The organism is Paraburkholderia strydomiana (genome assembly GCF_046030495.1).
In the GTDB taxonomy this organism is placed as follows: domain Bacteria; phylum Pseudomonadota; class Gammaproteobacteria; order Burkholderiales; family Burkholderiaceae; genus Paraburkholderia; species Paraburkholderia strydomiana_A.
This window is the reverse complement of sequence record NZ_JAQQCJ010000009.1, coordinates 57,157-170,352: the sequence shown is the minus strand read 5'-3', so window position 1 is coordinate 170,352 and position 113,196 is coordinate 57,157. Positions and strand designations below refer to the sequence as shown.

Genomic DNA, 113,196 nt, shown 5'->3' with positions numbered 1-113,196 from the left:
TGGGCGATATACGGCGCGACCGAGGCGCCGAGAATCCCGCCCAGGTTGTACGCGACGCCCGCGCCGGTATAGCGCACGTTGGTCGGAAACAGCTCCGGCAGCAGCGCGCCCATTGGCGCGAAGGTCACGCCCATCAGGAACAGCTGGATCACGAGAAACAGCAGCACCAGCGGCGTTTCTCCGCTGCCGAGCAGCGGCGCCATCGTGAAGCCCGACAGAATCGCCGCGATGATGCCGACGATCAGCACCGGCTTGCGCCCGAAGCGATCGCTCGCACGCGCCGACAGCGGCGTGGCGAGCGCCATGAACACCACCGCGATGCACAGCAGGCCGAGGAAGGTCTGCCGTGGAATATGCAGCACCGACACGCCATACGACAGCGAGAACGTGGTCGCGTTGTAAAACAGCGTGTAGCAAACCACCATCGCGAGCGCGCCGAGCACAGTCGGCACCCAGTGCTGCGACAGCAGCGTGGCGATCGGCACCTTGACGCGTTCCTTGCGCTCGATGGCGGCCTGGAAGGCCGGCGTCTCGGCGATCTTCAGACGCACGTACAGGCCGAGCACGACCAGCACCGAGCTGACGATGAACGGCACGCGCCAGCCCCAGCTGCGGAACTGCTCGTCGCTCAACGACGTGGCCAGTGCGAAGAACAGCCCGTTGGACGCGAGAAAGCCGATCGACGGGCCGAGCTGCGGGAACATGCCGAACCAGCCACGCTTGCCGGCCGGCGCGTTTTCGGTGGCGAGCAATGCTGCGCCGCCCCATTCGCCGCCGAGGCCGATACCTTGGCCGAAGCGCAGCACGCACAGCAGGATCGGCGCGAGGCTGCCGATCGAGTCGTAGCCCGGCACGAAGCCGATCAGCGTGGTCGACAGGCCCATCACCAGCAGCGACGCGACCAGCGTCGATTTACGGCCGATCCGGTCACCGAAGTGGCCGAACAGGAACGAGCCGATCGGCCGCGCGATGAACGCGATGCCGAACGTGACGAAGGCCGACAAGGCCTGAGCGGTCGTCGAACTGTGCGGGAAAAACACCGGTCCGATGACGAGCGCCGCAGCGGTCGCATAGACGTAGAAATCGTAGAACTCGATCGCGGTGCCGATGAAGCTCGCGAAGATGATCCGCGCGCTGCTGTTCTGCCCGCTTGCGTTGGGCTGGGCCGAGGAAATCGGCGATGTGGACATGCAGGGTCTCCAGGTGTCGTAGGGCCGCCGGGGTGCCGTGCGTCGCAGTACGTCGAAACTCGACGGCGCGTGCCGGGCAGCATCATTTTGGGGTTCGCCAGCCCGGCGCCGTTCGCTGGCTGAGTAAAGCCACGTGCGGCGCGGGCGATGAAGCAACAGCTTACAACGGCAGCCCCCGCAGGTCGCGCGCGACAGTGGCCATACCAGGGGAATAACCAGGTGGGTTGCATGACGCGTGCGGATGACGAGGCGGCCGGTGCGGCACGACGCGCTGACTGCCCGGTATGAGTCATCGGGCGTTAAACCTGAGCATCAGACGTCGTGTGCATCGCGCATCAAGCAGACGGCGCGCGCGGATGGCGCTGCGGCGCTGCAATCGGGCGTCGCGCCGTGCCGGCGGGTAGGCGGGCGGCGTGAGCCATGCCGGAAGGCTCCGGCGCAGGGAATCGGAAAATTATAGCGAGCGCGGGCGTCGAGCAGCAATGGCGGCGTAAGGAGCGTCGTGTGAGGTGGGATCGTGGCGAGGCCGTTGCCAGGCCGCGATGCAGTGGTTACGACGTCGGTCTGACGCGCACCGTCGCGACGCGCGCCGCAAAGCCACCCCCCTTCAATCGATCGTCTGCGCTTGCGGCGATGCAAGCTCGCGCAACTGGAACTTGCCGTCGTCGTTGAACAGCCAGTCTTCGAACAGTTCGAGCTGGCCGCGCCCGTTCAGCAGCTTGCCGGGCGGTTGCGGCAGCGGGGCGGCGCGCCGCAGCGTGGCGAGCGCGGTGCTCTCGGTTTCGTCATCCCCATTGGTGCGGTACACCGACGACTCGACGATGTGCCCGTTGCGATCCACCGTGAACGACACCACCACCAGCGAGCGCAGCATCGCCTGCGGCGTGCCGCGCAACACGTACGAAGGATTGCGGTCGGTGATCCGACGCGCGACCGCCTCGCGATACTGATCGAGCGTCGCGCTGTTGATTGCGGCCATCGGCGTATTGACTGCGGGCTCGTGCGACGGCAGCGTGATCGTGCAGCCGGCCACGGCGGCGGCCAGCGCCATGGTGAGCAGCGCCCGCTGGGTGCGCGATGGCGCCGCCTCCATGCAGGCCGCGCAGCGTCCGGTCAGGCGGAGAAGGTGACGCGAGCGGGTGAGCATGGTCGGCGAGAAGCGCGGAGAGGACCTGATTTGATGGTAGTCAAAATCCGACAGGATGCAATCGGCGTTCGCCCGCAACGGGCCTCGACGTCTCGCCGCGCTCGCATGTAATAGCCGGAAATATGAGGCGGGTTGGTTGGCGGCCGGAACGCGCCTACACTTCGATGGCCTCCTTCGGGAGGCATCGGTGGAAGTCTTTTTTAGCCCGCTTCGTGCGGGCTTTATTTTTTGCGCGGCGGCGCGTTTGCACAGACTGCTGTGGGCCGACCCGGCCCGGCAAATAAAAAAGGCGAACCCGCTGACGGGTCCGCCTTTCTCAAGCATGCGCAATGCAAACGGTAAGCGGCGCTCGCTAACCTGCCGCGCCGCCTGCCACTTTCGTTACTTCAACGCCTCACGTGCTGCCTTCACCGCCGCGAGCACCTGCTCCGGCGCGGTGCCGCCCGGATGATTGCGACTCGCGACCGAGCCTTCGAGCGTCAGATACGAGAACACGTCCTCGCCGATCAGATGCGCGACGTTCGGCAGTTCGGCGCGCATTTCTTCGAGCGTCAGGTCCGCCAGATCGCAGCCGCGATCCGCGCAGATGCGCACAGCCAGCGCAACGGCTTCGTGCGCGTCGCGGAACGGCAGGCCGCGCTTGACCAGGTAGTCGGCCAGATCGGTGGCCGTCGAGAAGCCTTGCAATGCAGCATCGCGCATCGCCTGCGGCTTCACCGAAATACCGGCGACCATTTCAGCGAAGATGCGCAGCGTATCGGCCACCGTATCGACGGTGTCGAACAGCGGTTCCTTGTCTTCCTGATTGTCCTTGTTGTACGCGAGCGGCTGGCCTTTCATCAGCGTGAGCAGCGCCATCAGATGACCGTTCACTCGCCCCGTCTTGCCGCGTGCAAGTTCGGGCACGTCCGGGTTCTTCTTCTGCGGCATGATCGACGAACCGGTGCAGAAACGGTCGGCCAGATCGATGAAGCCGACGCGCGGGCTCATCCACAGCACGAGTTCTTCCGAGAAGCGCGACACGTGCGTCATGACGAGCGCCGACGCCGCCGTGAATTCGATCGCGAAGTCACGGTCGGAGACCGCATCCAGCGAGTTCGCGCAGATGCCGTCGAAGCCGAGCGTCTTCGCCACCGCGTGACGGTCGATCGGATAGCTGGTCCCGGCGAGCGCCGCCGCGCCGAGCGGCAGGCGGTTCACGCGCTTGCGGCAATCGAGCATGCGTTCTGCGTCGCGCGAAAACATTTCGACGTAAGCGAGCAGGTGATGGCCGAACGTGACCGGCTGCGCGACTTGCAGGTGCGTGAAGCCCGGCATGATGGTCGACGCGTTCTTCTCCGCCATCTCGAGCAGCGCGGCGCGCAGCTCGGTCAGCAAGCCGCCGATGCGGTCGATCTCGCCGCGCAGCCACAAGCGGATGTCGGTCGCGACCTGGTCGTTACGCGAGCGGCCGGTGTGCAGGCGCTTGCCCGCATCGCCGATCAGCGCGGTCAGGCGCGCTTCGATGTTCAGGTGCACGTCTTCCAGATCGAGTTGCCACTCGAACTCGCCGCGTTCGATTTCACCCTTGATCTGCGCCATGCCGCGCTGGATCGCGGCGAGGTCGTCGGCGGCGATGATCTTCTGCGCGGCCAGCATCGAGGCGTGCGCGAGCGACCCTTCGATATCGACGAGCGCCAGACGCTTGTCGAAGAAAACCGACGACGTGTAGCGTTTGACGAGCTCCGACATCGGCTCCGAGAAGCGAGCCGACCAGGCTTCGCCTTTTTTGTGCAGTTGGGACGTCATGGTGTTGGGCAGTTAAGCGGCAGTTGAGCGAGCGGTGAACAGGCTGACGGCGCGTCATGCACGTCACGTACCGTGCAAAGGTGCCGCCGAAGCGAGGAAAGACAGGGATTTTAACACTGGCGGTGGGCGTTCAAGACGCCTCGCCGCTATTCACGCACCAGCACCACCAGCTTCAGATCCTCGCGGTGCGCGGGTTTGAAGGTGATCTGATCGTAGACGATGCGCCCATCGCGCGGATGGTTGAACTCGCGCCGCCCGCCCTCGCGGCCGCCCACATCCTGCGACGCCCAGAAGCGCGTGAACGCGTCGCTTGCGGTGGTCAGGGAGTCGATCAGCGCGCGCGTGGGCGCGTCGCTCAGATGGCGGATCGAGTCGGCGCGGAATTCGGCGGCGAGCCGCCGCGCCCGCGTTTCCCAGTCGACGATCAACGCGCGCGCGGCCGGCTCGGTGAAGGTGTAGCGCAGCAGATTGCGGTCGTGCGCGCCGTCCAGCCAGCCGACGAACAGATCGGCGGCACGCTCGTTCCACGCGAGCGCGGTCCATTGCCGGTCGAGCACGTAGGCCGGCGCGTTCACGAGTTGCACCGTTTCCAGCAGGGTAGCGGGCGCGTCGGCGGCGGCTGGGTCGGGCTCGGCCGGGTCGCGCTGCGCGGCCAGTTCGAACAGATAAGCCCGCTCGGCGCGCGACAGTTGCAGCGCAACGGCGATGCGCGCGAGCGCATCGGCGGATGCCGACACCGGGCGGCCTTGCTCGATCCACGTGTACCAGGTCGGACTCACGCCGCACAGCTGCGCGACTTCCTCGCGCCGCAAGCCGGGCGTGCGGCGACGCGGCCCGGGCGGCAGGCCGACCGCTTGCGGCGAGAGCCGTTCGCGATGCGCGCGGATGAAGTCGCCGAGCGCGCGGGCCGGGGTGGCGTCGAGTGGCGGCGGGTGGTCGGCGGAAGACGGCGTGGTCATGCTGGTCGGGTGGCGAGTAGGGTGTGGGTTTGGGGTAGTAATAGATATACCAGAATACTTGCACAACTTGTACTGGTACACGGCGGGCCCTATTGTAGCGGCTGGAACGGCAAACCGCCTGCCAGCGCGCGTGTGGCGCTGTTTCCAATTTGCTGTGTCCATCAATAACCGGAGCCTCCCCATGAAGCATCACGATCAGGTCGCCGACGCCTTTGGCTCGACCGCCGCCGCGTATTTGACGAGTCAAACCCATGCAACCGGCGCCCATCTGCGGATGCTGGCCGAGTCGATTGCCGCGATGCCGGGCGCGACGGTCCTCGACATGGGCTGCGGCGCGGGGCACGCGAGTTTCGCGGTCGCGCCGCATGCGAAGGACGTGGTCGCCTACGACATCGCGCCGCCAATGCTCGCGACGGTCGACGGCGCGGCGAAGGAGCGCGGCCTTGCCAACATCCGCACGCAGCAGGGCGCGGCCGAAACGCTGCCGTTCGACGACCATTCGTTCGACTGGGTGATCAGCCGCATGAGCGCGCATCACTGGCACGACGTGCCGGCCGCACTCGCTCAAGTGCGGCGCGTGCTGAAGCCGGGCGGCAAGGTGCTGTTCGTCGATATCGCCGGGATCGATCATCCGTTGCTCGACACGCATATTCAGGCGATCGAGTTGCTGCGCGACGGCTCGCATATCCGCGATTACCGCGCCGACGAATGGGTTGCGTTGTTCGAAGCGGCGGGTTTCAAGGCGGCGATTCGCGAGCGTTGGCGCATCGATATCGAGTTCGCTTCGTGGGTCGCGCGCATGCGCACGCCGCAACCGCGTGTGGTGGCGATCCACTCGCTGTGGGACGGTGCGCCCGATGAAGTGCGGCAGTATTTCGACGTGCAGGCGGATCACTCTTTCAAGCTCGACGCTTTGATGATCGCCGCGCAGTAAGCGCCGCCGCAAACGAAAACGGCGGGATGCCGACAAACCGACATCCCGCCGCAGCGAACCACCTTGAACCTACGCGGCGCCCAACCAGGCACGCCGCGTACATGGCACTGCGCGGACTCAACCCGTATTGCGCAACCCCGCCGCAATCCCGTTGATGCTCAAATGAATCCCGCGCCGTACGCGTGCATTGGTATCGCCCCCGCGATGCCGCTTGAGCAGTTCCACCTGCAAGTGATTCAACGGATCGAGATACGGGAAACGGTTCTTGATCGACCGCGCGAGCAGCGGATTTTCCGCGAGCCGCTCGCTCTTGCCGGTGATCTCCGACAACACCTTCGACGTGCGCTCCCATTCCGCGACGATCCGCTCGAACACATGCTTGCGCAGCTTCTTGTCCGACACGAGCGCCGCATAGCGCGACGCAACCGCGAGGTCGGTCTTGGCAAGCACCATATCCATGTTCGACAGCAGGTTCGAAAAGAACGGCCACGTCTTGTGCATTTTCTTCAGGAGCGCGAGGCGGCGCGCGCGTTCGGCATCGCTCGGCGCGCTGTCGAGATGCGCGGCCACCGCGCTGCCGAAACCGTACCAGCCGGTCAGCAGCAAACGGCACTGCCCCCACGAGAAGCCCCAGGGAATCGCGCGCAGATCTTCGATCTTGCGTTGCTTCGGGTCCTGCAACTTGCGTGAAGCGGGCCGGCTGCCGATGTTCAGCTCGGCGATCTCCGCGATCGGCGTCGACTCGAAGAAATACTCCTTGAAGCCGGGCGTTTCGTAGACCAGCGCGCGATACGAAGCCATTGCCGCGTCGGACAGCTGCTGCATCGTCTCTTCGAACACGGGCAGTTGCTCGGGCGCATTGCCGTGCGGCAGCAGCGACGCTTCGAGTGTCGCGGCCACCACCGTTTCCAGATTGCGCCGGCCGATGTCCGGATTGCCGAACTTGCTCGCGATCACTTCGCCTTGCTCAGTCAAGCGGATCTGGCCGTCGACGGTGCCCGGCGGCTGCGACAGAATCGCCTGATAGGTCGGGCCGCCGCCACGGCCGACGGTGCCCCCGCGTCCATGGAACAGACGCAGCGTCACACCGCGCTCGTTGAACAGCGACACCAGCGCGAGTTCGGCGCGATACAGCTCCCAGTTCGACGTGAGGAAGCCGCCGTCCTTGTTGCTGTCCGAGTAGCCGAGCATCACTTCCTGCTCGTTGCCCTGATGTTCGATCAGCGCGTCGACGCCCGGCAGCGCGATCAGATCGCGCATGATGTGCGGCGCGTTGCGCAAGTCGGGGATCGTCTCGAACAGCGGGATCACCATCAGGCCAGCGTGAGCCGGATCGTTCACGTCGCCCAGACGCCCGCGCAGCAGACCGGTTTCCTTCTGCAGCAGCATCACTTCGACCAGATCGCTGACGGTCTCCGTGTGGGAAATGATGTAGTTGCGCACCGCGCGCGCACCGAACTTCTCACGCGTGACGCGTGCTTCTTCGAGCACGCCGAGTTCGCTCTTCACGAGGTCCGAGTACTCCGCGTACGGCAGACGCAGCGGACGCGGCTGCGCGAGTTCGGCGAGCAGAACCTTGAGCTTGTCTTCTTCGGAGAGCGCCGCGTAGTCGTCCTCGACGCCCGCGCGCTTGAGCAGTTCCGCGATCACCGCTTCGTGGATGTCCGAGCTTTGCCGCAAGTCGATGCTCGCGAGATGGAAGCCGAACACTTCGGCGGCGCGTGCGAGCGGCGACAGACGCGGTGTGGCGAGCGGCGCGCCATGATGCTCGGCGAGCGAGTCGATCAGCACGTGCAGGTCGCGCACGAACTCGGACGAGTCGTCGTACGGCTTCGCGCGGATGGGGGCCGCGCCGCGGCCCGCGCTGCGCACGGGCACGCTGCCTTCGCCCAGACGCACGCGCGCGCTCGCCGCGAGCCGCGTGTACATGCCGATCAGCGCGCGCCGGTACGGCTCGTCGGTGCGATGCGGCGACTGGTCGGGCGAGGTGGCCGCGAGTTCCTTCAACGCATCGCTCGCGCCGGCCAGCATGTTCGACACCGACAACTCCGCGCCGAGCTTGTGCACCTGCTCCATGTAGTGCTCGAAGATCACCGCGGCCTGGCGCGTGATCGCGTTTTCCAGGGTCTCGGCGGTGACGTTCGGATTGCCGTCGCGGTCGCCGCCGATCCAGCTGCCCATCTGGAAGAACGGCGGCAGGCGCGCTTCGAGACCGTGTTCCTTGAGCGATTCCTCGATGTCGGCGTAGAGCGCCGGGATTTCTTCGAGGAAGGTCGAGCGGTAGAACGACAGCGCGTTTTCGATTTCATCGGCCACAGTCAGGCGCGAGTCGCGCAGCATCCGCGTTTGCCAGAGCGACGTGACGCGCGCGCGCAGCATCGCTTCGTTGTGCGCGCGTTCGCGGCTGGTCAACTGCAGGTCGCGTTCGGCGAGCAGCCGCGCGACGTCGTGCTGCGCGTCGAGAATGCTCTTGCGCTGGACTTCGGTCGGGTGAGCGGTCAGCACGGGGACGATCAGCGCGTCGTTGAAGAACTGCTGCAGCACGGGCGTGGCGGCCGCGCCCGCTTCGACGAGGCGTTCGAGCGCATGAGCGATCGTGCCCGGCTGCGAGGTCGAGCCGGCCAGCGCGTGAATCCGGTGACGGCGGTTGCGGTGGCGGTCTTCGGCGATGTTCGCGAGATGCGAGAAGTAGCTGAACGCGCGCACCACGCTGACGGTTTGCTCCGGGCTCAGCGAGCGCAGCTTTTTCTCGAGCGTCTGCGCGGCGGCGCTGTCGTCCTCACGGCGAAAACGCACGGCGGTCTGACGGATCGTTTCGACGACGTCGAACACCTCGTCGCCTTCCTGCTCGCGCAGCACGTCGCCGAGCAGGCGACCGAGGTAACGGATGTCCTGAAACAGCGGATGGTCCTTGTTCTCACGCGTGCGGCCATTGCTTTTCGGCGTGGCGATCGGTGTGTCGGCCGATACGGCTTGCAATGCCGGGGCGCTAGCGGGTTCCGCGACGGCGCTAGTCGCCACTGCTTTGACCTTCGCGGACGAGGCGGCCTTGGCCGGCTTGTCCGCTTTGTCTGCTTTATTCGCCTTGACGGTCTTCAGCGCTTTGTTCGCCTTGACCGGCGTGGAGGTCTTCGCGGCCTTGGGGGCTTTGGCGGCCAACGCCGTTTTGCCGGCGCGTTGGCCGGCTGTCGACGCGGCCTGGGCTGCGTTGCCGATCTCGGCAGCGGTGGCGGCGGAATTCGTGGGCGCAGCGGCGTCGGCCGCGCGTGCGTTGGGCGATGCAGTGTTGCGGCGGGCAGGGCGCGCCGATCCGGAAGACGTCACGATGGGTTTCCTCAGGGAAGCCAGGGTCTGTTAAGTGATGAACTGCTACTGCGGAACTGCACTTGGAACTGCAACGTGAACTGCACGAAACGGTCTGGACCGATGGCACTACGCCGGAGAGGGGGGCCGCGCGTTCGCACGAACTGCACGAACCACGCGAGGCGCACTTGCTGAGTACACCCCACGCTACGCGCCACGCGCGAAGACATGTACGCATGCAGGCGACGCAGGTTGCGCCGCATTGCATCATCCCGCATGCCGGGACACGGTGCGCGAACGACCGTGCGTGAACATGAGCGGGATGGGGCAGGCGCGCGCCGCGCGAAGCCCGTCTCCTCCATCGATACCGCGCCGGCACGGCGCTCCGCTGTGTCTTGAGAGGCAAGGAAGACACCAGGGCGCGTGCTAACATTGATTGTTATTACATCCCGTCATTCGATCAGCAAGCTAATGAACACCGAGACGTTTTCCACGCCACCCCACACGCTTGTGATTGCGTCGAGAGAAAGCCGCCTGGCCATGTGGCAAGCGGAGCATGTGCGATGTGCGCTGCACAAATTATATCCATCTTGTGACGTAAAAATCCTCGGAATGACGACACGTGGCGATCAAATTCTCGATCGCACCTTGTCGAAAGTCGGTGGTAAGGGCTTGTTCGTCAAGGAACTCGAAGCCGCATTGGCCGATGGCCGCGCCGATCTTGCCGTGCACTCGCTCAAAGACGTGCCGATGGAGTTGCCCGAGGGCTTTGCGCTGTCCACCATCATGGAGCGTGAAGATCCGCGCGATGCGCTGGTGTCCAACGAATACGACTCGCTGGCCGCGTTACCCGCTGGTGCCGTGGTCGGCACCTCCAGCTTGCGCCGCGAGGCGATGCTGCGCATGCGTTATCCGCATCTCGAAGTGCGGCCTCTGCGCGGCAACCTGGACACGCGTCTGTCGAAACTCGATCGCGGCGATTACGCGGCGATCATTCTTGCCGCCGCTGGTTTGAAGCGCCTAGGTCTGGGAGAGCGCATCCGTGCGCTGCTCGATCCGGAGGACAGCTTGCCCGCAGCGGGGCAGGGCGCGCTCGGCATCGAGATTCGCGCCGATCGCGCGGACATGGCCGCGTGGCTCGCGCCGTTGCATCACGAACACACGGCGGCGGCTGTCGAAGCGGAGCGCATGGTGTCGCGCGCGCTCGGCGGCAGTTGTGAAGTGCCGCTCGCCGCGTATGCAAGCTGGCATGACGGCGCGCTGCATCTGCGCGGTATCGTCGCTACGCCGGATGGTCAGCGCGTGTTGAGTGCGCAGGCCTCGGCGCCCGCGCCTACCGTCGAACGTGCGCTTGCGCTTGGGCAGGAAGTGGCGAGCGCGCTCGAACAGCAAGGCGCGATGGACATTGTGCGCGCGCTCAGCACCGCCAGCGGTCCCGCCGCCGCATCATGCGACGACAGCGCGGCGACCGGCGCGTGATGGCAGCCGACATCCCAGGCAACGCTACTTCCTCCGCCGACAAGGCGGCGTTCACGGTCGTGATTACGCGACCGGCCGGTCAGTCGAGTGAACTGATCAAGGAACTCGCCGCCGCCGGTGTCGCCTCGCTCGACTTCCCGCTGATCGACATCGCGCCCGTCACCGACGACGCCCCGTTGCGCGCGGCGCTCGCTTCGCTCGAACGCTATGCGCTGGTCGTGTTCGTCTCGCCGAACGCCGTCGATCACGCGTTCGCGCGCCGCGACGGCATCTGGCCGCATGCGTTGCCGGTCGGCGTGGTCGGTCCGGGCAGCGTGCAGGCACTGGCACGCCACGGCGTCGCGGCCCCGGCGCATCAAGTGATCAGCCCCGCCTCCGTCAACGACGACGAATCGACGAGCTTCGACTCCGAAGGCCTCTATGCCGCGATCGAGACATCGCTAGGCGCGACGAGTCTTGAAGGCAAGCGCGTGCTGATCGTACGCGGCGACGGCGGCCGCGAATGGCTCGCCGACCGCCTGCGCGAAGCGGGCGCCGAAGTCGAAGCGGTCGCTGCCTACCGCCGCATCGTGCCGGAACCATCGATCGGCGGCTGGGCGCGCGTGCACGCGTTGCTCGCGGGCGCGCCGCATGCGTGGCTGCTGACCAGTTCCGAAGGCGTGCGCAACCTGCACGAACTCGCGCAGGAGCACCTGACCGCTGACGAAATCGTGCAACTCAAACGCGCGCCGCTCGTCACGCCGCATCCCCGTATCTCGAAAACCGCGCGGGCATTGGGTTTTGATAGGATTACGGTGTCCGGTGCGGGCGACGAGCGCATTGTCCGCGCGCTGCTTGCCGCCGTTCCGCCCGTAGTTCAACCGGTACCGTCCAACCCGGCTCAATCACCGGCTAAATCACGCATGACTGAAACGAACGAATCCAAGAACGCTTCTCCCCAGCCGGCCGCGAGCACCCCGTTGCCGCCGAACCAACCCTTCACGCCCTACGAAGCGCAAAAGCGCCGCAACGCGAGCATGCCGCTGTTGTGGTTCGTGGTGGTGATCATCGCTTGCGCGGTGGGCGTGGCGGGCTTTGCGCTGAACCGCAAGCTGGAGCGCACCGAGCAGCAACTCGCGCAACGCCAGCAAGCCAACGACACCCAGGCGAACGAACTGCGCATCAAGGTCGAGCAGGCGCTCGCCACCGTGCATCAGGCGGATGCGCAGGTCGCGCAGGTGACCGGCAAGCTGGCCGATACGCAAGCCGCGCAGCAGGCGCTGGAACAGCAATACACGGACCTCGCGCGCAATCGCGACGACTGGACGCTCGCCGAAGTCGCGCAGATGCTGTCGGCCGCGAGCCAGCAATTGCGGCTCACCGGCAACACGCAGCTCGCGCTGTTCGCGCTGCAAAGCGCGGACACGCGCCTCGCCGCGTCGGACAGCACGCAGGTGGCCGCCGTGCGCAAAGCCATCGCGCTGGACATCGACAAGCTGAAGGCCGCGCCTTCCACCGACCTCACCGGTCTCGCGATCAAGCTCGACAACGCGATCGACCACATCGACGACCTGCCGCTCTCCGGCGAAGCGCCGATCCCGCACGCCACACCGCGTGCGGCCACGTGGGCCGACACCGAGAAGGTGGCCGCGGCCACCGGCAAGCCGCGCTGGGAAGTGTGGTTGAAGGAAGTGACCACCGGCATCGGCGACCAGTTGACGAGCCTCGTGCAGGTGCGCCGTATCGATAACGCCGACGCGATGCTGACCACGCCCGACCAAGGCTACTTCGTGCGTGAGAATCTCAAGCTGCGCTTGCTGTCCGCGCGACTCGCGCTGCTCTCGCGCAACCAGACCACGCTGAAGTCCGACCTGCTGGCGGCGCAAAACGCGCTGACGCGCTACTTCGACAGTTCGTCGAAGCAAACGCAGACCGTGCTCGATCTGGTCAAGCAGGTGGATGCGGGTTCGGCCGCGGTCGAATTGCCGAATCTGGACACGAGCCTGCAAGCCGTCAATCAATACCGGAGCCGAGGTTAATCATGGCGATCCGGGGACTTCTATGGCTGGCGTTTCTGTTCGCCATCGCGGTGGTGCTGGCGGTGGCGGGGCGCTTCGACACCGGGCAGGTGCTGCTGATCTATCCGCCGTACCGCGTGGACATTTCGTTGAATCTGTTCGTGGTCGGGCTGGTGGTGCTGTTCATCCTGCTGTATGCGCTGTTGCGCATCATCCGCAATGTCTGGCGCATGCCGCAGCGTGTGGCCGCGTACCGTGCACGCTCGCGTGTCGCGAAGGCGCACGCCGCGCTGCGTGACGCGATCGGCAACCTGTACGCGGGACGTTTTTCGCGCGCCGAAAAAGCCGCGAAGGATGCGCTCGCGAACGGCGACAACAAGGGCGCGGCCGGTTTGATCGCGGCCACCGCCGCGCATCGGATGCATGAATATGCGCGGCGCGACGAATGGCTCGCGAAGATCGACGAAGCCGACTGGCAGGACGCGCGCCTGATGGCCACCGCCGACATGCGCGCCGACGGCCGCGACGCGGACGGCGCGTTGACCGCGCTGACCGAAATGCAGTCGCAGGGCGGGCGGCGCATTCACGCGCAGCAGATCATGTTGCGCGCGCAGCAGCAATTGAAGAACTGGGGCGAAGTGCTCAAGCTCGTCAAGACGCTGGAAAAGCGCGAGGCGATTCATCCGGCGGTGGCGGTGCGTCTGCGTCAACTGGCGGCGGAGAACCTGTTGCGCGACCGGCGTCATAACGCGGATGCGTTGCTGGAGTTGTGGAATTCGCTGTCGGCGACCGAGCGTCATTCGCCGCGTCTTGCCGATCTCGCGGCTGAATTGCTGGTGGCGCTGAATCGGCCGCAGGAAGCGCGCAAGATCGTCGAGGAAGCGCTGGCGCAGAATTGGGATGCGCGGTTGTTGCGGCGTTATCCGGATACGACGGCGGGGGATGCGTTGCCGCTGATTCAGAAGGCTGAGGGGTGGCAGAAAGATCGGCCGGAAGATGCGGATTTGATGTTTGCGTTGGGGCGGTTGTGCCTGCATCAGCAGTTGTGGGGGAAGGCGCAGTCGTTCCTTGAGCGGGCGTTGAAGCTGGCGGATAACGAGACGCTGAGGATTCGCTCGCATCGTGCGTTGGCCAGGTTGCATGAGCAGCTTGGGGATAGCGATAAGGCTAGTCAGCATTATCGGGAGAGTGCGTTGGCGATGAATATTGTGTGAGGGCTGGGTGGCGGTGGTGGTGGTGGTGCGTGCGGTTGTGATTTCTGGCGCACTGGTTTAAGCCTCTCGGAGCGCTAGTCGATGGCCGCAGCTTTTGCTGCGGCCATTTGTTTTTATGCTGGCGGTTGGCTGTTGTGGGGTGCCTGAATTGATCGCTTAGTGCGGGGCAGGGGACGGTTGCTGCGCGGCGGTCGAGGTCAACGTGAGCGCGCTTTTCGCGGATGGCTTTTTGCGGGGCGACGCGTTGGCTTCTTCGATGGGCGCTTTTGCTCTCTGCGATGCTTCAGCCAGCAAGTCCGTCGCATGCTGCGCGGTGAGGCGGCTGCGCGGGATGCCCTTCGCGTCGAGTGCAATCACCTGGAACAACTCGCGGTCGCATTCGAGTTCCTGCTGATACTGCTCGGTTGTGTCCAGTAGCAATTCGAGCAGCGTTTGGCGGCGCTTTCTTTCGTCGCGCGTAATCGCAGGATTTCTAACTATCGAGGACGCGAGTGTGATCAAGGTGTCCAGTTGACCCACCTGCCGGTCGCATAAATCGAACGCGGAAAGGGCAAGCTTTTCGTACTGGAGTGCGTCGACTGGTGGACGCGAAGCCGGTTGATTTTTGACGGACCTGGGCATGGTGGGATCTCCCTGTTGGTTCTTGGGGTCGCCCGGACACTTGCCTTTTGGGGAGGGGTGAGCGGGCACGTGATGAGGTTGACAGACCGGCGTTCCAACATTCCGGCGAGCCTTGCGGCTCCCTCACCACAGCCCGCCCATAGAAATATAGACGTGCAGCGATAGACGCACGACCCGCCTGGGCGGGTGTGCGGTTGGAACGTCAGGCTGTCAAACCTGGTCGCTGGGTGTTTCCCGACGACTTGGTAATTATAAGGGAGGGGCTATCTCGCATTTAGACTTGTTGGCTAAAGCGCAAGGATTAGGCCTATCGGCTAAGGGCGAGCAGGGCGTGAGGGGCGCCTTGCCGAGCTAACACGCCAGTCGGGGCGCTTTACTGTTGTGATGTTCAATGTTCGATCCTATAGCGTCTCGCGAGCGGGCCCTCTCCAAAGGTGCAGAGAACTAACGCGGGCCCTGAGCAACCCTTCGAGTTAAGCCCAAACTGGCGCACGGAGTGCCGCCAGTTTCCCTAGCGGAGGGTGCGCCCGAGGTTCTTTCGCACACTTCGACCAAGCCAACTTTGAATCGATTAAGATCGCGTAAACAACACCGAAGGTTAGAAAAAATGGCCACGACTTGGGGGTTTTCAGTTAGAAGCTTCGACGATACGGTAACGCAAGACTTCCTCCGCGGAATTCTGCGCACGGAGCAATGCGTACCATTCATCGGAACTGGGTTTACTGCCGGTGAGAAAACCCGAGGCGCGACGGTGCCGTTCGGGGCGCAATGGATGGAAACGATGCGCAAGCAGATCCTCGCCGCTGAGACGCAAGACAAACCTGATCAAGAAGAGATTGGAGAATATTCTTTTCAGGAATTATCCGACGCCTACTTCAGAAAGGAAATTATCCCGCTCGAAGTAATAAAAGAAACGCTGAACAAGTATTTCACGAAGACTGACATTCTCGATCCTGCGAAAAAAGAGTTTCTCAGTATTCCGTGGCCTTACCTTTACACGCTGAATATCGATGACGGACTTGAGCGAGCCATTGACGGCGTTAAAGTCTTGCCAAATGTTGCATTTTCACGCCACGAAACACGGCGGTTTGTGTATAAGTTGCACGGCGACGCCGACGACGCGTTAACAGCCCGTAATCGCGAAGATCTAAAGGTAATTTTTGGAAAAGCAGATTACATAAAAAGTTTAAAATTAAATCATCATCTTCTAAATGATCTGGCAACGGATTTTTCCGAGAAACACATTCTATTTATTGGATGCAGTCTCACGGATGAGATTGATATCGCATTTTCTCTGCTCGATGGAGGTCAGGCGGGTGTGCAAGGGAAAAACGCTCGCCTTTACATCACGTCAAAGCCGCCCTCTACCTTTAAAGAAAAGACGAAGCTTCAGGATTACGGAATAACTGACGTTATAGTTTGTGACTATAGTATGTTTTATAGCTTCGCGGCCAATGTCATAAGCTCAGCAAAAAACGGACATTCGGTTTCAGACAAATTCATATTCGAAGGGAAGGCCATTTCCCGTTCTAATCAGACATTGATGCGTTATCTGGTCCAGCAGGGGTGGAAGCATTCGGATGATCCATACGGCGTTTCGATACGAAGATTCGCAGAGAAATCTATTAAAGAGAAGTTGGAAAATAGCCCTCTTGTGGTTGTCTGGGGACGACGGTTTTCCGGTAAAACGACATTGCTGTATCGCGCTTTGCATGAAAATGCGACGAGAAGGCGATTTTTTCTATCGTCGTCGGTTTCCGTCGACGACCAGCTGATGAATTCGATTTTGCGCTTACGTGATGCGATTGTCGGAATCGATACCGATGCGGTCCGTTACGAACATCTCCGGCTACTACTTCGAAACGCTGATCGTCTAAGAGAAAACAATACAACGATTTTGGTTGCGGTCGCGAAAAGCGATCTCAACGCATTTGGACTCGATTTTGTAGATGAGGCGGTACAGTTGTCCGCACAATTCTATAGAAATGAGGCGAATGATATTGATAAATTGACCAGCCCGCTGGGATTCCAGCGTTGGAAAATGAAGGATCGAATTCTCGACAATATTTTCGCGATTTCAGCCTCACCAGTCCTTGAGACAATCTTGAAGGGTGAGTCTAGCCTGCGTAGCAGAGTGAATGAGAGTTGCGCAGCATGGAAGGAAAACAAAAAAAGCCGACTTGAATTTGCCATTTTATTTTACTTGGCAATCCGGCAAAGAATCTTCTCGAAAACTTACCGCGCCATCGCGAAAGATTACGGTTTGGATTATATTGCAGATTCTCATCTTGAAGAATTTGCGAAACAATGGGCGCCTTTTTTGGAATTCGAGGAGACGGATGCAGTGTCTCGGCGTGAGGAGAATTCACATTGGGTATTAATTTGCAATTCATATGCGTGGGTGCAATATGCAATTCGTAATATTTCAGAATCTGTAGGTATTGAAGAGTCTGCGTCGACTATTGTTGCTTTATTTTCGAGCGCGAGAAAGGTCGACAGCGAGGCCTTTCAGCTGATTTTGTTCGATAACTTAAATTCAATTTATGAGCAAAATGTTGCACATAAGGCAGACTGGCGAAACAAAGTAATTAAATTGGTTTATGAGAAGCTTGCCTCTGTGATTTCGCAGGAGCCCGACTATTGGTTGCAGCGAGCCAAAAGTGTCTATTATATTTCGAATGATGAAATTGAATTGCGTGCTGCAGTTGAGTTTTGTGAGAAAGGCATAATAGAGCGCGATCGAAAGGCGTCGATTAATGCGAATCTGACGAAAGCAAATTTGCTAGGCAAGCTTTGCCAAATAACAAATTTTTCTAACGACGAGGATTTGACGAAAGCGATAATTACATACGCCGACGCTCTCGCATCTCGTAACGAAAATCCTCGTTATATTGACGGCTTGCTGAAAAGAAATCGATATGGCAAGGGCTACATACGAGGGGTTTGTGCGGCAGCTCAAGGCCGCATGGCGCTTTTGCCGATACGACACGACTTGAATTTCGTCGAGGCGTATCTTTCGAATGGCGGATAATTAGGGTTGTCGGAGCGCTGATCGTTGTAGTGGATCGGGCATGTACAATCCAGCGACTGAAATTGACCTCGTTAAAACGAGGTCAATTTATAGGCAAGTAGTTCAACGAGCGTTTCGCTTTGGAATAGCAATGCCGCCCTTCTAAGCGGCCATATTCAACGCAGCACTTGCGACGGAAATCCCTGCGGAACCGCGCGAAAAGAACCCACGAGATCGTTCCACCCCCTCACTTATTAACCATCCGAGCCGGCACACTAATCGCAAGCAACCCCCCAAGAACCATAAACGCCGCCAACATATACATCCCCGAATCATTAGCCTGAGTAGCCTGCTTCAACCACCCCACCGCATAAGGACTAAGAAACCCGGCGAGGTTGCCGATCGAATTAATCATCGCAATCCCAGCCGCCGCTCCGGTCCCCGCGAGAATCGCCGTAGGCAAACTCCAGAACAGCGGCAGGGTAGTGAGAATGCCCATCGTAGCCAGAGTAAGCGACGCCATCGCCAGCACGGTGTTATGCGCCCAAACAACAGAAAGCACCAACCCCACCGCCCCCGCAAACGCCGGCAATGCAATATGCCACCGCCGCTCCCTCTGCCGATCCGCGCTCCTTGCCACCAACACCATCGCCACCACCGCCGCCGCAAACGGAATCGCCGACAACAGCCCGATCATGAACGCATCAGTCACGCCGGTCGCCTTAATAATCGTCGGCAACCAGAAGCTCACCCCATACAAGCCCATCACGAACGAAAAGTACGTGAGGCTGAACATCAACACACGCCCATTCGTGAGCACCTGACGAATCGGCATGTCATGCTTGGTCGCTTCTTCCGCCGACACTTGCCGCTCGAGCAACTGCTGCTCTTCCTTCGTCAGCCACTTGGCCTTCGAGATGCGATCGTCCAGCATCACAAACACCATGACCCCGACGATCACCGACGGAATCCCTTCGAGCAGAAACAGCCACTGCCAGCCATGCCAGCCGTTCATGCCGTTAAAGGTCTTCAGGATATAACCCGACACCGGCCCGCCGATCACCCCCGACAGCGCGATCGCCGTCATGAACCAGGTGGTCATGCGCCCGCGCCGATGCGACGGATACCAGTAGGTGAGGTACAGGATGATCCCAGGAAAGAACCCCGCCTCGGCGAGCCCGAGCAGAAAGCGCATCACGTAGAACATGGTCGGCGTGGTGACGAACATCGTCAGCATCGAAATGATGCCCCACGACACCATGATCCGCGCAATCCACACGCGCGCGCCCACCTTGTGCAGGATCACGTTGCTCGGAATTTCGAAGATGAAATAGCCGAGGAAGAAAATCCCCGCGCCGAAGCCGTACACCGCATCGCTCAGGCCGAGGTCGCTCGTCATCTGCAACTTGGCGAAGCCGACGTTCACGCGGTCCAGATACGCGACCACGTAGCACAGCATCAGAAGCGGCGCGAGCCGCCAGGTGACCTTCCGGTAGGTGGCCTCTTCGAAGGTGGACGGCGCCCCTGCGCCGGGGTGCTGAAGCGGATTTGCGGGACTAGCCATGATGTCTCCTCTTTTCTTGTGGAATTGAAGTGCGGACAACTGGAACCGATTCTAGCCGCGCCCGGTGCTTTGCATGACGAATCAATACCGGGGGAAAACACTGACGCCCGCACAGCCGCGCGTGGGCGGGCTGCGCGGGTGGGCGCGGTTACCCGGTGTGGTCGTTGCGCCCGTTACGGCGAGCGAGCCGCGCCGTTATACGCAGCGCCCGCCGTCCACTTCGAGGCACACGCCCGTGATGAACTCCGCCTCATCCGACGCCAGATACAGCGCGGCATTGGCGATATCCTGCGGCGTCGAGAAGCGCCCAAGCGGAATGCCCGCCAGAAAACGCTGTCGATTTTGCGGCGTATCTTCGACGCCCATGAACTCGGAGAGCAGCGCCGTTTCACCCATCACCGGATTCACGCAATTTACGCGAATCCGGTCCGGGCCGAGTTCGACCGCAAGCGACTTGCTCGCGATGATCACCGCTCCCTTGCTGCTGTTGTACCAGACGAGCCCCGGACGCGGCCGCACGCCCGCCGTCGACGCGATGTTGATGAAGCAGCCGCCGCCTTGCTCGCGGAAATACGGCACGAACTCCTGCACGCTCCAGTAGATACTTTTGACGTTCACCGCGTAGACGCGGTCGAACTCGGCTTCGGTCACTTCGAGCACCGGCTTGTTGCGATGCGTGGTCCCCGCGTTGTTGACGACGATCTGCACGCTGCCGAAGTCTTCGAGCGCGGCCTCGCGCAGCTTGCTCCAGTCGTCCTGCTGCGCGACGTTGCCCGCCACCGCGATCGCCTTGCCGCCGGCCAGCGCGATTTCGCTCGCGACACGCTCGGCGGCCGCGCCGTTCAGATCGTTGACCACCACGTTCGCGCCTTCGCGCGCGTAGGTCTTCGCGATGCCTTCACCGAAACCCGAGCCGCCACCCGTGACGATGGCCGTTTTACCTGTCAACCGCATGATGTCTCCGTTGCTTGTTGTAGAGGGTGATTCTTGCCTGCGTGAATCGAAGCGGGATGCTCGCGTCAGCCGTGCCGGATCGCGATGGTCTTCAGCACGGTGAAGCCGTACAGCGCTTCGAAGCCTTTCTCGCGTCCGTGGCCCGAATGCCTGACGCCGCCGAACGGCAATTCGACGCCGCCGCCCGCGCCATAGTTGTTGATGAACACCTGGCCGGAGCGCACGCGTCGCGCGAGACGCATCTGGCGTGCGCCGTCGCGTGTCCAGATACCGGCGACCAGCCCGTATTGCGTGCCGTTGGCGAGCGCGAGCGCTTCGTCTTCGTCGGCGAAGGACATTGCGGCGAGCACCGGGCCGAACACTTCGTCGCGCGCGAGTCGGTGGCTTGCGGGCACGTCGCGCAGCAGCGTCGGCGCCTGATAGAAGCCGCTTTCCGGCGCCTCAGGAATCACTTCGCCATGCGCGGCCATCGCGATGCCGTCGTGCTGCGCATCGGAGAGGAAGTCCCACACGCGCTGCTGCTGTTTCGCGCTGATCAGCGGACCGCAGTCGAGATCGGCCTGCGAAGGGCCGACGCGCAGCGAGTTGAACGCGTTGCCGAGCCGGTCGAGCAAAGGCTCGTAAATCGCCCGGTCGATCAGCACGCGGCTGCCCGCCGAACAGGTTTGCCCGGCGTTCTGCACGATCGCCGAGACCAGCACGGGCAGCGCCGCGTCGAGATCGGCGTCGGCGAAGACGATTTGCGGGGACTTGCCGCCCAGTTCCAGCGTGACCGGCACGTGGTTTTCAGCGGCCATTTGCGTGACCAGCTTGCCGGTTTCCGGCGACCCGGTGAACGAAATGTGATCAATGCCTGGATGGCTCGCGAGCGCCGCGCCCGCTTCATGGCCATAGCCGGTGACGATGTTCAGCGCACCGGCGGGCAAGCCCGCCTCGGCGGCTAGTTCGGCGACGCGCAGCACGGAGAGGCACGCATCTTCGGCGGGTTTGACGACGCACGCATTGCCGGTGGCGAGCGCCGCGCCCACGCTGCGCCCGAAAATCTGCATCGGATAATTCCACGGCACGATGTGGCCGGTCACGCCGTGCGGCTCGCGGATCGTCAGTACCGTGTAGCCGTTCTGATAAGGCAGCGTTTCGCCGTGCAGCTTGTCGGCGGCGCCCGCGTAGAACTCGAAATAGCGGGCGAGGGCGGCGGAATCGGCGCGCGCCTGCTTGAGCGGCTTGCCGGTGTCACGGGCTTCGATCTGCGCCAGTTCTTCCTGACGAGCGGCCACCAGCATCGACAGCCGGTACAGCACGCGCCCGCGTTCGGCCGCGCTCGCCGCGCCCCACGCGCCTTCGAACGCGCGGCGCGCGGCGTGGACGGCGGTGTCGATATCGGCTGCGGTGCCGCGCGCCAAGCGCGTGAACGGCTGGCCGTCCGAGGGATCGAGCACGGCGATCGTGTCGCCGCCGGATGCGGCGGACCACTCGCCGCCGATAAAGTGTCGAGCTTCTTCCATGCATGCTCCTTGACGTTTCGCGCGAGCCGTGTCCGGCGACGCGGTGTTCACAAACGAGAGATACAAGCGAGGCACAAGCAATCGGGTGAGGCAAACGCGTGAGGCAAACGCGTGACGCGAGCGGGCGACGCAGAACGATTATCGCGCCGATCCCGGGCCAGGTGCCAACGGCCGAGCGGCTATAATGGCGCATTCCGCACTGTCCGGTGCGCAATGACGCTCGACGCAAGGTCCACACGAGATTCACGCAGGTCCTGCAAACTCGAGCCAGCGCGCCGCACGCCGTGTCCCGACTTCCATCCTGATCAGAGAGCGCTCATGAGCTTCAATCACGTCCCCGCAGGCAAAGACCTTCCGCACGATTTCAACGTCATCATCGAAATCCCGGCGCAAAGCGATCCGGTGAAGTACGAAGCCGACAAGGAAACGGGCCTGCTTCACGTCGACCGTTTCATCGGCACCGGCATGCGCTATCCGGCGAACTACGGTTACATCCCGCAAACGCTGTCGGGCGATGGCGACCCGGTCGACGTGCTCGTCATCACGCCGTTCCCGCTGCTGGCTGGGTCGGTCGTGCGCGCACGTGCGCTCGGCATGCTGCAGATGACCGACGAGTCGGGCGTGGACGCGAAGCTGGTCGCCGTCGCGCACGACAAGGTCTGCCCGATGACCGCCGACCTCAAGTCGATCGACGACGTCCCGGCTTACCTGAAAGACCAGATCAAGCACTTCTTCGAGCAATACAAGGCGCTGGAGAAGGGCAAGTGGGTGAAGGTCGAGGGTTGGGCGGGCATCGAAGCCGCGCATAAGGAAATCAGCGAAGGCGTCGCTAACTTCGGGAAGTAAGCGTGCTGGATGCCGGTTGATTGGCCGGCTGCTGTTCAAAAAAACCGCGCGAGTCCGCAAGGGCCGCGCGGTTTTTTCTTGCGCGTTGCCAAGCGTCGCTTGCCGGGCGACAGGCATGGGCCGCCACTCTGCGTAGGCTGTGGGCTGCGCGCATAGACGCAGCGCATCATGCGGATGAAGCGAAGGCATTTTTATATTTAGGTGTAAACCCTTATCATCGCCGCAAGCCATCGGCTGGATCAGCGCGCGACGTAGCGTGAACCGCAACACCCCAAGACGCGTTTTCAGGAACCACCGCCCGGATGATGAACCGCAAGCCCCACCCATCGACGTCGTCACGCTGGTCGAGCCGCCTGTATGCGCTCGTCACGACGATTTATCGCAAGCGGCCGGTCTGGATGGTGTCGTTCGCGACGAGCGAGGCCAGTCTGTCGGAAGGGCTGAGGGCGGCGTGCGCTTCCACGGCGATGCTCGCGGTGGGCAACCTGTTGCACGATCCGATTTTCGCGTGGGCCGCGATCGGCGCGTTCTGGACCTGTCTCGCCGATGCCGCCGGTTCCAACCGAGCGCGCTTTGCATCGATGATGGGCTTCGCGTTGCTCTCGACGTTGTGCGGCGGCCTCACCTCATTTGCCTCCGGCGCTGGGGCGGGCTTCGCGGCGCTCGCGGTGCTCGTGTTCACGACGCTCGGCGCGTTCGGCCGCATCTGGGGCGCGGCCACTTCACAGGTGACGATTCTCGCGGCCACCGCCTGCGTGGTGATGGTGGATCGGCCCATGCACGACGTGCGCGCCGGTCTCGCGTTTCTCGGCGTGTATCTGGTGGGCTGCCTGTTTGCCGTCGCGCTGAGTTTGAGCGTGTGGCGCATTCATCCGTTCGGCGCGAGCCGCTCGACGCTGCGCGCGGTGTATCTGCGGCTCGCCGACATCGCATTGGACAGCGCGCGTTTGCTGGAGCATCGCGCACCGCCGCGCGAATGGGCCACGCATGCCGCGAAATTCCGCGCCGATGCGCGCGCCGCGCTGGAGCGCTCACGCGAGGCGCTGGCGAAGGTGCCCGCGTCGCGCACGAACGGCCGGCAGGTCTACGACACGCTGCTCGGCTTGCTGACCGATGGCGAAGCGCTGTTCGCGTATCTGATCGCCGTGTCCGGCGCGAGCGAGAAAGTCCCCGACGATGCCTGGCGCGCGAAGCGCGCGACGCGCCTCCTGAGCGCGCTCGGCGAAGTACTGCGTGCGATCGCCGCCGCGACCAGCGACGCGCGTTGGGACCGGATCGCAGATTTGCAGCAGCGCTTGCGCCGTCTCGCGACGCGCCTCGAAAGTGCGTTGATGGAACCCGTGAAGCTGCAGTCCGATTTCGAGCTGGTCGATTTCGCGCCGCGCTATGCCCAGCCCGAATCGTGGAGCGACAGCGCGGCCCGTTTCGCGGCGCGCACGTGGGCGACGCTCAAGGCGAATCTGTCGAGCGAGTCGGTCGGCTTGCGGCACGCGGCGCGCGTCGGCGTGACAACCACGGCGGGCTTTCTGGTGATTCGCGCGCTCGGGCTGCCGTTCGGCTACTGGGCCACGATGGCGACGCTGCTGATCCTGCAACCGTCGATTTCCGCGACCTGGCCGCGCAGCATCGAGCGCGCGGCGGGCAGCATCGTCGGCGGGGTGCTGGCGGCGGGGATCGGCTACGTGATTCATTCGCCGCTCGGCATTTCGCTCGCGGTTTTCCCGCTGGTGATGGCGACGATGGCGCTACGGCCCGTCAGCTATAGCATCTTCGTACTGTTCCTCACGCCGACCTTCGTGCTCGTCGCCGACTTCGCGACGCCGGGCGCCAACGAATTTTCGTTCGCGCTCACGCGGCTCGGCAACAACGTGCTCGGCTGCGTGCTCGCGCTGCTCGCGACTTTCTATCTGTGGCCGACGCGCGAGAAGGCCGACTACCGTGCTTATCTGAGCGATGCGGTGCGTGCGAACGTGGCGTATCTGCGTGCCGCGCTGGAGTCGCCACATCGCAGCGCGAAGGACATGGAGCGTTTGCGCCGCGCGGCCGGTCTCGGCAGCAATAACGCCGAAGAAGCGATCGGACGGATTCGCCTCGAAAAACTCGAAGACTCGCTGGTCGATACGGTGACGCTGACGGTGCTCAGCCTGTTGCGCCGGATGGCCGGGACCGCGACGCAGTTGCGTCTGAGTACGAACCGGCGCGACCGGCACGATGGACTCGGCGAATGGGTTGCGCAGGTGAGCGCCGATATCGACGCGGCGTTAAACCGGACCTTGCGGCCGGTTCGGCATGAGCTTCCCGCGCGGGACACGTTGACGTCGCTGGAGGCCGATGCGGTGGGCGAGCTGGCGCGGATGCAGCGGTTGTTGACCGAGAGGATGCGGGAGGCGAGGGGGTAGTGGGGAGGCGGGTGAGTCACGCGGCGCCACGTTCCTCCTGATCCTCTTCAACGACAACCGGTTCGGGCTCGGCCGCCGGCACCACCGATTCAATCGTCCGCAACCCCGCCGCCAGCGCGCGCTTATCGACCGCCGACAAGCGCTTGACCCAATACTCCGCCCGCGACGCGCTCGACCGGTCCGCGAGTTCGAACGACGCCAGCACCCGCACCGGTTTGCGCGAGCGCGTATAACGTGCGCCCATGCCGCTCATGTGCTTGTCGAAACGCGCCTGCACATCGACGGCGATGCCGGTATAGACGCTGCCGTCCGAGCATTCGAGCAGATAAAGAAACCACGCCATAAACGCGCTTTACCCTTTGAACGGATTGTGTTCGCGCAGCTCGTCCACGTAGGCGTGGATGCTGTTCTTTTCGTTGTCGAGAAAATGGCCGACCGCATCGGCGAAGGCCGGATGCGCGAGCCAATGCGCGGAACGCGTCACCGTCGGCAGAAAACCGCGCGCCATCTTGTGCTCGCCTTGCGCGCCGCCTTCGAACGCGCCGAGCTTCTCCTCGATGCAGAATTCGAGCGGCTGGTAGTACGCGGTTTCGAAGTGCAGACAGGGCACATGTTCCAGCGCGCCCCAGTAGCGGCCATACAAGGTGCCGCCGGTTTTCTCATCGCGCTGATACACCACGAGCGAACTGGCAATCGGCTTGCCTTCGTATTCAGCGATGACGAGCAGCAGATTCTCCGGCATCGTCGCGCCGATCATGCGGAAGAAATCGAGGTTTAGATACGGACTCGAAAAGTGTTCACGGTACGTCTGCCGATAACACTTGCTGAAGAAACGCCAGTCCGCATCCTGCATGTCCTCGCCGCGAATCCGCCGCATCGTCACGCCGGCGTCGTGCACCTTGCGACGCTCGGCGCGAATGTTCTTGCGCTTCTTCTGTTCGAGCGTCGAGAGGAAATCGTCGAAGTCGCGATAGCCGTCGTTGAGCCAATGAAACTGCACGCCTTCACGCTGCATCATGCCCATGCCGGTGAGCGCGTTTGCTTCGGTTTCGGTGGGAAAGAGCACGTGCAGCGACGACACGTCGGCTTGCTCCGCGAACGCCATCAGCGTGGCTGCGAGATGCCGCAACGCGTGAGCATCCGTCGAAAGCAAGCGGTTGCCCTGCACCGGCGTGAACGGCACCGCGCACAGCAGCTTCGGGTAATACGGCAAGCCGTTGCGCTTATATGCATCGGCCCATGCCCAATCGAACACATATTCGCCGTAAGAGTGCCCCTTCAGATACACCGGCGCGGCCGCCGCGAGCTTGCCCGTGCGCGCGTCGGTGAGCGTGACGAATTGCGGCGCCCAGCCGGTATCGGCGACCGCGCATTGGGTCGCATGCAGCGCGCTCAGAAACTCGTGCCGCAGAAACGGCGTGGGTTGCGCCTGTTGCGCGAGGAGGGCATTCCATTCGGCGGCGTCCACCTCGGAGGGCGACGCCAGAATGCCCGTGCGATAATCGAAGCGTTCCTGGTTCAATCTGTGTGACTGTTCCCAATGAGCGGCGCGGTGTCGTGATGACCGCGTCGTTTGTTTATCCGATTTGTCCGTTCCGTCGAGCCAACCAGCCGCGGTACTCGCAAGCCACCCGGCTTGCCTGTCGATCCTGCCATGAAGACCCGAATCGCTCTTGCTCAAATCAATGTCACTGTCGGCGATTTCGCCGGCAACGTCGCGAAGATCGTAGCCGCCGCACGCGCGGCGCACAACGATGGTGCGAAGCTGCTGATCGCGCCTGAACTCGCGCTCTCCGGCTATCCGCCCGAAGATCTGCTGCTGCGTCCCGCGTTTTATACCGCGAGCGCGGCGGCGTTGGCCGACCTCGCTGTGCAACTCAAACCGTTCAGCGGCTTGCATGTGATCGTCGGTCATCCTTCACGCGACGCAGCGCACGGCCATGGTAATGCAAACGCGCCGATCGAGCGCGGCGTGCCGCCGGTCGATACGTTCAACGCGGCGTCGCTGATCGTCGATGGCGAAGTGAAGGGCACCTACCGCAAGCAGGATTTGCCCAACACCGAGGTGTTCGACGAGAAGCGCTACTTCGCCTCTGACCCGCAGCCGTTCGTGTTCGACCTCGACGGCGTGAAGTACGGCGTGGTGATCTGCGAAGACGCGTGGCATGCATCGGCCGCGCAAATGGCGAAGGCGGCAGGCGCGCAAGTGCTGCTGATTCCGAACGGCTCGCCGTATCACCTGAACAAGGAAGCGGTGCGCTTCGACATCCTACGTGCGCGGATTCGCGAAACCGGCCTGCCGATGGTCTACCTGAACATGGTCGGCGCGCAGGACGAGCTCGTGTTCGACGGCGGTTCGTTCGTGCTCGACGCGCAAGGCGGGTTGATCGCGAAGATGGCGCAGTTCGAGGAAGCGACCGCGATCGTCGAATTCGACAACGGTGTGCCGTTGCCGGGCGCGATCGCCGCGGAGCAGTCGCTGGAAGCGCAGGTGTATGCGGCGCTCGTGATGGGCGTGCGCGACTACATCAACAAGAACGGTTTCCCTGGCGCGTTGATCGGCCTGTCGGGCGGCGTGGATTCGGCGCTGGTGCTGGCCGTCGCATGCGACGCGCTCGGCGCGGACCGGGTGCGCGCGGTGATGATGCCGTCACGCTATACCGCCGACATCTCCACCACCGACGCCGCCGAGATGGCGCGCCGCGTCGGCGTGCGCTACGACGAAATCGCGATTGCCCCGATGTTCGACGCGTTCCGCGGTTCGCTCGCGCAGGAATTCGCGGGCCGCGCCGAAGACGCCACCGAAGAGAACATTCAGGCGCGCATTCGCGGCACCTTGCTGATGGCGCTGTCGAACAAGTTCGGCTCGATCGTGCTGACCACCGGCAACAAGAGCGAGATGGCGGTCGGTTACTGTACGTTGTACGGCGACATGGCGGGCGGCTTCGCGGTCATCAAGGATATTGCCAAGACGCTCGTGTACCGCTTGTGCCGTTATCGCAACGAAGCCACGACGTTCGAAAAGCGCGATGTGATTCCCGAACGGATTCTCACGCGCGCGCCGTCGGCGGAACTGCGCGAAAACCAGACCGATCAGGACAGCCTGCCCGAATACGAAGTGCTCGACGCGATCATGCGCATGTACATGGAAGAGGACCGCTCGCTCGGTGAAATCATCGCCGCGGGCTATGCCGCCGACGACGTGAAACGCGTCACGCGCCTGATCAAGATCAACGAGTACAAACGCCGTCAGGCGCCGATCGGCATTCGCGTCACGCATCGCGCGTTCGGCCGCGACTGGCGCTATCCGATCACCTCACGCTACACCGAGCCGGTGGAGTGAGACGCGGCGCAGCACTGCTGCCGCACTCGAAGCCAACCCGAAGCACGCGCCGGAATGCCGCAATGCATCCGGCGCGGCGTAGAATAAAAATCATCCATTTCCCTTTCACTCTTCCAGTCACGAGACGAGGTCCGCCATGAAGCGCATCACTGCAGTCATCAAACCGTTCAAACTCGACGAAGTGCGCGAGGCGCTCGCTGAAGTCGGCCTCACGGGGCTGACCGTGACCGAGGTCAAGGGCTTCGGCCGGCAGAAGGGCCATACCGAGCTCTATCGTGGTGCAGAGTACGTGGTCGACTTTCTGCCGAAGGTGAAGATCGAAGTGGTGGTCGCGGACAATCAGTGCGACCAGGTCATCGACGCAATCATCGGCGCGGCGCGCACCGGCAAGATCGGCGACGGCAAGATTTTCGTCGCGGACGTGGAGCGCGTGATCCGTATCCGCACCGGCGAAGAAAACGAAGCGGCGGTCTGAAGCAGGCGTTCGGCTTCGCAAAATCGCATATCGAAGCACAACGTAGCAAACGCTGGTCTTGCCCTCTCTGATCCACGCACGCACCGAGCCGGTGCGTCTGGACCACGGCAAAACCGCGCGCACAAATAAAAAACGGTGCAATACCCTTGCGGATATTGCACCGATACGCGCCTCTCGCAGCAGCGTGAAAAAGATTCTCTTGAAGAACTCTTGAACGCGCCCCGCAGGAAATTCCTTCGGGGCGCTTCGTTCGCTTAGAACGAGTGTTGAATACCTGCGTACACGCCGGATTGCGCGCGACCTTGCAGCGGGTTGTCCGTCGAAGCGGCGTAACCTGCGTTGTTCGCGTTCAGACCAAAGTTGGCCGCACGGCTGTTCTGCACCGTTGCCACCTGCAGATCCAGCAGCGTGCGCTTGGACAGGTTGTACGAGCCGCCGACCGTGTAGATCGTCGCATTGCCTGCGCCATTGTTGCCGTTCACGTGGTAGACCGCTGCAATCAGCGCTGCAGCCGGCGTTGCTTGCCACGTCACACCGCCCCATTCATGATCGAGCGTGGTCGGCTGGCCCGGCAGCACGCCGGTTGCACCTGCCGAACGGACAGCCTGGTAAGCCGCCTGAATCTTGAACTGGCCGAGGAAAACGTTCACGAGCGCCGAGTATTCACGCGATGCCGCGAACACGCCGTTATTCGTATTAGCCGTATTGATGCCATTGTTGGCGACTGCGCCGCCCCACAGACCGCCGTTGGTCGGGTTGCGGATTTCGTCGTAAATACCGCGGATCTGGAACAGCGAGTTCGTGTACGTGACTTGTGCGCCGGCTTCGCGACCTTGTGCGGTCGTGCCGTTGCCGTTCCAGCCCGTTGCGTTCGACAGAGCGTATTGACCGTAGAAGTCAAAGCCTGCGATCTTCGGCGACTGGTACGCGAAGTTGTTGCTCGATTGCGGCCAGTTGCGGCCACGCACCAGCGATGCCGACGACCAGTTCGATTGACCGAACGGGTCGAAGTCCCACACGCCGTTCGAGATGAAGAGCATGCGGCCCATCGTGAACGTACCGTACTGGTCGTTCGACAAACCGATCGTTGCCCAACGATTGAAGAGACCGCCGCCGCCAGGACCCGCGCCCGTCATCGTGTTGAACGAGCCTTCCAATTGGAACAGGACCTTGTTGCCGCCACCGATGTCCTCAACGCCCTTCAAGCCCCACAGGCTGGTACCCCAGTCGCCGCTTTCAGCTTTCCAGCGGTTCGTGTTGCCATTGGCCGCGCCATTGGCGTTGGCACCGGTCGGAACACCCGACATGTATTCGATGCCCGCATCAAGGCGGCCATACAGCGTGACGCTGCTTTGAGCGTGAGCGACAACCCCGGCCGACATCAGCGCAGCGGCGAGCAAAGCTTTCTTCATCTTCTCCTCCATACCCTGTCAAAAAATGAAACCCAGTACTGCGAATGGTGTTCGGACACGAGCCGTGCCGAACAGAAATCGGTGGTACCAGGGAGATTAGCGGGTGGATTGGGTCTCCTGCCGTGACGTGTAGCCTTCGGGCTATCTGCTCGTCATGCCGATCCCTCGCCGACCGGTTCTCCTCTGTGCTTTGAAGTGAAACTACTTTTAATCAACTTTGTTTTGCTACTTTGGTTACTAATTTATCAAAAATACCCTGGAGTGGGAGAAGAAATTAGTACCGGCATTTGGTGGTGTCTCCAAATTGCAATAAGAATGTGTGCAATGACTCGTTGCAGCGGCCTGGAAAAGCGTGCAAACCCTTATCTGGTAAGGGAATCACGGTTCGGCGGGGGCAAGATTAAGGATTGCCACTATTGACGCTTTCAAAGTGGCAGAGTAGGGCGGTCTGGCGAGGAGGGAGGCCCGCGCGAAGCGGGTTTCGCGGCCCTTGCGGCAAAAATGCGCGGAGATAAGTAAAAAAGGCGCTCGTAAGCGCCTTGTAATGTCAATGCGGTTAAAGCCCAAATATCGGGCTTCGAGTGGTCATTATTTGAGACTTCCGGAAAGGAACTGTTTGAGCCGTTCGCTTTTCGTGTTTTTGAATACCTCGTCGGGGTGGCCTTCTTCTTCGACGCGGCCCTGATGCAGAAACATCACGTGATTCGACACGTTGCGCGCGAATCCCATCTCATGCGTGACGACGATCATCGTGCGGCCTTCTTCGGCGAGCTTCTGCATGACCTTCAGCACTTCGCCGACCAGTTCGGGGTCGAGTGCCGAGGTCGGTTCGTCGAAGAGCATGACGTCGGGATGCATCGCCAGTGCGCGCGCAATCGCGACACGCTGCTGCTGGCCGCCCGACAGATGCGAAGGATATTGCTTTTCCAGACGCGGCGCGAGGCCGACCTTCTCCAGATATTCGCGGGCGCGCTCTTCGGCTTCCTTGCGCTTTAACCCCAGCACGTTGACCGGCGCCTCGATGATGTTCTCGAGCACGTTCATGTGCGACCACAGGTTGAAGTGCTGGAACACCATCGACAGCTTGGTGCGTACGCGCTGCAGCTGCTTCGGGTCCGACACGCGCAGCGCGCCGGCCTTGCCGATCTGCGTGCGCACTTCCTCGCCGTCGACGAAGATGCGCCCCGAGTTCGGCTGTTCGAGAAAGTTGATGCAGCGGAGCATCGTGCTCTTGCCCGAGCCGGACGAGCCGATCACGCTGATCACGTCGCCGGCGTTGGCCTTCAGCGACACGCCTTTGAGAACTTCGTTATCGCCGTACTGCTTGTGAAGCTCGTCGACGAAGAGCTTTTGCTTCTTGGTGTTCATCAGGATCCTTGACGAGCTTACTTGCCAGGGGCACGGTGGTGCCCGGTTTTACTTGCCTTGCGGCCGCAGGTAAGCGAGCCAGCGGCGCTCGGCGCGGCGGAACAGCCACACGAGCGCGAAAGAAATACATAGATAGAGCAGCGCGGCGATACCGAACGCGTTGAACGATTGATACGTCGCGGAGTTCACGTCGCGGGCGATCTTGAGGATGTCCGGCACCGTCGCGGTGAAGGCGACCGTGGTGGCGTGCAGCATCAGAATCACTTCGTTGCTGTAATAGGGCAGCGCGCGGCGCAGCGCCGACGGCAGAATCACGCGCCGGTACAGCGTGAACGACGACATCCCGTACGCGCGCGCCGCTTCGATCTCGCCATACGGCGTCGCCTTGATCGCGCCGGCGAAAATCTCGGTGGTGTACGCGCAGGTGTTCAGCGTGAAGGCGAGCAGCGTGCAATGCATGCCGTCGCGGAAGAATGCGTTGGTCAGCTCGTTATTGCGGATGATTTCGAGGCTGTACAGGCCGGTGTAGCAGAGCAGCAGCTGCACGTAGAGCGGCGTGCCGCGAAAGATATACGTGTACAGCCACACGAGGCCGGCGAGCCATTTCTTCTTCGACACCCGCGCGACCGCGAGCGGAATCGACAAACAGAAGCCCAGACCGATCGACACCACCAGCAGCCACAACGTGATCGCGAGGCCGGTGAAACGGTAGCCGTCGGTGAAGAGATAGTTGCGCCAGTATTCCTGGATGATCGCGATCATAGATCCGCCTTTCGCACGCCGGTCGAGTAGCGCTTTTCGAGGTACATCAGCACGAAGTTGGACACGGTGGTGATGGCGAGGTAGATCGCCCCTGCGAGCAAAGTGAAGAAGAAGAAGCGCAGCGTGCCCTTGCCGGCATCCTGCGAAGCCTTGACGACGTCCGCGAGACCGATGATCGACACGAGCGCGGTGGCCTTGACCATCACCTGCCAGTTATTGCCGATGCCGGGCAGCGCGAAGCGCATCATCTGCGGGAACATCACGCGCGTGAAGACCTGCCAGCTCGTCATGCCGTAGGCCGAGCCCGCTTCCAGCTGGCCGCGCGGCACCGCCAGAAACGCGCCGCGGAAGGTCTCCGTGAAGTACGCACCGTAGATGAAGCCGAGCACCGCGACGCCGGCCACGAACGGATCGATGTCGATCTGGTCCCAGCCGAGCACGTCGGTCAGGTCGTTCAGCCAGATCTGGATGCTGTAGAACAGCAGCAGCATCAGCACGAGGTCGGGCACGCCGCGCACGAGCGTCGTGTACACCGTGCCGACTCCGTAGGAGAAGCGGTTCTTCGACAGTTTCGCCGCCGCGCCGAGCAGGCCCAGCACGAAGGCGAACACCAGCGACAACACCGCCAGTTTGACGGTTTGCCAGGTGCCGTTGAGAAGCAGCGGGCCGTAGCCTTGAAGGAACATATGGGGTCCTTGACGATGCGTTTGCGACGCACCGCGAAAGACGCGGCCAGCTCTGCGCCGCGTTTGCCGCGAGCCGGATACTCGCTGTGACCTGCGGCGCACAGCGCACCGCTGTGCAAATCATGACTGCATGGACGTTGCCGGCCTTGCAGCGCGCTTGTTGGGAAACTTGTCTCGAAACTGTTTGAATCTACTGCCGACTGACTGACTTCCCGACTCTAGTACGAAGCCCCGGGAAAGCCCATGCGGGCGAGCCCCGAGTCTCGTGGATGCTGCGTGCTGCCTGTTGTGCTGCTGCCACCTGCTGCGGGCCGCTTGCGCGGCAACCGGCCCGGCGCCCCGGCTTAATGCCCCGGGTAGATGTCGAAGTCGAAGTACTGCTTTTCGAGCTTCTTGAACGTGCCGTCCTGGTGGGCCTGCGCCAGTGCCTTGTTGAACATCGCCTTCAGATTGGCGTCGCTCTTGCGCAGGCCGATGGCCGTGCCGTCGCCGATCGTCTTCGGATCCTGCACCGCCGGGCCGGCCCAGCCGAAGCCTTTGCCGCGCGGCGTCTTCAGGAAGCCGGCGTCGGCCTGGATTTCGTCCTGCAGTGCGGCGTCGAGACGGCCCGAGCCGAGATCGGCGTACACCTGATCCTGATTCTGGTAAGGCACCACGATCACGCCCTTGGGCTCCCACCAGACCTTGGCATAGGCTTCCTGGGTCGAACCCTGCTCGACGCCGACGCGCTTACCCTTCAGCGATTCGACCGTGGGCACGAGCGGCGAGCCGGCCTTGGCGATCATGCGGGCGGGGGCGTCGAACAGCTTGTCGGAGAAGTCGATCTGTTCGCGGCGCTTGTCCGTGACGGTCAGCGACGACACGATCGCGTCGAACTTGCGGGCCTTCAGTGCGGGAATGATGCCGTCGAGATCCTGTTCGACCCAGACGCACTTCACGTTCATCTTCGTGCACAGCGCGCGGGTCAGATCGACGTCGAAGCCGACGACCTCACCGCTCGGCGCCTTCGATTCGAACGGCGGGTAGCTGGCGTCCACGCCGATGCGCACGGTCTCCCACTCTTTCGCCATCGCGCCGGTGGCCATGAGCGCAAGCGCCACGCACAGTGCGAACTTCTTCATGTTTCTCCTGGATCAAACTGATCGTCGTGGGGTGACCCGGCGACCGCCGGCGCTGGGCTGGCCGTCGCTATTCTAGGCGGTCAAAATTGTTGCGCCGCGCGGGATGCTGCTGCGCTCCGGCGGGCGGCTTTTCGATGCGTCGAGGAAACCCGGCGCGGACCTGAGGCCTGCTGCGAGCGCCTCGCAGCCGACCATGCCGGGTCCGCTGGCGCACTAGGGCGCCCACGCATCTTGAAAAGCGCGGTATTTTACCCGAACAGAGGCGAGGCGTCAGGCCGGAACGCCGATGACGGTTAACTGGCCGCTGTTGGCGTTGTGCGTGCGCGACGCTGAGGCGCGGCTTCCCCGGTTGCGGTAAGCGTGCCGGTGGCGCGGCCTTTTCGCTTAAGCTGGTTTTGCGCGGGTTTGTGCGCTGCCTGGATTTGCCCCTGCGTGGATGTGGCTTTGCGTCGGTCGTGCGTCGGCTTGCGCATGGGACTCGCGCCTGGTTTGCCGGTCTGGCGTGGTTTTTGGGCTTCGTGGCTTCTCGTGGCTTCTCGTGGTCTCGCGGCGAGGGCGGCGCGTGGGCGATCGTAGTCTTAGCCCGAGCGTTTGCCGCCATGCCTGGCCTGATTGCATGGATTTATGGAACGATCCGGTGCACTCGCGCCGGATTGTTTGGAGGCCGCGCTGCCCCTACATTCTCGTCATCGCTATTTACTTACCGGGAGTATTTCCATGATCGAGATTCGCCGTTCCGAAGAACGCGGCCACGCCAACCACGGCTGGCTCGACTCGTATCACAGCTTCTCGTTTGCCGACTATCGCGACCCGCAGCACGTGCATTTCGGCCCGCTGCGCGTGATCAACGAAGACCGCATCGCCGGCGGCGAGGGCTTCGGCACGCACGGCCATCGCGACATGGAGATCGTCACGTACGTGCTCGAGGGCGCGCTTGCCCATCGCGACAGCATGGGCAACGGCTCGACCATCCGCCCCGGCGACGTGCAGCGCATGAGTGCGGGCACCGGCGTGCAGCACAGCGAGTTCAACGCATCGCAGGACGAGCCCGCGCATCTGTTGCAGATCTGGGTGATTCCGAAGCGCGCGGGCGACCAGCCCGGCTATGAGGAAAAGCGTTTCGACGCCGCCGACAAGCGCGGCCGTCTGCGTGTGGTCGCGTCGCCCGATGGCCGTGACGGCTCGGTGACGATTCACGCGGACGCATCGATCTATGCGGGTTTGATCGACGGTGCGGAATCGGCCACGTTTGCGTTGCCGAAGGGGCGTCTTGCGTACGTGCACGTGGCGCGCGGTGCGCTGACGGTGAACGGCCAGGCGCTCAAGGCGGGCGATGCCGCGAAGCTCAGCGAAACCGATACGGTGACGCTCGACAAGGGCGAAGACGCCGAAGTGTTGTTGTTTGATCTCGGTCAACTGAACTGAACTGAGCTGAACTGAACGCCTGATTGAAGGATCGTTCGACGGGTCTTCGTTGCGGTGCTAGATGACAGTGCAACGAGCCCGCCTTCGCAAAACAGAAGCCGGCAGCACCACGCAAAAACGCCACGGATGTTTTCCGTGGCGTTTCTGTTTGCATCGACAGGAACAGGACGGCCGCACCGGCCCGCCTTGCTGCTCGCTCGCGCCGCTTACTGATTCGCGGCCGGCGCCGACGCCGTGCCCTTGTGGTTCTCCCAACGCTCACGCATCTTCTCGTGGCGCGATTCCATCTTCGCGAAGCGCTGCTTCAGCGCCGTGCTGACGGTCGTTTTCTGCTGATCGTTCAAGCCGTTATAGAACTTGAGCCATGCGTCGGTGGTTTGCTGACGCAGTTGCGCATCCTTCTGCTCGACTTGCTGATGCGCGGCGGCCATCGCGTTCAGATCCAGGATCGGCTGTTGCTGCGCAGCCTTGAACTGGCTCTTGATCTGCTCATGATTGGCACGCATCGCTTCGTGGCCCTGCTTCATTGTGTCGAGCGCGGTTTGCCATTGCTTTTCCTGATCCGCGTTCAGTTTCAACTGGTCGTGCAGTTGCGTCAGCTGCTTCATGAAGTGTCCATGCCAGCCGCCGGGACCACCGTGGCCGCCAGGCGTGGCGGGTTGTGCGGCAAAGGCGGCACCCGTGCCGATGGCGAGGGCGGTGGCGGCAACGGCGAGAACGCGCGACATCTTTTTGGTGGACATATAAGGCTCCTTGTAATGGAATAGCCGACGATGCAACCGGTCATGTGGACTGCCTGCATTCGGTAAGGCACAGCGTAGAGAAGCGCGCCGATCGCTGTGTTACGTGGCTTGATGCCGCTATTACGGACCATTACGTGCGCCTTTCACGGTAACACCCGGTAACCCTTGAGGGGCATCGGTTAACGAAAACCCTTCGTGCTGAGCGTTAAACTTCATTCCATGGCTACTCAAATACTTGTTGTCGACGACGACGTCGAATTGCGCGACCTGCTGCGCGACTATCTGGCCCGCCAGGGCATCGAAGTGTCGGTGCTGCACGACGCGGGCTCGCTCGAGCGCAGGCTCGAACGCGAACGTCCCGATCTCATCGTGCTGGATCTGATGATGCCCGGTGTCGACGGACTCACGGCATTGCGCAAGCTGCGCGCGTCGGGTGACGACATTCCGGTGATCATGCTCACGGCGCGCGCGGACGACGTCGACCGGATCGTCGGCCTGGAGCTCGGCGCGGACGACTACCTCGGCAAGCCGTTCAACCCGCGCGAGTTGCTCGCGCGCGTGCAGGCGGTGCTGCGGCGGCGTCGCACGTTGCCGTCGGCGGCGGCGCCGGAGCAACGCGAGCCATTCAACTTCGGCCGCTTCACGCTCGACTTCCAGTCGCGCACGCTGCATCTGGAAGGCAAGCCGCTCACGCTGTCGGGCAGCGAGTTCGCATTGCTGAAGATCTTCGTGAATCACCCCATGCGCACGCTCACGCGCGAGCGCCTGCTCGAACTGCTGCACGGTCCGGAATACGACGGCACCGACCGCGGCATCGACGTGCAGGTGTGGCGTCTGCGCCGCATCCTCGAAACCGACCCTTCCACGCCGCGCTTCATCCAGACCGTGCGCGGACGCGGCTACGTGTTCGTGCCCGACGGCGAGCAACATGCGCCGGCCCATTGATTCGCTGTTCGGGCGGCTCGCGCTGCTAGTCGTCGCGGTGCTGTTGTTGTCGCACTTCGCGTGGTACGCGCTGATGCGGCTCGAACGCTCGCAACTGCAAACGCGCTACGCGGTCGAGGAAGCCACCTTCCTCGTCGACGCGGTGCGCCAGCACGTCGCCCGTACGCCGGATCAGCCGTTGCCCTCGCGCGTCAAACTCGTCGATCCGGCGAGCCCGGACGTGCCGCCCGACAACACGGAAATGCCGCCGCCACTGGAGCGTTTCGTCGAGGACGTGCGCGAGCGCATGCCTTCCGACACCCAGGTGCGGGTCGGCATGCCGGGCCGTCCGCCCACGCTCTGGGTGCGCGCGGCCAACGATCACAGCTGGATCGTCGTGCCGATGCAGCCATTGCGCATGCCGCGCTCGCTCGACCGTACGGTCCTGTGGCTGGTCATCATCTTTTCGTTCGCGGTGATGGCGGCGCTGTTCGCCGCCTGGGCGTTGCAACAGCCGCTGCGCTCGCTAGCCCAGGCGGTGGCGCGCTTCGGCCGCGGCCTGCCGGTGCCGCCGGTGCCGGAGCGCGGTCCGCGCGAATTGCGGCAACTGACGCACGGCTTCAACCAGATGGTTCAGGAAGTGGCGCGCACCGAGAACGACCGCGCGGTAATGCTGGCCGGCGTCGCGCACGATCTGAAAACGCCGCTCGCGCGTTTGCGGCTGCGCGCTGAAATGATGGACGAGGTGAAGATGCGCGACGGCGTGGTGCGCGACGTCGATTCGATGACGCATATCGTCGAACAGTTTCTGGTGTTCGCGCACGACGGCGCCGATCGCAGCGAAGCCGTCGAAGTGGACGCGCAGTGCGAGCGGGTCGTGCGCAGCTATCGCGCGGTGGCCGCTGGTGCGCCCAGCGTGCTGACCGAGCTGAACGCTGGGCCGGCGTTTCTGCTGCCCGCCGCCACGCTCGACCGGATCCTGTCGAACCTGCTCGACAACGCGCACGCATACGGCGCGCCGCCGATCACCGTCGCCACGGCGCGCACGGCGCAAGGCTTCACGCTGTCGGTAAGCGACAACGGCAGCGGCATCGCCGCGCAGGATCTGATCAACGCGAGCCGGCCGTTCGTGCGGCTCGACCCGGCGCGCGGCGGCAACGGCCATAGCGGACTCGGGCTCGCGATTGTCGAGCGGCTGGTGCGGCGTGCGGGCGGGGAGTGGGAGATCGGCAACCACGGCGGCCGCGGTTTGCGGGTCTTGATGAGCTTTCCGTTCGAGGTGTTGTCGCGGGTGGCTGCGGCTTCAGAAAGCGCGTGGTAATTGTCTGGTAGGTGCCAGGCGGTGCGGACGCGATGCGTCTGCACCGTGTCGATAGTCGATTTGATGAACTCCGGACGCAAGGTTCGGAGGCATGGCGATAATGCGGTGTTTTAGTCCGAGAACAGCGTGTTCAACGCATTCGCCGCGTCGCTGTCCACCGTGTTCCACGTCACCGTTTCGGCTTCGAAAATGTAGTGCGTCGTGTATTTGCCGAGACGCGCGAGAATCTCTTCCTGAATCAGCTCCGGCGCCACGGCCAGCTTGAGATACCACGCGGTAGACGACAGACGCGTCTGGAACGCGCCGTATTCAGCCAGCAGATGATCGAACGCGTCAGCATCCTGATCGCGACAGACGATGATCAAATTTCCCTTCATGCGAATCTCCCGTTAAAGCGGTAGCGTCAACCTCGATGTCAGGGTCGATCATACCTGCTTCGTGACGGAAAGCCCCGCGCTGCGCGCTTGCGCGATATCGGTTGACGCACGCATCGGCGCGCGGGAGCCGCAGGGGGAAAGGTGCGCAGAGGGCACCAGCGGGCGCTTTACCAGACGTTCGCCACCGTGCGTGCTGGCGGTGCGGTGTCGTCGGGCGGCAGCGCTTCGGTGCGGTCGCGGCCGCCCGTTTTCGCGGCATAGAGCGCGGTGTCGGCACGACTCATGAGGCGCTCGGGCAGATCGTCCGGCGAGAGTTCGGTGATGCCGATGCTCACGCTCAAGCCCACCGACGGCGGCAGCTTCGGCGAGGGCACCGCTTTCAGACGCAGGCGCAAGCGTTCCACGACGTCGCGGCCGCTGGCGAGGCCAGTGGCCGGCAGCAGAAGGCCGAACTCTTCGCCGCCGAGCCGGCCGATTGCGTCGGCGCCGCGCAGCTCGGCGCGGCAGGTGTCGACGAAATGTTCGAGCGCGCGGTCGCCGGCGGCATGGCCGAAGCGGTCGTTGATCTGCTTGAAGTGATCGAGGTCGGCGATCGCCATGCACAGCGGCTCGTTGTTCGCATGCGCGCGTTCGATCTCGTGGCGCAGCAGATCGAGGAAGTAGCGCCGCGACAGCGCGCCGGTCAGCACGTCGTGGCGCGCTTCGGCCGAGAGCAGCGTATTGGCCGCCTGCAACTGCTCGGCGAGGTCGCGCGTGGCGCGATGGTGGCGCCGCTCGCGCACATAGGACACGGTGATCACCCACGCTAGCGCGACCGTGCCGGCCAGCGTCAGAAACACCAGCAGATGGTCGCGCTTATGATTGCGCAGCAATTCCGGCCAGGCCGCGAGCGGGTCGACCAGGTGCGCGGAGAGTCCCGAATTCAGGCCGACACGGTCCTGATACAGCGCCGGCATCCGCTGCTCGCTCATGCCGAACAACTGGCCGGCGACCGCCGCGGGCACCCACGGCGCCTGCTCGCGCACCTGGGCGTCGATGCGAATCTGCATGCCGGGGAACGTTTCGCGGTGGTAGACGAGCCTGCGCTCGGCGGGGCTCATCTGCGTGACGCGCGAGTTCGGCAGCGTGTGGCCTTCGAGCTCGCTGTTGTGCGCCATGATGATGACGCCGTTGTCGTCGGCGACGAAGGTGCCCGCGTGCGCAACCCAGTGGCGCAGCCGCGCAATCCCCACTTTGGCGACGACCGCCCCGACCAGCAGCCCCTCCGCATAAACCGGCGCGGCGATGAAGATGCCCGGCTCGCCGCTCGTGCGGCCGACGCCATAGGCTTCCGAGAACGCGCCGAGCAGCGCGCTCGTCAGATAGCCGCGCATGCGCATGTCGACGCCGACGAACGAGTGCTCCGCCGCGAGCGGGTTGTCGATCGAGTTGCTCGACGCCACGCAGATGCCGTTGGCGTTCACGAGCCAGATCTGGTCGAGCCCGGAGAAACCTTGCGCGTCGTGCAGGAAGCGGCTGACCGTAGTCATTCGCGTATCTTTTAGCAGCGCGGCGCGCAGGGCGGGTTCCGCCGCCTCGCTGTTCGCGGCATAATTCTGTGATTGCACCAGGGCGCGCTGGACCACGTCCATTTCGGCCATGGTTGCGGGGATGGCGCGGGACATGGCGAGGTCGCTGGCAATTACCTCGGCCATGTTGTCGACGATCGATGCGGACATTTGCCGCTGCGCGCGCAGCGCCGCGTCCAGCTCTTGCTGTACCATCCGGTCCGCGACCATACCGGCCACGAACCAGCAAACCAGTACGATCAGCACGAAGCTGACCGGTCCGGTTACCTGGCGCAAGGTTGTCCTGTTCATCGACCCTCTGATCCGTCTGGCTGTGACATGCAACTAGCTCATTCGTGGCAGCGCGCAGGCGCTGTGTCGACCCTTAGGAAGCGGCTGCCGCGCCGCCGCCGCTGCGGCCCGGGATAAACCGCGCGCTGACAGACATGCGCGTCATGTCCTGATTTTAACCGGCATGGGGCCAGACGCCACCGTTATTGCGGGAATGCGAAGTGCATGAGCGAAGGCCGTCGGGTTCTTAACGGCACATGAGCCGGATCCTTGATGGCTGCGCGGGTCTTCTCTGGATGGTTTGTCGCGCCGGACCGGCGCTGCTGCGATGACCCGCGATGTGGTTCACGCGCCACGATCGACGGCTCGCGGCAAAGTGGCGGCGATGCCGGCCAAGGCCGGTGTGGCGGGCTCCGGTGGCGATTTATCACGATTTGCCGTGAAAGGTTGTGCCTGAAACATAGGATGGTGTAGTGTCGTGCCGTCCAAAACAAGGAAAGCTCGCCAGCCTTCGGGCGGCGCCTGCGGCGACAGGAGTCCGGCGTGATCGGGTAGTCATGGACGGGCTCGTCCATGACACGTCCGTGAACCGGCCCACGTGTCTCCAACGCTAACGATTTACCGCGCACACGCGTTTTGCCATGCATGATTTCCGCTTTCCGGACCGATCTTCAGACCGCCGCGCCGAAGCCGCGGCCTCCTTCGAGCGAACCAGTGCCTGCATCGAAGGGGAGGGCATCTGATGGATTTCAGTTTCAACCTGAAGCGCACCGCCAATGCGTCGGCATGGCGGGTGTTGCCCAATCGCTGGGACTTCGTCGCCTTTCCGCTGATCATCTGCATCATCGCGATGGCGGCGATCGGCTTTCACGAAACGCTTGCGCCGATGTCGACGCTCAAGACCCAGGCGATCTCGCTCGATCCGGCGAACCTGCCTGAGTACGCGATGCGCACCACGCTGCGCATGCTCGCGGCGATGGTCGCCTCGCTGATCTTCACGCTGGTCTACGGCACGCTCGCGGCCAAGAGCCGCCGCGCCGGCCTCGTGCTGGTGCCGATTCTGGACATCCTGCAGTCGGTGCCAGTGCTTGGCTACATTTCGTTTACGGTCACGTTCTTCCTCGCGCTGTTTCCGGGCCGCGTGCTCGGCGCCGAACTCGCGGCGATCTTCGCGATCTTCACGAGCCAGGCGTGGAACATGACGTTCAGCTTCTATCAGTCGCTGCGCACGGTGCCGCGCGATCTGGACGAAGTGTCGCGCGGTTTTCATCTGACCTCGTGGCAGCGCTTCTGGAAGCTCGAAGTGCCGTTCTCGATGCCGGGCCTCATCTGGAACATGATGATGTCGATGTCGGGCGGATGGTTCTTCGTCGTCGCCTCCGAGGCGATTACGGTCGGCAACAACACGATCACGCTGCCGGGCATCGGCGCGTTCCTGGCACAGGCGATCTCGGAGAAGAACCTGCATGCGATCGGCTGGGTGATCCTCGCGATGACGGTCGTGATCCTCGCGTACGACCAGTTCCTGTTCCGTCCGCTCGTCGCGTGGGCCGACAAGTTCCGCATGGAAACCACCAGCTCGGGCGACGCGCCGGAGTCCTGGCTGCTCGACCTGATTCGCCGCACGCGCCTGATTCACCGCCTGCTGGTGCCGGTCGGCTGGATGTTCGCGAAGGCCGCGCGGGTGCGCTTCCAGCTGCCGGCGTTCAGCGCGCCGCGCTTCCAGATTCCGCAGCGCGAGAAGAGTTCGAAGCTCGGCGACATGCTGTGGGCCGCGCTGGTGCTGGTCGTCACGGTGTACGTGGTGTACCGCGTGTTCCTCTATGTGCGCACCGGCGTGACGCTCGACGAGATGGGGCACGTGCTCGTGCTCGGGCTCATCACGCTGTTGCGCGTGGTGGTGCTGATCGCGATCGCCTCGGTGATCTGGGTGCCGGTCGGCGTGCTGATCGGCCTGCGCCCGGCGCTGGCGGAAAAGATCCAGCCGCTCGCGCAGTTCCTCGCCGCGTTCCCGGCCAACCTGCTGTTCCCGGTGTTCGTGATCGTGATCGTGCGGTTCCATCTGAATCCGGACATCTGGCTGTCGCCGCTGATCGTGCTCGGCACGCAGTGGTATATCCTTTTCAACGTGATTGCCGGTGCAAGCTCCTATCCGAACGACTACCGCGAGGCGGCCAAGAATTTCCACATCCGCGGCTGGCAGTGGTGGCGCCAGGCGATGCTGCCGGGCATCTTCCCGTACTACGTGACCGGTGCGATCACCGCGTCGGGCGGCGCGTGGAACGCGAGCATCGTGGCCGAATTCGTCCAGTGGGGCGATACGAAGGTGGCCGCTCACGGGTTGGGCGCGTACATCGCGCAGACCACCGCGGCGGGCGACTATCCGAAGATCATCGTGGGCATCGCCGTGATGTCCCTGTTCGTCACCCTGTTCAACCGCCTGCTGTGGCGTCCGATGTACGCCTACGCCGAAGCCAAGCTCCGGCTCGATTGAGATATGAAGGCATAACGCGATGCAAAATCCTAAAGCTGCTATGACCGCCGCGCCGATCCAGACGCCGCCGAAGCCGCCGCGCCTCGGCGAAGAGATCCTGCGCGTCAAGGACGTGTGCCGTGGTTTCAACAAGTCGCAGGGCGAACTGCTCGTGCTCGACGACGCGAACCTGTCGTTGCGCGAAGGTGAGATCGTCGGTTTGCTGGGCCGCTCGGGCTCGGGCAAGTCGACGCTGCTGCGTATCATCGCCGGTCTGATCGAGCCGACCGACGGCGAAGTCACCTATATGGGCAAGCCGCTCGACGGCCCCGCCAGGGGTGTCGCGATGGTGTTTCAGACTTTCGCGCTGTTCCCGTGGCTGACCGTGCTGCAAAACGTTGAGGCGGGTCTCGAAGCGCAAGGCGTCGGCGCCGCAGAGCGGCGCACGCGCGCGTTGGCCGCGATCGACCTGATCGGTCTGGACGGTTTCGAAAACGCGTATCCGCGCGAGTTGTCGGGCGGCATGCGGCAGCGCGTCGGCTTTGCGCGCGCGCTGGTGGTCGACCCCACGCTGCTGCTGATGGACGAGCCGTTCTCCGCGCTCGACGTGCTGACCGCCGAAACGCTGCGTACCGACCTGCTCGATCTGTGGACGCAAGGCCGTATGCCGATCAAGGCGGTGCTGATCGTCACGCACAACATCGAGGAAGCGGTGTTCATGTGCGACCGGATTCTGGTGCTGTCGTCGAATCCGGGGCGCGTGATCGCCGAGATCAAGGTGCCGTTCAAGCATCCGCGCAACCGGCTGGACCCGGCGTTCCGGCGTCTGGTCGACGAGATCTACGCGAAGATGACCGCGCGTCAGACCGACGAAAAAACCAGAAAGGGGCTCGAGCTGCATAGCTGGCTGCCGCATGTGTCGACCAACCTGATGGCCGGTCTGATCGAGACGCTGGCCGCAGCTCCCTACCACGGCCGCGCGGACATGCCGGAAATCGCGCGCTCGCTGCATCTGGAGGTGGATGATCTGTTCCCGGTGGCCGAAGTGCTGCAGCACCTCGGTTTCGCCGACGTGCGCGAAGGCGATATTTTCCTGACGCCGCCCGCGCGCGTGTTCTCCGAATTCGGCACGCAGGAGCGCAAGATGATGTTCGCCGAGCATCTGCTGCGGCACGTGCCGCTTGCCGCGCGGATCAAGAAGGTGTTGAACGAACGGCCGGGGCATCGCGCGCCGCGCGTGCGCTTCGAGCAGGAGCTGGAGGATTTTCTGTCGGATAGCGCGGCGGAAGAGACGCTCGACGCGGTAATCAACTGGGGCCGTTATGGCGAGATCTTCTCGTACAACGACCAGACAGAAATCTTCAGTCTGGAAGACGTGGAGTCTTGAGGCGTAGCCGGGCTGGCTAGCTAGCCGGGACAGACGGCTTAAGCGAAAAGCGGCAGGGGAGACCCGCCGCTTTTTTTTATTGCAGATTGCCCCAGCGTGCGACCGCCGGTTCGGCCGAAGCCCACTTCCAGCCTTTGTCCTGCTGGCAGGCGCTCGCCGTGAACCAGGCTTGCGGCGCGTTCGGCGCGTCGCCGTCCTTCACCGAGAACACGAACTCCTTGCACAGCGCGAGCGCCGAACCGAACGCGCGCGTCACGCGCACCTCGCCGTGACCGTTCTCGATGGGCAGCGTGTGCTTGACCGACCAGGGCCGCGTCTCGCCGACCGGCATGGCGCCCGCCAACGCGGCGATCAGGTCCTGCTGGTCCTTGTGCATGTTGCGCATGTAGCGGCCGACGACTTCGTCTGTCGCGGCCTGCACGGCGATACCGACGCCGATCGCAACGGCCGGGTTCGAGGTCACGAGGCCCGATGCAACGCCCGCCGCCGCACCGCTCGCGGCGCCGACCGATGAACATCCGCTCGTCAGCAGGCTCGCGCCGACGCAGAGCGCGCCGGCCGCGATCAGCCGCAGACGGTTGCCGGACAATCGCGCGACACGTGTGCGAGCCGCCGCGCGCGAGACGCGAAGCGAGAGTGTCTTCATTGCAGCGCGCCCCAGCGTTCGGTGGCGGGTTCGGCCGACGCCCATTTCCAGTTCTCGCCGTCACGGCAGACCGACGCGACAAAAAACGCGCTGCTCGCGGGCACGTTTTTGGTGGCGGTCTCGTCGACGGAGAAGACGATTTCCTTGCAGTCGAGCGCGCCCGTGCTGATCGCGCGGCTGACAGTAACGCGACCGTGCTGGTCGTCTTCGATCGGGAACGAGTGGGTCACGCTCCACGGCGCGACCGCGCCGACCTCGAGCGGGCCGGCCACCCGGGCGATGCTGTCCTGCGTATTCCGATGGACCACGCGCTCCGAGTACTGCACGCCGGCGCGGGCCGCGGCCACTGCGCCGAGGCCGATGCCGGTGGCGACCGCCGCGTTGCTGGTGACTTTCGTCGCGACCGCCGCGCCTGCGATACCGGCGCCTGCCACGGCGCCTTCGGAGTAAAGCGAGCTACAGCCGCTCAATGCCGACGACGCAACGAGCGCGAATGCGACAAGCGCCGTTGCACGCTGACGTGCGCATCTGGCCGTTGTTTTTGCCCTGCCCGCCCACACCCTGTTTTTTTGCATTTCCCTGTCTCTGCTCGTGCAAGTGCCATTCATTCACGCGTGAAGCGAGCACGCGAACGAACGGCACGTCGTTCCAATACGCTGCCGCATTTTGCAGGATGCGTTTTGTAATTGGCAGTGGCAAAGTGCAAGAAATTGCAAAACATGATGCGGACCAAACCGGTTTCTGTTGAAGAGAACGAAGATTTGCTTGGTAATGCGAAGCAATGCACGAAGCAATGCACGAAGCAATGCACGAAGCGATGCACGAAGCGATGCGAAGCGAGCCGTTTCGCCGGTGAATCCGCGTTATTGGGATAGGGGGGAGGTGCTCACGCGAGGGATCGCGTGAGCACCAGGCAAGCTGGTTGGTTCTGTATTGCGCAGGCGCGTGTCTTGCAAAGCGCTTACTGTTCGGCTTCTTCTTCCGCGCCTTCGTCGCCGTAGGCGCTCAGGCGGTTGTACAGCGTTTTCAGACTCACGCCGAGCGCTTTGGCCGCACGCCGCTTGTCGCCGCCGCAATACTTGAGCGTACCGAGGATGATCTGCTTTTGCGCATCGGCGAGCGGCGTACCGATCCACACGCTCATCGCGTCGCCCTGCGTGACGGCTTTTTTAACCCGCGACGCCAGATGCGGATGCGGCAGCTCGACGGTCTTCTCCGCGAGAATGAACGCGCGGTACACCGCGTTCTTCAGCTCACGCACGTTGCCGGGCCACGACCACGTGCGCAGCGTTTCGATCGACCGTTTGCTGAAGCTCTTGCTCGTGCCTTCCTGCTGATTCAGCTGCACGAGGAAGTGTTGCGCGAGCAGTTCGCGGTCGCCTTCGCGCTCGCGCAACGGCGGCGCGCGCAACGGGAACACCGCGAGCCGGTACATCAGGTCTTCGCGCAGGCCGTTTTCCTTCACGGCCACCGCGGGGTCGCGATTGGTGGCGGCGATCACGCGCACGTTGCCGCTGATCAGGTCGGTGCCGCCGACCCGGTAGAAGGTGCCCGTTTCGAGCGCGCGCAGCAGTTTGACCTGGCGCACCGGCGCCATTTCGGTGATTTCGTCGAGGAACAGCGTGCCGCCGTTCGCGTGTTCGAAGTAGCCGACGCGGCCTTGGACCGCGCCGGTGAAGCTGCCTTTTTCGTGGCCGAACAGTTCGGCTTCGATGAGTTCGTCGGGAATCGCGCCGCAGTTCACGGCGACGAAGGCGGCGTCCTTGCGGCTGCTTTGATCGTGAATCGTGCGGGCGATCAGCTCCTTGCCGGTGCCGGATTCGCCGATGATCAGCGCGGTCGCGTCGGTGCTGGCGACGCGCTCGATCTGCTCGTACAGATCCAGCATCACCGGTGACGAACCGTACAGCAGCCCGTACGATTTCAGTCCCGCGACGCCGTCCGCGACGCGCTGCTTCACCTGTGCCGAAGCATTGCCGCCGGCGGAGACGGTGGGCGAGTCCAGATCGATTGACGCCATAGACGGTCCTGTGCAAATGAGTGTGTTGTTACGGCGCGCAGGCCTTGGACGCGAGACAGACCGGTCCAGCCGATATCTCGCAGAAGTCGATTTAACCACTTCGACGCGGTTTCCGGCAATCTAAGTGACGCCGTGCGACGGACATTCACGCGCGATCGGTCGAATGTGCGTCAGGCAACGAGCAGGCCGTGATGGAAGGCCGAATTTACCGGGCACGCCGTTTGCGTCAATGGCCCGACACGCGTGCGCTTTTTTCTGCGGCGCAGACCGGCCGAGGAGTTCGAAGCTCTCGATGCCTTGGAAGCGCATACGAACGCCGAATCTAGACGAGGAGTGAATGATGACTGACACCACGCAACAACTTGCACTCGGCGGCCAGAAGATTGTCGAGGACCTGCGGGTGCTGCTGAAGGACTCGGAGGAAATGCTGCGGCTTGCCGCCAACGTCCCGGGCGAGGGCGTGGACGCGCTGCGCGACAGGCTGGGCACGCATGTGGAGACGCTGCAATCGGCGCTCGGCGATGCGCAGCAGAACGCCCAGCGGCGTTACCGGGTGGCCACCGTCAGCACGGAGCGCTACGTGCGGCACAACCCGTGGCGCGCGATCGGTATCGCGGCGGGTGTAGGCTTTCTCCTGGGCGTCCTGACCGCGCGCTGATTCGCGAGCGCGGTCCGGGCCTTATCCGCTTCACGACCACAAGGAGTTCACGATGGCACGACCAATTGGCATCTTCGGTGCATTGATGGCGCTGGGCGGCTTTCTGGCGGTCCGTTACGTGCAGAGCAAGCGCGCGGCCAAGTTCCCGTCCGCGCGGGAATTGAGCCGCTGGGAAGGCGAGGGCGGCGCCGTGGCGACGCCTGCATCCCCGGCAGGCAGCGTGACGACGGCAAGTGCGAGCCCGGACGCGCCCGCAGCGAATGGCTCGGCGCATGCGAACGGAGATGGCCGGGCGTGGCCGTTTCCGCGTAGTTGAGGCGGTGGCTGCCGCGTGCCGCCCGCCAACTCACGTGAGGGAGGCGCGCTCGGTCAACATTGTTAATTTGTTTGAATAAGGCCGTATAATAGGCAAATATACAACAATGCTGCGGCGTTAATCGGGAATTTCCGGGTTATTGTTGCAATATTGTATGAAGTCGCCGGCGGGTGCGTGCGCGGAAAGTCAGCGTGTGCGTCCTGTCCGGAGCGCGCCGCCGTACGGTGCGCCACCGTCGGCGCGCTTTTAAGCATGCGCATTGGCATGCTCCCCTACCCACGCTTGCAGGTTTTCGAGACGCGATGCCACATGTACTGATTGTCGATGACGATGCCGGTACCCGCGAGGCGCTTTCCGCCATCATCGGGGAAGACGGTCTGACCACCGCCACCGCGGGCGATTTGCGCGAAGCGCGCATTCAACTGGTCCGGCAGATGCCGGACGTCGTCTTTACCGACCTGAAGCTGCCCGACGGCAGCGGGGTCGATCTGTTCGAAGATCTGGATCCGCGCTCCGGCGTGGAGGTGATCGTGATTACCGGCCACGCCACGGTGGAGTCGGCGGTCAACGCGCTCAAAATGGGTGCCACCGACTACCTGGTCAAGCCGATCAACATGCAGCGCGTGAAGGCGATCCTGTCGCGCTTGCCGCGCGCCGGCGACCTGAAGGCGGAAATCGGCACGCTGCGCGGCGAATTGCGCCGCATGGGACGCTTCGGCCTGATGCTGGGCAACTCGCCGGCGATGCAGGAAGTCTACGACCAGATCGGCCGCGTCGCGCCGACCGCGGCCTCCGTGATGCTGGTGGGCGAGTCGGGCACCGGCAAGGAAGTCGCCGCCCAGACGCTGCATGAACTGAGCTTGCGCCGCAAGCACGCGTTCCTCGCCGTGAACTGCGGGGCGATCTCGCCGAACCTGATCGAATCGGAAATGTTCGGTCACGAGCGCGGCTCGTTCACCGGCGCGGACCGGCAGCACAAGGGCTATTTCGAGCGCGCGAACGGCGGCACGCTGTTCCTCGACGAAATCACCGAGATGCCGATCGAGCTGCAGGTGAAACTGCTGCGCGTGCTCGAAACTGGCATGTTCATGCGAGTCGGCACGACCAAAGAAATCGAAACCGATGTGCGCCTGATCGCGGCCACCAACCGGGATCCCGAGCAGGCGGTGCTGGAAGGCAAGCTGCGCCTCGACCTCTACCATCGGTTGAACGTGTTTCCGATCAGCCTGCCGCCGCTGCGCGACCGTGGCAAGGACGTCGAACTGCTCGCGCAGGCTTTCCTCGACGAACTCAACGAGCGCCACAACACGAAGAAGCACTTCCCAGCCGCCGTGAAGGACATGCTGATGTCGTATCCGTGGCCGGGCAACGTGCGCGAACTGAAGAACTACGTGCAGCGCGCGCACATCATGTCGGGCGCGGATTCGGACAGCACGGCGACGGTGCCGTTGCAGATCACGCTGTCGAAGCCCGCCGCCGGCACGGCCATCACGATTCCGTTCGGCACGTCGCTCGCCGAAGCGGACCGTCAGCTGATTCTGGCTACGCTCGAACAATGCGGCGGTGTGAAGACGCGCGCTGCCGAGATTCTCGGCATCAGTCTGAAGACGCTGTATAACCGCCTGGTCGAGTACGGCAACGATGCGCGTGACGAGGGCGATGCCGCCGACGAATCGCGCGCGCTGGGCGGCGCGGACGCCTGACGGGCGTCCCGCCAGCGCCCGCCCGCAGCCACACCCCCCGCCCGCCGGGAGGGCAACGTAACGGCACAGGCCTTGCTGCGATCCGAAGGAACGCAACCGAGGATAACCGACATGCCGGACTACGCCGCCGCTCCCGCGCTTCCCCCTTCGAAGCGTGCTCACCGTCCCGAACCGATCGAACCGCCGTCGCCGTCGCCGCCGCCGAACCCGGCCGAGCCCGACACCATCCCCAGTCCGGCTCCGCAGCCGATCGAACCGATCGAGCCCGTCGCTCCGCCGATCGGCGATCCGCCGCCGCAGCCCACGCAAACGCCGCAAGCCGCCGGGCGTCGCATGCTGCGAATGCAACTCTGACACGTCCGCTACACCGCACGCCCGTCCGGCGCACCAAATTTGTGTATTTGTTACAAAACGGGCGCATCTTTTACCGGCAATTTACCTTCGCGCCCCTTAGACTGTATGAATGCTGCTGGATAGCGGCGCGCTTCTCCGGAGGCAACGATCATGAGACATCCCGCATTGCGACGCTCGGCGCGCCATTCGAAGCGCGATGCCCGGCCGGGCGGTAGCCAGGCCGAGCCCGCGGTGTCGCCGGATCCGGCCGCGCAAAACCGCGTAGCGCCCGATGCGCCGCCCGACGGCGAGCACAACCAGGGCGGCGTGCGCAAGGAAGGGCTGGAATACCAGCGTGATCTGGGTTCGGAACAGGATGCTTGAGTTCGTTCGAACCCCATTCGAGCGATTTTGATGGCCGGAGCGTCTGTTCCGGTTTCGTCGGTTCCGCCAGTAAAAATTCCTTTGCGATGCGAATTTGTCGCGGGTTTCTACTTGCCCGACACATTTGCATACATTTTTATTTCCGGCATCTCAAAAAACGGCACGCGACTTGCGTGCACCTTTCCGGCACATATCCGTATGCAACGAAACAACTGAACTAGGTGGAGAACCAATGAGCAGACTGATCGTGGTATCGAATCGTGTCGCACCGATCCAGGAAGGGCGCCCCGCAGCAGGTGGGCTGGCGATCGGCGTGCTGGACGCGCTGAAGGAAACCGGCGGAGTCTGGTTCGGCTGGAGCGGCGAGACGGTGAGCGAGCCGTCCGCTCCGGTCATCGAAAAGCAGGGCAACGTGACCTACGCGACCGTGGGCCTCACCAAGCGCGACTATGACCAGTACTACCGCGGTTTTTCCAACGCGACGCTGTGGCCGACTTTCCACTATCGTAACGATCTCTCGCGTTACGACCGCCAGGAATACGCGGGCTACCAGCGCGTCAATGCGACGCTCGCGAAGCAGCTCAAGGAGTTGCTCAAGCCCGACGACATCATCTGGGTCCACGACTATCACCTGCTGCCGTTCGCGCGCTGCCTGCGCGAACTCGGCGTGAAGAATCCGATCGGCTTTTTCCTGCATATTCCGTTTCCGGTGCCGGAAGTGCTGCGCACGATTCCGCCGCACGAAGAACTGGTCAAGGCGATGTGCAGCTATGACGTGATCGGTTTTCAGACCGAGGCGGATCGCCAGTCGTTCGTCGACTATATCGAGCGCGGGCAGCACGGCACCTCCAGCGAAGACGGCATGGTGCACGCGTATAACCGCTTCCTCAAAGTCGGTGCCTATCCGATCGGCATCTATCCGGACGCCATTGCGAAAGCCGCCGAGCAGTTCACCGACCGCAAGCCGGTACGCAGCCTGCGCGACGGCATGCGCGGGCGCAAGCTGATCATGAGCGTCGACCGTCTCGATTATTCGAAGGGGCTGGTGGAGCGCTTTCAGGCGTTCGAGCGGTTGCTGCTGAATGCGCCGGGCTGGCACGGCCGGGTGTCGCTCGTGCAGATTGCCCCGCCGACGCGCGCGGACGTGCAGACCTATCAGCGCATCCGTCAGACGCTGGAGGGTGAAGCGGGCCGCATCAACGGACGTTTCGCGCAGCTCGACTGGACGCCGATCCAGTACCTGAACCGTAAATACGAACGCAATCTGCTGATGGCACTGTTCCGTCAGTCGCAGGTCGGCTATGTGACGCCGTTGCGCGACGGCATGAATCTCGTCGCGAAAGAGTACGTCGCCTCGCAGGACCCGGCCGATCCGGGCGTGCTGGTGCTGTCGCAATTCGCCGGCGCCGCCGAGCAGCTGCCGGGCGCGCTGGTCGTCAATCCGTTCGATCTGTCGCAGATGGCCGAAGCGCTGGAGCGCGCATTGTCGATGCCGCTCGCCGAGCGCCAGGCGCGTCACGCCGACATGATGGCGCCGATGCGCGAGAACAATCTGTCGGTGTGGCGCGACACATTCCTCGCGGATCTGCGCAACGTCGCGACCGCCTCTTCGGTGACGGCCAAAGCGGTAAAGCTCGCTGACGTGACGGCGTCTCCGTCGTAGCCGGATCGGCGCTTCTTTCGGTCTCGAGGGAAGCGCCCAGGCTGTCACGTCCAGGCGGCATCGAGATCAAGATCGGAGAACGAACGAAACAGAAAGAGCGCGGATCACATGATCCGCGCTCTTTCTGTTTGTGCGTGCGATGCGTGTGGGAGAAGCTGCGTCAAACGGCTGGCGTGCTGCCCGGCTGCATGACGCGCAACGTGCTAACCACCGAGGCGACCGCCGCGAAGCCCGCCGCCACGTACAGCGCGACGATCGGCCCGTTTTGCGGCGCAATGCCGAAGATCAGCGCGACCAGCGCCGCGCCGAGTGTCTGCCCGCTCAGACGCGCGGTGCCGAGCATGCCGCTCGCGCCGCCGCTGCGCTCGCGCGGCGCGGCCGAGAGGATGGTGCGGTTGTTCGGCGACTGGAAGATGCCGAAGCCAGCGCCGCACAACGCCATGCGCCACGAGATCTGCCATGCGTCCGGATGCGGGCCGAGCGTGGCGAGCAGCAGCAGTCCGAGCGCCAGCGCGGCGAGGCCGATGCCGCCCAGCCAGCCGGCCGACACCTTGTCCGACAGCACGCCTGAAAGCGGCGCCGCGAGAATGATGATTGCGGGCCACGGCGTCATCAGCAGACCGGTTTCGACTTGCGAGAGCCCCAAGGTTTCCTGCAGCAGAAACGGCAGCGACACGAAGGCCAGCATCTGCGCGCAGAACGAGCAGACCGAGGTGCCGATCGACAGCGCGAACACCGGAATCTTCAGCAGATCGATCGGCAGCAGCGGCGCGGACTGCGTCAACTGACGGCGCACGAAGAAATAGCCGATCACGAGCGCGCCGATTGCTTCGACCGTGACATAGCCGTACCGCTCGCCGTGGCCGAGTCCGTCGACCGCGAAAATCAGCAGGCCGAACACGAACGCGTTCATCACCGCGCTCAGGTAGTCGTACGGCGAGTCGTGGCCGGGGTTCATCGGCAGCGCCTTGAAGCCGCCGACGATCGCCGCGATCCCGATCGGCACATTGATCGCGAACAGCCACGGCCAAGATGCGACCGCGAGCACGCCGGAGGCCACCGTCGGCCCGACCGCCGACGACACCGCGACCACCATCGCGTTGATCGCGACGCCGCGGCCGAGCTGCGCGGGCGGATAGATCATGCGTACCAGCGCGGTGTTCACGCTCATGATGCCCGCCGCGCCGAAGCCCTGGATCACGCGGGCGAACGCCAGGGTCGGCAGCGAGGTGGACAGCGCGCAGCCGAACGAGGACACCGTGAACAGGACGAGGCCGCTCAGATAGACGCGCCGGTAGCCGATGCGGTCGCCGAGCGAGGCGAGCGGCAGCAGCGAAATGGTGATCGCCAGCTGATAGGCGTTGACGACCCAGATCGAGCCGGCCGCGCTCGCGTGCAGGTTGCGCGCGATCGTCGGCAGCGCGACGTTGGCGATCGCGCTGTCGAGCACCGCGAGCGTGAGTCCGAGTGCGATGACCAGCATCGCCCAGTAGCGTTGTGGAAGCGGCAGGCCGAGTTCGGCGCCGGTCTCGGGCGACGCGGCGGTGGCGTCGGCTGCAGCGCTCGGCGAGGAGGTGCCGTTGCGCGAGGATTGTGCGTGCATCGATTGTTCGATTTGTAGTGGGATGGCCCGGCGGTCCGCCGACGAACCGCGCGCGCGGCTTGTCGTGCTCGGCAAAGCGCATGGGCCGGCATCGCGAACGCGGGCCGGCTGCGCGTCTCGTGCGTTACTTGAGTTCGTACAGGCCCGTGTGGGTGGTGGAGTCGAGTTCGTTCAGATGCGTCATGAAGCGCGCCACGGCGTTGGTGGTGTCCGCGTTGATCGGCAGATGCGGCACCCTCAGCGCATGCAGGCGGAAGATGTAGCGATGCGCCCGGTCGCCGCGCGGCGGCGCGGCGCCGCCGAAGCCGACCGTGCCGTAGTCGTTGCGCACCTGCAGCGCGCCTTGCGGCAGCAGCGAGCCGTCCGCCTTGCCCGCGTTGCGCGGCAGCGAGCGGGCGTCGCCCGGAATGTTCACCACGACCCAGTGCCAGAAGCCGCTGCCGGTCGGGGCGTCGGGGTCGTGCACGGTGAGCGCGAAGCTTTGCGTGTCCGGCGGCGGTGCATCCCACTGCAACGCGGGCGAGATGTTCTCACCGTCCACGCCGAACGCCTTGTCGTGATATTCGTGCGCTTTCGGCATGAAGCCGTTGGTGGGAAAGTCGTCGGACCAGAGACGGAAATCAGCCATGATGTGCCTCCCTTGTTGATTGGTTCTGGGATAGTCGAAGCGTGCGGTTGCGTGCTGGACGAGGTGCGGCGGACGGTCCGCAACGGCGCACAAAAATGCTCCGAGGTAGCCTGTCGAGTGTATCACCAGCGGCTGCGGGATTCGCCCTGGCCGGGTACGCGACAGGCCGACGACAGGCGGCTTTCAGCCGCGTTCCTCGAAGCTCGGCGCGTCGCTCTTCAACCAGTCGACGAGCCGCTGCAACACGCCCGCGATGTCGCGATTGGCGCCACGCAACGCGCATTCCCACACTACCGCCACGCGCCAGCCGTCGTCGAGCAACGCGCTGCGGACCTTGTCGTCATTGCTGCGATTGCGGCCGATCTTCTCGCGCCAGAACTCCGGCCGCGTTTGCGGCCACTTGAACAGATGGCAGTCGTGGCCGTGCCAGAAACAGCCGTGCACCAGCACCACGGCGCGATAGCGCGGCAACACGATGTCGGGGCGGCCCGGCAGATCGCGCACATCCAGACGAAAGCGAAAGCCCTGGCGATGCAGCAGGCTGCGGATCAGGATTTCCGGTTTGGTATTGCGGCCGCGAATGCCGGACATCATCCGGCTGCGCGTCACGCTGTCGACGATATCGACCATCGCGTCAGTGCCCGGACCCGGATGAGCCGTCGCCGCGACGGCGGCGGGCCCTTACCGTTATGGCGGCGCGCGGTTCACGCGTACAGCGAAAGGGCTTGCTTCGAGCCATGCGGGTTGTCCTCGGCGAGCAGAGTTTGCACATGCGGCAGCATGATGCGCGCCACTTCGCGCATCACCGGCATGACGACGCTGTTGCCGAATTGCCGGTAGGCCTGGGTGTCGCTGACTGGAATCCTGAAAGTGTCGGGAAAGCCCATCAGGCGTGCGCATTCGCGTGGCGTCAGGCGTCGCGGGCGCAGCGCTTCGCCCTGGTACACGAGGATCTCGGAGCCGTCCTTGTGATAGCGCGCCGACAGCGTGCGCGTCACGCTGTCCGGATAGGCCATGCCGAAGCCGAAGCCGTTGCCCGCCGCGCGGTGTTTGGCCGCGTAGTTCTGCAGATAGGTCCAGAGATTCGGTGTGAGCGTGTACTTCGGCTGCACGCGTTGTGCGGTGTGGTCGAAGAAGCGGTCGTGGTCCCACGGCAGCACCGGTTCGCCGCCATCCGTGCGATGCAGGATCGAGCCGAGCCGCGGGCCTTGGTCCGGCAGATGCAGATCGTCCCACGAAAACGCGGTCTTGCCGCGAAAGCCGACGATGATGATCCGCTCGCGATGCTGCGGCGTGAAATGCTGGCCGTCGATCACGCGGTAATGCACTTCATAGCCGAGTTCGTCGCGCAAGGTTTGCAGGATCACGTCGAAGGTGCGGCCCTTGTCGTGCGACAGCAGGTTCTTCACGTTCTCCAGCAGGAACGCGGCGGGGCGCTTCGCCGCGATGATCCGCGCGACGTCGAAAAAGAGCGTGCCCTGCGTCGTGCATTCGAAACCGTGCGGCCGGCCCAGCGCGTTTTTCTTGCTGACGCCGGCAATCGAAAACGGCTGGCAGGGGAAGCCGCCGAGCAGCACGTCGTGACCCGGCACCTCTTCGGCGGGAAAGGCGACGATGTCGCCGATCAGCGCATGGTCGCCGCCGCCGGGATAGTTCTCGCGGTACGTCCTCGTCGAAAAATCGTTCCACTCGCTCGTGAACACGCAATCTCCGCCGTGGGCCTCGAAGCCCATGCGAATCCCGCCGATACCGGCGAACAGATCGATGAATCGGAATTGCGCGTCGCCTGTGCCGCTGCTGGTTCGCGCGCCTTGCTGCAACAGATCACGCAGGGCCGGCTCGAGCATCGCCGGGCACGGTGTTTCGCCTTTTTCCCAGCGGCGCACCGTCTTGATGTCCTTGCCGACGTGCGCGGCGATTTCGCGTTGAGTGAAGCGGGCGCGCGCCTGCCGGAGCAGGTTGAGCGGTGCGGCGAGGGTCACAGGCGTCCTTGCTGGGAATTTTTGCGGACATTATGACCTAAGGTCGTCCCGTTTTCGCTATTTTCGCGGTTCAGAGGTGGAATTTTCGCGAGTGGGGGGAGCCTCGGCGGCTAAAGCGGGTTGCTAGCGTCGGTTGGGCGGCTTGGGGCCGGCGTGCGAGTTGCAGGATTGCGGCGCGTGCGGACGCCGCGACGCGGTTCGCGTTCGCTCGCGGCTTTTGGATCGCGGGGGCGGTTGGCAGGGGCTGCGTGTCAGGCGCAGGCGTGCCGGATCAGCCGGATGTTAATGGTGACCGCTGGCGTTGTCGGGATAGGGCGGCGCGTACAGCGCGGCGGTGGCGGGAGCCAGCGTATCCCATGCCGGATGAGCTTCGAACTGGTCGAGTTGCAGCAGGAGGCTGTCGATCGTGCACAGTTGCGCGTGGGAAAGATGGCCGGTGTCGAGCAACGCGTGCAGACGCTTGCGCCAATAGGTGGGGGGCAGGATCGGACCGGCCAGGTCGCCGTGTAAAGACGTCCGCATCACGCGCGCAATGTGCGCGATGTCTCCGTCGATCAGCGTGGCCTGGGATGATCCTGAAAGCGTGTTGGGTGTGCGATCCATAGCTCCTCCATGGCGCCTTAACGGCAGGCCACGGCGGAACTTTAGGCATTTCTTTAAATATTTTTTGGGCGGCGCGGGCCGACCCGTCGATCCGGCGCGAAGCGTGGGCACACCCGTTGCTCAATATCGATACTGGCGTAATGTCGCGCCGGCATTCCAGACAGTGGAGCCGAATATGAACAAGGACCAGGTAAAGGGTGTTGGAGAACAGGTCAAGGGCAAGGTCAACGAAGCCGTCGGCAAGGTCACGAACGATCCGGCGAAGGAAGTGAAGGGCGACCTGCAACAAGGTGCGGGCAAGGTGCAGAAAGCCTATGGCGATGCGAAGGAAGACGCCAAGGACAATGCCAAGCGCAACATGCCGTAATGCGGCGTGCGGGGGTTTCTGAATGACCGCCGGCATCATTGCGGCGGGGGCAGAGGCGCTTCGGCGCCTCTTCCCATTTGCCTTCACGTGGCGGCGTTTTCGTTCCTCGAGGACGGCTGCCTGTCAGTTCCACTTTCCCGGATGTTCGGACGCAACCGCCTGGGAGTAACCCGCAATCGGTGTCGCGGAGCATTCCGTGCGCGGGGTGGCGCCTTTAGACTTGGCGCATCCCACACGGAGGTAGCGCCAATGACACCCGAAAAAGTACTTTCGATGTTCGAACGGCAGTACCTGGAAGGCAAAGTGCCCGTCGACCTCGAACCCACCTGTGCAAGTTTCGCGACATGGCTGTCAACGGCGTGGGAGTTGCTCGACGGCGAGCAGAAGACGCTGCTTCTGACGGTCGGCGCAGCGTTGTGGCGTGAAGGGTTCAACCTTCGCGCGGGCACGGCGACCAAGGATTTGTGGTGAAGGGGCGGCGGCGTGCGAAGTTTGGGTTGTTGCGCTCGGGCCTGTTCGTGAGTCGCGGCGGCGATTCCGGGTTGCAGATCCGTGTTGCGAGTTCGGTTAATGCGTCGTGGTGCGTTCAGGTTCACGCTTCGGCCCACTGAGGCGCGGCTTGCACGCGTTGCGTCGAGTCGGTTTATATTTGGCGGTCCCGCGTTCGCGGCATGCGCGTCAGCGTCATCGAAGCCGGCCATTTATCGATGCCGCTTGCCGCGCGTCCAATCCGGCTTCCCAATCGCACGACTTTCGTACAAGGTTGATACCGTTCCATGACCGATTTATCCGCTTTCCCGATCACGAAGAAATGGCCCGCCGAGCACCCGGAGCGGATTCAGCTCTATTCGCTGCCCACGCCGAACGGCGTGAAAATTTCGATCATGCTCGAAGAGACCGGCTTGCCGTATGAACCGCATCTGGTGCGCTTCGATACGGACGATCAGATGACGCCGGAGTTTCTGTCGCTCAATCCGAACAACAAGATTCCGGCGATCCTCGATCCCAACGGACCCGACGGCAAGCCGCTGCCGCTGTTCGAATCCGGCGCGATCCTGATTTATCTCGCGGACAAGAGCGGCCAGCTGATTCCGCAAGACGCCGCCGGCCGTTATGAAGCGATGCAGTGGGTGATGTTCCAGATGGGCGGCATCGGACCGATGTTCGGGCAGGTTGGCTTCTTCCACAAGTTCGCAGGCAAGGAGTACGAGGACAAGCGTCCGCGCGACCGGTACGTCGGCGAGTCGAGGCGCTTGCTCGGCGTGTTGAACCAGCGGCTCGAAGGACGCGACTGGATTCTGGGCGACCAGTACTCTATCGCGGATATCGCCACTTTTCCGTGGGTGCGCAACCTGGCCGGTTTTTACGAAGCGGGCGAGCTCGTCGGCATTCAGGACTTTCCGAATGTGACGCGTGTGCTGGCCGCGTTCGTCGCGCGGCCGGCGGTGGAGAGGGGATTGAATATTCCGAAGCGGCCGTCGTAGTGAGGTGATGCGGCTGGTGGCGCTCGAGCGGGCTGCCATCGGCTCGCTCTCGATCGGCCGGGCGTCTTCTTGCGCGAGTGTGGCAAGCGCCGGGTTGAACCATCTGAACCGCTCGTCGACACATGCTGCGATTGTCTGGGCTACGATGACGCCCTTACTCAATATGTCGAGCGCAAGGCAATGGCAAGTTTCAGGAAGTATCGATCGATCCAGGCTTTGCGCGCGCTCGCCGCGCTCGGCGTTGTCGCCTTTCATACCAACGGCATCGTGCTCTCGCACGGCTGGCCGGCACATGTTTTTCCGCATGTGTCCCGCTATGGCGAAATCGGCGTCGACGTCTTTTTCGTGATCTCCGGATTCGTGATGGCGCTCGTGACTCACGGCGTGCCCTCTGGCCTCGCGTCGGCGAGGTCGTTCATGTTTGCCCGCATCGCGCGGGTCGTTCCGCTTTATTGGCTTCTCACGGCGTTTTTCATTGCGCTCGTCGCCGTCATGCCGGGCGCTTCCGATGCATTCGATCACGCGCACGTCACGGCGTGGCACGCGCTCACCTCGTTCTTATTTCTGCCGTCGATGAGCTGGACGGGCATCGCCGCGCCTGTGCTCGGTGTCGGCTGGACCTTGAACTACGAGATGTGGTTTTACGTCGTGTTCGCCGTGGCAATGTGCGCGACGCGTCATCGCCTGCTCGCTGTCGGCGCGTTGCTGGTGCTCACGTCGGCGTTGCATCTGCTGCCTGGCGAGGGTGTCGCGTTTGCGTTCTACACGAACCCGCTAGTGCTGGAGTTTGTGTTCGGCTGTTGCGTCGGCACGCTGTACGCGTCGGGGCGCACGGTACCCGTGGCCGCAGCCGCTGTCCTGCTGCTTGCGACAGCCGCCGCTGGTGGCGCATTCGCGCCGACCCTCACGGATGCGAACCGCTTTCTGGTGTTCGGTTTGCCGGCGTTGGCCGTGGTGGTCGCCGGGCTTGCGTTCGAGAACAAGCTGCGCTGGAACGCGTGGCTTGAACGGATCGGCGATTCGTCTTATTCGCTGTACCTCACGCATCTTTTCTCGATGCCCGTCGTCGTCAGGGTTTTGCAGGCGGTTGATACGCAACATCGTGTGCCGGGTGATCTGATGTGTGGGGCGGTTGTGGTGGTGTCGGTCGTGATTGGTCTCGCTTCGTATCGTTGGATCGAGCGGCCAGCGAGTCGGGCTGTCGCGAGATGGATGGCCATGCCGGAAGCGGGGCGTGGGGTGGTCGGGGTGAAGCGGTGAGGTGCGAGGGGCTCGCTGAGCGGCGGAGCGGGTGATGGGTTGGCCCTCTGACGGCGTTCACATCATCGGTGCGATCGTAGGCCGGAGCAAATCTGTCATCGCATGGCTTGAGGTTTGGAACAGCCTCTCGAGTCTCGGGACATGCGCGCGAAAGCGCGCGCATGTCTACTTCTGCGCGTCCTAGACCCGGGTCGTTTCGAACGCCGTGGTCGCACCGGTTCGATCCTCATCGCCCAGAACTTCCGCGACATGTGCCCGCGCCGTTTTATTTGCTTCGCGCGCGACGCTCAAACGAAACTGCCTGCAGCCCAACCACAGCAGTCCGATCGCGAGCAGCGTTGCAATCAGGTTGACGACCGACATCGACATGCCCACCATTTTTGGCGAGCCGAATACTTTGTCGGTCAGCAACGCCACCAGCGTCGTGCCGATTCCCAGTGCGATCAGATTCGAAATCAGGAGGAACACCGCCGAAATCTGCGCGCGCATCTGATTGGGCGCGAGGGTTTGCATGGCGGCCGTGGAAGTCGGCATCGGGAAGGATGCGAAGAACATCGCAATCACGAGCAGACCCAGCGACACCGTCAGGCTGCTCACCTGCGTAAACACGACAGCGGGCACCAGCATACCGATTGCGCCGATCGTGCCCGCCAGCATCGGACCGTCGGTGCGGCCCTTCGTCATCAGCCAGTCGTTGAGCCAGCCGCCGCAGAACACGCCGGTGGTATTCGCGACCAACAGAATCGTGCCGAGCGTGTAGCCGGCTTCGACCGGTGATAGTCCGAAGTGGCGAATATAGAAGGCGGGCGTCCAGCTCATCAGGCAAAACAGCGTCATCGCGTAGAACGAGAAACCCAGGTAGTGGCATGCGAAGGTTTGGCCGTGCTCGCGGATAAATCGCAGCGAGTCGATCATCGACACGCGCTTCGCCTGGCCTGCGCTGTCCTGCACGAGGCCTTTGCGTTGCGGATCCCGCACCGTCAGAATGAAAAGCAGCGCCACCAGAAAGCCAGGCAGGCCGACGATCAGGAACGTCAGTTGCCATGAGCGCACGTCGCCGAGCAGCGGAACGGTCGTGGTCGTCACCTGCTTGAGCAGGTTGATCACATACCCGCCGATCAGAAACGCCATTCCCCCGCCGATAAAAGAGCCGAGCGAATAGATACCTACCGCGCGTCCGAGTTTCTCCTTGGGAAAGTAGTCGCTCAGCATCGAATAGGTGCCGGGAGACAACGCCGCTTCGCCGACCCCGACGCTCAACCGTGCCAGGAACATCTGCACGAAGTTCTGGCTGATGCCGCACGCGGCCGTCGCGAGACTCCATAGTGCAATCCCCGTCGCGATGATGCGCGGCCGTGCGAAGCGGTCCGCGAGATACGCGAGCGGCATGCCCATCACCGCGTAGAAGAGTGAAAACGCAAAGCCTTGCAGAAGACTGAACTGCGTGTCGCTCAGATGCAGGTCCTTCTTGATCGGCTCGATCATCAGCGCGAGCACCTGGCGGTCGACAAAGGAAAATACATACGCAAGCATGCAAATCAACACCACGTACCATTCATACGTGTAGCGCCTGCTCACGGGCGTGCTGCTCGTTGATGCGGCCATTCGGTTTCTCCAGTATTCGGGGTTCAGCCGTGCGGGACGGCTACGTGCGCTGTCACGCATCGTGAAGGGCCACCAACGGGCGGTCCGGAAATGCAGCGTACGTAAACAAATTTCCGGAACATATGCGCAATGCCTTCAGCAACATTGCCGGTTCTCCCTAACCGGCTAAAGCTTTCCCCAGGAGACCGGTCCCCGGCCCGCGCCCCGCAAGGCTCGAACGCACAGAGCGCGGTGCGCGCAACGAGTTATGCGCGCTATCTATAAGTGTTATATCGGTGAATTGATCGACGGTCGAAATTGGTCTTTCTAGACTCGCCTCGTTTTTCTGATTCATCGAAACACACGATGAATCACGGAGAGCAGTCGCGCCGTGTGCGCAGGAACGCACGGCACAAAAAAACAATTTCTCGCCGGGATCACAGGAATGACCAACTGGAAGTGGAGCGCGTCGCTGCTTTGCGTTGCAGCGGCACCCGTGCTAGCGCAATCGAGCGTGACCTTGTACGGACGGGTCGATACGTCGATCGAAGTGACGAACTTCGGTCCCTCGCACGCGGTGCGGATGGGTAGCGGCGATATCTTCGCCACTCAGTTCGGCTTGAAGGGCGCGGAAGATCTCGGGGGCGGCTATCGCGCGATCTTCAAGCTCGAAAACGGCTTTAATTCGGCGACCGGCGCACTCGGCAACAACGGCGCGCTGTTTGGCCGGGAAGCGTGGGTCGGTTTGACGGGGCCATTCGGCACGATGCAGGCCGGCGTGAATTACACGGTGCTGCACACGTCGTTCATCACGTACAGCTTGCCCGGCAACGGCGCGGGTCTCGCGTGGGGCAATGCCGCGAATAACTTCGTCGGACCCGCATTTCTGCGTGTGAACAACTCGATACGCTATATGTCGCCGCGTATCGGCGGGGTGGTGCTGAAGGCGATTGCCGCGCGTGGCGCGAACGGCGCATCCAATTTGCCCTCGACGCTCGGCGATACGTATGGCGCGTCGCTCAATTATGTTCAGGGCGCTTTGTCCGTCGATCTCGACTACATGCAACAGACTTTCAGCCCCGCGAGTGCCGCGGCGTTGAATGCAAGCAGTCAGACGGCAGTGGGGAATTACGCGCTGGGTGGGATCTCGTACGACTTTGGCTTCATCAAGCCGGCGTTCATCTATATGCGGCATCGCGGCGGGCCGGATGTCACGACGGCCGTCACCTCGGCGTATTCGAATCCGCACAACGACCTGTTCGAACTCGACGCGACGGTGCCGGTCGGACGCGCGCTCGTGTTGCTGAGCTACGGCCATTACCGCAAGGTCGCGGACAGCGAGGGCAATGCCGATTCGTTCGGTGTGCGAGTCGATTACCCGCTGTCCAAACGCACGGTGCTCTATACGGGCGCCGCGATGGTTCGCAACGGCGAGCACGCATCGTTCACCGTCAACGGTGCGGCAGGCGGCGGCATGCCGGTCGCGAAGCCCGGAGCGACCGCGAGCTCGGTGGTCGCCGGCATCCTCACGTCGTTCTGAGCAGGGCCGCCGTGCAGCGTCATGGCGCGTCGGGCGGCTTCTCGCCCGGAACCTCGGCCGGCGCGCCGAGCCAACTGTCGAAAGGCTCGCGCGCGCCGATGCGGAACAGTTCCATCAACAAGCCGCGTAGCCAGCGATGGCCGGGGTCCGCGTCAAAACGGCGATGCCAGTACGCATTGACGGGCCACATCCCGGCGTCGTCGATGTCGAACACGGCGTAATCGCCGAGCGTCGAAAACGCGCGCGCCACCGTGCGCGGCAGAATCAGCGCGTAGTCGCAGCGGCTGAGTATCGCCGGGACGACCATGAAATTCGGCACCGCGATTCGCACGCGCGACGCGAGGCCGTTGCGTTCGAGCAGTTCGGTGGCCTGCGAATGCGACGTGACCGCGATGAACCGCAGGCCCGCAGGCGCATTCGCGCTCAGCGTGAAGTGCTTGTCGAGAGCGAGCCGCTCGGCGACGCGGCGCGGCGTCAGCAGCACATAGCGTTCGTGCAGCAACTCGCTGTGATGAAAGTGACTCGACGCGTGCGGAAAATAGCCGAGTGCGAAATCGATGCGGCCGGATTCGAGTGCGACGTTGAACTGGCTGTCGTCGATATGATGGGTTTCGATGACGACGCCCGGCGCCCGCGTATCGAGTTCGCGCATCAGCGTCGGCAGGAATGCGCTTTCGGCGAAATCGCTCATATGTAGCCGGAAAACGCGGCGCGACGTCGCCGCACTGAATTGCGCACTTTCATCGAGCATGTCTTGCAGTATCCGCAGCACGCGGTCGATCGAACCGGCGAGCCGTTGCGCACGCGGCGTCGCTTCGACGCCGCCCGGCGTGCGCACGAAGAGTGCGTCGCGAAATACCAGGCGCAATCGGCTGAGTGCATGACTGACCGAAGGCTGCGTGATGCCGAGTCGCAGCGCCGCCCGGCCCACGTTCTTTTCGACGTGAACTGCGTGAAATGCCTTCAGCAGATTCAGATCGAGATCTTGCACGCGCAGTGTGTCGCTGGAGTCCGTTGCGCTCAGCGGCAACAATTCGTTGGCATGAAGCAGCGGCTCGGACGGGTCACTTTGCGCTGACATGGCGGGCAATGTGAAGCTGATGTGGGATCAATTGCACTTGCGCTGCCGTGCGGTGACCGACGGCAAACAACCGAAGCGCCGCGTATAGGCCTTGGCGAAATGCCCAAAACTGTGCACGCCGTGCTCGATGAAAATATCCGTTACCGAGCGATCCGGCGCCGCCTGCAGCGCGCGATGCACGGCCTCCAGCCTGCGTTCGCGGATATAGCCGCCCGGCGAGCTCTGCAGAAATTGCGTGAAGCCGTTCTGCAGCGTGCGAGGCGATACGCCGGCTTCGCGCGCCAGCGTGTCGAGCCGCAGCGGCTCGTCCAGATGCGAGTGAATGTAGTCGCGCGCGCGGCGCACATGCACCGGTAACGGCGCCGAGGTTGCCCTGGCGAGCGTGGCGCTGTACGAATGCGGCAACTGGCTCAGCAGCACGGAGGCGAGCCACTGGGTGAAGTCGTTGCCGAACATGCGCTCTTGTGCGGGTTCGTCGAATTGATCGCAGAGCGTGCACAGATAACGCAGCGTCGATAGAAAGATGGCGGCGCCTGGGTGCGCGGCCGGCACCGCGAGCTCGAAGATGAGCGGTTGCTTGATGCTGTCGTTCAGCATGTCCGCGAGCTTGACTTCGAGTGCGCGGCGCTCGATTCTCAACAACAGGTTGCGGCATTCGCGATCGGTGACGATGCGGCTCGCGCGTTGCGGGGACGACACGCTGAGGCCGCCCGCGCGCAATGCGACTCGCTCGCCGTCCGACTGCAGCGAACATTGTCCGCTCAGTGTCGTGCGGAACAGGTAATGATCGCCGAGATCGCCGGCGTCGATTTGCGTTTCGCTGCCGTAATGCAACTCCAGCAAGCTCGTCTGATGCAGCGCCACACCATACAACTCAGCGTTCAACGGCCCGTGCCCGGCCACTTCCATCCTGTGCGGACACAGCACCTGCGACACCTCGCGTTCGACATCCTCGCGGCCATGCGATGCGACAAGACGGTTGCGGTGTTTGCGTGAAATCGCGATTTCCATTTAGAGGCCTCGAAACGAATAGCGCCAGGCGGGTGCCCCGGGGATGATGCGTCGTTCAATTTAATCGTGCAAGAACGGATCGACCCGGATGCCGCCGCGAGGGCAACATTGCTTCGTTGTGCAGTGAGTTGCCGGATTTGAATGCGGATTGCGCGAGACGAAGCGCCGCGGATTCGCCGGCCACGTAATCTGGCAGGTATCGAAACAGGGGGAATGACGATGAATATCTGCGTACTGGGCGGCGGTCACGGATGTTATGCGGCAGTGGTCGATTTGCTGGAGAAGGGGCATCGCGTGACATGGTGGCGGCGCGATACGGCGTCGGCCGCGCGCTTGCGCGAGCGCGGCGCACTGCGTGTGAAGGATTTTCGAGGCGAGCGCCGGGTGCCAGTGGGCGACGGGCAGGGCGCGGTGCGCATCGTCGAGCGGCTGGACGACGGCGTGCGCGGCGCAAGCCTGATCGTCATTCCGTTGCCTTCGACGACGCACGAGGCGCTCGCGGTCCAGCTCGCGCCGCTTCTTGCCGACGATCAGGTGGTATTCCTGCCGCCGGGCACCTTTGGCAGCTACGTGTTCGCGAAGGCGATGCACGAGAGCGGCAACACCGCACGCGTCGCGTTCGCGGAAACGGGGACGCTGCCGTATCTGGCCCGCAAGCATGGCGACGATCGTGTCGTGATCAGCGCGTACGCCACCCGCCTGCCGACCGGCGTGTTTCCCGGCGCGTTTTCGGATTGGGCGTTTCCGGTGCTCGAGGCGGGTTATCCGTCGGTCGAACGGATCGAGGATGCGCTAAGCGGTGCGTTGATGAACGCGGGACCGGTGATCCATCCGCCGCTCATCATGATGAATGCGGGCCCGCTGGAGCATTTCGACGCATGGGACATTCACAATGAAGGCACGCAACCGTCGATCCGCCGCGTGACGAACGCACTCGACGCGGAACGTATGGCGGTGCGCGAAGCCTTCGGCTATGGCGCGCCGCATTTCCCGCTCGCCGATCACTACGCGCCGGACGGCGACGAGTGGATGTACGGACGCGGCGCGCACGGTAAGCTGACCGACAGCGGCGACTGGCGCGAGGATATCGATCTGAAGACGCATCGGTACATGCTCGAGGATACGCGGCTCGGCTTGTCGTTACTGGTGTCGGCCGGGCGTTGGGCGGGCGTGGCGACGCCGATTGCAGAGGGGCTGCTGAATATCGCGTCCGCGGTCTCGGAGCGCGATCTTTATGGCGAGGGGCGCACGTTCGAGCAACTGGGCATCGCGTCCCTGTCGCGCGATGCGCTGAGCACGCTCCTCAAGCGAGGCATCGCGTGATGAGTGGCTCCGATCCGATTCAGGAAGTGCATATTCTCGGGGCCGGGCGCATGGGACAGGGCATGGCGCTGGCCTTCGCCTATGCCGGCCTGGGCGTCACGCTGATCGACTTCAAGGCGCGCGATGCCGACGCGCGTGCGGCATTCGCCGCCGCGGCACGCGGCGAGATTGGGCGGCAAATGCGCACCCTGGTGAGTCTCGCGCGTATCACCGATGCGCAAGCCGAAGAAGCGCTGGCGCGCATCGTCGTGGTGGATCGCGAGGGCGCGCAGGCACTGCTCGGCGATAGCGCGATCGTTTTCGAGGCGGTGCCGGAAGTCATCGAGGCGAAACAGGCCGCCTTCGACTGGCTTTGCGAGTATGTCGACGCCACGACCTTGATCGCATCGACCACGTCGACGTTTCTGGTGACGGAGTTGCAGCGTATCGTTGCGCATCCGGCGCGCGTGCTCAACGCGCACTGGTTGAATCCCGCGCATCTGATGCCGCTGGTCGAGATCAGCCGTAGCGCGCAGACCGCGGAAAGCGCCGTACAACGCGTGGTCGCACTGCTTAAGCGGGTCGGCAAGGTGCCGGTGGTGTGTGGGCCATCACCTGGGTATATCGTGCCGCGCATTCAGGCACTGGCGATGAACGAGGCCGCGCGGATGGTCGAAGAAGGTGTGGCGAGCGCGGAAGATATCGACACCGCGATTCGCACCGGCTTCGGCCTGCGATTTTCGGTGCTGGGCCTGCTCGAATTTATCGACTGGGGCGGTTGCGACATTCTGTACTACGCATCGCATTATCTGGCGCGGCAAATCGATCCGCGCTTTTTGCCGGCGCAGCGGGTGGTCGATAACATGCGCGATGGCCGCGATGGATTACGCGACTCCCGCGGCTTTTACGAGTACGGGAATGTCGACGTGCAGGCCTATTTGCACAAGCGGATCGGCGAGTTCATGCGCGGGCTGGACAGTACGGGATTGGCGCCCGTCTTCAATGCGGCGCTTGCGTGTACGCTCGATCCCGCAGCTGCGTCCTGAATGACTGCCTCGGGGGGCCGTCGATGACTTGGAGGCGAGCACTCCTGGCGCGGCGCGAGATGAGCTTTCCTTGGTTTTGCGCCTTCCAGAGGCGCAGAATTATGCAGCGGGGGGCCCGGCGCGTCCGGCAGCGCGCGGCGTGGACTCGCTCTTTCTTCGGGCTGTTGATCACCTGCGTCTTGGCCTTGACGGCGCTTTGACGAACTGATTTCTCTTGTCGATCGTGAGGGTACGATGCGATAACCCTACCAATACTTCAGAGAAATTCTGCTCGGACTGGGTGCGCGTGGGCAATGACGGCAGCAAAAAGCCCCGCAGCGCAACGCATACGGGGCTTTTCTGGGCAAACTGGGGAGACGCTGGGAAGCTAGTTGGTCCCCTGACAGAATTCATACGTCAAGGCTGGCGGGGTGTTCCGGGGATATTTAGATTTTTTGTGCCCCCACCAGTGCCCCTAAAAACCGTCCCCTAAGGAAATACGGGTGCGATTCCTGTGCTCCACACTCCGGGTCAGAACGTTGCTCTTTCGGTTATGCGGCTAACGCTGCGAGCAGTTGTTGACCGGGGCGAAATACTTGGATTGCCGCGGCGTCGGCGAGCAAAGTAGATGCGCGCCCGAATTCGTCGGCGTCAGCGCCATCTTCGAACATAGCGATGCGGTTACCAAGTCCAGGCTCGGAAATGAGCTTCAGATCGGAAAATTTTCCGAAGGTCTGATATATGTGGCCCCAGTCCATTTTGCGTCGATCATCAAGGCCGACTGGCTGGATGTAGCGCAGGACATTTCCAGCACCCAGTACTGCGATTGGAAATTCGATTGTATGACCACTTGCACCGGATACGACGGGTTTAGTTGCCAAGTGGTGCTCTGGCAGCGCTTGCTGGAGATATTTTTTTACTCTCGTAGCGAATCTTTCTTGATGTGAGCGCGGCAGCCACTCTTCTTCGCGATTGCTGATCGCCATGGATAGGCGTAACGCATCCCAAAGCGCAGATCTTAGGGTTGCCTCTGTCGCACGTGCAACTATTTCTCCGTCTTCGGTAATCTCAGCGAACCTCGCGCCGGGCGTGGACGAAATTTTTTCGCACCGGGCCTTGGAGAAAGTGATTCCGCGCTCGGAGGCATGCATCACGGCTTGGTGCGCATCCGTGACGTAATAAGAATGTTCGTCCGGTTGCAGGATGTAGAAGGACATATGCAGACCGTCATCGCCGTATGTCACTGGCGAGGTCGCACGAATCGCGCGCTCACCCGCGGGAGCGCAACGCCATTGAATCAAGTTGGACAAGGCTTGGCAATTCATAGATCAAGAGTGCCCTGTTGGCCGACCAGCGGATCGACAAAGTCCCTCGGGGGCACGATGTTCGCGAGTCGATAAAAAGCCTCAAGCAAAATTTGTAAATCAAGTAAAGATGGTTCAACGGGTTCTACGTAGCCATATTCGCCCACCCAAATGTGCACGTGGGTGTCAGCGTCTATCGCTTGCCCGTAGAACGGCCTCCCCACACCAATTCTAGACGAGTTTGTATGAAGCTGCCCCGGATTGGTATCGATTGCGGCAATGCGAGCGTTCCCAATTTGAAGCGCAGCCGAGAAGGACGGTGACAGTACGACTGAGGCCGCCCCTTGCTGGATTGTCTTGCGGTCTCTGAAGCGGGCGCGAAAAATAATGCCTTCGGGGATTTCGCCCGAAACCCGGACAGCGCTGGTGTATTCGTACAGCGCAGGTGAGTAGTTCCCCTGCTTTGAAACCCAGGCCATTGGTCTTACCAACTCCTTGGCGGGAACGGCAAGGAAATCGTGAGCCTCTCGTTCAGAAACCATCTATCCCCATGAATTCAGGACTGTACGTGCAGTTGCACATTGGTTGGGACGCATTGGTCCGGGTGTTATGCCGCCGCCCTTGGTGATCGAGCCCGATATTACTCTAAATCCGCCGAATCGCCCTCCATAGCTCGCAACAGGTGGCAAATTAGGCACAGGTTGGCCCGCGGGGCGCCAGCCGAGCGTCCATTCACCGTCGTTGTTCAGCTTGCGTTTGCACGCAGAATAAATTGTGCACGCGACTGGAGATCGAAAGTCCAAGCGCCAGCCGTTTGTGAAGAGCTTTGCCAGAGTTATGGTGTCGGCGAACATCGCGAGCCCGGCGAACCTGCCGTCGACTTGCTCTGACAGGTGGCCAAGGTTTACACGCTCAAGCCAGCCTAGTTGCGTCCCATTGCCGTTCGCCCAGATGGTCAGCAGTTCAACGAGGTGATCGGTCCGCAGCCAGTCGCCGGTGCGCGCGTGAGCGACTAGTTGCCCCACTACGAAGTAGCGGAGCGCAGTTCGGCACGGGCTTCGTCATCGAGGTTGTGCAGGACACGCATGGAGACCACAGGGTACGTCAGGCTTTGAGCTGACGCTTCGCCCGGTCGATGAAGGCTGCACCTTTGTCGGCCAACCGCCTCGCGCCGGCATCTAAGGCATTCGCTTCCTCGATGCTCTGACGTTTTGCATCGGCTCCGCCGTATAACCGATTTGCTCGACTCGTCGTTGTCAGCAGGACAGGATCGCCTTCAGGCACAGTAAGCTTGGCGACTTCCTGTCGAAAGGTCGTGACGTCGGCCAGCAGTTCTAAGAATAACGCATTCAATTCGCTGTCGTGGAACAGCACACTGCGGTTTCCCTCATATGCATGGGTCAATTGGTCGATTGGTTCAAGGCGCCGCCGGTCGAGCCCGGAATAGAACTCAGTCGATCGAAGTACCGCGACAGTCTGATCGTTCAACCAAGCGGACGCTTTCTTGAATTCCTCTGCGTCGGCGGCCCGAGCCTTTCCACGAAGGTCAAATCGGTCCTTCAAGACGAGGGCGATGTAAGCGCCGACACCCGAGGTAACGACGCCTATCGCTGCTTTTAGTATTTCGCCCACGGTATTCTCTGTTTTTGATGTTGGTCCCATCGCGCTCGCCTTATATGCGTAGGATGAGTTGCTATTTTAGATACACGCGAACGTCAGTTCCGCTTCCTGCGGCGTCCAACCGCGTACGCCGTGCGTCTGCATGTCGACCTGGTGCATCTGCTTGCCTTGGCTGCTGCAAAATTCATCCGCTCGCTTAAGGCTTGTTGCCTTGATCTCGCCCCATGGCGTCATCCCTCCACGAACCTGAGTCGTGACAGTGTAGTGTTCGTCGCCGGCCGGCGTCACATCCGTGATCGTCGTGCATGCAGCAAGCATGGTCAGCGTCGCTAAAGCTATTTTCATTTTCATTGTGGTCCCCGATTTGTGCGGGGATTGTGCAGCTATGCGTCGCCGACCGCAAGCGGCGCGCTATTATCGTGATCGGCCAGTTGCCCCAATAGGAGCAGTGCTTATGAAAATCCGGCTCGATAAGTGGCTGGAAAAAGAGTTTGATCCGCCGCCGAAGATTCGTACCGCGCGGCTGTGGATCAGGGCGGGGAAGATTTATCCTCCACCTGTGAAGGTGGGCCGATCTTACTATGTCGAAGAAAACGCCACGTTTGCAGATTCGACCGTCCTGCCACGTCTCGCCGATCGGATTCCGAAATGAGGCCGGCGGTGTGTCGCCGGCTTTCGCATCAAGCCATGTTCGCGAAGAGGCTCGCGGCGGCGCGCTTCACCAGGTAGCTTTGTAGGACAGCCGCGTCGACTTCGGGTAATGACATCTCGATCCGGCCGCCTCGCATCAGCACTAGACTCCCATCGTTGGCGACCGCGCACGAAAAGCTCTGCAGTTGCTCGACAACTTTTGGTTGTGGCACTGGTCGCGACGGAGCGGCCGGACTAGCGGTGACTTTGCGAGTTGGCCTTTTCGTATGCTTGGGCTTCCTCGGGCCGTTGAAGACACTGGTAGGCGCTGATAGAGCACCCGGTGGCGGGATCACTTCGGATGCGTCGACGATCCGCTGCTTCACCCGTGTCACCGCATCTGGCGGTACCTGATCGGGCAGGTAGTGTTTGTTCATCCAACGCCCGTTCCGCTCGACTCGTTCAGTCATGACGCGACCGGCGCGGATCGCAGTCCAAAGAGCCGTGCCGACCTTATTTGAACTCTCAAGCGCGAGTCGCTCTGCGATTTCGGCCGAAGTAATGCCAGGATGCTGACCGATGAGTGAGATCATCTCTGCGCGCTTGCTAAGCAACGCCTTCTTCGTGTGCGCCACGTTCTATCTCCGATATAAGTTATCGCCTCGGCGTTCCGAGGCAGAACTAGGATATTTTTTGGCGAGCGTAGCGTGATGAAATCGAACGACGGTAGACGTACATGCCATCGCTAAAAACAATTTGCGACAACCGCAGGCGAGTGGCGGGTGGCCTGAGCGGCCCGATGTTTAGTGAACTCAACCGAAAGTTGTAAGTACACTAAACTTCGATGCCGATACGTTTAGTGTTCGGTACGTAAAGGTATTGGCGAGCTAATGCGGGTTGAGAGGGCTATACGCCCCTCACTAGCATTCTATTCATCGGTGAGTAGAAGCATTGCTTTTGTTTCTATTAGGCATGCCTAATCGATCTGAGGCCGGGAAAAAATCTTCTTGACGTCTGCGCGCTAGCCCACTAATCTTCCCTCATCGCTGAGACAACAGCGGTCGGGTTTGACAGCCTGGAAATGTAGGCGGACAACCGCCGCTACGTGCGGTTTTTTTACGTCCGTTGTATCATCACGCGCACCCATTTACGGGTGGGCTGTGGTGGGGGAGCGCTTGCGCTCGCCGGTGCCTACGTTCCGGTCTGTCAACCCTGTCACAGCCTGCCCACCCCGTTTGACAGCGGCCGGGCAGGCTTCTACACAACGTAGGAGTCCATGCCATGACTGCCAAAGCCTCTGCTCGTCCCGAGCAAAGCCAACAACCGCTCATCAATCTCGCTGCGCTTCCTCGCGAAGACGCAATCGAACGCGCTCGCGTTGCTGGCCGAGAAATTCTCGCCGACGATGCTGCCGTTCAGGCAGTCGCCGACACCCTCTGGATGAACTGGGTCAACGCTAACGTCCCTGTTGCTGTCGGTCAGACCGACGACGAGTTTGGAGAGTTGGTCGACGTTATGGGAAATAAGTTCTTCGAGGGGCTGAACGAAGGCGTGAAGCGTTTCGCCGAAGATACGCGCACGCTGGCGCGCGTAGATGAGTTTCTTTGCGATGAATCTCGCTTCGCATGGAAGATACATAACGTGCTTGCCTTCATGCGTGCAGCGCTGGATGAAGACCCGGTGGACGGTTTGCCCGTCAAATGCACCGTGACGGACCTAAACATTGACGTAGAGAAGCTTGCGACGAGCCTGATGGATCTCGTTCACAAGGCCCGTCATGAATAAGCCAATCGATGGTGTGACCACGTGCGCGCAACCGGACAGCGTAAGACCAATCCCTCGCGACGGCGTGAACGCCACAGAAGATGCATTGCTAATTCTCAATGCTTTGGATTGGGTCAGAGACGCGGCGCACAACCATGAAGACTTCGAGCCCTTGCAGACGCTTCTGGACAAACTGCTGCCGTTGCTTCGAGGCCAGGTAGAAGCCGCACGTGATGTGCTGTATGCCTGCCAATCCCGCCTGGGGACCTGCCATGAATGACAACGTTCATTATCTCCAGATCGAGAAAAGGCGCCGTCGGCGCGGCCCGGTACCCGCACTGCCCCGTGCAGATGTCTACCAACTGAAAGCGCGACGTTCGCCGGCAGTCAGTGGCCAGGTCCAACTGCCCAACTCACGCGAAGAAGTACAGGCCATGTTCGACGAGCTCGCCCATCATCTTCTGCTGACAATCAGAGTGATCACTGCGCGATTACGTTGATTGGACAGCCACCGCTCGGTGGCATAATCGTTTGCAACCGCGCCTAGCTCGACGGGGCGAACGCAGGGCTCCCTTACCCTGTTGGCGCGGTTCACTGTCAAGGGTGCGTGAGGGCGCAATGGCAATACCGAGTATTGACGAATTCAACGGATGTCTTAGCTTACTGAGCGAGAGCAACGCAGTCGACCTCGATTCCGATTTCGAGCGCGCGTATTTTTCCGACGTCGCCAATACAAATGGCGAGCGTCTTGTCAGGCTCGTTTTGGAACAGCGTGCGCAAAACTGCGAAACAGTCTTCGAGCACCGAGTCATGAAGTGGATCGAAGCTCAGAATGTCTTCGCACACGCGCAGCGAAAGCTATATGCAGAGATTTTCAGAGAGGTCGAGAAAACCGGTCTCAGCGAGGCTGAGCGAATGGAGGAGCATGTAAAAATTCTCATGCGGCGTCTGGTGAAAGCGGCCGCGGATCTAGATCGCCCGCACAGATTTAGGGGGGTGATCAGTGATTTGAAGAATCCTCACGGGGGAATGATGCACTGGTACGAGGGCTTCGTCTTCGCACTGAACGAATACCTGCACAGTGATACCGCGCAAAGAATGGTTTCGGATCGGCGCACTATTGAGTCGAAACTTAAGACGGCGATTGCGGGTATCGAAGCTATTATGGCCCTTGTTGATGATTCACTAGCTATGGAGGTACTGAAAAGCTTCAGACCTAGCCATCGGCCGGCCTTCTGGAGGAAGGAAATTTTGGACGCCCAACTCAACGGCCTAAGGCTGCTTGCCGCGGTTGACGCAACTGCGGTCTATCCGATCGTTCGGGGTGACGAGACAATAGGTGAGCGACTCTTTGTCTACCGAATGTCCCGGCTAAACTGGCGGCATTTTCGCTCATTTAAGGCAGAGGCAATCGCCAATCTAATGATGCTGGAAGGGTTCCGGGTATCGCTCGACACTCGAACTATCGAGAAGCTGTGTAAGAAATTCAGCGACAGTCGGCGGCAGTTGTTTGGACAAATTGAGCAATTAAGTGCCGGTGCGTAGTTTTCTTTTTTATCAGTATTTCGACCCGTAACTAGTTTGATTGGTATGGCTTACTACGGCCGTACCGCTCAGAGAATCAAATCCTTAGCATTCGTTCACCAACTCTCACGATAACGGTGAACGAATGTCAAACCTTCCTGAAACCTCCCCGGCCCAACCGCCCATCCTGCCGACCACTGGCCTGTCCAAGTGGCCGCAGATCCAGCCATTCCTCCCGATTGGCCGCGAGACGTGGCGCAAGCTCGGCCTCGCCGGCAAGGCACCGCGGCCCATCAAGCTTTCGGAAACCTGCGCTGTCTATCGCAACGAGCAGGTCCTCCGCTGGATCGCTGATCCGCTGAATTACGCTGAAGACGCTGCTTAAGGTTAGCCATGGCGACCATTCAGGAGCGCGCGATTCGCTCGCGCCGCGCTGCACACTGGCAGCGCAATATCGGCTCAATCCGTATTCACTCATGGTCCGTCCGGACGTCGCTTGTCGAGGCGACGCTGCTTGGCAGCCCGCTTGCAGACCACGCCCGCGAGCTGCGCATCCGAGCCCTCGGCGAGCTTATGTGCGCGGCGCAGACTCGCGTCATGCGGGCCCGCTGCTGGTATCTGATGCGACAGGAGATCAACGCGCGTAGCGGAGCCCAGGTGCGGCTGCTTGAAGGTGCATTGGGGCTCACAGCATGAAGACATACGTCAAACGGATGCTGATAGCCGGCTACAGCCGCGGCATTGTGCCGGCCGCACTGGTCATCAGCGCCTTCCGCTTGTTCGATCTGGCGCGTCACTGAGGGCATCGACATGTCAGCGTCTCCACAGGTCGAAGATGGCCACATCAAGATCGCGAACGAGCTCTACGACGCTGTCTTGAACTATCCGTTCACCGCACGCCAACTCAAGGTTCTTCTCGCAATCGTGCGAAAAACATACGGCTTCAACAAAAAACGCGATGACGTTTCAGCATCGCAAATCAGTGCTTGTGTTCCTGACGTTCTGCGGCACCAAGCAGTTCTGGTTTGAGTTCAGGCCGGGCGAGGTAACGGTTTGGACGGGCTACAACGGCCACGGCAAGTCTCTGCTGCTGAATCAGGTGCTGATCGGCGTCATGGAGCAGGGCGAGCGTGTGTGCGTGTTCTCCGGCGAAATGACGCCTGAGCGGCAAGGCAAGCGCATGGCGAAACAGCTCGGCGGCCTTGATCGGCCGGCGCCGGCTTACCTCGATCACATGGCTGAATGGCTGCACGATCGCATGTGGCTCTTTGCGCTGGTCGGCTCCGCGTCGATCGACCGCCTGCTGACGGTTTTCAACTACGGCTACAAGCGCTATGGGATTCGTCACGTTGTGATCGATAGCTTGATGATGACCGACGTGCAGGCGGATGGACCTGGCTCGATGACGTCGCAAAAGGACGTGATGCGCAAGTTGGCTGGCTTCGCGCGGCAGAACGGTGTTCACGTGCACCTCGTCGCGCATCCTCGCAAGTCCGTCGACGAGCGCCGCACTCAATTATCTTCGAGATTGTAAAACTCGATTGCGCTGTGGTCGCCTGCCAAATCCCGGTGATCCACGTACTTGAGCACTTCGTCCATAAAGTCGGCTTTGACGGCATAGACTTCCGCGAACGGGTCCCCGTCATACTTTTCTCGCATGCTGTCTTCGTGAAAGATGGGTGCGAGCCGGTTAAAGTACGCAAATGCGAGAGCGTCGTCGAAGTTCTCCGGATTCTGGATATATCCGATCAAGAAGGATTGACGCTTGAGTTCATAAAGTGCAATGAGTTGCTGGTCCATAGTTTTTTCTCTGTGAGTTGACCCATTGGTGGGCTGCTAATCGCAATAGCGACGGACTGCTGTCAGGTCAGCAGCTCAGCGCTTGCAGATTGCAATGAGTTCACCTGCATTCAGCTCGCGTGGAGCCCCAAGCCCGGCGCGAATTGGCTCGAATTTCTCCAACATTTGTTTGTATCGCCCAGCACTCGGCATGTGGGAGTTAAATCCGCGTCCCTTGAACTGCGTGAACCGGTCCAGGTGTTCAACCAGAAAGCGGGCGATCGACATATATTCGGCTTCGTTGTTGCCGTCGAAGCCCTGAAAGGGGCCGACACCGTTCGGAACCTCGGCATCGACTCGCGCTTTATCAGCCTTTGAGAGTTTCTCGTAGCCACGCTCGATGAACGACCACATATCGAGAACGTCTACGACAAATGAGACTTCCGGTGCGGTCGGGTCCGCCGAGTCCGCGAAAAGGCCGTGGTATTTCCACTCCAACGCCCACAGGTGATCATTAAAGATTGCTCCTTCACAAACTCCGGTTCAATCTCGCCTTTCGTCTTGATGCCTTCCAAAATCTCGGCGAGCATGACTGTCATCAATTTTTCTGCATTCGTCATTTTCACGGTGTTCCTCCTTTAGTGGAAACGGCGTGCGCAGATTGCTCTGGCAGGCCGTCTGGGTGTTTTTGTACGGTACTGTAGTTAGGGGATGGTGAGCCTATCGGTATTCGTCAATCTCGATGGTGCCGCCCATCGCTTCCATCAGCGCCCTAATGTCGTCAGGAACATCGGGCACTCGGTCGCCGGTCTCGTTAGACCAGTAACAGAAAAAACGCATTCGCGCATTCGTTTGTCTGAGTAGCTCGGGCAGGTCTGCGCGCGGCAGCGCCAGGCGCTCGACCAGATAGCGAAGATGGGGCGTCAACTCGTCGCTCATCACCGCCGCTTTACTGGAGACGCTCCAGACGCCGATTCGCCGCACGCCGGCACTCATGCGCCCAGATGGCGTTATGAAGCGCTCGCCCTTGACGCCTGCCGAGTCCGGCGCGACGGCAAAGTATCGCGTCCAGAACTCGGATGGTTCCGCGTCTTGGTAGATCGAGAAAGAGGCGTATGCGAGCTGGTGTTTTGAGGTCATTTAATTTCTCTTTCAGGGCGCGTAGCTGTGAATGTTGTCCAACCATTCGCCATTGAAATAAATGTCGCCGCTGTCGTGGAACATAACGTTGTCATCGCCTCGCAGGCTGTATTGCCCCTTGAGCGCGTGAATCATGCCGCCGAACGTGTCCATGTCGTAGCCAAGCATCTTGGCCGCATATCGCTCGTTCATCGTCGACTTCGCCAGCTCTTCAACGTCGCCACCCACCGCGTCCGGTGTATACTCGAACGGCTGCGCATCGCCGAGCGGCGTAGCGGTTTCCGTCAGATCGCTCGCGGTGTCGGCCAGTGCGGACGCGGCCGTGCTCGCGGATCGTGCCAGCGCCGCATTGATGCGATCGACCGAAGCGTTGTAGCGCTCGATGTAGTCCGTCGCCGCATCGTATGACATCCCGTAGCTGGTCATTAACGATTCACGGAAGCTGGGAAGCCTTTCGGGTTCAGGTGCCGCATCAATCCCGGCGCCGCCTGTGCGCGATTGCTCGGCAATGAGTACCACGCTCTCACCACGAATCATCGACTGCAAGGTTTCTAACACCTCAAGGTCGGCGCCGGTCTTCACAAGCCGGTCGTGCCAGTAGAAGTGCTGCCCAAGGAACGTCCGCACGCGCTTGACCAGATGTGCGTCCTTGGCCCACACATCGGCATACGCGCGTTGGGCGAACTTCTTGCCCTCTTCAACTGCCTGTTTCTGCTCGGTAGTAAGAAAGATGCGCCCGCTCCCGTAGGCGTCCTTGCTGTACAACATCCACCGCTGCGAAGCGTCTGTTTTCAGTTCCGTACCGCCCATTGCCTGGTCCTGTATCTTGTGACGGCGTAAACCTAGCAGATCGAGAAGGGTAGTTGTTTACGAGATAAGTCAGCTATGCTTAGTAGCTCAAAAGAAACGAAAAAGCCGACCATTGCGGGTCGGCTTTCTCTTTTGGGTCTTTCCCGGCTACCCTGTCGCATTGAATCCGCAAGTAGGTCCGGCCTAGCCGTGGCCGACTGCCATCGACCCAAAGAAGCCTGACGGAGCATCTTCCCCTTACGGCCGGTTTTTGAGGGCAGCGGTCACTCCGTCGCGCACGTCCGCCACCGAATTTCTCCGGCGCTAGCCGCCGGTGCACGCAACCGGCATGGCGCGCCCAACGGCCCACGACGTGCGGCCTTGCTCGATGATCAGCGTTTGGCGTCCGTTGGAAAACGTGGTCCCTGAGTTTCCGATCGAGGGAAGATCGACGGCGGCTGCTCCGTCAACGGAGACCGAGGCGCGCTCTCCCATCAAGCGCACAGCCAAACGTGTCTCATCGCAGACGTAGCTGCTGACTGGATAGGGATTGCCGACACCGATCGACGAACTCGGCGTCGTATGTTGGCAGGCCGCCAGCGTCCAGATGGCAAACGCGCCAACGATCGAGCAAAGAACGCGTAGCACCTTGCCTCTCACAACGTGCGCCATGTCGTTCGGCAGGGTAATGCTTATTTGCTGCGTGGTTCGCACGAAGGGCTCCTTGATGTGGATAGGATTGAACCCTACTCTCTTGGGCAACTATCGTCCAGACAAGCCAAGCTGCGCGGCATCTAGAGAACCGTATCCTGAAGCACGGTGTTCAGCGTAACCCACTCACCGAACTGGCGAATGCGCTCGAAAACATATCGGTTTTTGACAGGCATTTAACACCTCGTGAATTAGGCAGGCCGCTTGAAGGGAACCACGTTGCCGGCGGCCGGCTGGTCGAGCCGATCGCCCACCACTGCATCATTCGCTGGCGCTCCGCCGTGTAGCGGGCGTGGTTGTAGGCGGCGACAGTCTGGCTTTTCTCTTGCTGGGATAGCTGCGCCTCGATCACGCCCTCAAAAAGCGACCGCGCCAGCCGGGTAAGGGGAGCCCGGTTTTCGAATAGCCGAACTAGGCGCGGCTTTGCGGAATGCCCTATATGGGCATAAATTGATTCTAGCGGTCGGACGCGCGGCGCTTAGCGTGCATAGGAGTATCTGGCGTTGATCGTCATCAGTTTGGCGCTGATAGGGCCGTGATGTCCGCGCGTTCTTCCTTCAACTTGCCCAGATAGTCAGCCCAATGCTGCATCATTTTTCTGCGCTCAGGGAGGTACTCCGCGTGCACGTATGCCGCCGTCACTTGATTGCGCTCGGCGTGCGCGAGCTGCCTGTCAACGACGTCACGGCTATACCCTTGCTCTCGCAAAACGGTGGCAGCAAGCCCTCGAAATCCGTGACCGGTCATCCTCGATTTGTATCCCATGCGGTAGAGCGCAAACAGCATGGTGTTATTGGAGATGGGGCCGCGGCTGCGTCCCTGCACGCTGTGGAACACGTATTTCTCGGCGCCGCTGAGCTTCCTTAGCTCGCCGAGAACGTCAAGGGCTTGTTTCGAGAGTGGCACGATGTGCGGGTCGCGCATCTTCATGCGCTCGGCGGGGATTCTCCATTGAGCGGCCTTTTCGTCGATCTCGGTCCATTCGGCCTTGATCAACTCCGTAGTCCGGACGAACGTGAGCGCCATAAGTTGCAGCGCTAGCCGGGTGACGACGTCCCCTTGGTATCCAGCGATGTCCTGCATGAGCTGCGGGATCTCTACCGGTTTGACGCGCGCCATGTGTTTGACGCCAGCGCCTTTCTTCAGCACGGTCTCAGGATTGATGTCGGCCGCCGGGTTGCGTGAGCACCGGCCCGTCATGATGCCGTACTGGAAAACCGCGCGTGACCGCTGCAGAATGCGCTTGGCGGTTTCCCGAACACCGCGGGCCTCGACCGCTCGCAAGACCTCCAGCATATGCGGCGCCTCGATGCCGGCGATCGGCTTGGCGCCGATCTTCGGAAACACGTCCACCTCCAGCGAACTGATCACCTTGCCGGCGTAGACCTCCGTCCAGCCGTCCTTTTGCGACTCGAACCACTCGCGCGCCACCGCCTCGAACGAGGAAACCGCTTCTAGCGCTCGCGCACGCTTCACGTCCTTTTTCTGCTCCGACGGATCAGTGCCCGTGGTCAATAGTTGCCACGCGGCCATGCATGCCTTTCTGGCGTCGGCGAGACTGACCTCAGGATAGACGCCAAAGGAGGCGAGCTTTTCCTTGCCGTCAAACCGGTACTTCATGCGCCAGTAGCGCGCGCCGTTCGGCATGACCTGAAGGTACAGTCCCTTGCCATCAGCAAGGCGGTAGGGCTGTTCACCCGGCTTGGCCTTGCGGACTTGAAGCTCGGTCAGCGGTGCAATCTGCTTGGGCATGGCTTTGGGGGTATCGAATTTGGGGGTATTCGGCGATATCCCCACTAATACCCCCAAAAAATCTGGCTTGTCGTGGGCAACCTTGGGCAATGACGGCAGCAAAAAGCCCCGCAGCGCAACGCATACGGGGCTTTTCTGGGCAAACTTGGGAGACGCTGGGAAGCTAGTTGGTCCCCCTGACAGGAATCGAACCTGTATCTAGCGCTTAGGAGGCACTTGTTCTATCCATTGAACTACAGGGAGAGGACCAAACCGGAATGATCGCTGCAATCGCGCGGTCGAACAAGCCCGCGCGACTGGGCGAGTCCAAATTCGCCAGCGAGCGCAGAGTATATCAAACCCGTTCGGGGGCGAGGAGAGCCGCGCAGCCCAGCCAGAAAAGGAAACGGCCCAGCGGCATTTGCCTGCTAGGCCGTACACCGATCGCCGCAGAGGTTTCACCCGAAAGGCGCAATCGATTCGCCCCCCGATTCAATCGACCCGGCTCAGAACTCCACCACCGCGAATTCCGCCTTGCTCACATCGCACAGCGGGCAGCGCCAGTCTTCCGGAATGGCGGCGAAGCGCGTGCCCGGCGCGATGCCTTCTTCGGGCAGGCCTTCTTCCTCGTTGTAGATCCAGCCGCAAATCAGGCAGACCCAGCTCTTGTATTCAATCACTTCAATGACTTCGCTCACGACGTACTCTTCTCTAGTTCAATGCAAAGGCCCGCGTAGTCTGCCCCTTTTTTGGGCAGCGCGGCGACCCGCAATATTACCGGAATTTGTCAATCCGACCGCGAACCACCGGTGCGGCGCCGCCGCAACGCGTCTGAGACATCTCCGACCCCACTGAACGGACCACACGAGCCACAGCGTGTATGCTCTGATCCGCAGCTATTCGATTGGACATGCGCGTGAGGCGTCTCGCATGCAATGCGACGATCGGTCCCAGGCGATGGGGCGTCGCCGTCGTCGGCAGCGTCCAGGCGGGACTTTCGTTTCCCTGTAAGGAGAACAACGATGTTGAAGAACAAATGGTTGGCCGGTGCCGCACTGGCCGGCTTGCTCGCGGTATCGGGCGCGGCGCAGGCCGCCGGCGTGTCCTTCGTGCAGCCGAAGGACGGGGCAACCGTCAGCAATCCCGTGCACGTCGTATTCGGCGTGGAAGGCATGAAGATCGCACCTGCCGGCACGATGACGGAAGGCACGGGCCACCACCACCTGCTGATCGACGGCAAGCCGCTGCCCAAGGGCGAAGTCATTCCGGCCACGGACAAGTCGCTGCACTTCGGCAAGGGCCAGACCGAAACCGATCTGACGCTGCCGCCGGGCGACCATACGCTGACGCTGCAGTTCGGCGACGGCGCGCATCGCTCGTATGGGCCGGAAATGAGCAAGACCATCACGGTGCACGTGAAGTAAGCCGCACTGCCGTCCCGGCCGGCTGGACACGTGCGGCGGTAACCGGCTGGCCGGCCGCGCCAGCCGGCCAGCACGCGGCTTGCATTCCGCCGCGCCAAGGTTTGCTGCGACTGAGCCGCTAAATCGCCCAGCAGTTTGCCCCGGTTCGCTTGCTTCCCGCGGGCCACTCAATCGGGCCCAATCGGCCTATCTCTTCCGGCATACAGGCACCCGGCCGCGCGCCCGGTACAATGAGCAGTTCCGACTCATCGCTGTCTTCTCCAATTCTCCATGTCGCTTTATTCCATTACCGGCGCCCAATTGGCGTTCGGTCACGTCGCGTTGCTCGATCACGCGGATTTCTCCCTCGAAGCGGGTGAACGCGTTGGGTTGATCGGACGCAATGGCGCCGGCAAGTCGTCGCTGCTGAAGATCGTCGCCGACCTGACGAAGCCCGACGACGGCCTGGTCTCGCGTCAACAGAATCTGACCACGGTCTACGTGCCGCAGGAGCCCGAGTTCGACACCGACGACACCGTATTCGACGCGGTCGCCGCTGGCCTCACGCACGCCCGCGCGCTGCTCGACGAATACGACGTGGTCGCCAACCAGCTCGCCGACGAGCCGGAAGGCGCCGAGCACGACGCGCTGATGGCGCGCATGAACACGCTGCAATCGTCATTGGACGCGGCGGACGCGTGGAACTGGAGCACGCGCGTGGCCACCACGCTGCAGCAGATCGGCCTGAACGGCGAGGCGCGGGTCGGCTCGCTGTCGGGCGGCATGCAAAAGCGCGTGGCGCTGGCGCGCGCGCTGGTCGTGCAGCCCGACGTGCTGCTGCTCGACGAGCCGACCAACCACCTCGACTTCGACGGTATCCGCTGGCTCGAAGATCTGCTGGTCTCGCTGCGCGCGGGCCTGCTCTTCATCACCCACGACCGCGCGTTTCTCGACCGCGTCGCCACGCGCATCGTCGAACTGGATCGCGGGCGTCTGCTGTCGTATCCGGGTAACTTCTCGGCGTACCAGACGCGCAAGGCGCAGCAACTCGAAATCGAGCGCGTCGAAAACGACAAGGCCGACAAGCTCCTCGCGCAGGAAGAAGTGTGGATCCGCAAGGGCGTCGAAGCGCGCCGCACGCGCAGCGTCGGCCGGATCGCGCGTCTCGTGGAAATGCGTGAGCAGCGCGCCGAGCGCCGCAACGTGCAGGGCAACGTCAAGCTCGACGTCGGCCAGGGCGAGAAGTCCGGCAAGATCGTCGCCGAGCTGACCGATGTGACCAAGCGCTACGGCTCGCGCGCGGTGGTCGACAATTTCACGGCCACGGTGATGCGCGGCGACAAGATCGGCTTCGTCGGTCCGAACGGCGCGGGCAAGACCACCCTGCTGAAGATGATCCTCGGCGAACTGGCGCCGGACGCGGGCACGGTGCGCGTCGGCACCAACCTGCAGGTCGCGTATTTCGACCAGATGCGCGCGCAGCTCGATCTGGACAAGAGCCTCGCCGACACCATCAGCCCGGGCAGCGAGTGGGTCGAAGTCAACGGCCAGAAGAAGCACGTGATGAGCTACCTCGGCGACTTCCTGTTCGCGCCGGAGCGTGCGCGTTCGCCGGTCAAGTCGCTGTCGGGCGGCGAGCGCAACCGTCTGTTGCTCGCGCGGCTGTTCGCGCGGCCGGCCAACGTGCTGGTGCTCGACGAACCGACCAACGACCTCGACATCCCCACGCTCGAACTGCTCGAAGAACTGCTCACCGAATACGACGGCACGGTGCTGCTGGTCAGCCACGACCGCGCGTTTCTCGATAACGTCGCGACCTCGGTGATCGCGTCGGAAGGCGCGGGCAAGTGGCGCGAGTATGTCGGCGGCTTCACGGACTGGCAGGTCCAGCGCGACCGCTCGCAGCAGATGGCGCTGGATGCGCAGAAAGAGGCCGGCAAGGATGCGGCCAAAGACGCGGTGCCGGCCAAAGACAATGCCGCGGGCCGCAATGCGCAGCGCGCGGCGAAGCTGTCGTTCAAGGAGCAGCGCGAGCTGGACGCGTTGCCGGAGCAGATCGCCGCGCTCGAAGCCGAGCAGAAAACCATCGGCGCGCAACTCGAAGACGGCTCGATCTTCGCGAAGGATGCGCAGGAAGGCACGCGTCTGACCGAGCGCTATGCGGCGATCGACGAAGAACTGCTGATCGCGCTCGAACGCTGGGACGAGCTGGAAAAACGCCGTAAGTGAAGCAAAGGCCGCGCGGGCTCGGGGGCTGCGCGGCAGAGCGCGGCGCCATAACGCGATGCGGTGCGGCGAGCGGTGCGCTGCGGCAGAAGGCACGACAAAAGGCTCGGCAGATAAGAAAGCGCGGCTGAAGGGCCGCAGAAAATGCAGCTTGCGCGAGGCTCCGATAACCGTCACGCTTTGGCCACGGAACTGCCGCGCCGTGCGCTTCGCGACGGTCGGTCGCGCCTGCCAGGCCTTATCCAGACGGCCAATCCTGCACATCGTGAATTGCCGCCGTTATCGAAATCAGTAAAATACCCCGCGAACAGGCTTCCCCCATGTTCGCACCGGCGTGGTCATGCACGATGAACGCCGTTGAGCGCGCCAACGGGAAGCCGCGCGACAAAACAGCTTGCCCGCATCGCGGGCATCCCACCTAACCCCGTTGTTTCGTTTTGCTTTTTTTGAAAACTCAACGCATTGTCCACGGACCTGTCCACAGGACCTGTGGACAACGATGAACCGACGCACCCGAGTCAACCATGTCTACGAAAAAGCCAAACGCCGCGTATAGCGAAGCGTCGATCAAGGTGTTGAAGGGCCTGGAGCCGGTCAAGCAACGGCCCGGGATGTACACCCGCACCGAAAATCCGCTGCACATCATTCAGGAAGTCATCGACAACGCGTCGGACGAGGCCCTCGGCGGCCACGGCCGGCAAATCACGGTCACGCTGCACGCGGACCATTCGGTGTCGGTCGAAGACGACGGTCGCGGCATTCCGTTCGGCCTGCATCCGGAAGAAGGCGTGCCGGTCATTGAAATCGTTTACACGCGCCTGCACGCGGGCGGCAAGTTCGACAAGGCCGCCGGCGGCGCGTACACGTTTTCGGGCGGCCTGCACGGCGTCGGCGTGTCGGTCACCAACGCGCTGTCCACGCGCCTCGACGTCACTGTCTGGCGAGACGGCAAGGTCGCGGAACTGAGCTTTGCCCATGGCGACGTCGCGAAACAGCTCGAAGTGCGGCCCGCTACGAAGGGCGACAAGAAGTCCGGCACGCGCGTCACCGCATGGGCCGATCCGAAATACTTCGACTCGCCGAACCTGCCGCTCGGCGAACTGCAACGTCTGCTGCGCTCGAAGGCGGTGCTGCTGCCGGGCGTCGAAGTCACGCTGATCAACGAAAAAACCGGCGAGCAGCAAAGCTGGAAATACGAAGACGGCCTGCGCGGCTATCTGCTCGAAGGCATGAACGGCAGCGACCTGCTGATCCCGCTGTTCGAAGGCGAGCGCTACGTCGAAAACTCGCGCGCGAGCGAAGAGACGTTTGCCGAAGGCGAGGGCGCCGCATGGGTCGTCGCGTGGAGCGAGGAAGGCACGCTGATGCGCGAGTCGTACGTCAACCTGATTCCGACGCCCGCGGGCGGCACGCACGAATCCGGTTTGCGCGACGGTCTGTACCAGGCGGTCAAGAGCTTCGTCGAGTTGCACAACCTGCAGCCGAAGGGCGTGAAGCTGCTCGCGGAAGACGTGTTCGCGCGGGTGTCGTTCGTGCTGTCGGCGAAGGTGCTCGATCCGCAGTTTCAAGGGCAGATCAAGGAACGCCTGAATAGCCGCGATGCGGTCAAGCTGGTGTCGTCGTTCGCGCGGCCTGCGCTCGAGTTGTGGCTCAATCAGCACGTCGAGCACGGCAAGAAACTCGCGGACCTCGTCATCAAGCAGGCGCAGGCGCGCACGCGCGCAGGCCAGAAGGTCGAGAAGCGCAAGAGCTCGGGCGTCGCGGTGCTGCCGGGCAAGCTGACCGATTGCGAATCGACGGAAATCGGCCGCAACGAACTGTTCCTCGTCGAGGGCGACTCGGCGGGCGGCTCGGCGAAGATGGGCCGCGATAAGGAATACCAGGCGATCCTGCCGCTGCGCGGCAAGGTGCTGAACACGTGGGAAACCGAGCGTGACCGCCTGTTCGCGAACAACGAGGTGCACGACATCTCGGTGGCGATCGGCGTCGATCCGCACAGCCCCGATGACAAGGTCGATCTGTCGAATCTGCGCTACGGCAAGATCTGCATTCTGTCGGACGCTGACGTCGACGGCTCGCACATCCAGGTGCTGCTGCTCACGCTGTTCTTCAAGCATTTCCCGCAACTGATCGAGCGTGGCCATGTGTGCGTCGCGCGGCCGCCGCTGTTCCGCGTGGATGCTCCCGCGCGCGGCAAGAAGCCGGCGCAGAAGCTCTACGCGCTCGACGAAGGCGAACTCGAAGCGATCCTCGACAAGCTGACCAAGGACGGCGTGCGCGAATCGCAATGGTCGATCAGCCGTTTCAAGGGCCTCGGCGAAATGAGCGCGGAGCAGTTGTGGGACACCACGATGAACCCCGACACGCGGCGTCTGCAGCCGGTCGCACTGGGCGCGCTCGACTACGACGCCACGGTCGCGCGCATGACGATGCTGATGGGCAAGGGCGAAGCGGCGTCGCGGCGCAGCTGGCTGGAAGAAAAGGGCAACGAAGTGGAAGCGGACATCTGAGCGCGGGTTTTTTAACCTGCACAGCGCTCGGCATTCGAACCAGAACTTCAAGCCAAACACGGATACGGAATCTAGATGGACGACGATAACACTCTCGACCTTTTCAACGAGCCGGCGCCCCCCGAAGGCGACTTTCTGACGCTCGGCAACTATGCGGAGCGCGCGTACCTCGAATACGCGGTGAGCGTGGTCAAGGGCCGCGCGCTGCCGGACGTGTGCGACGGCCAGAAGCCGGTGCAGCGCCGCATCCTGTTCGCGATGAACGAGATGGGCCTCGCCGACACTGCGAAGCCGGTCAAGTCGGCGCGCGTGGTCGGCGACGTGCTCGGCAAGTATCACCCGCACGGCGACCAGTCCGCCTATGACGCGCTGGTGCGTCTCGCGCAGGACTTTTCGATGCGCTATCCGCTGATCGACGGCCAGGGCAACTTCGGCTCGCGCGACGGCGACGGCGCGGCGGCGATGCGTTACACGGAAGCGCGTCTCACGCCGATCGCGAAACTGCTGCTCAGCGAAATCGACCAGGGCACGGTCGATTTCATGTCGAACTACGACGGCTCGTTCCAGGAGCCGAAGACGCTGCCGGCGCGTTTGCCGTTCGTGTTGCTGAACGGCGCGTCGGGTATCGCGGTGGGGCTGGCGACGGAAATTCCGTCGCACAATCTGCGCGAAGTCGCGGGCGCGGCGGTGGCGCTGATTCGCAATCCGAAGCTGTCGCATGCCGAGTTGATGCAGCACATTCCGGGTCCGGACTTCCCGGGCGGCGGCCAGATCATTTCGAGCGAGGCGGAAATCTCCGCGGCGTACGAAGCCGGCCGCGGCAGCCTGAAAGTGCGCGCGCGCTGGAAGATCGAAGAGCTCGCGCGCGGCCAGTGGCAACTGGTGATCACCGAACTGCCGCCGAACACGGCCGCGCAGAAGGTGCTCGAAGAAATCGAAGAGCAGACCAACCCGAAGATCAAGCTCGGCAAGAAGACGCTCACGCCGGAGCAGTTGCAGACCAAGCAGACCATGCTGGCGCTCCTCGACGCGGTGCGCGACGAGTCCGGCAAGGACGCGCCGGTGCGTCTCGTGTTCGAACCGAAGTCGAGCCGAATCGACCAGACCGAGTTCGTCAATTCGCTGCTCGCGCACACGAGCCTCGAATCGAATGCGTCGCTGAACATGGTGATGGTGGGCGGTGACGGCCGTCCGCGTCAGAAGGGGTTGAGCGAAATCCTGCACGAGTGGATCGCGTTCCGTTTCGCGACGGTCACGCGCCGCACGCGGCATCGCCTGTCGAAGGTCGACGACCGGATTCACATCCTCGAAGGCCGGATGATCGTCTTTTTGAATATCGACGAAGTCATCCGCATCATTCGCGAGTCGGACGAACCGAAGGTCGCGCTGATGGCCGCATTCGGCTTGTCGGATCGCCAGGCCGAGGACATTCTTGAAATCCGTCTGCGTCAGTTGGCGCGGCTCGAAAAGATCAAGATCGAGAAGGAACTGTCCGAACTGCGCGACGAGAAGGCCAAGCTCGAAGAACTGCTCGGCAGCGAATCGGCGATGAAGCGTCTGCTCATCAAGGAAATCGAAGCCGACGCGAAACAGTACGGCGACGAGCGCCGCACGCTGATCCAGCAGGAAAAGCGCGCGACTTTCGAAGCGCGCGTGGTCGACGAACCGGTCACGGTGGTGGTGTCGCAGAAGGGCTGGGTACGTGCGCTGAAGGGCCACGGTCTCGACGCGGCAGGCTTCACCTTCAAGGCGGGCGACGGTCTCTACGCGGCGTTCCAGTGCCGCACGCCGGATACGCTGGTCGCGTGGGGCAGCAACGGCCGCGTCTATTCGGTGGCGGTGGCCCTGTTGCCGGGCGGCCGTGGCGACGGCGTGCCGGTCACGTCGCTGATCGAACTGGAGTCGGGCAGCCACCTGATGCATTACTACGCGGCGTCCGCGGATCAGGCGTTGCTGCTCGCATCGAGCAACGGATTCGGTTTCGTCGCGAAAGTCGGCGACATGGTGAGCCGCGTGAAGGCGGGCAAGTCGTTCATGACGATCGACGCCGGCGCCGCACCGCTCGCGCCGATGCCGATGCTGCCGGATGCGACGCACATCGCGTGTCTGTCGTCGGGCGGGCGTCTGCTGGTGTTCGCGCTCGACGAGATGAAGACGCTCTCGGGCGGCGGACGCGGCGTCACGCTGATGGCGCTCGACGACAACGAAACGCTGCTGCAGGCGCTGGCGATCAACCATGCGGGTGTGGTGCTGATCGGTACGCGCCGTGGCGGCCGGACGGACGAAGAGAAGCTCGGCCCTGCCGCGCTCGCGCCGCATGTCGGCAAGCGCGCGCGAAAGGGGCGTGCGCCGGAGAGCAAGATGAAGCTCGACGGTATGCGTCCGGTGCTGGCTTGACGAAGTTTGACGTTTAAACACGGCGCTCGTCTGCTAGCATGCAGGCGCCCGCCGTGCGCAGTAAAAAAGTGCGTGCGAAGTAGCAAAGTCGGGGAGTAGCGGCGTCGTGGCATCAGGCGCGCTGCAATAACAACTACAAAATCGGCGGCAAAGCTTCGGGCGTCCGGAACTGCGCGCATGACGCGCGGTCGAACGCGCTCACTGGCCGCTGCCGGTATCAATCGTCCCAAGCGGTGCGGTGTCGTCGTCGGGAGAGGAAAAGTACATGAACAAAGCTATCGAACTCGCACTCTTTCTGCATCTGCTCGCGGTCGCGGTATGGGTAGGCGGGATGATCTTCGCGCATTTCTGTCTGCGTCCGGCCATTGCCGATCTGTCGCCGCAATTGCGCTTGCCGCTGTGGGAATCGGTGTTCGGCCGCTTCTTCAATTGGGTCGCCGCCGCCGTGCTGGTGATTCTTCTCACCGGCGGCTTTCTGCTGATGCAGTTCGGCGGCGGTCACGCCACGTGGCCGTTGCATGCGATGGCGGGCCTCGGCATCGTGATGATGCTGATCTTCGGCCACATCCGCTTTGCCGTTTTCCCGCGCATTCGCCGCGCGGTACAGGCGCAGAAATGGCCCGACGGCGCGCAGGCGGTGGGCACGGTCCGGCGTCTGGTGCTGATCAATATCGTGCTCGGCGTCGTGACGATCGGCGTCGCCGTGTTGTCGCGCGGGTTCTGAGGACAGGGTCTGCGGGGAGTGTTGCGATGGCCGCTTCGGCTGTCGCTTCGGTTATCGCATGGCGGATTACTTCGTTGATCACCTCGTATATCACCTCGTTTATCGCCTCGTTTATCGCCTCGATCGCCACGGTTTTTATCTCTGCCGCCACTGCCGCTCAAGGCAGCGCGCCATAAGCCAGCCACAACCCGCAAACCACCGCCACCGTTCCATACACCACGTACACCGGCACCTTGAGCTTCGCGAAGCACATGCCGGAGAACAGCGCGGTCAGCAGATAGACCGGCTTGAAAGGCACATGCGCACCAATGCGCAGCACGGCGACGGCGAGAAACGCAGTCGTCACCGCGCGCAGAATCCGCATGCCATGCTCGAAACGCGGATTTGCCTTCAACTGATGCAGATGCCGCTGCGCGAGCACGACGAGACAGCCCGACGGCACGAATAGCGCGAGCGTCGCAATCAGCGCACCGACCCAGCCGTCCACCAGGTAGCCGAAGAACGGCACCACGTTCAACAGCGGTCCCGGTGACAACGGCGACAGCGAAAACGCCAGCGTGAAGTCGTTATCCGATACGCCGATCGCTGGCGTGACGAACAGCGTCCTGAGCACCGGCAGCGCCGAGAAGCCGCCGCCGAACAGCGTCATCCCGGCGCCGGCGAGGCGCGGCCACAACAGCGCCAGTTCGTAGCGATGTGGCAGCGGCAACGCGAACAGCACGAGCAACACGCACAAGGCGGCCAGCACCTGCCAGTCGCCGCGCCTGAGCGACACGACGAGGCGCGCGTCGCGCACCGGGCTCACGACCCAGCCTGCGCCGAAGGCCGCCGCGAGCATCACGACATAAGCGGCGGGACTGTGTGCATAGAAGAGCGCCACGCAGCCGAGCACTGCCGCGATCCATTCGAGCCTGCCGCGCACCAGCGCGCGCGTCTGCTTGTACCAGGTGATCGCGATCAGCGTGGCGAGCACGACGCTGAAGTGATTGAGCAAAGTCTGAGAAGCCGCGGCGCGCACGAGCGGCGTGCGATAGAAGATCGCGAACAGCGTCATCAGCATGAAGAAGGGCAGCACGCTGGCGATGCCCGCGACCCACGCGCCGGCGCGTCCGCGCAGGGCATGCCCCAGTTGCACGGCGACGTTGCAGCCCACGGGCCCGGGCACCATCCACGCGAGCGCGATCAGATCGGAGAAGGCGATGCGCGAGAGCCGTCCCTTGCGTTCGACGTAATGATGTTCGAGTTGCGCCATGAGCGCGAGGCCGCCCCACGACAACGCCGACAAGGCGAACACGACCCTGAACAGCGTCCATAGCGGTTCCCGTTCCCCTCGTCTGACTGCATCCTGGCTCATGATCGTCTGCATGGCGCCACGGGCGTCCGGCTCGCGGGCGCCCGTCCTTTGGGATCATCGTGGTATGAGGCGACGCGCCGCGGCGTCGTGGTTCAGTGTGAATGTAGCCGGTATTTCGACGCCGTGGTGCGCCGTGGCCGCGCGGCCAGCGTGCTCATTCGTTGGTGCTGGACACGCTGCTCGTGTTGTCGGTTTCCTGCGCGTCGCGGCGTCCGGTCATTCCGCATACGCCGAAGCGTTCGAGCAGCGCGGGGATCGCCTCGACCGGCACCGGGCGCGAGAACAGGAAGCCTTGCGCCTCGATATGACCGAGCGCGGCGAGCCAGGCGATCTGCTCTTCGGTTTCGGTGCCTTCGACCACCACCGTGAGCCCGAGCGAGCGCGCCAGATTGACGATCGCGGTGACCATCACGCAGACGCTGCGGTCGCCCGGAATGGCCTGGATGAACGAACGGTCCACTTTCAGCGTGTCCACCGAGAAGCGGTTCAGATAGGACAGCGACGAATAGCCGGTGCCGAAGTCGTCGAGCGCGATGCGCGCGCCGAGGCGCTTCAACGCGAAGATTTTCTCCGACACGAGTTCGGGATATTCCATCATCGCCGTCTCGGTGATTTCGAGTTCGAGACGGCGCGCGGAAATGCCGGTTTCCTCGATCGCTTGCGAGACGGTTTTGTACAGATCGCCGCGCCAGAACTGTACCGCCGAGATGTTCACCGCGAGCGACAGTGTGTCGTAGCCCTGTTGCTGCCAGAGCGCCAGTTGCCGGCACGCGGTCTCGATCACGAAGTCGCCGATCGGCACGATCAGGCCGGTCGATTCGGCGACCGGAATGAATTCGTTGGCCGGAATCAAACCGTGCTGCGGATGGTTCCACCGCACCAGCGCTTCGAAACCGGTGATGCAGCGGCGCGTCAGATCGATCTTCGGCTGATAGGCGAGAAACAGTTGCCCTTCGGCAAGCGCGACGCGCAACTGCTGCTCCCACTTCATCAAATGATCCGCGCGATGCGACAAGTGCGGCGAATAGAACTGATAGCAGTTCTTGCCCGCGTCCTTCGCGCTGTACATCGCGAGGTCGGCCTTCTTCAGCAGGTCGATCTCGCTTTCGTTGGCCACCGAATACAGCGCGATACCGATGCTCGCATGCAGCACGAATGAACTGCCGCGCACTTCGAAGGGTTTGGCGAACGCGTCGGCGGCGGCTTCGGCCAGCGCGACCGCGCGCTTCTCGACGTCGTCGCCCTTGATCACGACGACGAACTCGTCGCCGCCGATGCGGCTCAACGCGCCGTTCTCGCCGACCGCGGAGGCGAGCCGCGAGGCCGTCATCTGCAGCACGATGTCGCCGGCGTTGTGGCCGAGCGTGTCGTTGACGGTCTTGAAGTTATCGAGGTCGATGAAGAGAATCGCGAGGCGTCCGAGGTTGGCCGGCTGCGCCACGTCGTGCCGCAGCGTTTGCAGCGTCGCATAGCGGTTGCGCAAACCGGTGAGCAGATCGTATTCGACCAGATGCGTCATCTCGCGCTCGCGGCCGAGCAGCTTGCCGATCAGACCGGTCGCAACGGCGAAGAAACTCAGCATCGCGAGCGAGATGAAGCCCGCCATCATCAGATAGACATTGCGCGTGTGGTTGTAGTCCGCGAATTCTTCGGCTTGCGAAAGGCCCACCAGTACGCCGAGCGGATAACCGTCGATGTGCCGGTACGACACGATACGCGTGACGTTGTCGATCGAATCGACATAGGTGCCCGACACATGCTCGGACGTCGGATAAGTGCCGCTCGCCGAGAACGCGCCGTTCGTGCTGTCGGCACTACCGGTGCGCCGCGCGAGCACGGCGCCGTTGTCCGAGATCACGGCGATCACGCCTTCATGGCCGATCGCCGCGTTGTTGTAAAAATCGCTGGTGAAATAGCTGGGGTCTTCAGAGACCACCACGACGCCCGCGAACGAACCATCCGGATGATTCAGACGGCGCGTCATCTGCAAGGTCCAATGGCCTGAGACGCGGCCGAGCACGGGCTTGCTGATAAACAGCTGATCGTCGTTCTCGTGCTCGTGAACCTTGAAGTGTTCGCGATCGGACAGGTCGATGCGTTTGGGATTGAGTTCGGCCGTGTTGGCGATCAGCTTGCCGTGTTCGTCGATCAACGACACCTGCACCAAAGTCTCGCTTTGCACGACGCCTTTCTCGACCGTGCTGGAGAGATCGAAACGCTCCGGCGTTTTCTCGAACTCGTATTTGACGAAGCGGGTGATCTGATCGACCTGGTGAATCGCCTTGATCGTGTGCTGCTCCAACGCCGCGGAGAGAATCGCAGCAGAGGCCATGGTTTCGCGGTAAGTGGCTTCCTTCTCGACCGACAGACGCGCGAAGATCACGGTCCAAAGCAGGATCAGGACCAGCACGCCGAGCGCGGGGATGACGAGCAGAGCCCGCCGGCGCGAGGCGGCGGGATCACGACGAGGTTTGGCTTCACGCGCCTCGGAGAAGCGGGATTGGCTCATCGCGCGGCCCGTGCCTGAGTGCCGTCCGACTGCAAACACGCGAGCATCGACTGCGCTGATTTCATGGATGGCTGCATGGTGACCAAGGTGCCGGAACTGCTGCGCAGGAGGCGGCGTGGTGCCGTGCCTGACCTGACCGACCACAGGTCAGCGGGGACGTTTCGATATTACTTAATGCCACTGGATTAAGGAAGCGTCCGCGCATCGGGTATACGCTGCTGCGGCACACGCACCGGTTCGGCTGATGTTGCAATGGGCGCGGTCCGCCTTGCCGCTGCGGCTTCGCGAACGTTTGGACAATTTCATCGGAATCGGTGTTCAGGTGTGCCAGGTCTTGGGCGGAGCGCTCGTCGTAATGCAAGTCGCATCGATTGTTAAAACCCTGCCGCTTTCGTGGTCAAGCACGCAAGCTCGGGCGCGCCGCATTCGAGCCGGTTCAGCGCGTGTCGCTCACGGCAAGCGGAACGTACCGTCGACGATCGTCACCGACGAGCCACCAATCCACGTCTTGCCGCGTGCATCGTCGTAATGCACCGAAACCTGACCGGCGCGGCCCAGCACGGTGCCCTGGCGCGCCGTATAGCGCGTGCCGGGACGACGTTGCTGCGCGCTCAACAGACCGGCCAGCGCGGCATTGGCGCTGCCGGTCACCGGGTCTTCGCCGATGCCGAAACCGCCGCCGGCCATCAGGCAGCGTACCTCGAAAGTGGCGGGGCCGTCGGCGTCATGAGGGCCGTACGCCGCGAGTCCGTGTGTGTCGACCGAATGCACGAGTTCAGCGAGCGCGGCGGCGTCCGGGTCGAGCGCGAGACAATCGCGCGCCGAATTCAAACGCACCACGAGCCATGGTGCGCCGTTGTCGACCGCGCAGGGCGTCGCGCTGAAATCGATTGCATCACTACGTAATGCCGTAGCGAGTTCGCTATAGCTATCCGCGGCGAGCGGTGTGACCCGCGCGGGTGGCGCGGCGAATGCCCATGCGCCTTGTGTGGTTTCGTTCGGTCCGTCGTTCGGCCCACTCAATGCTTCGAGTTCGACGAGTCCCACGCCGCACTGTTGAACCAGCTTGCCGGCCTGCTTCGGCTGATAGCCGCTTTCGAGCAGCGCGTGCGCGGTGCCGAGCGTCGGATGTCCCGCGAACGGCAATTCGCCATGCGTCGTGAAGATTCGCACGCGATAGTCGGCGGCCGGGTCGGTCGGTTGCAACAGGAAAGTGGTTTCGGACAGATTGGTCCAGCGGGCGATGGCTTGCATCTGATCCGCATCGAGCCTATCGGCGTCGAATATGACAGCGAGCGGATTGCCTTTGAACGGCACCGACGTGAACACGTCGACCTGTTTGAAACGGACGGTATGAGCGGGCATGGCGCGGTCCAGCGAATCAAACGATTGAGTAGGATTCGCGGATTCTATCCGCTGGCGCGTCAACGATCCACCTTTGCACAAATGCAAAACGCGCCGCAGGTGACAGGCACCTCGCGACGCGTTCTGAACGGACTAGCCGGCGAACCGCTGGCTTACACACGCTGGGTTGCCGCGGCGGCTTTCGCCGTGCGGCTGCTCATGCGTATTCGTTACTCGACTTCAGCGATCATCTCGATCTCGACGCACGCGCCGAGCGGAATCTGCGCGACGCCGAATGCCGAGCGCGCATGCTTGCCGCGCTCGCCGAACACGTCGGCGACCAGTTCGGACGCACCGTTGGTGACCAGATGCTGTTCGGTGAACTCGGGCGTCGAGTTGACGAGACTCATCAGCTTGACGATGCGCGTGACGCGGTTCAGATCGCCCACATGCGCATGCAGCGTGGCGAGCAGGTCGATGGCGATCGAGCGCGCCGCGGCCTTGCCTTCGTCGGTGCCGAGCGTGGCACCGAGCTTGCCCGTCCACACCTTGCCGTCTTTCTTCGCAATGTGGCCGGACAGGTACACGGTGTTGCCGCTTTGTGCGCTCATCACATACGCGGCTGCCGGTGCGCCGGCGACCGGCAGTTCGATGCCCAGTTCCTTCAGCTTGTCGTACACATTCGTTTGAGCCATGGTGTCCTCGATCAGTAGTGGAATTCGCTCACGCGGGTCGGGCCGCGCGTGCTCAGAGCTTCGCGCGGATCAGCGCGCCTAGACGCCCGATGCCTTCGTCGATTTTCGCCGGCGGCACCGTGACGAACGACAGACGCAGCGTGTTGTGTTGCGCTTCATTCGCGAAGAACGGACCGCCCGGCACGAACGCGACGTTCTGCGCGACGGCTTCTTCGAGCAGCTTCATGCTGTCGATCTGCGCGGGCAGATTCACCCAGATGAACATGCCGCCTTCCGGGCGGTTCCAGCTCACGCCTGCGGGCATGTTGCGCTCGAGCGCGGACAGCATCGCGTCGCACTGGTTGCGATACAGCTCGCGGATGGTCGGCACGTGCGTGTCGAGGAAACCGTCCTTGATCACTTCGTGCACGATGCGCTGCGTGAAGCTCGGCGTGTGCAGGTCGGTGGCCTGCTTCGCCTGCACGAGTTTGAAGATCAATTCCTCGGGCGCGATGATGAAGCCGACCCGCAGGCCGGGCGCGAGCACCTTCGAGAACGAGCCGAGATAGACGATGTGTTCCGGCGCCATCGACAGCATGGTGGGCAGCGGTTCGCCCGCGTAGTCGAGCGCGCCGTACGGATCGTCTTCGATCACCGGGAACGGCGCGGTCTTCGCAAACTCGGCGAGCGCGCGGCGGCGTTCGATCGGCAGACGGCGGCCGGTCGGATTCTGGAAGTTCGGCTGCGCGTACAGCAGGCGCGCGCCCTTCGTCAGTTCCGCCGTGAGCGCCTCGGGGATCAGGCCTTGTTCGTCGGTGGCCACCTGCACGTAGCGCGGCTCGTACATCGAGAACGATTGCAGCGCGCCGAGGTAGGTCGGCGTTTCGACCAGCACCGGGCTGTCCGGGCACACCAGCACTTTGCCGAGCAGATCGAGCGCCTGTTGCGAGCCGGTGGTAATCAGCACCTGGCTTGCGCGAATCTGCGCGCCGTTGACCGAATAGCGCTGCGCGATCCATTCACGCAGCGGCGCGTAGCCTTCGGTCGCGCTGTATTGCAGCGCCGCGGCGGGCGAATCGCGCAGAATGCGGTCGGAGGCTTCGCGCATGCGCTCGGCCGGGAAGGTGGCCGGCGAGGGCAGGCCGCCGGCGAACGAAATGACTTCGGGCCGTTCCGTGACCTTCAGGATCTCGCGGATCGCGGAGCTCGTGAGCTTGCGCGCGCGTTCGGACAATTGCCACGTCGGGGCTTTCAGGTCGCTTTGGTCCATGCTCTCCTCTGCTTGGTATTTCTGGAACCGGTCAAAACTTCAATTATCGCGCGAGTCGGCGACCCGCGCGCGCTGCTTATTTGAGGGTCCGGAGACCATCGGGTGTTTCAAATTCGGCGACGAGCGCGGCGGCGCCGTCGGTGGACTGCAATTCGAGCAGATGCGCGGCGCCGAGCCACTGCAATTGCGCCCGCACCGGATCGGCTTGCGGATGCACGGCTTTTAGCGCTTTCAGCGCGATGCCCGTGGGCGGCAGCGCATCCGACGGATGGCGCGGCGAGTCCCATTGGATCAGCGAGGGCAGCACGCCGTCGCCCGCGCCTTGCCAGGCCGGGAAAGCGCCGTCGTCAGGCACCGACAGGCCCCAGGTGAAATCGCCGCGCGTCATCGGCACGATGGGCGGAATGCGCTGTGGAAACTGCGCTCGCCACGTTCTCAGCTGCTTCGGGCGTTCGACCCGGGCGACCCAGTGCGACAGATACGGGCCGTTTTCGAGCCGCGCGTGCGTCGCCGGGTCGTCGAGGGCGAACAGGCGGGGGCGCGGCGCGCCGGCGTCGGCGGAGGCGGCGGGGTCGGCAGAAGCGGCAGAAGCGGCAGAAGCGGCAGAAGCGGCAGAAGCGGCAGAAGCGGCAGAAGCGGCAGAAGCGGCAGAAGCGGCAGAAGCGGCCGCCGGCGCGGCGTGCGGGTCGATCGCGATCACTTCCAGATAGACGCCGCCCCACAGATTCAGCAGCCGGTTGTGGGTGCGCATCAGCGGATGCGCACCGCCGCCAGCCGGCGCGACGCCGAGCGTATCGGCGACGTACTGCGTGCCCTCGTCGAGGGTGCGCGCTGAAACCACGAGGTGATCGAGACGGAGCGGATGAGCTGTCATGACGGAGCGAGGAAACGGTTTTCTGCGGTAAGCCGGTGCGCGCCAGATGTGGCGGCGCTGCTGCCCGGGCCGTAAGCATAACCGTTTGCCAGATCGGCGGGCCATGCGGATGGTGTCGGGACCGGGGTTGCCGGATCGGTTGCGAGCGGCGGAACCCTTGTCCGCACGCTTTGGCGCTGCCTCACCATCCTTTGTCGAACTCAAATGTAACGGCGGCGACCGGCACAGTAACGGTACAATCGATTCGATACTGTTCGGTACAGTTGGAGCCCGTCATGTCTGTCTTGCTTGCCCAGATTCCCGCCCCGCACGATACGTCAGCGCTGACGCTGGTCGAGCAGCTCGTGCAGTGGGCGCGCCGCCGTATCGAGGAACGCGTGTTCCGCCCCGGCATGCGCATGCCGTCGATCCGCAAGCTCGCGCTCGACAAGGGCGTGTCGCGCTTCACGGTGGTCGAGGCGTATGAGCGGCTGGTGGCGCAAGGGTATCTGGAGTCGCGGCGCGGCTCCGGGTTCTATGTGCGCGAGCGGCTCGCCGGCGCGCCGGTCACGGAAATTCGCCCGCCTGCCGAGGGCGCGCCCGCGCCGGCCAAGATCGACGTGGTCTGGCTGTTGCGCAACATGCTGTACACCGGCACGCGCCCCGAGCGCAGCCCGGGTCTCGGTTATCTGCCCGCGCGCTGGCTCGACGGCGACCTGATTACCAACGCATTGCGCACGCTCGGGCGGCAAAGCGGCGCGCAGATGCTCGGCATCGGCACGCCGCAGGGTTTCCTGCCGCTGCGCCAGCAATTGCAGACGCGGCTCGAAGAACTGGAGATCGGCGCGTCGCCGGAGCAGATCGTGATGGTGTCGGGTGTCACGCAGGCGATCGACCTGATCTCGCGCATCTACGTGAAGCCGGGCGAAGCGGTGATCGTCGGCGATCCGGCCTGGTTCCAGATGTTCGGCTGCTTCGCGTCGCAAGGCGCGCGGCTGGTCGGCATGCCGTACACGCCGGACGGCCCCGATCTCGACGCGCTCGAAACGCTCGTTCAGACGTGGCGGCCGAAAATGCTGGTGATCAACTCGGTGTTGCAGAACCCGACCGGCACGTCGCTGACGGCGGCCCAGGCGTTCCGCATTCTGCGCCTCGCCGAAGCGTACGATTTCATCGTCGTCGAAGATGATATTTACGGCGATCTATGCCCGCCGAGCCATCCGGGCACGCGCCTCGCGAGCCTCGACCAGTTGAAGCGCGTGATCTACCTCGGCAGTTTTTCGAAGACGCTCGCGCCGAATCTGCGCGTGGGCTTTATCGCGTGCGCGCCGGAGGTGGCGACGGCGGTCAGCAACCAGAAGATGCTGGTCGGCATGACGAGCCCCGAGCTCAACGAGCGCGTCCTATATAAGATTCTGACCGAGGGCCACTATCGGCGGCATGTCGAGCGATTGCGCGCGCGGCTCGACGGCGTGCGCGAAAAGTCCGCGCGGATGCTGGAAAAGACCGGCATGAAGCTGTTTCTGACGCCCGCGGCCGGCATGTTCTTATGGGTCGACACGGGCGTCGACGCGGGTTCGCTGGCCGCCGCCGGGCACGAAGGCGGCTTCCTGCTGACGCCCGGCAGCCTGTTTTCACCGCAGCAGTCGCCGACGACGTGGATGCGCTTCAATATCGCCAATTGCGGCGACCCTGAACTGGCGACGTTTCTGTGCCGCTATCTCGACAGTGTCGCGCGGCGCGCCTCTTGAAACCGTGCCGGGTCGTCCCCAGTTAGGCGCACGATCTGGTGGCCGGCATACCGGTGGCCCGGCCGGCCGCACCGAACGGCGCGGGCGCCCGAGTACCCCGCCTGACCTGATGAACCCCCATTCGCAACAGAGAGGAAGTCCGACCATGGCACAAGAAACCATGAGCTTTCAGGCAGAAGTGAAACAGCTTCTGCAACTGATGATCCATTCGCTGTACAGCAACAAGGAAATCTTTCTGCGCGAGCTGATTTCCAACGCATCCGACGCGGCCGACAAGCTGCGCTTCGAAGCGATCGAAAACAGCGCGCTGTACGAGAACGATCCGAACCTGCGAATTCGCGTGTCGTTCGACAAAGACGCGCGCACCGTCACGCTCGACGACAACGGCATCGGCATGAGCCGCGACGAAGCGATCGCGAACCTCGGCACGATCGCGCGCTCGGGCACCAAGGAATTCTTCGGCAAGCTCTCCGGCGACCAGCAGAAAGATGCGGCGCTGATCGGCCAGTTCGGCGTGGGCTTCTATTCGGGCTTCATCGTCGCGGACAAGATCACGGTCGAAACGCGCCGCGCCGGTTTGCCGGCCTCGGAAGGCGTGCGCTGGATCAGCGCGGGCGAGGGCGATTTCGTGGTGGAGCAGATCGAGCGCGCCGCGCGCGGCACCACCATCACGCTGCATCTGCGTGCCGATGAGGACGAGCTGCTGTCGGCCCATCGTCTGAAGTCGATCATCCAGAAGTACTCGGACCACGTCGCGCTGCCGATCCTGATGCAGAAGGAAGAGTGGGACGCGGAAAAGAGCGCGATGGTCGCGAAGGACGAGGACGAGACCGTCAATCAGGCGAGCGCGCTGTGGACCCGCGCGAAGAACGACATCAGCGAGGAGCAGTACAAGCAGTTCTACCAGCACCTCGCGCACGATCATCAGGACCCGCTCGCGTGGACCCACAACCGTGTGGAAGGCCGCAGCGAATACACGCAACTGCTGTACGTGCCGAGCCACGCGCCGTTCGACCTGTGGAACCGCGAGCAGCGCGGCGGGCTGAAGCTGTACGTGAAGCGCGTGTTCATCATGGACGACGCCGAGCAACTGTTGCCCACGTATCTGCGCTTCGTGAAGGGTGTGGTCGATTCGAGCGATCTGCCGCTGAACGTGTCGCGCGAAATCTTGCAGGAAAGCCGTGACGTCAAGGCGATCCGCGAAGGCGTGACGAAGCGCTCGCTCTCGATGCTCGAAGAACTGGCCAACTCGGAAAACGAAGCCGATCGCGAAAAGTACGCCGGCTTCTGGAAGGAATTCGGCCAGGTGCTGAAGGAAGGCATCGGCGAAGACTTTGCGAATCGCGAGCGCGTCGCGAAGCTCGTGCGCTTTGCTTCCACGCATACGGAAACGCCGGAGCAGACCGTCTCGCTGGCCGACTATGTCGCGCGCATGAAGCCCGAGCAAACGAAGATCTACTACGTCACCGCCGACACCTGGCAGGCCGCGACCCACAGCCCGCACCTCGAAGTGTTCCGCAAGAAGGGCGTGGAAGTGCTGCTGCTGACCGATCGCGTCGATGAGTGGATTCTCTCGTACCTGACCGAATTCGACGGTAAGCCGCTGCAAAGCGTGGCGCGCGGTGATCTCGATCTGGGCGCGTTGAACGACGAAGAAAAGCAGGCGCAGGAAAAGGTGGGCGAAGAGTTCAAGCCGCTCGTCGAGAAAATGAAGGAAGCACTGAAGGACAAAGCGAAGGACGTGCGGTTGACGTTCCGCCTGACCGACTCGCCGTCGTGCCTGATCGCCGACGATGGCGAAATGAGCGGCTACCTGCAACGCATGCTGAAGGCCGCAGGTCAGCAAGCGCCGTCGTTCCATCCGATTCTCGAAGTGAATCCGGAGCATGCGCTGGTGAAGGGCTTGCACGCGGACAGCGCCAACTTCGACGACTGGTGTCACCTGTTGTTCGATCAGGCTTTGCTCGCCGAAGGCGGCGCGCTGGAAGATCCGGCGAGCTTCGTGAAGCGCACCAATGCGCTGCTGCTGTCTCGTGCGAATTGAGCATGAGCCGACAGCGTCGCACTGACGCTCGTTGCTGAGAAATGCGCTGCTTCGGCAGCGCATTTTTTTTGCCCCCCGCGCGACGGTGCGATGGCGGCTCGGCGGTGTCAGCCCGAACGGTCAGCGAGGATTCATTGAGCGGTGGAGACCGTGGCCGTCAGATGACGCACTTGCGCCAGCACGCAGCCGGCCAGTTCTTTTGCCTCGTGACTGGAGGTGTTGTCGCCGAGTACCTTGGCCGCGAGACTGCCGATGGCTTTGCTGGTTTGCTTCGACGTGTGGTGTTGCGCTAGTGCCGAGCCGGCCAGTTCTTTCTCGCGAAGCGGGGCGTCGCTGCGCCGCAAAACGAGCGCCGCAAGATGAGCGATACGCGCAGAAGTTTCTGCATGATTTCCGATGTTCAATGTGACTCCCTGGTGTTTTTATCGAAGCAGCCGACGGGCCGAAGTTTCATCCGGCGTCGGCCTGAATTAATGATGGTTAGCTAAACAAAATCGATCAACGTCCATAAATGGAGATCGGGATGTTGATTATGAAAATCCTGGTTTGTCTTATGTCGATGCGTCTTAAACCAGGAGCCCGGAAGATTCATGCGCTATTTCCGGGCTAATTATTTACCCATCAACGTATCGAGCCTCTCGCCGCGCACGATGATTTCCGTACGGCGATTCAACGCACGGCCTTCGGGGGTATCGTTACTCGCCACCGGGTTGTTATACGCGTTGCCCTTCGTGCGGATGCGATCCTGCGCCACGCCGCGTGCGACCAGTGCATAGCCCACCGAGGTCGCACGCGCTTCGGATAACTGCTGGTTGTAGTCGAGCGTGCCGACATTGTCGGTATAGCCCTCGACGACGATCGGCTTCCTGCTACGCTTGAGCAGCACGGCGGAGCGATCGACGACCGCGCTCGAATCGGCCCGTACCTCGGATTGGTTGAAATCGAACAACGCGGTTTCGGGCAGCTTCACCGCGACGCCGTCCGCCGTGCGCGTCACTTCGATGCCGACCGCCTTGTTCAGCGAGGTTTCCTTGTCGCGATCGAGCGGGGCGGTGCAGCCCGCCATCAGCAACACCGACACCGCGCATGCGGTTGTGCCCAGGAATGTCTTCATCTCTTCTTTCTCCTTGATGTTTGTTTGAAGCACGGAGGTTTTATCGCGCGCCGCAAAGAGGAGAAATCAGATCCTTCCGAAAACGACATGTGCATTGATGCGCGGCGCGCGGCGGCGCGCGGCGGCGCTCGGGTGCGTGAGAAATCTCCGGATGGCCACGCCGTTATAATCCGACACCATGTCTATCCGTTTCGATGCTGCCGACGCCCACTGGCGTGTCTCGCCCTTACCCGGCCTGAGCGCCGCCCAGAAAGACTGGTTGACCCGAGGTGGTTCGCTGACCGCGCATCTGCGCGCGCTCGGCCCGGTCGCGGTGCGCGTCACGCGCGAAGGCGTCGCGCTCCCCTGGCCCGACGAGGCGGCCGCGCTCGGTCTCGCGCCGCGCGCGCCCGTGTGGGTGCGCGAAGTGGTGCTCGCGGTGGCTGGCGTGCCGTGCGTCGCGGCGCATAGCGTGACGCCGCGCGCGGCGAGCGTCGGCGTGTGGCAGGCGACGCGGCGTTTGCGCACGCGCCCGCTCGCGGAACTGCTGTATAGCGACAGCAGCGTGGCGCGCTCGTCGCTGGTGAGCCGCAGGGTGGGCGCGCGTCATCCGTTGTATTGGCTGGCGGCGCGGGAAATCGGCGCTGGGAATGCGCGAGCGCCGCATGCGTTCGTCGCGCGGCGCTCGGTGTTCGAGCGGCATGGCGCGCCTTTGATGGTGACGGAGTGTATGTTGCCGGCGCTGTGGGAATGTGTGGCGGCTTCCGCGGGTTCGCGCGAAGAGCGCGGTTTCGCTTCACGCGAGGACGCCGGGCACGCCACGCATACGGCCTTTGCGCGCCAGCGCGAACACGGCCGGCCACTCGCGCGATGCCGTGACGAGGGCCAGCGCTCATGACGTTCAAACGCTGCTTTGCGCCGGTCGTCGATGCTCGTACACGAGTGTTGATTCTGGGTAGCTTGCCGGGTGAGAGGTCGTTGGCGCATGGGCAGTACTATGCGCACAAACAGAACCGGTTCTGGCATCTGGTCGGGGATGTCATCGGCGCAAACCTCAGCGCGATGGAATACGACGAACGTTTGCGCACGCTCCTCGAACACCGCATCGGACTATGGGACGTGGTCGCCGAGGCGCGCCGCTCCGGCAGTCTCGACAGCAACATTCGCGATCATGCGAGCAACGATCTCGTCGGCCTTATCGGGACGCTGCCCGAACTCGCCTGCGTTGCCTTCAACGGCGGCACGGCGGCGAAGATCGGCGAGCGTGCCCTTGGCGAGCGCGCGAGCGGGTATCGCATGCTCAGGCTTCCATCGAGCAGCCCCGCGCACGCGACGATACCGTATGCGGCCAAGCTCGAAATCTGGCGCAACATCCACGATTGTCTGCATGAGGACGGCGAGTGCGGGCGGCTGCGGTAGTCGGCGCAGCGCGCTGTCCGCGCCACCGTTGCCACGCTGCACGCGAGCGATGCATCAAGGCGCGGTTTGGGCTGTCATTGAGCCGATGGTGTAGTGCAATCCACTTGCAACCTCGGTTCAGCGCATCGCACAGAAGGAAATTCAGAGCGACGGCTCGTCGGATACCGGCTCGCTTTCGTGCATGGCCGGGCGAATCGCCGACGTGACGCCGTCACGCGGCCCGAACCGGACGCGCGAGCGGTCCGCGTTCCGTTGGCCCGTCGACACGGAGCTGCGTCGACAACCTGAACCTCGGCGAGTGCTATGCTCTCGTTCGACCAAAAATTGCGTCTCTGGCGCGACATCCTCACATGACGAAACTGATCAAGCGCGCTTCGGCCGAGGCGCGCGCCTTCCGCAACCGTGACACCGACGCGTTCGCCGGCAAACAGAAAACCGCGCCAACCACCACGCGCAACAAGCGCGCCGCGCTCGACGACGATCTGCACGACGCGCCGCAAATCGAAGCGCCGCGCAAGCCGCGCTTCGCCCCGGTGACGTTCTCGGAAGAGGGCGGCGTGCGCTTTCTGCACTTCGGCACGGAATGGGTGCAAGGCGCGATGCGTCTGCGCAAGCCGGATCACATCGAACTCGAATACGCGCAGCAGATGATGGCCTGGCTGCTGTTCATCGAAACGCCGAAGCGCGTCGTCCAGCTGGGTCTGGGCGCGGCTTCGCTGACCAAGTTCGCGCACCGCTTCCTGACGGGCGCGAAGGTCGAGGCGGTCGAGGTGAACCCGGCGGTCGTGGTGGCCGCGCGCACGATGTTCGAACTGCCGCACGACGATGCGCGTCTGACCGTGCATGAAACCGATGCGTGGGACTTCGTCAACGACCGCGCCAATCACGGCACGATCGGCGCGTTGCAGATCGACGTCTATGACGCGACGGCGCGCGGCCCGGTGCTCGACAGTGTCGGCTTCTATCGCGCGGTGCGCGCGTGTCTGACCGATGCGGGCGTGGTGACGGTGAATCTGTTCGGCGATCATCCGAGCTTCGTGCGCAACATGAAGCGTCTGAACGAAGCGTTCGACGGCCGCGTGGTCGCGCTGCCGGAAGTGCACGACGGCAACCGCATCGCGATTGCGTTTTCGGGGCCGGCGCTCGATGTGCCGTTCACCGCGCTGCAAACGCGCGCGAAGCTGATCGAAGCGGAACTCGGCTTGCCGGCGCGCAAGTGGATCAAGGGTCTGCAGGAATCGACGGGGCAAAAGGGCGCGTCGTTTTCTATCTGAGTGTGGAAGCGGGCGGGGCCGGGTAGGTGCCGCCTCACGGCGTTCCGGCCGCTTGCGGGATGCCTCGGGGTGCTGGGGAATGTCGGAGGTTCGGCGTTCCCCGGGCGCTTGGATTGCTCCAGGTGTGTCGTGTCAGCAACGCCCAGGCAAAGCTGAAGTACCTCAACCACGCCGCACACGATCTTCTTTGACCGAGGCCCGCCCGACGCTCCAGCAGCCTCTACGCGGCGACAACGCCCACACAGGCAAGCAGCGCTAAGCATCAGCTCCTTGCGCGGCTACGCCTGCACAGGACGCCCCGCATACAGCAAGCCCCCCGCACAGCAAGCATCGCTCCCGCCCCTCGCCGTTCCTTTCGAGTCATCGCCGCACCCCCGCGCCTGACTCCCAGCCATACTCCATCGCGCATGTCCCCGTGTCACCGCAGCGTCCCGCCTCGGGTCGTCCCTGCTTGACCGCGCGTTCGCGGCTCCTATACTCTTTCGGAGCTTTCTTCGGGGCGCCCGTGGCCACCCGCGGGGCGGCCACCCGCTGTGGGATCCACCTCCCGTCAAAGACACGGGCCAACAATTCAAAAATAGGAAAGAGGAGACGTCATGGCTCACGACGCCGACGCGAACAAGGCCAGCAAGCACTGGCTCTGGTTGCTGCTACTGCCCTGGATCGCGATGATCTGGGTGCCGTCATACAACAGGATCGAACCGCAGCTGTTCGACTTCCCGTTCTTCTACTGGTATCAGCTCCTGTGGGTGCTGATCAGCGCCGTCATCACGGCGCTCGTGTACTTCAAGACCAAATCGCGCTACACGGGCCGTTCGGAAGGGGGCGCGCAATAATGAACGCCACAGCAACTTTCGTCTTCGTCCTGTTTTTCATCGGCGTCACCATTCTCGGCTTCGTCGCGGCCCACTGGCGGCGCGGCGATCTCGCCCATCTGGAAGAGTGGGGTCTCGGCGGCCGGCGCTTCGGCACCATCGTCACGTGGTTCCTGCTGGGCGGCGACCTGTACACCGCGTACACCTTCATCGCCGTGCCGGCGCTGGTGTTCGGCGCGGGCGCAACCGGCTTCTTCGCGCTGCCGTACACGATCCTGATCTATCCGTTCGCGTTCGTCGTGTTCCCCAAACTGTGGAGCATCGCCAAGCGTCACGGCTACGTGACGTCCGCGGACTTCGTGTCGGCCCGCTACGGCAGCCGCATGCTCGCGCTGGCGATCGCCGTGACCGGCATCGTCGCGACCATGCCTTACATCGCGCTGCAACTGGTCGGCATCGAAGTGGTGATCGGCGCGCTCGGTTTCGACACCAAGGGCTTCGTCGGCGATCTGCCGCTGATCATCGCGTTCGCGATTCTCGCCGCGTACACGTACACGTCGGGCCTGCGCGCGCCGGCAATGATCGCGGTGGTCAAGGACATCCTGATCTACGTGACGATCTTCGCCGCGATCATCGTGATTCCGCCGCAACTGGGCGGTTTCAGCCATATCTTCAGCGTGGTGCCGCCGGAGAAGCTGCTGCTGAAGTCGCCGGACGTGTCGAGCCTGAACGGCTATAGCGCCTACGCAACGCTCGCGGTCGGCTCGGCGCTCGCGCTGTTCCTGTATCCGCATTCGATCACGGCGGTACTGTCGTCGAAGTCGGGCAACACGATCCGTCGCAACATGGCGCTCCTGCCGGCCTATTCGCTGGTGCTCGGCCTGCTCGCGCTGCTCGGCTTCATGGCGCTCGCGGCCGGCGTGAAGGACATGCCGGAATTCGTGCCGTACTTCAAGGCCTTCGGCCCGAACTTCGCGGTGCCGGCGCTGTTCCTGCACTTCTTCCCGTCGTGGTTCGTCGGCGTGGCGTTCGCGGCGATCGGTATCGGCGCGCTGGTGCCGGCGGCGATCATGTCGATCGCGGCGGCCAACCTGTACACGCGCAATGTGCACAAGGAGTTCGTCAACCGCAACATGACGCACGAGCAGGAGACCAACGTCGCGAAGCTGGTCTCGCTGATCGTCAAGGTCGGCGCGGTCGCGTTCATTCTCGGTCTGCCGCTCACGTACGCGATCCAGTTGCAGCTGCTCGGCGGCATCTGGATCATCCAGACGCTGCCGGCCATCGTGCTCGGCCTGTACACGCGCGTGCTCGACTACCGTGGCTTGCTGATCGGCTGGGCGGTCGGCATCGGCACCGGCACGTGGATGGCGGTCTCACTGAAGCTGGCCAGTTCGATCTTCACGATCCATCTGTTCGGCATGGCGATCCCGGGTTATGCGGCGGTGTGGTCGCTGATCGTGAACCTGGTGGTGTCGGTCGTGGTGAGCCTGCTGGTGCGCGCGTTCGGCATGCAGCGCGGCGAAGACCGCACCCGTCCGGAAGATTATCTGGACGTGGTCGAAGGCTGAGCGCAACGGCATGGCGCCGTGACGCCTGGCTCGGCCGGGCGTCGTTGTCGATAGGCCTGAAAACCGCAGCGCCCGCAGACGAAAGTTTGCGGGCGTTTGTCTTTACCGGGCACTCCAGGGCAGGATAGCGAAACTGTCCTTTCCAAGCGTGGGTCGCGCCGCCATGGCATCTGCCGATTCCCATCCCGTGATTCCACGCCGCTCGGCGCTCAGCCGGATGGTGCGCGCCGTGACGTCGCCTTACTACCGCTATCGCCACGCGAAGGTGCTGCACAGCCTGCGCGTGGGCCTCGCGATGCTGTTCTCGATTCTCGCCACCAGCGGTATCGATATACCGCACGGCATCTGGTCGTCGGTGACGCTGCTGGTGGTGATCGGCGGTTTGCAGCATCACGGCAATATCCGCAAGAAGGCGGCGGAGCGGGCAGCCGGGACGCTGCTCGGGGCGTCGATCGGGCTGCTGCTGATCGTGCAGCAGAATCTGGTCGGCTCGCTGCCGCTCACCTATGTGCTGATGGCGATCATCGCGGCAATCTGCGCGTGGTTCGCGATCGGCTCGTCCGGCTATGTCGGGCTGCTGACGGCGATCACGATGTGCATCGTCGCGGGTCACGGCGACAATCTGATCGACGTCGGCCTGTGGCGCACGCTGAACGTGCTGATCGGTATCGTGATCGCGCTGGCGTTTTCGTTCGCGCTGCCGCTGCACGCGACGTATTCGTGGCGCTACGGCCTCGCGGCCAACCTGCGCGAATGCGCGTCGATCTACGCGCGGCTGCTGGATGGCGAGACGATCAGCGAAGAGGAGCAGGTCAAGCGCTTTCTGCAAATCAACCAGCGGCTGGTGCAGTTGCGCTCGCTGATGCCGTCGGTGGCGAAGGAAATCGACGTGCCGCAGGCGAAGCTCGAAGAGATCCAGCGGCTGCATCGCTCGGTGCTCAGCGCGCTGGAATTGCTCGCGACCGGTCCGCTCATGCATGCCGACGCCGTGGCGCGCGCCGCGTATGCCGCGCGCTGCGGCGTCGAGGTCCGCGCGGTGCGGGCGATTCTGCTGGCGATCGCCCGCGGGCTGCGCTTTGGGCGCGCGACGCAGTTCGGCATTCCGGCCGCGTCGCCGCTCGGGCAGACGTCGGGCGACGGGGCGCTCAGGCTGCCGCCCGATCTGCAGGGGCCGTATTGGCTCGGGCAGCGGCTCGCGGAGCAGGTGGAGCGGCTACGCGCGCTGTTGCTGGAGACCGAGCCGAACTGGAATATCGAGCGGCATTCGCGCAGTTTGCTGAAGGGGTAGGGCGCGCGGCCGCCGACGACGCTTTAAGGCTTGTCCGGCACCGTCACCATCCACATGAGGCCGAAGCGGTCCACCACCATCCCGAAGCCCTTGCTCCAGAACGTGGCCTGAAACGGCATCACCAGCTGGCCGCCGTCGGCGAGCGCGTTGAAGTAGCGCTCGGCGGAGGCGGCGTCGTCGGCCGTCAGCGACAGGCTGAAGCCGCTCATCGGACTGGCCGCGGGATCGCCATTGCCGTCGGACGCCATCCAGGTGGTCGAGCCCATCCGCACGTTCGCGTGCATGATTTTTTCTTCGAGATCGGGGCGCGGCTGGTGTCCCGAATCCGGCGGCGCCTCCTTGAAGCGCATCTTGAAGGTGACTTCGGCGCCGAGCTTCTCGCAGTAATACGCGAGCGCTTCCTCGCAACGTCCGTTGAAAAACAGGTAGGGCTGAACTTCCATGATCGTCTCCCGGAACTGGTGTGCGCACCGTCAGCCCGGAGCCAGCGGCGCCGGGGAGCGGGCGTGGAATCGATTGTAGTCGTCCGTCCTGGCGCCGATTGTGACGTTATTGCGTAGGAAAAGTGTAGGAAAAGCGGTGATGCGGGCGGCCTCGAACGATGGCGCCGCCTTGTAAACGGCGAGCGGCCCCGAACCGCGAGGTCCAGGGCCGCCCTTGCAGCCGCGTCAGCCGCATGAATCACGCGGCGCGCGAAGCGAAGCTCAACGCAGCGCTTCGATCAGCTTTTCCAGCTTCACCGCGTCTGCGGCGAACGCGCGGATGCCTTCGGCGAGCTTTTCGGTCGCCATCGCCTCGTCGTTGACGAGGAAGCGGAACGACGCCTCGTCCACCGGCACGCGCTCGATGTTCGCTTCGTTGGACATGTCCGGCGACAGCTTGCGTTCCACCTTATCGGTGCTGTCCTGCAGCTTCTGCAGCAGATCCGGGCTGATGGTCAGCAGATCGCAGCCGGCCAGTTCCAGAATCTGTCCGGGCGTGCGGAAGCTCGCGCCCATGACCTCGGTCTTGTAGCCGAACTTTTTGTAGTACGCGTAAATGCGGCGCACCGATTTGACGCCCGGATCGTTGGCGCCGCCGTCTTTCGCTTCGTCCCACGCGCTGCCGGCGTTCTTCTTGTACCAGTCGTAGATGCGGCCGACGAACGGCGAGATCAGTTGCGCGCCCGCTTCGGCGCAGGCCGCGGCCTGGGCGAGCGAGAACAGCAGCGTCATGTTGCAGTGGATGCCTTCCTTCTGCAGCACTTCCGCCGCGCGGATGCCTTCCCAGGTGGAGGCCAGCTTGATCAGCACGCGTTCGCGGCCAATGCCGTGTTCCTTGTAAAGCGCGATCAGCTCGCGCCCTTTGGCGATCGAGCCCTCGACGTCGAACGACAGGCGCGCGTCGACTTCGGTCGACACGCGGCCCGGGATGATCTTGAGGATTTCGGTGCCGAAAGCGATCAGCAACTGGTCGATGATCGCGCCGACCGGCTTCGACGCGTGCGCCTTCACGGTTTTTTCGAGCAGCGGGCGGTAGTCGTCTTTCTGCACGGCCTTCAGGATCAGCGACGGATTGGTGGTCGCGTCCTGCGGCTTGTACTGGGCAAGCTGCTGGAAGTCGCCGGTATCGGCGACGACGGTGGTGTATTGCTTGAGTTGATCGAGTGCGGTTGTCATGTTCGGGCCTTCAGGGCGCGCGCGCCGTGGTTCAGGAGAAATGAGATTGCCGCCGGGCTGACAGGACGGAATCGGCGCCGGCGGCCGCGGGTCACGCTGCAGCGTCCCCGTGATGTTGCCGGGAAACGCTGCCGGATGCTTCTATTCTATGGCGGATCGCCTGATCCGGTGTTGACACTTGGCTTCGGCGATCCGTTCACGGAATTGTCGGCGATGTGGGGCCGTCGAGCCAATTCGTCACGCCGGCCCGTCACGCGCGCCGGGCGTTCAGCACCAGTTGCGTCAGCACGCCCGCCACCAACCCCCAGAACGCCGAGCCGATCGACAGCAGCGTCAGCCCCGAGGCCGTGACCATGAAGGTCACCAGCGCCGCCTCGCGCTGCTTCACGTCCTGCATCGCGTTGGTCAGGCCGCTCATGATCGAGCCGAACAGCGCGAGCGCCGCGACGGACACCACCAACGCCTTCGGCAAGGCCGCGAACAACGCGGCGATGGTCGCGCCGAAAATGCCGGCGAGAAGATAGAAAACGCCGCCCCAGACCGCGGCGGTGTAGCGCTTGTCGCGGTTTTCATGCGCTTCGGGGCCGGTGCAGATCGCCGCCGTGATCGCCGCAAGATTGATGCCGTGCGAGCCGAACGGTGCGAGCAGCAGCGACACGATGCCGGTCGTCGAAATCAGCGGCGCGGACGGCGTGGTGTAGCCGTCTGCGCGCAGCACGGCGATGCCCGGCACGTTCTGCGACGCCATCGCGACGACGAACAGCGGAATCCCGATGCTCACGCTGGCCGCCACCGAGAACGCCGGCAGCGTGAACACCGGATGCGCGAGCGCGACGTGAAAGCGGCTGAAATCGAGCAGCCCGAGCCCGCCCGCGGCGGCCGTGCCGACGATCAGCGTCGTGACGATCGCGTAGCGCGGCGCGAGCCGTTTGACGATCAGGTAGGTGAAGAACATCGTCAGTACGAGCGCGGTCTGGAACTGCGCGGCGCGAAAAATCTCGATGCCGATCTCGAACAGAATGCCCGCCAGCAAGGCGGAGGCGATGCCGGCCGGGATCTTCTTCATCAACGTGTCGAACCAGCCGGTCAAACCGACCAGCGTGAGCAGCGCCGCGCAGACGATGAACGCGCCGATCGCCTCGGCATACGCCACATGCGGCAGCGACGACACCAGCAGCGCCGCGCCGGGCGTCGACCACGCAATCACGATCGGCGCGCGAAAACGCAGCGACAGGCCGATCGTGCACACGGCCATGCCGATCGACAGCGCCCAGATCCACGACGAAATCTGCGCGTCGCTCAGATGCGCGGCCTGGCCCGCCTGGAACATCAGCACGAGCGAACTGGTGTAGCCCGTCATCATCGCGACGAAGCCGGCGACGACGGTGGAGAGCGAGGTATCGGCGAGCGGATTGAGGCGCCGGGGCGGTGTCGCGGCAGGGGGCGACTGGGGCGATGAAGAAAGGCTCATGCAGGTGCTTTTTTATAGTTGGGGGTAATCAGTGACAGCGATACGGCAGCGGTACAACCGCGTTATTTGCTCAGCATGCGCATTGCGCTCTCCAACCCGGCAAGCGTGAGCGGGTACATCCGGTGTCCGAGCACTTCGCGGATCGCGCCGACCGATTGCCGGTACGCCCACAGACCTTCCGGTTCGGGATTGAGCCACGCGTGATGCGGGAAATGATCCGCGAGACGGCGCAGCCACACCGCGCCGGCCTCGGCGTTGTTGTATTCCACCGAGCCGCCTGGCTGCAGCACTTCGTAGGGGCTCATCGTCGCGTCGCCGACGAAAATCAGCTTGTAGTCGGGCGTGAACTTGTGCAGCACGTCCCACGTTGGCATGCGTTCGGCGTGGCGGCGGCGGTTGTTCTTCCACAGGAAGTCGTACACGCAATTGTGGAAGTAATAGAACTCGAGGTGCTTGAACTCGGCTTTCGCGGCGGAGAACAGTTCTTCCGTGCGTTTGATGTGGTCGTCCATCGAGCCGCCGACGTCGAGCAGCATCAGCACCTTCACCTTGTTGTGCCGCTCCGGCACCATCTTCAGATCGAGCCAGCCGGCGTTCGCGGCGGTGCTGCGGATCGTGTCGGGCAGATCGAGCTCTTCGGCGGCGCCTTCGCGCGCGAAGCGGCGCAAACGGCGCAGCGCGACCTTGATGTTGCGCGTGCCGATTTCGACCTGGTCGTCGTAATCGCGATACGCGCGCGCTTCCCACACCTTCACCGCCGTGCGGTTGCCCGCCGCGTCGCCGCCGATGCGCACGCCC

104 protein-coding genes and 1 tRNA gene (2 of these 105 cut by a window edge) are annotated in these 113,196 nt (G+C 62.9%); 49 read left to right on the top strand and 56 right to left on the bottom strand.

Annotated elements, in window-relative coordinates; genetic code table 11:
• From PQQ53_RS14460 to PQQ53_RS14445, 4 genes are all read right to left on the bottom strand, one after another.
• Positions 1-1,190, bottom strand: the 5' portion of a protein-coding gene (locus tag PQQ53_RS14460; RefSeq protein ID WP_408141597.1) for an MFS transporter. Its footprint begins 118 nt before the window's first position; only the first 1,190 of its 1,308 coding nucleotides appear in the window; it begins with the start codon at positions 1,188-1,190; its stop codon lies beyond the left edge, outside the window.
• A 607-nt stretch (positions 1,191-1,797) separates the two neighbouring features.
• Positions 1,798-2,283, bottom strand: coding sequence for an energy transducer TonB family protein (locus tag PQQ53_RS14455; protein WP_408141598.1), 486 nt, complete (start codon positions 2,281-2,283; stop codon positions 1,798-1,800).
• A 435-nt stretch (positions 2,284-2,718) separates the two neighbouring features.
• Positions 2,719-4,125, bottom strand: coding sequence for an argininosuccinate lyase (argH, locus tag PQQ53_RS14450; protein WP_408324569.1), 1,407 nt, complete (start codon positions 4,123-4,125; stop codon positions 2,719-2,721).
• 146 nt (positions 4,126-4,271) lie between these two features.
• A complete protein-coding gene (locus PQQ53_RS14445; RefSeq protein ID WP_408152870.1) occupies positions 4,272-5,084 on the bottom strand; it encodes a helix-turn-helix transcriptional regulator in 813 nt (270 codons plus the stop codon).
• Between the two features lie 181 nt (positions 5,085-5,265).
• On the opposite strand from PQQ53_RS14445, the gene PQQ53_RS14440 reads away from it, so the two are divergent.
• A complete protein-coding gene (locus PQQ53_RS14440; protein ID WP_408324567.1) occupies positions 5,266-6,018 on the top strand; it encodes a class I SAM-dependent methyltransferase in 753 nt (250 codons plus the stop codon).
• Between the two features lie 117 nt (positions 6,019-6,135).
• Here the strand turns inward: PQQ53_RS14440 and ppc are convergent, their stop codons facing one another.
• Positions 6,136-9,342, bottom strand: a complete 3,207-nt coding sequence (gene ppc, locus PQQ53_RS14435) for a phosphoenolpyruvate carboxylase (RefSeq protein WP_408324566.1) — start codon at positions 9,340-9,342, stop codon at positions 6,136-6,138.
• Positions 9,343-9,792: 450 nt separating this feature from the next.
• Between ppc and hemC the strand changes: the two genes are divergently transcribed.
• The 3 genes from hemC to PQQ53_RS14420 are packed head-to-tail and all read left to right on the top strand — an operon-like array spanning position 9,793 to position 14,011.
• Positions 9,793-10,800: a hydroxymethylbilane synthase gene (gene hemC / locus PQQ53_RS14430; RefSeq protein ID WP_408324564.1), complete on the top strand. Its 1,008-nt coding sequence runs from the start codon at positions 9,793-9,795 to the stop codon at positions 10,798-10,800.
• Positions 10,800-12,818: a fused uroporphyrinogen-III synthase HemD/membrane protein HemX gene (gene hemDX, locus PQQ53_RS14425; RefSeq protein ID WP_408324563.1), complete on the top strand. Its 2,019-nt coding sequence runs from the start codon at positions 10,800-10,802 to the stop codon at positions 12,816-12,818. The genes hemC and hemDX overlap by 1 nt, the downstream gene beginning before the upstream one ends.
• A gap of 2 nt (positions 12,819-12,820) precedes the next feature.
• Positions 12,821-14,011: a heme biosynthesis protein HemY gene (locus PQQ53_RS14420; protein WP_408141605.1), complete on the top strand. Its 1,191-nt coding sequence runs from the start codon at positions 12,821-12,823 to the stop codon at positions 14,009-14,011.
• Between the two features lie 156 nt (positions 14,012-14,167).
• Here the strand turns inward: PQQ53_RS14420 and PQQ53_RS14415 are convergent, their stop codons facing one another.
• The gene (locus tag PQQ53_RS14415) at positions 14,168-14,632 is read right to left on the bottom strand and encodes a hypothetical protein (protein WP_408141606.1); all 465 of its coding nucleotides are present in this window, start codon (positions 14,630-14,632) and stop codon (positions 14,168-14,170) included.
• 607 nt (positions 14,633-15,239) lie between these two features.
• On the opposite strand from PQQ53_RS14415, the gene PQQ53_RS14410 reads away from it, so the two are divergent.
• Positions 15,240-17,663: an SIR2 family protein gene (locus PQQ53_RS14410; protein ID WP_408324561.1), complete on the top strand. Its 2,424-nt coding sequence runs from the start codon at positions 15,240-15,242 to the stop codon at positions 17,661-17,663.
• 226 nt (positions 17,664-17,889) lie between these two features.
• On the opposite strand, the gene PQQ53_RS14405 is transcribed toward PQQ53_RS14410, so the two are convergent.
• The 3 genes from PQQ53_RS14405 to PQQ53_RS14395 all read right to left on the bottom strand — a co-directional run bounded on the left by PQQ53_RS14405 (position 17,890) and on the right by PQQ53_RS14395 (position 21,665).
• Positions 17,890-19,206, bottom strand: a complete 1,317-nt coding sequence (locus PQQ53_RS14405) for an MFS transporter (RefSeq protein WP_408324560.1) — start codon at positions 19,204-19,206, stop codon at positions 17,890-17,892.
• A 195-nt stretch (positions 19,207-19,401) separates the two neighbouring features.
• The gene (locus tag PQQ53_RS14400; RefSeq protein WP_408141610.1) at positions 19,402-20,160 is read right to left on the bottom strand and encodes an SDR family oxidoreductase; all 759 of its coding nucleotides are present in this window, start codon (positions 20,158-20,160) and stop codon (positions 19,402-19,404) included.
• 65 nt (positions 20,161-20,225) lie between these two features.
• On the bottom strand, positions 20,226-21,665 hold the full coding sequence (locus PQQ53_RS14395; RefSeq protein ID WP_408141611.1) for an aldehyde dehydrogenase family protein: 1,440 nt from the start codon (positions 21,663-21,665) through the stop codon (positions 20,226-20,228).
• Positions 21,666-21,983: 318 nt separating this feature from the next.
• Here PQQ53_RS14395 and ppa point away from each other — a divergent pair, with 318 nt between their 5' ends.
• A complete protein-coding gene (gene ppa / locus PQQ53_RS14390) occupies positions 21,984-22,511 on the top strand; it encodes an inorganic diphosphatase (protein ID WP_408141612.1) in 528 nt (175 codons plus the stop codon).
• A 302-nt stretch (positions 22,512-22,813) separates the two neighbouring features.
• Entirely contained in the window at positions 22,814-24,910 is a 2,097-nt protein-coding gene (locus PQQ53_RS14385; protein WP_408324558.1) for an FUSC family protein, read from the top strand.
• A gap of 16 nt (positions 24,911-24,926) precedes the next feature.
• On the opposite strand, the gene PQQ53_RS14380 is transcribed toward PQQ53_RS14385, so the two are convergent.
• Together PQQ53_RS14380 and PQQ53_RS14375 are read right to left on the bottom strand one after the other, a co-directional pair.
• On the bottom strand, positions 24,927-25,253 hold the full coding sequence (locus PQQ53_RS14380; protein WP_408141614.1) for a GIY-YIG nuclease family protein: 327 nt from the start codon (positions 25,251-25,253) through the stop codon (positions 24,927-24,929).
• A 9-nt stretch (positions 25,254-25,262) separates the two neighbouring features.
• Entirely contained in the window at positions 25,263-26,432 is a 1,170-nt protein-coding gene (locus PQQ53_RS14375) for a GNAT family N-acetyltransferase (protein WP_408324557.1), read from the bottom strand.
• A 132-nt stretch (positions 26,433-26,564) separates the two neighbouring features.
• Between PQQ53_RS14375 and PQQ53_RS14370 the strand changes: the two genes are divergently transcribed.
• Both PQQ53_RS14370 and glnK read left to right on the top strand, forming a co-directional pair.
• Positions 26,565-28,253, top strand: coding sequence for an NAD+ synthase (locus tag PQQ53_RS14370; RefSeq protein WP_408141616.1), 1,689 nt, complete (start codon positions 26,565-26,567; stop codon positions 28,251-28,253).
• Between the two features lie 136 nt (positions 28,254-28,389).
• On the top strand, positions 28,390-28,728 hold the full coding sequence (gene glnK / locus PQQ53_RS14365) for a P-II family nitrogen regulator (RefSeq protein ID WP_006048444.1): 339 nt from the start codon (positions 28,390-28,392) through the stop codon (positions 28,726-28,728).
• 254 nt (positions 28,729-28,982) lie between these two features.
• Here glnK and PQQ53_RS14360 read toward each other — a convergent pair whose 3' ends face one another.
• The 5 genes from PQQ53_RS14360 to PQQ53_RS14340 all read right to left on the bottom strand — a co-directional run bounded on the left by PQQ53_RS14360 (position 28,983) and on the right by PQQ53_RS14340 (position 34,077).
• The gene (locus PQQ53_RS14360) at positions 28,983-30,140 is read right to left on the bottom strand and encodes a porin (RefSeq protein ID WP_408324555.1); all 1,158 of its coding nucleotides are present in this window, start codon (positions 30,138-30,140) and stop codon (positions 28,983-28,985) included.
• A 588-nt stretch (positions 30,141-30,728) separates the two neighbouring features.
• Positions 30,729-31,508, bottom strand: coding sequence for an ABC transporter ATP-binding protein (locus tag PQQ53_RS14355; protein ID WP_408324554.1), 780 nt, complete (start codon positions 31,506-31,508; stop codon positions 30,729-30,731).
• A gap of 48 nt (positions 31,509-31,556) precedes the next feature.
• Positions 31,557-32,270, bottom strand: coding sequence for an ABC transporter permease (locus tag PQQ53_RS14350; protein ID WP_121316851.1), 714 nt, complete (start codon positions 32,268-32,270; stop codon positions 31,557-31,559).
• The gene (locus PQQ53_RS14345) at positions 32,267-32,956 is read right to left on the bottom strand and encodes an ABC transporter permease (protein ID WP_408141619.1); all 690 of its coding nucleotides are present in this window, start codon (positions 32,954-32,956) and stop codon (positions 32,267-32,269) included. Before PQQ53_RS14345 ends, PQQ53_RS14350 begins: the two co-directional genes overlap by 4 nt.
• Before the next feature lie 344 nt (positions 32,957-33,300).
• Positions 33,301-34,077, bottom strand: a complete 777-nt coding sequence (locus PQQ53_RS14340; RefSeq protein WP_408324553.1) for an ABC transporter substrate-binding protein — start codon at positions 34,075-34,077, stop codon at positions 33,301-33,303.
• A 717-nt stretch (positions 34,078-34,794) separates the two neighbouring features.
• Between PQQ53_RS14340 and PQQ53_RS14335 the strand changes: the two genes are divergently transcribed.
• Positions 34,795-35,502 carry a pirin family protein gene (locus PQQ53_RS14335; protein ID WP_408141621.1) on the top strand — a complete coding sequence of 236 codons (708 nt, stop codon included), beginning with the start codon at positions 34,795-34,797 and terminating at the stop codon, positions 35,500-35,502.
• 206 nt (positions 35,503-35,708) lie between these two features.
• Here PQQ53_RS14335 and PQQ53_RS14330 read toward each other — a convergent pair whose 3' ends face one another.
• A complete protein-coding gene (locus PQQ53_RS14330) occupies positions 35,709-36,245 on the bottom strand; it encodes a Spy/CpxP family protein refolding chaperone (RefSeq protein WP_408152854.1) in 537 nt (178 codons plus the stop codon).
• 219 nt (positions 36,246-36,464) lie between these two features.
• Here PQQ53_RS14330 and PQQ53_RS14325 point away from each other — a divergent pair, with 219 nt between their 5' ends.
• Together PQQ53_RS14325 and PQQ53_RS14320 are read left to right on the top strand one after the other, a co-directional pair.
• Entirely contained in the window at positions 36,465-37,190 is a 726-nt protein-coding gene (locus tag PQQ53_RS14325) for a response regulator (RefSeq protein ID WP_408141623.1), read from the top strand.
• Positions 37,174-38,490: an ATP-binding protein gene (locus PQQ53_RS14320; RefSeq protein WP_408141624.1), complete on the top strand. Its 1,317-nt coding sequence runs from the start codon at positions 37,174-37,176 to the stop codon at positions 38,488-38,490. The genes PQQ53_RS14325 and PQQ53_RS14320 overlap by 17 nt, the downstream gene beginning before the upstream one ends.
• Positions 38,491-38,600: 110 nt before the next feature.
• On the opposite strand, the gene PQQ53_RS14315 is transcribed toward PQQ53_RS14320, so the two are convergent.
• Both PQQ53_RS14315 and PQQ53_RS14310 read right to left on the bottom strand, forming a co-directional pair.
• The gene (locus PQQ53_RS14315; protein ID WP_168665067.1) at positions 38,601-38,867 is read right to left on the bottom strand and encodes a hypothetical protein; all 267 of its coding nucleotides are present in this window, start codon (positions 38,865-38,867) and stop codon (positions 38,601-38,603) included.
• Between the two features lie 167 nt (positions 38,868-39,034).
• Positions 39,035-40,726 (bottom strand): sensor domain-containing diguanylate cyclase, encoded by a 1,692-nt coding sequence (locus PQQ53_RS14310; RefSeq protein ID WP_408141625.1) that lies wholly within the window; start codon positions 40,724-40,726, stop codon positions 39,035-39,037.
• Between the two features lie 721 nt (positions 40,727-41,447).
• On the opposite strand from PQQ53_RS14310, the gene PQQ53_RS14305 reads away from it, so the two are divergent.
• Positions 41,448-43,199 carry an ABC transporter permease gene (locus tag PQQ53_RS14305; RefSeq protein WP_408141626.1) on the top strand — a complete coding sequence of 584 codons (1,752 nt, stop codon included), beginning with the start codon at positions 41,448-41,450 and terminating at the stop codon, positions 43,197-43,199.
• 19 nt (positions 43,200-43,218) lie between these two features.
• Entirely contained in the window at positions 43,219-44,565 is a 1,347-nt protein-coding gene (locus PQQ53_RS14300) for an ABC transporter ATP-binding protein (RefSeq protein ID WP_408152853.1), read from the top strand.
• A gap of 76 nt (positions 44,566-44,641) precedes the next feature.
• Here the strand turns inward: PQQ53_RS14300 and PQQ53_RS14295 are convergent, their stop codons facing one another.
• The 3 genes from PQQ53_RS14295 to PQQ53_RS14285 all read right to left on the bottom strand — a co-directional run bounded on the left by PQQ53_RS14295 (position 44,642) and on the right by PQQ53_RS14285 (position 47,231).
• On the bottom strand, positions 44,642-45,211 hold the full coding sequence (locus tag PQQ53_RS14295) for a hypothetical protein (RefSeq protein WP_408141628.1): 570 nt from the start codon (positions 45,209-45,211) through the stop codon (positions 44,642-44,644).
• Positions 45,208-45,786 (bottom strand): hypothetical protein, encoded by a 579-nt coding sequence (locus tag PQQ53_RS14290; protein WP_168665059.1) that lies wholly within the window; start codon positions 45,784-45,786, stop codon positions 45,208-45,210. Before PQQ53_RS14290 ends, PQQ53_RS14295 begins: the two co-directional genes overlap by 4 nt.
• Positions 45,787-46,172: 386 nt before the next feature.
• Positions 46,173-47,231, bottom strand: coding sequence for a sigma-54 interaction domain-containing protein (locus PQQ53_RS14285; RefSeq protein WP_408324552.1), 1,059 nt, complete (start codon positions 47,229-47,231; stop codon positions 46,173-46,175).
• Between the two features lie 340 nt (positions 47,232-47,571).
• Between PQQ53_RS14285 and PQQ53_RS14280 the strand changes: the two genes are divergently transcribed.
• The 6 genes from PQQ53_RS14280 to otsA all read left to right on the top strand — a co-directional run bounded on the left by PQQ53_RS14280 (position 47,572) and on the right by otsA (position 52,288).
• A complete protein-coding gene (locus PQQ53_RS14280; protein ID WP_408141631.1) occupies positions 47,572-47,889 on the top strand; it encodes an ElaB/YgaM/YqjD family protein in 318 nt (105 codons plus the stop codon).
• A 52-nt stretch (positions 47,890-47,941) separates the two neighbouring features.
• Positions 47,942-48,205 carry a hypothetical protein gene (locus PQQ53_RS14275; protein ID WP_408141632.1) on the top strand — a complete coding sequence of 88 codons (264 nt, stop codon included), beginning with the start codon at positions 47,942-47,944 and terminating at the stop codon, positions 48,203-48,205.
• A gap of 302 nt (positions 48,206-48,507) precedes the next feature.
• Positions 48,508-49,908, top strand: coding sequence for a sigma-54-dependent transcriptional regulator (locus PQQ53_RS14270; RefSeq protein WP_408141633.1), 1,401 nt, complete (start codon positions 48,508-48,510; stop codon positions 49,906-49,908).
• A 111-nt stretch (positions 49,909-50,019) separates the two neighbouring features.
• A complete protein-coding gene (locus tag PQQ53_RS14265; protein ID WP_408324550.1) occupies positions 50,020-50,262 on the top strand; it encodes a hypothetical protein in 243 nt (80 codons plus the stop codon).
• A 150-nt stretch (positions 50,263-50,412) separates the two neighbouring features.
• Positions 50,413-50,625: a hypothetical protein gene (locus PQQ53_RS14260; protein WP_408141635.1), complete on the top strand. Its 213-nt coding sequence runs from the start codon at positions 50,413-50,415 to the stop codon at positions 50,623-50,625.
• Positions 50,626-50,857: 232 nt separating this feature from the next.
• On the top strand, positions 50,858-52,288 hold the full coding sequence (gene otsA / locus PQQ53_RS14255; protein ID WP_408141636.1) for an alpha,alpha-trehalose-phosphate synthase (UDP-forming): 1,431 nt from the start codon (positions 50,858-50,860) through the stop codon (positions 52,286-52,288).
• Between the two features lie 160 nt (positions 52,289-52,448).
• Here the strand turns inward: otsA and PQQ53_RS14250 are convergent, their stop codons facing one another.
• The 5 genes from PQQ53_RS14250 to PQQ53_RS14230 all read right to left on the bottom strand — a co-directional run bounded on the left by PQQ53_RS14250 (position 52,449) and on the right by PQQ53_RS14230 (position 57,104).
• A complete protein-coding gene (locus PQQ53_RS14250; protein WP_408324549.1) occupies positions 52,449-53,891 on the bottom strand; it encodes an MFS transporter in 1,443 nt (480 codons plus the stop codon).
• A gap of 124 nt (positions 53,892-54,015) precedes the next feature.
• The gene (locus PQQ53_RS14245; RefSeq protein ID WP_408324548.1) at positions 54,016-54,519 is read right to left on the bottom strand and encodes a YbhB/YbcL family Raf kinase inhibitor-like protein; all 504 of its coding nucleotides are present in this window, start codon (positions 54,517-54,519) and stop codon (positions 54,016-54,018) included.
• A 183-nt stretch (positions 54,520-54,702) separates the two neighbouring features.
• Positions 54,703-55,149: a very short patch repair endonuclease gene (locus PQQ53_RS14240; protein ID WP_408324546.1), complete on the bottom strand. Its 447-nt coding sequence runs from the start codon at positions 55,147-55,149 to the stop codon at positions 54,703-54,705.
• A 74-nt stretch (positions 55,150-55,223) separates the two neighbouring features.
• Entirely contained in the window at positions 55,224-56,501 is a 1,278-nt protein-coding gene (dcm, locus tag PQQ53_RS14235) for a DNA (cytosine-5-)-methyltransferase (protein ID WP_408141640.1), read from the bottom strand.
• A 282-nt stretch (positions 56,502-56,783) separates the two neighbouring features.
• Entirely contained in the window at positions 56,784-57,104 is a 321-nt protein-coding gene (locus PQQ53_RS14230) for a hypothetical protein (protein WP_408324544.1), read from the bottom strand.
• A 175-nt stretch (positions 57,105-57,279) separates the two neighbouring features.
• On the opposite strand from PQQ53_RS14230, the gene PQQ53_RS14225 reads away from it, so the two are divergent.
• The 4 genes from PQQ53_RS14225 (at position 57,280) to PQQ53_RS14210 (ending at position 60,215) form a co-directional block, all read left to right on the top strand.
• The gene (locus tag PQQ53_RS14225; protein ID WP_408141642.1) at positions 57,280-57,471 is read left to right on the top strand and encodes a CsbD family protein; all 192 of its coding nucleotides are present in this window, start codon (positions 57,280-57,282) and stop codon (positions 57,469-57,471) included.
• A 249-nt stretch (positions 57,472-57,720) separates the two neighbouring features.
• A complete protein-coding gene (locus PQQ53_RS14220) occupies positions 57,721-57,942 on the top strand; it encodes a hypothetical protein (RefSeq protein WP_408141643.1) in 222 nt (73 codons plus the stop codon).
• 305 nt (positions 57,943-58,247) lie between these two features.
• Positions 58,248-58,955: a glutathione binding-like protein gene (locus PQQ53_RS14215; RefSeq protein ID WP_408141644.1), complete on the top strand. Its 708-nt coding sequence runs from the start codon at positions 58,248-58,250 to the stop codon at positions 58,953-58,955.
• A gap of 180 nt (positions 58,956-59,135) precedes the next feature.
• The gene (locus PQQ53_RS14210) at positions 59,136-60,215 is read left to right on the top strand and encodes an acyltransferase family protein (RefSeq protein WP_408152850.1); all 1,080 of its coding nucleotides are present in this window, start codon (positions 59,136-59,138) and stop codon (positions 60,213-60,215) included.
• A gap of 180 nt (positions 60,216-60,395) precedes the next feature.
• Here the strand turns inward: PQQ53_RS14210 and PQQ53_RS14205 are convergent, their stop codons facing one another.
• A complete protein-coding gene (locus PQQ53_RS14205) occupies positions 60,396-61,820 on the bottom strand; it encodes a spinster family MFS transporter (protein ID WP_408324542.1) in 1,425 nt (474 codons plus the stop codon).
• 424 nt (positions 61,821-62,244) lie between these two features.
• Here PQQ53_RS14205 and PQQ53_RS14200 point away from each other — a divergent pair, with 424 nt between their 5' ends.
• Positions 62,245-63,339, top strand: a complete 1,095-nt coding sequence (locus PQQ53_RS14200; protein ID WP_408141647.1) for a porin — start codon at positions 62,245-62,247, stop codon at positions 63,337-63,339.
• Positions 63,340-63,358: 19 nt separating this feature from the next.
• Here the strand turns inward: PQQ53_RS14200 and PQQ53_RS14195 are convergent, their stop codons facing one another.
• Together PQQ53_RS14195 and PQQ53_RS14190 are read right to left on the bottom strand one after the other, a co-directional pair.
• The gene (locus PQQ53_RS14195) at positions 63,359-64,420 is read right to left on the bottom strand and encodes a LysR family transcriptional regulator (RefSeq protein ID WP_408141648.1); all 1,062 of its coding nucleotides are present in this window, start codon (positions 64,418-64,420) and stop codon (positions 63,359-63,361) included.
• Positions 64,421-64,447: 27 nt separating this feature from the next.
• The gene (locus tag PQQ53_RS14190; RefSeq protein ID WP_408324541.1) at positions 64,448-65,431 is read right to left on the bottom strand and encodes an AraC family transcriptional regulator; all 984 of its coding nucleotides are present in this window, start codon (positions 65,429-65,431) and stop codon (positions 64,448-64,450) included.
• A 219-nt stretch (positions 65,432-65,650) separates the two neighbouring features.
• Between PQQ53_RS14190 and PQQ53_RS14185 the strand changes: the two genes are divergently transcribed.
• Together PQQ53_RS14185 and PQQ53_RS14180 are read left to right on the top strand one after the other, a co-directional pair.
• On the top strand, positions 65,651-66,754 hold the full coding sequence (locus PQQ53_RS14185; protein WP_408141650.1) for an NAD/NADP octopine/nopaline dehydrogenase family protein: 1,104 nt from the start codon (positions 65,651-65,653) through the stop codon (positions 66,752-66,754).
• Positions 66,754-67,779, top strand: a complete 1,026-nt coding sequence (locus tag PQQ53_RS14180) for a 3-hydroxybutyryl-CoA dehydrogenase (RefSeq protein ID WP_408152847.1) — start codon at positions 66,754-66,756, stop codon at positions 67,777-67,779. The genes PQQ53_RS14185 and PQQ53_RS14180 overlap by 1 nt, the downstream gene beginning before the upstream one ends.
• A gap of 530 nt (positions 67,780-68,309) precedes the next feature.
• On the opposite strand, the gene PQQ53_RS14175 is transcribed toward PQQ53_RS14180, so the two are convergent.
• The 4 genes from PQQ53_RS14175 to PQQ53_RS14160 form a co-directional block, all read right to left on the bottom strand.
• Complete coding sequence (locus PQQ53_RS14175; RefSeq protein WP_494478688.1) at positions 68,310-68,975, bottom strand: hypothetical protein; 666 nt, start codon at positions 68,973-68,975, stop codon at positions 68,310-68,312.
• A 104-nt stretch (positions 68,976-69,079) separates the two neighbouring features.
• Positions 69,080-69,604: a hypothetical protein gene (locus tag PQQ53_RS14170; protein WP_408324537.1), complete on the bottom strand. Its 525-nt coding sequence runs from the start codon at positions 69,602-69,604 to the stop codon at positions 69,080-69,082.
• A gap of 562 nt (positions 69,605-70,166) precedes the next feature.
• Positions 70,167-70,724, bottom strand: a complete 558-nt coding sequence (locus PQQ53_RS14165) for a hypothetical protein (protein WP_408324535.1) — start codon at positions 70,722-70,724, stop codon at positions 70,167-70,169.
• A gap of 36 nt (positions 70,725-70,760) precedes the next feature.
• A complete protein-coding gene (locus tag PQQ53_RS14160) occupies positions 70,761-71,033 on the bottom strand; it encodes a hypothetical protein (protein WP_408324533.1) in 273 nt (90 codons plus the stop codon).
• Positions 71,034-71,136: 103 nt separating this feature from the next.
• Between PQQ53_RS14160 and PQQ53_RS14155 the strand changes: the two genes are divergently transcribed.
• Positions 71,137-71,334, top strand: coding sequence for an excisionase (locus PQQ53_RS14155; protein WP_408324531.1), 198 nt, complete (start codon positions 71,137-71,139; stop codon positions 71,332-71,334).
• A gap of 28 nt (positions 71,335-71,362) precedes the next feature.
• On the opposite strand, the gene PQQ53_RS14150 is transcribed toward PQQ53_RS14155, so the two are convergent.
• Entirely contained in the window at positions 71,363-71,947 is a 585-nt protein-coding gene (locus PQQ53_RS14150; RefSeq protein ID WP_408324529.1) for a hypothetical protein, read from the bottom strand.
• A 646-nt stretch (positions 71,948-72,593) separates the two neighbouring features.
• On the opposite strand from PQQ53_RS14150, the gene PQQ53_RS14145 reads away from it, so the two are divergent.
• The 8 genes from PQQ53_RS14145 to PQQ53_RS14110 all read left to right on the top strand — a co-directional run bounded on the left by PQQ53_RS14145 (position 72,594) and on the right by PQQ53_RS14110 (position 76,134).
• Positions 72,594-73,097, top strand: a complete 504-nt coding sequence (locus PQQ53_RS14145) for a hypothetical protein (protein ID WP_408324527.1) — start codon at positions 72,594-72,596, stop codon at positions 73,095-73,097.
• Complete coding sequence (locus PQQ53_RS14140; RefSeq protein ID WP_408324526.1) at positions 73,090-73,356, top strand: hypothetical protein; 267 nt, start codon at positions 73,090-73,092, stop codon at positions 73,354-73,356. Before PQQ53_RS14145 ends, PQQ53_RS14140 begins: the two co-directional genes overlap by 8 nt.
• On the top strand, positions 73,349-73,576 hold the full coding sequence (locus PQQ53_RS14135) for a hypothetical protein (protein ID WP_175158523.1): 228 nt from the start codon (positions 73,349-73,351) through the stop codon (positions 73,574-73,576). Before PQQ53_RS14140 ends, PQQ53_RS14135 begins: the two co-directional genes overlap by 8 nt.
• 118 nt (positions 73,577-73,694) lie before the next feature.
• Positions 73,695-74,621: a hypothetical protein gene (locus PQQ53_RS14130; protein WP_408324524.1), complete on the top strand. Its 927-nt coding sequence runs from the start codon at positions 73,695-73,697 to the stop codon at positions 74,619-74,621.
• A gap of 124 nt (positions 74,622-74,745) precedes the next feature.
• The gene (locus PQQ53_RS14125) at positions 74,746-74,985 is read left to right on the top strand and encodes a helix-turn-helix transcriptional regulator (RefSeq protein WP_408324523.1); all 240 of its coding nucleotides are present in this window, start codon (positions 74,746-74,748) and stop codon (positions 74,983-74,985) included.
• A gap of 8 nt (positions 74,986-74,993) precedes the next feature.
• Positions 74,994-75,296 (top strand): hypothetical protein, encoded by a 303-nt coding sequence (locus PQQ53_RS14120; RefSeq protein ID WP_408324521.1) that lies wholly within the window; start codon positions 74,994-74,996, stop codon positions 75,294-75,296.
• A gap of 114 nt (positions 75,297-75,410) precedes the next feature.
• Positions 75,411-75,629 carry a replication protein gene (locus PQQ53_RS14115; RefSeq protein ID WP_408324519.1) on the top strand — a complete coding sequence of 73 codons (219 nt, stop codon included), beginning with the start codon at positions 75,411-75,413 and terminating at the stop codon, positions 75,627-75,629.
• The gene (locus PQQ53_RS14110; protein ID WP_408324517.1) at positions 75,559-76,134 is read left to right on the top strand and encodes an AAA family ATPase; all 576 of its coding nucleotides are present in this window, start codon (positions 75,559-75,561) and stop codon (positions 76,132-76,134) included. The genes PQQ53_RS14115 and PQQ53_RS14110 overlap by 71 nt, the downstream gene beginning before the upstream one ends.
• Here the strand turns inward: PQQ53_RS14110 and PQQ53_RS14105 are convergent.
• From PQQ53_RS14105 to PQQ53_RS14065, 9 genes are all read right to left on the bottom strand, one after another.
• On the bottom strand, positions 76,113-76,400 hold the full coding sequence (locus tag PQQ53_RS14105) for a hypothetical protein (protein ID WP_408324516.1): 288 nt from the start codon (positions 76,398-76,400) through the stop codon (positions 76,113-76,115). The two genes, PQQ53_RS14110 and PQQ53_RS14105, sit on opposite strands and share 22 nt — an antisense overlap.
• 75 nt (positions 76,401-76,475) lie before the next feature.
• Complete coding sequence (locus PQQ53_RS14100; RefSeq protein ID WP_408152845.1) at positions 76,476-76,877, bottom strand: YfbU family protein; 402 nt, start codon at positions 76,875-76,877, stop codon at positions 76,476-76,478.
• Positions 76,805-77,005 carry a hypothetical protein gene (locus tag PQQ53_RS14095; RefSeq protein WP_408152979.1) on the bottom strand — a complete coding sequence of 67 codons (201 nt, stop codon included), beginning with the start codon at positions 77,003-77,005 and terminating at the stop codon, positions 76,805-76,807. Before PQQ53_RS14095 ends, PQQ53_RS14100 begins: the two co-directional genes overlap by 73 nt.
• Before the next feature lie 94 nt (positions 77,006-77,099).
• Positions 77,100-77,519, bottom strand: coding sequence for a DUF4279 domain-containing protein (locus tag PQQ53_RS14090; protein ID WP_408152844.1), 420 nt, complete (start codon positions 77,517-77,519; stop codon positions 77,100-77,102).
• Between the two features lie 12 nt (positions 77,520-77,531).
• Positions 77,532-78,329 (bottom strand): hypothetical protein, encoded by a 798-nt coding sequence (locus tag PQQ53_RS14085; protein ID WP_408152843.1) that lies wholly within the window; start codon positions 78,327-78,329, stop codon positions 77,532-77,534.
• A gap of 303 nt (positions 78,330-78,632) precedes the next feature.
• Positions 78,633-79,022 carry a hypothetical protein gene (locus tag PQQ53_RS14080; RefSeq protein WP_408141655.1) on the bottom strand — a complete coding sequence of 130 codons (390 nt, stop codon included), beginning with the start codon at positions 79,020-79,022 and terminating at the stop codon, positions 78,633-78,635.
• 510 nt (positions 79,023-79,532) lie between these two features.
• A complete protein-coding gene (locus PQQ53_RS14075) occupies positions 79,533-80,771 on the bottom strand; it encodes a tyrosine-type recombinase/integrase (protein WP_408153842.1) in 1,239 nt (412 codons plus the stop codon).
• 168 nt (positions 80,772-80,939) lie between these two features.
• Positions 80,940-81,014, bottom strand: a tRNA-Arg gene (locus PQQ53_RS14070).
• 242 nt (positions 81,015-81,256) lie between these two features.
• Entirely contained in the window at positions 81,257-81,448 is a 192-nt protein-coding gene (locus PQQ53_RS14065; RefSeq protein ID WP_042327611.1) for a rubredoxin, read from the bottom strand.
• 324 nt (positions 81,449-81,772) lie between these two features.
• Between PQQ53_RS14065 and PQQ53_RS14060 the strand changes: the two genes are divergently transcribed.
• The 5 genes from PQQ53_RS14060 to PQQ53_RS14040 all read left to right on the top strand — a co-directional run bounded on the left by PQQ53_RS14060 (position 81,773) and on the right by PQQ53_RS14040 (position 90,010).
• The gene (locus PQQ53_RS14060) at positions 81,773-82,174 is read left to right on the top strand and encodes a DUF4399 domain-containing protein (RefSeq protein WP_408141657.1); all 402 of its coding nucleotides are present in this window, start codon (positions 81,773-81,775) and stop codon (positions 82,172-82,174) included.
• Positions 82,175-82,444: 270 nt separating this feature from the next.
• Positions 82,445-84,382, top strand: a complete 1,938-nt coding sequence (locus PQQ53_RS14055; protein WP_408141658.1) for an ATP-binding cassette domain-containing protein — start codon at positions 82,445-82,447, stop codon at positions 84,380-84,382.
• Positions 84,383-84,903: 521 nt separating this feature from the next.
• A complete protein-coding gene (locus PQQ53_RS14050) occupies positions 84,904-86,889 on the top strand; it encodes a DNA topoisomerase IV subunit B (RefSeq protein WP_408153856.1) in 1,986 nt (661 codons plus the stop codon).
• Between the two features lie 75 nt (positions 86,890-86,964).
• Positions 86,965-89,286, top strand: a complete 2,322-nt coding sequence (gene parC, locus PQQ53_RS14045) for a DNA topoisomerase IV subunit A (protein WP_408141660.1) — start codon at positions 86,965-86,967, stop codon at positions 89,284-89,286.
• 265 nt (positions 89,287-89,551) lie between these two features.
• On the top strand, positions 89,552-90,010 hold the full coding sequence (locus PQQ53_RS14040; protein ID WP_121316889.1) for a CopD family protein: 459 nt from the start codon (positions 89,552-89,554) through the stop codon (positions 90,008-90,010).
• Between the two features lie 157 nt (positions 90,011-90,167).
• Here the strand turns inward: PQQ53_RS14040 and PQQ53_RS14035 are convergent, their stop codons facing one another.
• From PQQ53_RS14035 to PQQ53_RS14010, 6 genes are all read right to left on the bottom strand, one after another.
• Positions 90,168-91,376, bottom strand: coding sequence for a chromate transporter (locus PQQ53_RS14035; protein ID WP_408141661.1), 1,209 nt, complete (start codon positions 91,374-91,376; stop codon positions 90,168-90,170).
• A 142-nt stretch (positions 91,377-91,518) separates the two neighbouring features.
• A complete protein-coding gene (locus PQQ53_RS14030) occupies positions 91,519-93,873 on the bottom strand; it encodes a bifunctional diguanylate cyclase/phosphodiesterase (RefSeq protein ID WP_408324515.1) in 2,355 nt (784 codons plus the stop codon).
• Positions 93,874-94,323: 450 nt separating this feature from the next.
• The gene (locus tag PQQ53_RS14025; protein ID WP_408324514.1) at positions 94,324-95,238 is read right to left on the bottom strand and encodes a PhzF family protein; all 915 of its coding nucleotides are present in this window, start codon (positions 95,236-95,238) and stop codon (positions 94,324-94,326) included.
• A gap of 209 nt (positions 95,239-95,447) precedes the next feature.
• A complete protein-coding gene (locus PQQ53_RS14020; protein WP_121316893.1) occupies positions 95,448-95,912 on the bottom strand; it encodes a RidA family protein in 465 nt (154 codons plus the stop codon).
• Between the two features lie 52 nt (positions 95,913-95,964).
• Positions 95,965-97,161 carry an aminotransferase-like domain-containing protein gene (locus tag PQQ53_RS14015; RefSeq protein ID WP_408141666.1) on the bottom strand — a complete coding sequence of 399 codons (1,197 nt, stop codon included), beginning with the start codon at positions 97,159-97,161 and terminating at the stop codon, positions 95,965-95,967.
• Between the two features lie 76 nt (positions 97,162-97,237).
• Complete coding sequence (locus tag PQQ53_RS14010; protein ID WP_408324512.1) at positions 97,238-98,035, bottom strand: VOC family protein; 798 nt, start codon at positions 98,033-98,035, stop codon at positions 97,238-97,240.
• Positions 98,036-98,310: 275 nt separating this feature from the next.
• Between PQQ53_RS14010 and PQQ53_RS14005 the strand changes: the two genes are divergently transcribed.
• The gene (locus PQQ53_RS14005) at positions 98,311-99,765 is read left to right on the top strand and encodes an aminotransferase-like domain-containing protein (protein WP_408324509.1); all 1,455 of its coding nucleotides are present in this window, start codon (positions 98,311-98,313) and stop codon (positions 99,763-99,765) included.
• 145 nt (positions 99,766-99,910) lie between these two features.
• On the top strand, positions 99,911-101,809 hold the full coding sequence (htpG, locus tag PQQ53_RS14000; RefSeq protein ID WP_408324507.1) for a molecular chaperone HtpG: 1,899 nt from the start codon (positions 99,911-99,913) through the stop codon (positions 101,807-101,809).
• A 131-nt stretch (positions 101,810-101,940) separates the two neighbouring features.
• Here htpG and PQQ53_RS13995 read toward each other — a convergent pair whose 3' ends face one another.
• Together PQQ53_RS13995 and PQQ53_RS13990 are read right to left on the bottom strand one after the other, a co-directional pair.
• Complete coding sequence (locus PQQ53_RS13995) at positions 101,941-102,213, bottom strand: hypothetical protein (RefSeq protein ID WP_408324506.1); 273 nt, start codon at positions 102,211-102,213, stop codon at positions 101,941-101,943.
• Between the two features lie 206 nt (positions 102,214-102,419).
• Positions 102,420-102,923 carry an OmpA family protein gene (locus tag PQQ53_RS13990; RefSeq protein WP_408153874.1) on the bottom strand — a complete coding sequence of 168 codons (504 nt, stop codon included), beginning with the start codon at positions 102,921-102,923 and terminating at the stop codon, positions 102,420-102,422.
• A 178-nt stretch (positions 102,924-103,101) separates the two neighbouring features.
• On the opposite strand from PQQ53_RS13990, the gene PQQ53_RS13985 reads away from it, so the two are divergent.
• From PQQ53_RS13985 to PQQ53_RS13960, 6 genes are all read left to right on the top strand, one after another.
• Positions 103,102-103,800 carry a chorismate--pyruvate lyase family protein gene (locus PQQ53_RS13985; RefSeq protein WP_408324504.1) on the top strand — a complete coding sequence of 233 codons (699 nt, stop codon included), beginning with the start codon at positions 103,102-103,104 and terminating at the stop codon, positions 103,798-103,800.
• The gene (locus PQQ53_RS13980) at positions 103,797-104,321 is read left to right on the top strand and encodes a DNA-deoxyinosine glycosylase (RefSeq protein ID WP_408141673.1); all 525 of its coding nucleotides are present in this window, start codon (positions 103,797-103,799) and stop codon (positions 104,319-104,321) included. Before PQQ53_RS13985 ends, PQQ53_RS13980 begins: the two co-directional genes overlap by 4 nt.
• A gap of 350 nt (positions 104,322-104,671) precedes the next feature.
• Positions 104,672-105,595, top strand: a complete 924-nt coding sequence (locus PQQ53_RS13975; RefSeq protein ID WP_408324502.1) for a class I SAM-dependent methyltransferase — start codon at positions 104,672-104,674, stop codon at positions 105,593-105,595.
• Between the two features lie 596 nt (positions 105,596-106,191).
• The gene (locus tag PQQ53_RS13970; protein WP_121316902.1) at positions 106,192-106,431 is read left to right on the top strand and encodes a DUF3311 domain-containing protein; all 240 of its coding nucleotides are present in this window, start codon (positions 106,192-106,194) and stop codon (positions 106,429-106,431) included.
• Complete coding sequence (mctP, locus tag PQQ53_RS13965) at positions 106,431-107,981, top strand: monocarboxylate uptake permease MctP (protein ID WP_408141675.1); 1,551 nt, start codon at positions 106,431-106,433, stop codon at positions 107,979-107,981. Before PQQ53_RS13970 ends, mctP begins: the two co-directional genes overlap by 1 nt.
• 163 nt (positions 107,982-108,144) lie before the next feature.
• A complete protein-coding gene (locus PQQ53_RS13960; protein WP_408141676.1) occupies positions 108,145-109,269 on the top strand; it encodes an FUSC family protein in 1,125 nt (374 codons plus the stop codon).
• A 23-nt stretch (positions 109,270-109,292) separates the two neighbouring features.
• Here PQQ53_RS13960 and PQQ53_RS13955 read toward each other — a convergent pair whose 3' ends face one another.
• The 4 genes from PQQ53_RS13955 to PQQ53_RS13940 form a co-directional block, all read right to left on the bottom strand.
• Positions 109,293-109,712, bottom strand: a complete 420-nt coding sequence (locus PQQ53_RS13955; protein WP_408141677.1) for a VOC family protein — start codon at positions 109,710-109,712, stop codon at positions 109,293-109,295.
• Positions 109,713-109,973: 261 nt separating this feature from the next.
• Complete coding sequence (gene tal, locus PQQ53_RS13950) at positions 109,974-110,927, bottom strand: transaldolase (RefSeq protein WP_408324500.1); 954 nt, start codon at positions 110,925-110,927, stop codon at positions 109,974-109,976.
• 250 nt (positions 110,928-111,177) lie between these two features.
• Positions 111,178-112,398, bottom strand: a complete 1,221-nt coding sequence (locus PQQ53_RS13945; protein ID WP_408141679.1) for a benzoate/H(+) symporter BenE family transporter — start codon at positions 112,396-112,398, stop codon at positions 111,178-111,180.
• Positions 112,399-112,460: 62 nt separating this feature from the next.
• On the bottom strand, positions 112,461-113,196 hold the 3' portion of the coding sequence (locus PQQ53_RS13940) for a vWA domain-containing protein (protein WP_408324498.1). Its footprint extends 440 nt past the window's final position; 736 of the gene's 1,176 nt are visible here — the last part of the coding sequence; its start codon lies beyond the right edge, outside the window — the gene reads right to left on this strand; the stop codon is at positions 112,461-112,463.

Coding starts and splice junctions, on each gene's coding strand:
- PQQ53_RS14280 (WP_408141631.1), top strand. CDS start 47,572: ATGACTGACACCACGCAACAACTTGCACTCGGCGGCCAGAAGATTGTC.
- PQQ53_RS14030 (WP_408324515.1), bottom strand. CDS start 93,873: ATGAGCCAATCCCGCTTCTCCGAGGCGCGTGAAGCCAAACCTCGTCGT.
- PQQ53_RS14275 (WP_408141632.1), top strand. CDS start 47,942: ATGGCACGACCAATTGGCATCTTCGGTGCATTGATGGCGCTGGGCGGC.
- PQQ53_RS14285 (WP_408324552.1), bottom strand. CDS start 47,231: ATGGCGTCAATCGATCTGGACTCGCCCACCGTCTCCGCCGGCGGCAAT.
- PQQ53_RS14400 (WP_408141610.1), bottom strand. CDS start 20,160: ATGCGGTTGACAGGTAAAACGGCCATCGTCACGGGTGGCGGCTCGGGT.
- PQQ53_RS14190 (WP_408324541.1), bottom strand. CDS start 65,431: ATGGAAATCGCGATTTCACGCAAACACCGCAACCGTCTTGTCGCATCG.
- PQQ53_RS13990 (WP_408153874.1), bottom strand. CDS start 102,923: ATGAAGACATTCCTGGGCACAACCGCATGCGCGGTGTCGGTGTTGCTG.
- PQQ53_RS14250 (WP_408324549.1), bottom strand. CDS start 53,891: ATGCACGCACAATCCTCGCGCAACGGCACCTCCTCGCCGAGCGCTGCA.
- mctP (WP_408141675.1), top strand. CDS start 106,431: ATGAACGCCACAGCAACTTTCGTCTTCGTCCTGTTTTTCATCGGCGTC.
- PQQ53_RS14050 (WP_408153856.1), top strand. CDS start 84,904: ATGTCTACGAAAAAGCCAAACGCCGCGTATAGCGAAGCGTCGATCAAG.
- PQQ53_RS14310 (WP_408141625.1), bottom strand. CDS start 40,726: ATGAACAGGACAACCTTGCGCCAGGTAACCGGACCGGTCAGCTTCGTG.
- PQQ53_RS14125 (WP_408324523.1), top strand. CDS start 74,746: ATGTCAAACCTTCCTGAAACCTCCCCGGCCCAACCGCCCATCCTGCCG.
- PQQ53_RS13980 (WP_408141673.1), top strand. CDS start 103,797: ATGACGTTCAAACGCTGCTTTGCGCCGGTCGTCGATGCTCGTACACGA.
- PQQ53_RS13960 (WP_408141676.1), top strand. CDS start 108,145: ATGGCATCTGCCGATTCCCATCCCGTGATTCCACGCCGCTCGGCGCTC.
- PQQ53_RS13975 (WP_408324502.1), top strand. CDS start 104,672: ATGACGAAACTGATCAAGCGCGCTTCGGCCGAGGCGCGCGCCTTCCGC.
- PQQ53_RS14335 (WP_408141621.1), top strand. CDS start 34,795: ATGATCGAGATTCGCCGTTCCGAAGAACGCGGCCACGCCAACCACGGC.
- PQQ53_RS14085 (WP_408152843.1), bottom strand. CDS start 78,329: ATGGGCGGTACGGAACTGAAAACAGACGCTTCGCAGCGGTGGATGTTG.
- PQQ53_RS14105 (WP_408324516.1), bottom strand. CDS start 76,400: ATGGACCAGCAACTCATTGCACTTTATGAACTCAAGCGTCAATCCTTC.
- PQQ53_RS14145 (WP_408324527.1), top strand. CDS start 72,594: ATGACTGCCAAAGCCTCTGCTCGTCCCGAGCAAAGCCAACAACCGCTC.
- PQQ53_RS14055 (WP_408141658.1), top strand. CDS start 82,445: ATGTCGCTTTATTCCATTACCGGCGCCCAATTGGCGTTCGGTCACGTC.
- PQQ53_RS14210 (WP_408152850.1), top strand. CDS start 59,136: ATGGCAAGTTTCAGGAAGTATCGATCGATCCAGGCTTTGCGCGCGCTC.
- PQQ53_RS14170 (WP_408324537.1), bottom strand. CDS start 69,604: ATGGTTTCTGAACGAGAGGCTCACGATTTCCTTGCCGTTCCCGCCAAG.
- ppa (WP_408141612.1), top strand. CDS start 21,984: ATGAGCTTCAATCACGTCCCCGCAGGCAAAGACCTTCCGCACGATTTC.
- PQQ53_RS14205 (WP_408324542.1), bottom strand. CDS start 61,820: ATGGCCGCATCAACGAGCAGCACGCCCGTGAGCAGGCGCTACACGTAT.
- PQQ53_RS14385 (WP_408324558.1), top strand. CDS start 22,814: ATGATGAACCGCAAGCCCCACCCATCGACGTCGTCACGCTGGTCGAGC.
- PQQ53_RS14025 (WP_408324514.1), bottom strand. CDS start 95,238: ATGCCCGCTCATACCGTCCGTTTCAAACAGGTCGACGTGTTCACGTCG.
- PQQ53_RS14260 (WP_408141635.1), top strand. CDS start 50,413: ATGAGACATCCCGCATTGCGACGCTCGGCGCGCCATTCGAAGCGCGAT.
- PQQ53_RS14350 (WP_121316851.1), bottom strand. CDS start 32,270: ATGATCGCGATCATCCAGGAATACTGGCGCAACTATCTCTTCACCGAC.
- PQQ53_RS14455 (WP_408141598.1), bottom strand. CDS start 2,283: ATGGAGGCGGCGCCATCGCGCACCCAGCGGGCGCTGCTCACCATGGCG.
- hemC (WP_408324564.1), top strand. CDS start 9,793: ATGAACACCGAGACGTTTTCCACGCCACCCCACACGCTTGTGATTGCG.
- PQQ53_RS14290 (WP_168665059.1), bottom strand. CDS start 45,786: ATGCAAAAAAACAGGGTGTGGGCGGGCAGGGCAAAAACAACGGCCAGA.
- PQQ53_RS14325 (WP_408141623.1), top strand. CDS start 36,465: ATGGCTACTCAAATACTTGTTGTCGACGACGACGTCGAATTGCGCGAC.
- PQQ53_RS14445 (WP_408152870.1), bottom strand. CDS start 5,084: ATGACCACGCCGTCTTCCGCCGACCACCCGCCGCCACTCGACGCCACC.
- PQQ53_RS14130 (WP_408324524.1), top strand. CDS start 73,695: ATGGCAATACCGAGTATTGACGAATTCAACGGATGTCTTAGCTTACTG.
- PQQ53_RS14180 (WP_408152847.1), top strand. CDS start 66,754: ATGAGTGGCTCCGATCCGATTCAGGAAGTGCATATTCTCGGGGCCGGG.
- PQQ53_RS14020 (WP_121316893.1), bottom strand. CDS start 95,912: ATGGCTCAAACGAATGTGTACGACAAGCTGAAGGAACTGGGCATCGAA.
- PQQ53_RS14410 (WP_408324561.1), top strand. CDS start 15,240: ATGGCCACGACTTGGGGGTTTTCAGTTAGAAGCTTCGACGATACGGTA.
- PQQ53_RS14360 (WP_408324555.1), bottom strand. CDS start 30,140: ATGAAGAAAGCTTTGCTCGCCGCTGCGCTGATGTCGGCCGGGGTTGTC.
- PQQ53_RS14225 (WP_408141642.1), top strand. CDS start 57,280: ATGAACAAGGACCAGGTAAAGGGTGTTGGAGAACAGGTCAAGGGCAAG.
- PQQ53_RS14015 (WP_408141666.1), bottom strand. CDS start 97,161: ATGGACCAAAGCGACCTGAAAGCCCCGACGTGGCAATTGTCCGAACGC.
- PQQ53_RS14320 (WP_408141624.1), top strand. CDS start 37,174: ATGCGCCGGCCCATTGATTCGCTGTTCGGGCGGCTCGCGCTGCTAGTC.
- PQQ53_RS14265 (WP_408324550.1), top strand. CDS start 50,020: ATGCCGGACTACGCCGCCGCTCCCGCGCTTCCCCCTTCGAAGCGTGCT.
- PQQ53_RS13955 (WP_408141677.1), bottom strand. CDS start 109,712: ATGGAAGTTCAGCCCTACCTGTTTTTCAACGGACGTTGCGAGGAAGCG.
- PQQ53_RS13945 (WP_408141679.1), bottom strand. CDS start 112,398: ATGAGCCTTTCTTCATCGCCCCAGTCGCCCCCTGCCGCGACACCGCCC.
- PQQ53_RS14345 (WP_408141619.1), bottom strand. CDS start 32,956: ATGTTCCTTCAAGGCTACGGCCCGCTGCTTCTCAACGGCACCTGGCAA.
- PQQ53_RS14405 (WP_408324560.1), bottom strand. CDS start 19,206: ATGGCTAGTCCCGCAAATCCGCTTCAGCACCCCGGCGCAGGGGCGCCG.
- PQQ53_RS14355 (WP_408324554.1), bottom strand. CDS start 31,508: ATGAACACCAAGAAGCAAAAGCTCTTCGTCGACGAGCTTCACAAGCAG.
- PQQ53_RS14200 (WP_408141647.1), top strand. CDS start 62,245: ATGACCAACTGGAAGTGGAGCGCGTCGCTGCTTTGCGTTGCAGCGGCA.
- PQQ53_RS14160 (WP_408324533.1), bottom strand. CDS start 71,033: ATGAAAATGAAAATAGCTTTAGCGACGCTGACCATGCTTGCTGCATGC.
- PQQ53_RS14295 (WP_408141628.1), bottom strand. CDS start 45,211: ATGAAGACACTCTCGCTTCGCGTCTCGCGCGCGGCGGCTCGCACACGT.
- PQQ53_RS14440 (WP_408324567.1), top strand. CDS start 5,266: ATGAAGCATCACGATCAGGTCGCCGACGCCTTTGGCTCGACCGCCGCC.
- PQQ53_RS14010 (WP_408324512.1), bottom strand. CDS start 98,035: ATGACAGCTCATCCGCTCCGTCTCGATCACCTCGTGGTTTCAGCGCGC.
- glnK (WP_006048444.1), top strand. CDS start 28,390: ATGAAGCGCATCACTGCAGTCATCAAACCGTTCAAACTCGACGAAGTG.
- PQQ53_RS14270 (WP_408141633.1), top strand. CDS start 48,508: ATGCCACATGTACTGATTGTCGATGACGATGCCGGTACCCGCGAGGCG.
- PQQ53_RS14035 (WP_408141661.1), bottom strand. CDS start 91,376: ATGCAGACGATCATGAGCCAGGATGCAGTCAGACGAGGGGAACGGGAA.
- PQQ53_RS14165 (WP_408324535.1), bottom strand. CDS start 70,724: ATGGGACCAACATCAAAAACAGAGAATACCGTGGGCGAAATACTAAAA.
- tal (WP_408324500.1), bottom strand. CDS start 110,927: ATGACAACCGCACTCGATCAACTCAAGCAATACACCACCGTCGTCGCC.
- PQQ53_RS14215 (WP_408141644.1), top strand. CDS start 58,248: ATGACCGATTTATCCGCTTTCCCGATCACGAAGAAATGGCCCGCCGAG.
- otsA (WP_408141636.1), top strand. CDS start 50,858: ATGAGCAGACTGATCGTGGTATCGAATCGTGTCGCACCGATCCAGGAA.
- PQQ53_RS14420 (WP_408141605.1), top strand. CDS start 12,821: ATGGCGATCCGGGGACTTCTATGGCTGGCGTTTCTGTTCGCCATCGCG.
- PQQ53_RS14415 (WP_408141606.1), bottom strand. CDS start 14,632: ATGCCCAGGTCCGTCAAAAATCAACCGGCTTCGCGTCCACCAGTCGAC.
- argH (WP_408324569.1), bottom strand. CDS start 4,125: ATGACGTCCCAACTGCACAAAAAAGGCGAAGCCTGGTCGGCTCGCTTC.
- PQQ53_RS14110 (WP_408324517.1), top strand. CDS start 75,559: ATGACGTTTCAGCATCGCAAATCAGTGCTTGTGTTCCTGACGTTCTGC.
- PQQ53_RS14185 (WP_408141650.1), top strand. CDS start 65,651: ATGAATATCTGCGTACTGGGCGGCGGTCACGGATGTTATGCGGCAGTG.
- PQQ53_RS14175 (WP_494478688.1), bottom strand. CDS start 68,975: ATGTCCTTCTACATCCTGCAACCGGACGAACATTCTTATTACGTCACG.
- PQQ53_RS14220 (WP_408141643.1), top strand. CDS start 57,721: ATGACACCCGAAAAAGTACTTTCGATGTTCGAACGGCAGTACCTGGAA.
- PQQ53_RS14135 (WP_175158523.1), top strand. CDS start 73,349: ATGAATGACAACGTTCATTATCTCCAGATCGAGAAAAGGCGCCGTCGG.
- PQQ53_RS14380 (WP_408141614.1), bottom strand. CDS start 25,253: ATGGCGTGGTTTCTTTATCTGCTCGAATGCTCGGACGGCAGCGTCTAT.
- PQQ53_RS14305 (WP_408141626.1), top strand. CDS start 41,448: ATGGATTTCAGTTTCAACCTGAAGCGCACCGCCAATGCGTCGGCATGG.
- PQQ53_RS14005 (WP_408324509.1), top strand. CDS start 98,311: ATGTCTGTCTTGCTTGCCCAGATTCCCGCCCCGCACGATACGTCAGCG.
- PQQ53_RS13985 (WP_408324504.1), top strand. CDS start 103,102: ATGTCTATCCGTTTCGATGCTGCCGACGCCCACTGGCGTGTCTCGCCC.
- PQQ53_RS14140 (WP_408324526.1), top strand. CDS start 73,090: ATGAATAAGCCAATCGATGGTGTGACCACGTGCGCGCAACCGGACAGC.
- PQQ53_RS14060 (WP_408141657.1), top strand. CDS start 81,773: ATGTTGAAGAACAAATGGTTGGCCGGTGCCGCACTGGCCGGCTTGCTC.
- PQQ53_RS14245 (WP_408324548.1), bottom strand. CDS start 54,519: ATGGCTGATTTCCGTCTCTGGTCCGACGACTTTCCCACCAACGGCTTC.
- PQQ53_RS14075 (WP_408153842.1), bottom strand. CDS start 80,771: ATGCCCAAGCAGATTGCACCGCTGACCGAGCTTCAAGTCCGCAAGGCC.
- PQQ53_RS14120 (WP_408324521.1), top strand. CDS start 74,994: ATGGCGACCATTCAGGAGCGCGCGATTCGCTCGCGCCGCGCTGCACAC.
- PQQ53_RS14300 (WP_408152853.1), top strand. CDS start 43,219: ATGCAAAATCCTAAAGCTGCTATGACCGCCGCGCCGATCCAGACGCCG.
- PQQ53_RS14395 (WP_408141611.1), bottom strand. CDS start 21,665: ATGGAAGAAGCTCGACACTTTATCGGCGGCGAGTGGTCCGCCGCATCC.
- PQQ53_RS14195 (WP_408141648.1), bottom strand. CDS start 64,420: ATGTCAGCGCAAAGTGACCCGTCCGAGCCGCTGCTTCATGCCAACGAA.
- PQQ53_RS14155 (WP_408324531.1), top strand. CDS start 71,137: ATGAAAATCCGGCTCGATAAGTGGCTGGAAAAAGAGTTTGATCCGCCG.
- hemDX (WP_408324563.1), top strand. CDS start 10,800: ATGGCAGCCGACATCCCAGGCAACGCTACTTCCTCCGCCGACAAGGCG.
- PQQ53_RS14115 (WP_408324519.1), top strand. CDS start 75,411: ATGTCAGCGTCTCCACAGGTCGAAGATGGCCACATCAAGATCGCGAAC.
- PQQ53_RS14040 (WP_121316889.1), top strand. CDS start 89,552: ATGAACAAAGCTATCGAACTCGCACTCTTTCTGCATCTGCTCGCGGTC.
- PQQ53_RS14240 (WP_408324546.1), bottom strand. CDS start 55,149: ATGGTCGATATCGTCGACAGCGTGACGCGCAGCCGGATGATGTCCGGC.
- parC (WP_408141660.1), top strand. CDS start 86,965: ATGGACGACGATAACACTCTCGACCTTTTCAACGAGCCGGCGCCCCCC.
- PQQ53_RS14315 (WP_168665067.1), bottom strand. CDS start 38,867: ATGAAGGGAAATTTGATCATCGTCTGTCGCGATCAGGATGCTGACGCG.
- PQQ53_RS14340 (WP_408324553.1), bottom strand. CDS start 34,077: ATGAAGAAGTTCGCACTGTGCGTGGCGCTTGCGCTCATGGCCACCGGC.
- htpG (WP_408324507.1), top strand. CDS start 99,911: ATGGCACAAGAAACCATGAGCTTTCAGGCAGAAGTGAAACAGCTTCTG.
- PQQ53_RS14370 (WP_408141616.1), top strand. CDS start 26,565: ATGAAGACCCGAATCGCTCTTGCTCAAATCAATGTCACTGTCGGCGAT.
- PQQ53_RS13970 (WP_121316902.1), top strand. CDS start 106,192: ATGGCTCACGACGCCGACGCGAACAAGGCCAGCAAGCACTGGCTCTGG.
- PQQ53_RS14090 (WP_408152844.1), bottom strand. CDS start 77,519: ATGACCTCAAAACACCAGCTCGCATACGCCTCTTTCTCGATCTACCAA.
- PQQ53_RS14230 (WP_408324544.1), bottom strand. CDS start 57,104: ATGGATCGCACACCCAACACGCTTTCAGGATCATCCCAGGCCACGCTG.
- PQQ53_RS14330 (WP_408152854.1), bottom strand. CDS start 36,245: ATGTCCACCAAAAAGATGTCGCGCGTTCTCGCCGTTGCCGCCACCGCC.